Annotated in this window: 112 protein-coding genes, 2 tRNA genes and 1 pseudogene (1 of these 115 only partly in view); 62 read left to right on the forward strand and 53 right to left on the reverse strand. The window is 66.4% G+C overall.

What is annotated here, in order from left to right:
• Window positions 1-233: 233 nt before the first annotated feature.
• Window positions 234-584 carry an ArsR/SmtB family transcription factor gene (locus BM113_RS16140; protein WP_007143543.1) on the reverse strand — a complete coding sequence of 117 codons (351 nt, stop codon included), beginning with the start codon at window positions 582-584 and terminating at the stop codon, window positions 234-236.
• 211 nt (window positions 585-795) lie between these two features.
• Between BM113_RS16140 and BM113_RS16145 the strand changes: the two genes are divergently transcribed.
• The 3 genes from BM113_RS16145 to BM113_RS16155 all read left to right on the forward strand — a co-directional run bounded on the left by BM113_RS16145 (window position 796) and on the right by BM113_RS16155 (window position 2,386).
• A complete protein-coding gene (locus BM113_RS16145; RefSeq protein ID WP_076738724.1) occupies window positions 796-996 on the forward strand; it encodes a DUF7835 family putative zinc beta-ribbon protein in 201 nt (66 codons plus the stop codon).
• A 246-nt stretch (window positions 997-1,242) separates the two neighbouring features.
• Entirely contained in the window at window positions 1,243-1,953 is a 711-nt protein-coding gene (locus BM113_RS16150; RefSeq protein WP_089789089.1) for a helix-turn-helix domain-containing protein, read from the forward strand.
• Window positions 1,954-2,044: 91 nt separating this feature from the next.
• Window positions 2,045-2,386: a hypothetical protein gene (locus BM113_RS16155; protein ID WP_089789090.1), complete on the forward strand. Its 342-nt coding sequence runs from the start codon at window positions 2,045-2,047 to the stop codon at window positions 2,384-2,386.
• Window positions 2,387-2,392: 6 nt separating this feature from the next.
• On the opposite strand, the gene BM113_RS16160 is transcribed toward BM113_RS16155, so the two are convergent.
• The 5 genes from BM113_RS16160 to BM113_RS16180 all read right to left on the reverse strand — a co-directional run bounded on the left by BM113_RS16160 (window position 2,393) and on the right by BM113_RS16180 (window position 8,992).
• A complete protein-coding gene (locus tag BM113_RS16160) occupies window positions 2,393-3,493 on the reverse strand; it encodes an E3 ubiquitin ligase family protein (protein ID WP_245758079.1) in 1,101 nt (366 codons plus the stop codon).
• 41 nt (window positions 3,494-3,534) lie between these two features.
• Complete coding sequence (gcvH, locus tag BM113_RS16165; protein ID WP_089789091.1) at window positions 3,535-3,918, reverse strand: glycine cleavage system protein GcvH; 384 nt, start codon at window positions 3,916-3,918, stop codon at window positions 3,535-3,537.
• 5 nt (window positions 3,919-3,923) lie between these two features.
• Window positions 3,924-5,021: a glycine cleavage system aminomethyltransferase GcvT gene (gcvT, locus tag BM113_RS16170; protein ID WP_089789092.1), complete on the reverse strand. Its 1,098-nt coding sequence runs from the start codon at window positions 5,019-5,021 to the stop codon at window positions 3,924-3,926.
• A 156-nt stretch (window positions 5,022-5,177) separates the two neighbouring features.
• Window positions 5,178-6,764 carry a S8 family peptidase gene (locus BM113_RS16175; RefSeq protein ID WP_089789093.1) on the reverse strand — a complete coding sequence of 529 codons (1,587 nt, stop codon included), beginning with the start codon at window positions 6,762-6,764 and terminating at the stop codon, window positions 5,178-5,180.
• A gap of 269 nt (window positions 6,765-7,033) precedes the next feature.
• Entirely contained in the window at window positions 7,034-8,992 is a 1,959-nt protein-coding gene (locus tag BM113_RS16180) for a S8 family peptidase (RefSeq protein WP_089789094.1), read from the reverse strand.
• Between the two features lie 252 nt (window positions 8,993-9,244).
• Here BM113_RS16180 and BM113_RS16185 point away from each other — a divergent pair, with 252 nt between their 5' ends.
• Both BM113_RS16185 and BM113_RS16190 read left to right on the forward strand, forming a co-directional pair.
• Window positions 9,245-9,718: an NYN domain-containing protein gene (locus tag BM113_RS16185; protein WP_089789095.1), complete on the forward strand. Its 474-nt coding sequence runs from the start codon at window positions 9,245-9,247 to the stop codon at window positions 9,716-9,718.
• An 89-nt stretch (window positions 9,719-9,807) separates the two neighbouring features.
• Complete coding sequence (locus BM113_RS16190; protein WP_089789096.1) at window positions 9,808-10,590, forward strand: alpha/beta fold hydrolase; 783 nt, start codon at window positions 9,808-9,810, stop codon at window positions 10,588-10,590.
• Here BM113_RS16190 and panB read toward each other — a convergent pair.
• Window positions 10,587-11,399: a 3-methyl-2-oxobutanoate hydroxymethyltransferase gene (gene panB / locus BM113_RS16195; protein WP_089789097.1), complete on the reverse strand. Its 813-nt coding sequence runs from the start codon at window positions 11,397-11,399 to the stop codon at window positions 10,587-10,589. The two genes, BM113_RS16190 and panB, sit on opposite strands and share 4 nt — an antisense overlap.
• Window positions 11,400-11,511: 112 nt before the next feature.
• On the opposite strand from panB, the gene BM113_RS16200 reads away from it, so the two are divergent.
• Window positions 11,512-11,745, forward strand: a complete 234-nt coding sequence (locus BM113_RS16200) for a DUF5822 domain-containing protein (protein WP_089789281.1) — start codon at window positions 11,512-11,514, stop codon at window positions 11,743-11,745.
• Between the two features lie 9 nt (window positions 11,746-11,754).
• On the opposite strand, the gene BM113_RS16205 is transcribed toward BM113_RS16200, so the two are convergent.
• From BM113_RS16205 to BM113_RS16215, 4 genes are all read right to left on the reverse strand, one after another.
• Window positions 11,755-12,288 carry an HAD family hydrolase gene (locus BM113_RS16205; protein ID WP_089789098.1) on the reverse strand — a complete coding sequence of 178 codons (534 nt, stop codon included), beginning with the start codon at window positions 12,286-12,288 and terminating at the stop codon, window positions 11,755-11,757.
• A gap of 222 nt (window positions 12,289-12,510) precedes the next feature.
• Entirely contained in the window at window positions 12,511-13,194 is a 684-nt protein-coding gene (locus tag BM113_RS16210; protein ID WP_089789099.1) for a helix-turn-helix domain-containing protein, read from the reverse strand.
• The gene (locus BM113_RS22390) at window positions 13,191-13,334 is read right to left on the reverse strand and encodes a hypothetical protein (RefSeq protein ID WP_177209196.1); all 144 of its coding nucleotides are present in this window, start codon (window positions 13,332-13,334) and stop codon (window positions 13,191-13,193) included. The genes BM113_RS16210 and BM113_RS22390 overlap by 4 nt, the downstream gene beginning before the upstream one ends.
• 209 nt (window positions 13,335-13,543) lie before the next feature.
• Window positions 13,544-14,809, reverse strand: a complete 1,266-nt coding sequence (locus BM113_RS16215; protein ID WP_089789100.1) for an HAD family hydrolase — start codon at window positions 14,807-14,809, stop codon at window positions 13,544-13,546.
• 136 nt (window positions 14,810-14,945) lie between these two features.
• On the opposite strand from BM113_RS16215, the gene gfcR reads away from it, so the two are divergent.
• Both gfcR and BM113_RS16225 read left to right on the forward strand, forming a co-directional pair.
• Window positions 14,946-15,602, forward strand: a complete 657-nt coding sequence (gene gfcR, locus BM113_RS16220; protein WP_089789101.1) for a transcriptional regulator GfcR — start codon at window positions 14,946-14,948, stop codon at window positions 15,600-15,602.
• Window positions 15,603-15,845: 243 nt separating this feature from the next.
• Complete coding sequence (locus tag BM113_RS16225) at window positions 15,846-16,412, forward strand: DUF4399 domain-containing protein (RefSeq protein ID WP_245758080.1); 567 nt, start codon at window positions 15,846-15,848, stop codon at window positions 16,410-16,412.
• Between the two features lie 103 nt (window positions 16,413-16,515).
• Here the strand turns inward: BM113_RS16225 and BM113_RS16230 are convergent, their stop codons facing one another.
• The gene (locus BM113_RS16230) at window positions 16,516-17,478 is read right to left on the reverse strand and encodes a transcription initiation factor IIB (protein ID WP_089789103.1); all 963 of its coding nucleotides are present in this window, start codon (window positions 17,476-17,478) and stop codon (window positions 16,516-16,518) included.
• A gap of 162 nt (window positions 17,479-17,640) precedes the next feature.
• Between BM113_RS16230 and rnhA the strand changes: the two genes are divergently transcribed.
• Together rnhA and BM113_RS16240 are read left to right on the forward strand one after the other, a co-directional pair.
• Window positions 17,641-18,231, forward strand: a complete 591-nt coding sequence (gene rnhA, locus BM113_RS16235; RefSeq protein ID WP_089789104.1) for a ribonuclease HI — start codon at window positions 17,641-17,643, stop codon at window positions 18,229-18,231.
• Window positions 18,232-18,289: 58 nt separating this feature from the next.
• On the forward strand, window positions 18,290-18,937 hold the full coding sequence (locus BM113_RS16240) for a DUF7108 family protein (protein ID WP_089789105.1): 648 nt from the start codon (window positions 18,290-18,292) through the stop codon (window positions 18,935-18,937).
• Window positions 18,938-18,949: 12 nt separating this feature from the next.
• On the opposite strand, the gene BM113_RS16245 is transcribed toward BM113_RS16240, so the two are convergent.
• Complete coding sequence (locus BM113_RS16245; RefSeq protein WP_089789106.1) at window positions 18,950-19,309, reverse strand: PadR family transcriptional regulator; 360 nt, start codon at window positions 19,307-19,309, stop codon at window positions 18,950-18,952.
• 194 nt (window positions 19,310-19,503) lie between these two features.
• Between BM113_RS16245 and BM113_RS16250 the strand changes: the two genes are divergently transcribed.
• From BM113_RS16250 to BM113_RS22680, 12 genes and pseudogenes are all read left to right on the forward strand, one after another.
• Window positions 19,504-20,037 (forward strand): inorganic diphosphatase, encoded by a 534-nt coding sequence (locus BM113_RS16250; protein ID WP_007143564.1) that lies wholly within the window; start codon window positions 19,504-19,506, stop codon window positions 20,035-20,037.
• A gap of 142 nt (window positions 20,038-20,179) precedes the next feature.
• A complete protein-coding gene (locus BM113_RS22395; protein WP_177209197.1) occupies window positions 20,180-20,317 on the forward strand; it encodes a hypothetical protein in 138 nt (45 codons plus the stop codon).
• Between the two features lie 119 nt (window positions 20,318-20,436).
• On the forward strand, window positions 20,437-21,780 hold the full coding sequence (locus BM113_RS16255) for an alkaline phosphatase family protein (RefSeq protein WP_089789107.1): 1,344 nt from the start codon (window positions 20,437-20,439) through the stop codon (window positions 21,778-21,780).
• 101 nt (window positions 21,781-21,881) lie between these two features.
• Entirely contained in the window at window positions 21,882-22,295 is a 414-nt protein-coding gene (locus tag BM113_RS16260) for a DUF371 domain-containing protein (protein ID WP_089789108.1), read from the forward strand.
• 91 nt (window positions 22,296-22,386) lie between these two features.
• A complete protein-coding gene (locus tag BM113_RS16265) occupies window positions 22,387-22,572 on the forward strand; it encodes a hypothetical protein (protein WP_089789109.1) in 186 nt (61 codons plus the stop codon).
• A 115-nt stretch (window positions 22,573-22,687) separates the two neighbouring features.
• Window positions 22,688-23,494, forward strand: a complete 807-nt coding sequence (locus BM113_RS16270) for an endonuclease III domain-containing protein (protein ID WP_089789110.1) — start codon at window positions 22,688-22,690, stop codon at window positions 23,492-23,494.
• Window positions 23,495-23,540: 46 nt separating this feature from the next.
• Complete coding sequence (locus BM113_RS16275; RefSeq protein ID WP_089789111.1) at window positions 23,541-23,897, forward strand: hypothetical protein; 357 nt, start codon at window positions 23,541-23,543, stop codon at window positions 23,895-23,897.
• An 83-nt stretch (window positions 23,898-23,980) separates the two neighbouring features.
• Window positions 23,981-25,183 (forward strand): ABC transporter substrate-binding protein, encoded by a 1,203-nt coding sequence (locus tag BM113_RS16280; protein ID WP_089789112.1) that lies wholly within the window; start codon window positions 23,981-23,983, stop codon window positions 25,181-25,183.
• Between the two features lie 5 nt (window positions 25,184-25,188).
• Complete coding sequence (locus tag BM113_RS16285) at window positions 25,189-26,340, forward strand: ABC transporter ATP-binding protein (protein ID WP_089789113.1); 1,152 nt, start codon at window positions 25,189-25,191, stop codon at window positions 26,338-26,340.
• A 4-nt stretch (window positions 26,341-26,344) separates the two neighbouring features.
• Complete coding sequence (locus tag BM113_RS16290) at window positions 26,345-27,277, forward strand: ABC transporter permease (RefSeq protein WP_089789114.1); 933 nt, start codon at window positions 26,345-26,347, stop codon at window positions 27,275-27,277.
• On the forward strand, window positions 27,270-28,088 hold the full coding sequence (locus BM113_RS16295; RefSeq protein WP_089789115.1) for an ABC transporter permease: 819 nt from the start codon (window positions 27,270-27,272) through the stop codon (window positions 28,086-28,088). Before BM113_RS16290 ends, BM113_RS16295 begins: the two co-directional genes overlap by 8 nt.
• Before the next feature lie 176 nt (window positions 28,089-28,264).
• Window positions 28,265-28,486, forward strand: a pseudogene (locus BM113_RS22680) (RNA-guided endonuclease TnpB family protein); the annotation flags it as partial.
• 92 nt (window positions 28,487-28,578) lie between these two features.
• Here BM113_RS22680 and BM113_RS16305 read toward each other — a convergent pair.
• A complete protein-coding gene (locus tag BM113_RS16305) occupies window positions 28,579-30,513 on the reverse strand; it encodes a beta-CASP ribonuclease aCPSF1 (RefSeq protein WP_089789116.1) in 1,935 nt (644 codons plus the stop codon).
• 344 nt (window positions 30,514-30,857) lie between these two features.
• Here BM113_RS16305 and BM113_RS16310 point away from each other — a divergent pair, with 344 nt between their 5' ends.
• A complete protein-coding gene (locus BM113_RS16310) occupies window positions 30,858-31,340 on the forward strand; it encodes a DUF7984 family protein (RefSeq protein WP_089789117.1) in 483 nt (160 codons plus the stop codon).
• 15 nt (window positions 31,341-31,355) lie between these two features.
• Here BM113_RS16310 and BM113_RS16315 read toward each other — a convergent pair whose 3' ends face one another.
• Window positions 31,356-31,958, reverse strand: coding sequence for a hypothetical protein (locus BM113_RS16315; protein ID WP_089789118.1), 603 nt, complete (start codon window positions 31,956-31,958; stop codon window positions 31,356-31,358).
• Window positions 31,959-32,080: 122 nt separating this feature from the next.
• Here BM113_RS16315 and nucS point away from each other — a divergent pair, with 122 nt between their 5' ends.
• The gene (gene nucS / locus BM113_RS16320) at window positions 32,081-32,899 is read left to right on the forward strand and encodes an endonuclease NucS (RefSeq protein ID WP_089789119.1); all 819 of its coding nucleotides are present in this window, start codon (window positions 32,081-32,083) and stop codon (window positions 32,897-32,899) included.
• 97 nt (window positions 32,900-32,996) lie between these two features.
• Window positions 32,997-33,242 (forward strand): hypothetical protein, encoded by a 246-nt coding sequence (locus BM113_RS16325; RefSeq protein ID WP_089789120.1) that lies wholly within the window; start codon window positions 32,997-32,999, stop codon window positions 33,240-33,242.
• A 63-nt stretch (window positions 33,243-33,305) separates the two neighbouring features.
• Here BM113_RS16325 and mutS read toward each other — a convergent pair whose 3' ends face one another.
• The gene (gene mutS / locus BM113_RS16330; RefSeq protein WP_089789121.1) at window positions 33,306-36,155 is read right to left on the reverse strand and encodes a DNA mismatch repair protein MutS; all 2,850 of its coding nucleotides are present in this window, start codon (window positions 36,153-36,155) and stop codon (window positions 33,306-33,308) included.
• A 94-nt stretch (window positions 36,156-36,249) separates the two neighbouring features.
• Window positions 36,250-37,557: a kynureninase gene (kynU, locus tag BM113_RS16335; RefSeq protein ID WP_089789122.1), complete on the reverse strand. Its 1,308-nt coding sequence runs from the start codon at window positions 37,555-37,557 to the stop codon at window positions 36,250-36,252.
• 136 nt (window positions 37,558-37,693) lie between these two features.
• On the opposite strand from kynU, the gene BM113_RS16340 reads away from it, so the two are divergent.
• Both BM113_RS16340 and BM113_RS16345 read left to right on the forward strand, forming a co-directional pair.
• Window positions 37,694-38,659, forward strand: coding sequence for an alpha/beta hydrolase (locus BM113_RS16340; RefSeq protein WP_089789123.1), 966 nt, complete (start codon window positions 37,694-37,696; stop codon window positions 38,657-38,659).
• Between the two features lie 257 nt (window positions 38,660-38,916).
• Entirely contained in the window at window positions 38,917-40,245 is a 1,329-nt protein-coding gene (locus tag BM113_RS16345; RefSeq protein WP_245758081.1) for an outer membrane protein assembly factor BamB family protein, read from the forward strand.
• A 240-nt stretch (window positions 40,246-40,485) separates the two neighbouring features.
• On the opposite strand, the gene BM113_RS16350 is transcribed toward BM113_RS16345, so the two are convergent.
• From BM113_RS16350 to gvpA, 5 genes are all read right to left on the reverse strand, one after another.
• Window positions 40,486-40,818, reverse strand: a complete 333-nt coding sequence (locus BM113_RS16350) for a CHY zinc finger protein (RefSeq protein WP_177209198.1) — start codon at window positions 40,816-40,818, stop codon at window positions 40,486-40,488.
• A 70-nt stretch (window positions 40,819-40,888) separates the two neighbouring features.
• A complete protein-coding gene (locus BM113_RS16355) occupies window positions 40,889-41,485 on the reverse strand; it encodes a hypothetical protein (protein ID WP_089789126.1) in 597 nt (198 codons plus the stop codon).
• Window positions 41,486-41,630: 145 nt separating this feature from the next.
• On the reverse strand, window positions 41,631-42,197 hold the full coding sequence (gene gvpO / locus BM113_RS22895) for a gas vesicle protein GvpO, halophile-type (protein ID WP_089789127.1): 567 nt from the start codon (window positions 42,195-42,197) through the stop codon (window positions 41,631-41,633).
• 101 nt (window positions 42,198-42,298) lie between these two features.
• Window positions 42,299-43,372: a gas vesicle protein GvpN gene (gene gvpN, locus BM113_RS16365; protein WP_089789128.1), complete on the reverse strand. Its 1,074-nt coding sequence runs from the start codon at window positions 43,370-43,372 to the stop codon at window positions 42,299-42,301.
• 5 nt (window positions 43,373-43,377) lie between these two features.
• Window positions 43,378-43,665: a gas vesicle protein GvpA gene (gvpA, locus tag BM113_RS16370; protein WP_007143586.1), complete on the reverse strand. Its 288-nt coding sequence runs from the start codon at window positions 43,663-43,665 to the stop codon at window positions 43,378-43,380.
• A 348-nt stretch (window positions 43,666-44,013) separates the two neighbouring features.
• On the opposite strand from gvpA, the gene BM113_RS16375 reads away from it, so the two are divergent.
• From BM113_RS16375 to gvpM, 8 genes are all read left to right on the forward strand, one after another.
• Entirely contained in the window at window positions 44,014-44,676 is a 663-nt protein-coding gene (locus BM113_RS16375; RefSeq protein ID WP_089789129.1) for a GvpL/GvpF family gas vesicle protein, read from the forward strand.
• A gap of 8 nt (window positions 44,677-44,684) precedes the next feature.
• Window positions 44,685-44,939: a gas vesicle protein GvpF gene (gvpF, locus tag BM113_RS16380; protein WP_007143588.1), complete on the forward strand. Its 255-nt coding sequence runs from the start codon at window positions 44,685-44,687 to the stop codon at window positions 44,937-44,939.
• Between the two features lie 131 nt (window positions 44,940-45,070).
• Window positions 45,071-45,817: a DUF7127 family protein gene (locus tag BM113_RS16385; RefSeq protein ID WP_089789130.1), complete on the forward strand. Its 747-nt coding sequence runs from the start codon at window positions 45,071-45,073 to the stop codon at window positions 45,815-45,817.
• Window positions 45,810-46,853: a hypothetical protein gene (locus BM113_RS16390; protein ID WP_089789131.1), complete on the forward strand. Its 1,044-nt coding sequence runs from the start codon at window positions 45,810-45,812 to the stop codon at window positions 46,851-46,853. The genes BM113_RS16385 and BM113_RS16390 overlap by 8 nt, the downstream gene beginning before the upstream one ends.
• Before the next feature lie 74 nt (window positions 46,854-46,927).
• A complete protein-coding gene (gene gvpJ / locus BM113_RS16395; RefSeq protein ID WP_089789132.1) occupies window positions 46,928-47,551 on the forward strand; it encodes a gas vesicle protein GvpJ in 624 nt (207 codons plus the stop codon).
• A 1-nt stretch (window position 47,552) separates the two neighbouring features.
• The gene (locus tag BM113_RS16400) at window positions 47,553-47,918 is read left to right on the forward strand and encodes a gas vesicle protein K (RefSeq protein WP_089789133.1); all 366 of its coding nucleotides are present in this window, start codon (window positions 47,553-47,555) and stop codon (window positions 47,916-47,918) included.
• Window positions 47,915-48,901, forward strand: a complete 987-nt coding sequence (gvpL, locus tag BM113_RS16405; RefSeq protein ID WP_089789134.1) for a gas vesicle protein GvpL — start codon at window positions 47,915-47,917, stop codon at window positions 48,899-48,901. Before BM113_RS16400 ends, gvpL begins: the two co-directional genes overlap by 4 nt.
• Window positions 48,898-49,242, forward strand: coding sequence for a gas vesicle protein GvpM (gene gvpM, locus BM113_RS16410; RefSeq protein WP_089789135.1), 345 nt, complete (start codon window positions 48,898-48,900; stop codon window positions 49,240-49,242). The genes gvpL and gvpM overlap by 4 nt, the downstream gene beginning before the upstream one ends.
• A gap of 162 nt (window positions 49,243-49,404) precedes the next feature.
• On the opposite strand, the gene BM113_RS16415 is transcribed toward gvpM, so the two are convergent.
• Entirely contained in the window at window positions 49,405-49,620 is a 216-nt protein-coding gene (locus BM113_RS16415; protein WP_007143595.1) for a hypothetical protein, read from the reverse strand.
• A gap of 753 nt (window positions 49,621-50,373) precedes the next feature.
• Entirely contained in the window at window positions 50,374-51,435 is a 1,062-nt protein-coding gene (locus tag BM113_RS16420) for a zinc-dependent alcohol dehydrogenase family protein (protein WP_089789136.1), read from the reverse strand.
• A 115-nt stretch (window positions 51,436-51,550) separates the two neighbouring features.
• Here BM113_RS16420 and BM113_RS16425 point away from each other — a divergent pair, with 115 nt between their 5' ends.
• Together BM113_RS16425 and BM113_RS16430 are read left to right on the forward strand one after the other, a co-directional pair.
• A complete protein-coding gene (locus BM113_RS16425; RefSeq protein WP_089789137.1) occupies window positions 51,551-51,952 on the forward strand; it encodes a hypothetical protein in 402 nt (133 codons plus the stop codon).
• A 127-nt stretch (window positions 51,953-52,079) separates the two neighbouring features.
• Complete coding sequence (locus tag BM113_RS16430; RefSeq protein ID WP_089789138.1) at window positions 52,080-53,051, forward strand: radical SAM protein; 972 nt, start codon at window positions 52,080-52,082, stop codon at window positions 53,049-53,051.
• Window positions 53,052-53,072: 21 nt separating this feature from the next.
• Here the strand turns inward: BM113_RS16430 and BM113_RS16435 are convergent, their stop codons facing one another.
• The 3 genes from BM113_RS16435 to BM113_RS16445 form a co-directional block, all read right to left on the reverse strand.
• Window positions 53,073-54,098 (reverse strand): Gfo/Idh/MocA family protein, encoded by a 1,026-nt coding sequence (locus BM113_RS16435; RefSeq protein WP_089789139.1) that lies wholly within the window; start codon window positions 54,096-54,098, stop codon window positions 53,073-53,075.
• A gap of 90 nt (window positions 54,099-54,188) precedes the next feature.
• The gene (locus tag BM113_RS16440) at window positions 54,189-55,691 is read right to left on the reverse strand and encodes an MATE family efflux transporter (RefSeq protein ID WP_089789140.1); all 1,503 of its coding nucleotides are present in this window, start codon (window positions 55,689-55,691) and stop codon (window positions 54,189-54,191) included.
• Window positions 55,691-56,287, reverse strand: a complete 597-nt coding sequence (locus BM113_RS16445) for a TetR/AcrR family transcriptional regulator (RefSeq protein ID WP_089789141.1) — start codon at window positions 56,285-56,287, stop codon at window positions 55,691-55,693. The genes BM113_RS16440 and BM113_RS16445 overlap by 1 nt, the downstream gene beginning before the upstream one ends.
• A gap of 457 nt (window positions 56,288-56,744) precedes the next feature.
• On the opposite strand from BM113_RS16445, the gene BM113_RS16450 reads away from it, so the two are divergent.
• From BM113_RS16450 to hypF, 11 genes are read left to right on the forward strand one after another with little or no spacing between them, the layout of a single operon-like run.
• A complete protein-coding gene (locus tag BM113_RS16450; protein ID WP_089789142.1) occupies window positions 56,745-57,998 on the forward strand; it encodes a hydrogenase small subunit in 1,254 nt (417 codons plus the stop codon).
• Entirely contained in the window at window positions 57,998-59,560 is a 1,563-nt protein-coding gene (locus BM113_RS16455; protein ID WP_089789143.1) for a nickel-dependent hydrogenase large subunit, read from the forward strand. The genes BM113_RS16450 and BM113_RS16455 overlap by 1 nt, the downstream gene beginning before the upstream one ends.
• Entirely contained in the window at window positions 59,557-60,405 is an 849-nt protein-coding gene (locus tag BM113_RS16460) for a cytochrome b/b6 domain-containing protein (protein ID WP_089789144.1), read from the forward strand. Before BM113_RS16455 ends, BM113_RS16460 begins: the two co-directional genes overlap by 4 nt.
• Entirely contained in the window at window positions 60,389-60,901 is a 513-nt protein-coding gene (locus BM113_RS16465) for a hydrogenase maturation protease (protein WP_089789145.1), read from the forward strand. Before BM113_RS16460 ends, BM113_RS16465 begins: the two co-directional genes overlap by 17 nt.
• Window positions 60,902-60,905: 4 nt before the next feature.
• Entirely contained in the window at window positions 60,906-61,082 is a 177-nt protein-coding gene (locus BM113_RS22400) for a hypothetical protein (RefSeq protein WP_177209200.1), read from the forward strand.
• Window positions 61,082-61,375, forward strand: coding sequence for a HypC/HybG/HupF family hydrogenase formation chaperone (locus tag BM113_RS16470; protein ID WP_089789146.1), 294 nt, complete (start codon window positions 61,082-61,084; stop codon window positions 61,373-61,375). Before BM113_RS22400 ends, BM113_RS16470 begins: the two co-directional genes overlap by 1 nt.
• The gene (hypD, locus tag BM113_RS16475; RefSeq protein WP_089789147.1) at window positions 61,372-62,469 is read left to right on the forward strand and encodes a hydrogenase formation protein HypD; all 1,098 of its coding nucleotides are present in this window, start codon (window positions 61,372-61,374) and stop codon (window positions 62,467-62,469) included. The genes BM113_RS16470 and hypD overlap by 4 nt, the downstream gene beginning before the upstream one ends.
• Complete coding sequence (hypE, locus tag BM113_RS16480) at window positions 62,466-63,500, forward strand: hydrogenase expression/formation protein HypE (RefSeq protein WP_089789148.1); 1,035 nt, start codon at window positions 62,466-62,468, stop codon at window positions 63,498-63,500. Before hypD ends, hypE begins: the two co-directional genes overlap by 4 nt.
• A 1-nt stretch (window position 63,501) precedes the next feature.
• A complete protein-coding gene (locus tag BM113_RS16485; RefSeq protein ID WP_089789149.1) occupies window positions 63,502-63,921 on the forward strand; it encodes a hydrogenase maturation nickel metallochaperone HypA/HybF in 420 nt (139 codons plus the stop codon).
• A 4-nt stretch (window positions 63,922-63,925) separates the two neighbouring features.
• Window positions 63,926-64,744 (forward strand): hydrogenase nickel incorporation protein HypB, encoded by an 819-nt coding sequence (hypB, locus tag BM113_RS16490; RefSeq protein WP_089789150.1) that lies wholly within the window; start codon window positions 63,926-63,928, stop codon window positions 64,742-64,744.
• A gap of 2 nt (window positions 64,745-64,746) precedes the next feature.
• Window positions 64,747-67,068, forward strand: a complete 2,322-nt coding sequence (gene hypF, locus BM113_RS16495; protein ID WP_089789151.1) for a carbamoyltransferase HypF — start codon at window positions 64,747-64,749, stop codon at window positions 67,066-67,068.
• Between the two features lie 92 nt (window positions 67,069-67,160).
• Here hypF and BM113_RS16500 read toward each other — a convergent pair whose 3' ends face one another.
• From BM113_RS16500 to BM113_RS16510, 3 genes are all read right to left on the reverse strand, one after another.
• Window positions 67,161-68,588 carry a sodium-dependent transporter gene (locus BM113_RS16500; RefSeq protein ID WP_089789152.1) on the reverse strand — a complete coding sequence of 476 codons (1,428 nt, stop codon included), beginning with the start codon at window positions 68,586-68,588 and terminating at the stop codon, window positions 67,161-67,163.
• Window positions 68,589-69,213: 625 nt separating this feature from the next.
• A tRNA-Val gene (locus tag BM113_RS16505) sits at window positions 69,214-69,288 on the reverse strand.
• 119 nt (window positions 69,289-69,407) lie between these two features.
• Entirely contained in the window at window positions 69,408-69,941 is a 534-nt protein-coding gene (locus BM113_RS16510; protein ID WP_089789153.1) for a cob(I)yrinic acid a,c-diamide adenosyltransferase, read from the reverse strand.
• A 131-nt stretch (window positions 69,942-70,072) separates the two neighbouring features.
• On the opposite strand from BM113_RS16510, the gene BM113_RS21965 reads away from it, so the two are divergent.
• Window positions 70,073-70,252 carry a DUF7838 family putative zinc beta-ribbon protein gene (locus BM113_RS21965; RefSeq protein WP_143095850.1) on the forward strand — a complete coding sequence of 60 codons (180 nt, stop codon included), beginning with the start codon at window positions 70,073-70,075 and terminating at the stop codon, window positions 70,250-70,252.
• Between the two features lie 199 nt (window positions 70,253-70,451).
• Window positions 70,452-72,347, forward strand: a complete 1,896-nt coding sequence (locus BM113_RS16515; RefSeq protein WP_089789154.1) for an inositol monophosphatase family protein — start codon at window positions 70,452-70,454, stop codon at window positions 72,345-72,347.
• 58 nt (window positions 72,348-72,405) lie between these two features.
• Here BM113_RS16515 and gcvPB read toward each other — a convergent pair whose 3' ends face one another.
• From gcvPB to BM113_RS16560, 9 genes are all read right to left on the reverse strand, one after another.
• Entirely contained in the window at window positions 72,406-73,881 is a 1,476-nt protein-coding gene (gene gcvPB / locus BM113_RS16520; protein WP_089789155.1) for an aminomethyl-transferring glycine dehydrogenase subunit GcvPB, read from the reverse strand.
• Window positions 73,878-75,221, reverse strand: a complete 1,344-nt coding sequence (gene gcvPA, locus BM113_RS16525; protein WP_089789156.1) for an aminomethyl-transferring glycine dehydrogenase subunit GcvPA — start codon at window positions 75,219-75,221, stop codon at window positions 73,878-73,880. Before gcvPA ends, gcvPB begins: the two co-directional genes overlap by 4 nt.
• 291 nt (window positions 75,222-75,512) lie before the next feature.
• A complete protein-coding gene (locus tag BM113_RS16530) occupies window positions 75,513-76,712 on the reverse strand; it encodes an AI-2E family transporter (RefSeq protein ID WP_089789157.1) in 1,200 nt (399 codons plus the stop codon).
• Window positions 76,713-76,801: 89 nt separating this feature from the next.
• Window positions 76,802-79,327: a heavy metal translocating P-type ATPase gene (locus tag BM113_RS16535; protein ID WP_089789158.1), complete on the reverse strand. Its 2,526-nt coding sequence runs from the start codon at window positions 79,325-79,327 to the stop codon at window positions 76,802-76,804.
• Window positions 79,328-79,345: 18 nt separating this feature from the next.
• Window positions 79,346-80,206, reverse strand: a complete 861-nt coding sequence (locus BM113_RS16540) for a sulfite exporter TauE/SafE family protein (RefSeq protein ID WP_089789159.1) — start codon at window positions 80,204-80,206, stop codon at window positions 79,346-79,348.
• A gap of 313 nt (window positions 80,207-80,519) precedes the next feature.
• Window positions 80,520-81,857 (reverse strand): hydroxymethylglutaryl-CoA synthase, encoded by a 1,338-nt coding sequence (hmgB, locus tag BM113_RS16545; protein ID WP_089789160.1) that lies wholly within the window; start codon window positions 81,855-81,857, stop codon window positions 80,520-80,522.
• A 140-nt stretch (window positions 81,858-81,997) separates the two neighbouring features.
• Entirely contained in the window at window positions 81,998-84,013 is a 2,016-nt protein-coding gene (locus BM113_RS16550; protein WP_245758083.1) for a hypothetical protein, read from the reverse strand.
• Window positions 84,014-84,160: 147 nt separating this feature from the next.
• On the reverse strand, window positions 84,161-84,742 hold the full coding sequence (locus BM113_RS16555) for a DUF2150 family protein (RefSeq protein WP_007143616.1): 582 nt from the start codon (window positions 84,740-84,742) through the stop codon (window positions 84,161-84,163).
• Between the two features lie 247 nt (window positions 84,743-84,989).
• Window positions 84,990-85,832, reverse strand: coding sequence for a TatD family hydrolase (locus BM113_RS16560; protein WP_089789161.1), 843 nt, complete (start codon window positions 85,830-85,832; stop codon window positions 84,990-84,992).
• A 232-nt stretch (window positions 85,833-86,064) separates the two neighbouring features.
• Here BM113_RS16560 and BM113_RS16565 point away from each other — a divergent pair, with 232 nt between their 5' ends.
• Both BM113_RS16565 and BM113_RS16570 read left to right on the forward strand, forming a co-directional pair.
• Window positions 86,065-86,313: a DUF7127 family protein gene (locus tag BM113_RS16565; protein ID WP_089789162.1), complete on the forward strand. Its 249-nt coding sequence runs from the start codon at window positions 86,065-86,067 to the stop codon at window positions 86,311-86,313.
• Complete coding sequence (locus BM113_RS16570; protein WP_089789163.1) at window positions 86,310-88,577, forward strand: CDC48 family AAA ATPase; 2,268 nt, start codon at window positions 86,310-86,312, stop codon at window positions 88,575-88,577. The genes BM113_RS16565 and BM113_RS16570 overlap by 4 nt, the downstream gene beginning before the upstream one ends.
• 92 nt (window positions 88,578-88,669) lie before the next feature.
• On the opposite strand, the gene BM113_RS16575 is transcribed toward BM113_RS16570, so the two are convergent.
• From BM113_RS16575 to priS, 4 genes are all read right to left on the reverse strand, one after another.
• Window positions 88,670-89,116 carry a pyridoxamine 5'-phosphate oxidase family protein gene (locus tag BM113_RS16575; protein WP_089789164.1) on the reverse strand — a complete coding sequence of 149 codons (447 nt, stop codon included), beginning with the start codon at window positions 89,114-89,116 and terminating at the stop codon, window positions 88,670-88,672.
• 89 nt (window positions 89,117-89,205) lie between these two features.
• Window positions 89,206-89,835 (reverse strand): thioredoxin-dependent thiol peroxidase, encoded by a 630-nt coding sequence (gene bcp / locus BM113_RS16580; protein ID WP_281244036.1) that lies wholly within the window; start codon window positions 89,833-89,835, stop codon window positions 89,206-89,208.
• A complete protein-coding gene (locus tag BM113_RS16585; RefSeq protein WP_089789165.1) occupies window positions 89,832-90,875 on the reverse strand; it encodes a DNA replication complex subunit Gins51 in 1,044 nt (347 codons plus the stop codon). Before BM113_RS16585 ends, bcp begins: the two co-directional genes overlap by 4 nt.
• Entirely contained in the window at window positions 90,872-92,047 is a 1,176-nt protein-coding gene (gene priS / locus BM113_RS16590; protein WP_089789166.1) for a DNA primase small subunit PriS, read from the reverse strand. The genes BM113_RS16585 and priS overlap by 4 nt, the downstream gene beginning before the upstream one ends.
• A gap of 156 nt (window positions 92,048-92,203) precedes the next feature.
• Between priS and BM113_RS16595 the strand changes: the two genes are divergently transcribed.
• The 3 genes from BM113_RS16595 to BM113_RS16610 all read left to right on the forward strand — a co-directional run bounded on the left by BM113_RS16595 (window position 92,204) and on the right by BM113_RS16610 (window position 95,496).
• Window positions 92,204-93,448: a carboxylate--amine ligase gene (locus BM113_RS16595; RefSeq protein WP_089789167.1), complete on the forward strand. Its 1,245-nt coding sequence runs from the start codon at window positions 92,204-92,206 to the stop codon at window positions 93,446-93,448.
• A 105-nt stretch (window positions 93,449-93,553) separates the two neighbouring features.
• Window positions 93,554-94,906: an LLM class flavin-dependent oxidoreductase gene (locus BM113_RS16600; RefSeq protein ID WP_089789168.1), complete on the forward strand. Its 1,353-nt coding sequence runs from the start codon at window positions 93,554-93,556 to the stop codon at window positions 94,904-94,906.
• Between the two features lie 407 nt (window positions 94,907-95,313).
• On the forward strand, window positions 95,314-95,496 hold the full coding sequence (locus tag BM113_RS16610) for a DUF7836 family putative zinc-binding protein (RefSeq protein ID WP_007143626.1): 183 nt from the start codon (window positions 95,314-95,316) through the stop codon (window positions 95,494-95,496).
• 40 nt (window positions 95,497-95,536) lie between these two features.
• Here the strand turns inward: BM113_RS16610 and BM113_RS16615 are convergent, their stop codons facing one another.
• The 3 genes from BM113_RS16615 to BM113_RS16625 are packed head-to-tail and all read right to left on the reverse strand — an operon-like array spanning window position 95,537 to window position 98,378.
• Complete coding sequence (locus tag BM113_RS16615) at window positions 95,537-96,238, reverse strand: hypothetical protein (RefSeq protein WP_089789170.1); 702 nt, start codon at window positions 96,236-96,238, stop codon at window positions 95,537-95,539.
• Window positions 96,239-96,240: 2 nt separating this feature from the next.
• Window positions 96,241-98,157, reverse strand: a complete 1,917-nt coding sequence (locus tag BM113_RS16620) for a heavy metal translocating P-type ATPase (protein WP_394327722.1) — start codon at window positions 98,155-98,157, stop codon at window positions 96,241-96,243.
• A 5-nt stretch (window positions 98,158-98,162) separates the two neighbouring features.
• Entirely contained in the window at window positions 98,163-98,378 is a 216-nt protein-coding gene (locus BM113_RS16625) for a heavy-metal-associated domain-containing protein (protein ID WP_089789172.1), read from the reverse strand.
• 151 nt (window positions 98,379-98,529) lie between these two features.
• Here BM113_RS16625 and BM113_RS16630 point away from each other — a divergent pair, with 151 nt between their 5' ends.
• Complete coding sequence (locus BM113_RS16630) at window positions 98,530-99,102, forward strand: ArsR/SmtB family transcription factor (RefSeq protein ID WP_089789173.1); 573 nt, start codon at window positions 98,530-98,532, stop codon at window positions 99,100-99,102.
• Between the two features lie 51 nt (window positions 99,103-99,153).
• Here BM113_RS16630 and BM113_RS16635 read toward each other — a convergent pair whose 3' ends face one another.
• Window positions 99,154-99,630: a GNAT family N-acetyltransferase gene (locus BM113_RS16635; RefSeq protein ID WP_089789174.1), complete on the reverse strand. Its 477-nt coding sequence runs from the start codon at window positions 99,628-99,630 to the stop codon at window positions 99,154-99,156.
• A 241-nt stretch (window positions 99,631-99,871) separates the two neighbouring features.
• Here BM113_RS16635 and BM113_RS16640 point away from each other — a divergent pair, with 241 nt between their 5' ends.
• A complete protein-coding gene (locus BM113_RS16640; RefSeq protein ID WP_089789175.1) occupies window positions 99,872-100,357 on the forward strand; it encodes an archease in 486 nt (161 codons plus the stop codon).
• Window positions 100,358-100,461: 104 nt separating this feature from the next.
• Window positions 100,462-101,589, forward strand: coding sequence for a DoxX family membrane protein (locus BM113_RS16645; RefSeq protein WP_089789176.1), 1,128 nt, complete (start codon window positions 100,462-100,464; stop codon window positions 101,587-101,589).
• A gap of 22 nt (window positions 101,590-101,611) precedes the next feature.
• Here BM113_RS16645 and BM113_RS16650 read toward each other — a convergent pair whose 3' ends face one another.
• The gene (locus BM113_RS16650) at window positions 101,612-102,088 is read right to left on the reverse strand and encodes a twin-arginine translocation signal domain-containing protein (RefSeq protein ID WP_245758084.1); all 477 of its coding nucleotides are present in this window, start codon (window positions 102,086-102,088) and stop codon (window positions 101,612-101,614) included.
• A 142-nt stretch (window positions 102,089-102,230) separates the two neighbouring features.
• Between BM113_RS16650 and BM113_RS16655 the strand changes: the two genes are divergently transcribed.
• Entirely contained in the window at window positions 102,231-103,742 is a 1,512-nt protein-coding gene (locus BM113_RS16655) for an RtcB family protein (RefSeq protein WP_089789178.1), read from the forward strand.
• A gap of 33 nt (window positions 103,743-103,775) precedes the next feature.
• Here BM113_RS16655 and BM113_RS16660 read toward each other — a convergent pair whose 3' ends face one another.
• Window positions 103,776-105,128, reverse strand: a complete 1,353-nt coding sequence (locus BM113_RS16660) for a Cdc6/Cdc18 family protein (RefSeq protein WP_089789179.1) — start codon at window positions 105,126-105,128, stop codon at window positions 103,776-103,778.
• 710 nt (window positions 105,129-105,838) lie between these two features.
• Window positions 105,839-106,060, reverse strand: coding sequence for a hypothetical protein (locus tag BM113_RS16665; protein WP_089789180.1), 222 nt, complete (start codon window positions 106,058-106,060; stop codon window positions 105,839-105,841).
• 124 nt (window positions 106,061-106,184) lie between these two features.
• Between BM113_RS16665 and moaA the strand changes: the two genes are divergently transcribed.
• Window positions 106,185-107,177: a GTP 3',8-cyclase MoaA gene (gene moaA / locus BM113_RS16670; RefSeq protein WP_089789181.1), complete on the forward strand. Its 993-nt coding sequence runs from the start codon at window positions 106,185-106,187 to the stop codon at window positions 107,175-107,177.
• Between the two features lie 96 nt (window positions 107,178-107,273).
• Here the strand turns inward: moaA and BM113_RS16675 are convergent, their stop codons facing one another.
• Genes BM113_RS16675 through BM113_RS16685 form a run of 3 tightly spaced genes read right to left on the reverse strand, consistent with a single transcriptional unit; the run spans window position 107,274 to window position 111,033 of the window.
• Complete coding sequence (locus BM113_RS16675) at window positions 107,274-108,032, reverse strand: DUF7519 family protein (RefSeq protein WP_177209201.1); 759 nt, start codon at window positions 108,030-108,032, stop codon at window positions 107,274-107,276.
• A complete protein-coding gene (locus BM113_RS16680) occupies window positions 108,029-110,050 on the reverse strand; it encodes a DUF58 domain-containing protein (protein WP_089789182.1) in 2,022 nt (673 codons plus the stop codon). Before BM113_RS16680 ends, BM113_RS16675 begins: the two co-directional genes overlap by 4 nt.
• Window positions 110,047-111,033, reverse strand: coding sequence for a DUF4129 domain-containing protein (locus BM113_RS16685; protein WP_089789183.1), 987 nt, complete (start codon window positions 111,031-111,033; stop codon window positions 110,047-110,049). Before BM113_RS16685 ends, BM113_RS16680 begins: the two co-directional genes overlap by 4 nt.
• A gap of 206 nt (window positions 111,034-111,239) precedes the next feature.
• Between BM113_RS16685 and BM113_RS16690 the strand changes: the two genes are divergently transcribed.
• Both BM113_RS16690 and BM113_RS16695 read left to right on the forward strand, forming a co-directional pair.
• Window positions 111,240-111,322: transfer RNA gene (locus BM113_RS16690), tRNA-Ser, on the forward strand.
• Window positions 111,323-111,394: 72 nt separating this feature from the next.
• Window positions 111,395-111,756, forward strand: the 5' portion of a protein-coding gene (locus BM113_RS16695) for a 30S ribosomal protein S13 (RefSeq protein WP_089789184.1). The gene runs 154 nt beyond the window's last position; 362 of the gene's 516 nt are visible here — the first part of the coding sequence; it begins with the start codon at window positions 111,395-111,397; its stop codon lies off the right edge, out of view.

Here is a 111,756-nt window from a genome sequence, read left to right on the forward strand (position 1 = left end):
CGGTGTACACAGCTGTCGCCTCCTCATTCCTTCCGAAAAGTACCACCGATAAGCCGCCGCAGTCATGCGATTCTTGGCTTAGCTAAAGACGGATGCTGATGAGGGTCAGCCCGAGCGCCAGGGCGAACACCGTCATCTGCATCATCATCAGGAGCGCTTCGGCGACTACCTCCATCGGCGCTCACCGGCCCGGCGGACCCGTCGGGAGAACGCGGAATCGTTTCCCGCCATCGTTATTGCACGCCCAGGTCGTCCCAGAGTCGGCTGAACCGATCCGGCAGGTTCTCCTCGCGGAAGATGCGGACGTCGTACTCGTCGTCTTCGAGGGAGATGACCGTGCTGTTGAAGTTACAGGTGTACTCCTTGTAGTGGTTCCCGTCGTCGGCCACGAGAGTTCGATCCTTGATCAGGTCGTTCTCCTCGAGCAGGTCGAGACGACGGTAGATCGTCGGCTGGGAGAGATCGAGCCGCTCCGCGAGTTCTTTTGCCGAGCCGGGTTCTCGGCTAATCGACGCGAGAACGGTGCGTGCGTGTTCGTCCCCGATCGTATCGAGTATTTCTTCGATGGAGGACTCATCATCCATGTCTCGTTATTAGAAACATTCACAGCAAAAACTTTCCGAGTCGTCCAGGGCGTTTACATGTCAGTCAGTCCGTAATAGTATTTATACTATGACACTATCGGAGAAGAATCAAGTCGGGTGTTTTCAGCTCGTGAGAAAGCCTATATATACCGCTTTTCCTGTCCCGAAGCTGCTGACCACGATATATCATGCAAGGGTGTGATATCGAGATATGGCAACGACTGATGGCGTATCAAATGGGATGACCGAACCGTGTGAAGTGTGTGGCACAGACACGTTGCACGAGGTCTCGGTCCAGCTCGTAACCGAAGGTGGCAGCGGCGACAACGCACAGTACTCTCGCGAACCATACCGCGTCCGGGAGTGCCAGCGGTGTGGCAACAGGGAGAGTCAGCGAATGAACAACGCCTGATCGGTATACCCCCATCCACTCGGACGGTTTACTGTCCGTCAGTTCCGGCGCAACCGCGACCAGGGCGGGGGTTGCGCCGGTCCATCGGGACAGGGATCCGTATCAGAGGGTCGCGGCGAGGCGACGACCGGGCGGGAAGTGGCGGGACGACGGGAGCGATACCGAGACCGTCCGTGCGTGTTTTCGATCCGAGTTCTCGAAGCGTCTCCGGTAGCTACTTGAGTCGACCGCGCAACCGACACGACTATGGGCGGACGCGGGCCGAAACGAGAACTCGCGGAGAAGATCGCCGGGGAGATCACGCTGAGCGACGACCCCGGCGCGACTTTGCGAAAGTGGCGAACCGACTTCGACGTTTCCCAGACGGACCTGGCCGGGGAACTGGACGTCTCCTCGTCGGTCATCTCCGACTACGAGAGCGGCCGGCGCGAGAGCCCGGGGATCGGCGTCGTCGGTCGCCTCGTCGAGGGACTACTCGCCATCGACGAGCGCCGCGGCGGGGACCGCATCCGACAGTACGGGCGGGTCCTTTCCGCGGGGTTCGACAGCGACGTCGTTCACGACCTGCGGGAGTACGCGACGTCGATCCCCCTCGAGTCGCTGTACGAGGACATCGGGGCGACGGAGGTCACGGCCGGTAACACGGATCGTGTCAGCGGTCACACCGTCATCGACAGCATCGAGGCGATCACGCGACTTTCCAGCGAGGAGTTCTTCCGCCTCTACGGACAGAGTACGAACCGTGTGCTCGTCTTCACGGGCGTGACCCGCGGGGAGTCGCCGCTGGTCGCCCTGCGAGTCGTCAATCCGACCCCGAACGCGGTGGTGTTACACGGGATCGACGAGGACGACCTGTGGGACCACGCGGTCGACCTGGCGCGCATCGACGGCTACGCGCTTGCCGTGACCGACGCGCCGCTCGAGGACGTGCTGGATCGACTGGTCACGCTCGAGTAGCGGCAGTCCCGGACAAACACTGGCATGGGACGGACACGGGATCGCCAACGATGAGAGCGGCGATGGTGTCAACGATGGCGGGTGATCGGCGATGAGCCCCCCGAAACTGCGGACGAGCGAGCGGCGCACGCTTCTTTTGACCACTGCGTACATGGGCTCGCTGGCGGTAGTCTATGCGATCGACGACTCGAAGCTCTGGTTGCTCTGGGCGGCCGTCGCCGTGGCCTTCGCGGGAGGGGTACTGGTCCATTCCAACCGATCGTCCACGGCGGACGAATCCGGGGCGGATTCCGCTCGAGGGGAGTCGGGAACGAGCGACGATGGTGTCGGAGACGGGGGGCCCGGATCGGGAGCGGAATCGGAAGCGGAATCGGAAGCGGAAGCCGAGACAGAATCGAGGTCGCGGTCGACCTCCGAACCCGACCGCCGATAACCCGTCTCAGAACAGCCACCACCCGTGCCCAGCCAGCCCGAACAGGAGCCACAGTCCAATCACACCCGTCACCGTAGCTCCGAAGGCACAGCCGGCGATCGTCCGCCGGAAGTGACGGTCGACGGCGCGGTCACGCCCCGGTGCGACGACGAACTCCGGCATCGACGGGGCGTCCGTTATCGTGGCCCCGTCGCGTGCAACGCCGACCACCGTCACCTCGTCACCTGGCTCGAGTACCGACTCGTGGTAGATGGCCGCGTCGTCGGCCTCGGGGTCGGCATCGGTCCCGAGAAGCCGGGTCGCGAGCGGCTCCGGCGGGGTCGCGTCGGCTGGGACGGGGACGGACGCCGACCGCTCGAGGCGGACCGTCGCTCCTTCGGGATCGACCGCGATGCGCCCGGTCTCGTCGCGCACGGCGAAGGGGACCCGGCGTTCGTCGACGCGCTCGGTGTGGTCGACGAGCAGCGATCCGAGGTCCGCGAAGCCGGTCTTCGTTCCCTGGTCGGCGTCCCCCGTCGGCGATTCCATCGGCAGCCGCTCGTCCTCGACGACTCGAGTCGCGTCCAGTCGGTACTGGACCGCCTCGGTCCCGCTCACCGGGGCCTCGAGAGTCCCCTCGATCGGGGTGACCTCCCCCTCGACGCGGACCGGGCCCGACTCGGCCTCGACGCCGTCTGCCTCGACAGGCCGGCTCCGTCGGACGGCGAGATACGACCGGACGTTGGTCCCCGCACCCGCGAGGAGGTAACAGCCGGTCCCGACGAGGAGCCCGCCGGCGACGATGACGCCCAGCGCGGTTCGACTCCGTCCGAACGGGTTCCCGGGGCCGACGGGGTATCGCCCGAGAGCGAAGGGGAGCCACGTCAGCAGGGTCGCGACCCCCATCGCGACCGCGTAGAGGCGGGGGTCGAGGTCGACCCGCCGGTCGAGCCAGTCGAGGCCCGTCTGGGCGTCGTCGTTCCAGACGGCCAGTCCGACGACGAGCAGCCAGACGTGTGCCAAAAGCGCCAGCACGGCGAGATCGAGGCCGGTGATCGCGTCGGTGGCGGCCGCCGTTGCTGTTGCGGGCCTGAGCGACGACGTCGTCGACGCAACTGCAACGACCATCGAAACGGATCGCAAGCGGAAACGGGAGCCGGACGGCCCGATCAGGCGATCTGGTCCTCGTACTCGTCGGCGGACAACAGGGCCTCGAGTTCGTCCGCGTCGTCGGCTTCGATCTCGAGCATCCAGCCGTCGCCGAACGGGTCCTCGTTGACGAGTTCGGGGGCGTCGAACAGGTCCTCGTTGATCGAGACGACCTCACCGCTGACCGGCGCGTAGAGGTCCGATACCGCCTTGATCGATTCGATGACGCCGAACTCCTCCTCCTGGGCGAGGTCGTCGCCCTCGTCGGGGAGTTCGACGAAGACCACGTCGCCGAGTTCGTCCTGTGCGAAGTCGGAGATGCCGACACGGACGACGCCGTCGGTTTCTTCGGCCCACTCGTGCGATTCCAGGTACCGCCTGTCGTCGGGTACGTCGAAGCTCATTGTGCTTATGCAGTATCGATGAAGGGTGTGGTTTCAACTCTTGCCTTTTTCGACCGGCCGCGGACGACGACCTGCAGGGTCGTTCCGGGATCCGAGTACTCGACTGGAACGTACGCGAAGCCGATCGCCTGCTCCAGCGTCGGGCTCATCGTGCCGCTCGTGACCGTGCCGATCACGCGGCTGTCGGTGTTCGTCACGTCGTAGCCGTGCCGGGGGACGCCACGGTCGATCAACTGGAAGCCGACGAGTTTCTCCTCGACGCCCTCTTCTTTGACCTCCGCGAGGGCGTCGCGGCCGACGAACTCTGTCTCGAGGTCGACGGTGAAGCCGATGCCGGCCTCGTAGGGGTTGCGCGGGTCGTCCTCGTGATCGAAGTCCTGTCCGGCAAGCAGGAGGCCCGCCTCGATCCGGAGCGTATCCCGGGCGCCGAGCCCGCAGGGCTGGCAGTCGAACAGCGACCAGATGTGTTCGGCCTCGGTCCAGGGGACGATCAGTTCGAACCCGTCCTCGCCGGTGTAGCCGGTGCGAGCCGTCCAGCAGTCGATGCCGTCGATCGTCGCGTACTGGGCTTCGAACCGGGAGAGATCGGTGACCGACTCGTCGGTCTCCGCCTCGACCAGATCGGGGGCCGACGGCCCCTGGACCGCGAACATCGCGTACTCGTCGGTCCGGTTGTCGACGGTCGCCTCGAGGTCGAGGTCGTTCCGGTAGCTGATCCAGCGTTCGTGGGTCTCCTCGTCGGTGCCCGCGTTGGGAACGAAGAGGTAGGTCGGCTCCCCGTCCTCGTCCGGGAGTCGATAGACGACGGTGTCGTCGATGATGATCCCGTCCTCGTCGGTGATGGCTGCGTACTGGGAGTCGCCGACGTCGAGTCGACTCACGTCGTTGGTCGTGAGCCGCTGCATCAGGGTCGTCGCGTCAGGGCCGCTGACGTGAATCTGACCCATGTGAGAGACGTCGAAGATGCCGGCGTCACCGCGGACGGCCTCGTGTTCCGTCTGGATCGAATCGAACTCGACCGGCATGTCCCAGCCGCCAAACTCCGTGAACTTCGCTCCGCGCTCGTCGTGGATCCCACGTAACGGCGGCGTCTGAAGCGGCATACTTGAGGCTGACATTCCGGGGATAGTAATGTCTTTCCGTCGGCCGAATCGCTCCGACAGTCGTGCTGCGGGACGGAATTGCCCGCCTCCGGTGGGTGAGGTCTCCCGCGGTCGAAGAAAGAAGGGTGCTCGAGCGCAGTCGATGTCGTGGGGCGTTTAGCTACTGTACTCCGTGAACGTCAGGGTGTACTCCCCGCTGCCGCTGTAGGAGTCGACCAGAACGTGGAGGTCCGTCGACGTATCGGGGTCCTCGATGACGATCTCCTCGTCGCTTCCCCAGGTGTAGGAGATGTGGTCGTAGTCGGAGGTCGTCGGGCACTGGTCGCGCTCGTTGGCGTAGAGGTCGAACGTCGCGTCGCTCGGCCCCTGCAGGTCGATGACGATCTGGCGCGGATCGTCGAACTCCCAGCTATAGGACCAGCAGTCGCTGTCCCAGTAGCCGGCGAGCGAGTCCGTGATGGTGCTCGTAGCGGTGTCGTCGCCGCCATCACCGTCGTCGCCATCGTCGCCGTCGCCCGGATCGGTGTTGACCGCGTTGTTCGCGTCCACGCGACCGTACCCCTGTTCGTCCGACGAGAGGCCGACGTCGACGGCGGTGTTCTGCAGGTGGTCGCGCAGTTGCTCGTTCGTGAGGTTCGTGTGGGCCGACAGGGTCAGCCCCGCGACGCCCGCCGCGACCGGTGACGCCATCGATGTCCCGGAGAACTCGTCGTAGTCGTCCCAGTTGACCGTCGAGAGGACGTTGCTACCCGGGGCGGCGAGTTCGATCTCCGGTCCGACGTTCGAGAAGTTCGAGAGGTTCTCGTTCTCGTCGAGCGAGGAGACCGCGACGACGGTGTCGTACGCCGCGGGGTACGAGACGCTGCCCCCGTAGTCGTTGCCGGCCGCCGCCACCAGCAGCGCCCCCTCGTCGTAGGCGTACTGGCAGGCGTTGTCCATCGTGCTCGAGTAGCCGCCACCGCCCAGGGACATGTTGATGACCTCGGCCCCCTGGTCGGCCGACCACTGGATCGCGTCCGCGATGTCCGACAGCGACCCGCCGCCGCTCTCGTCGAGCGCGCGCGCACTCAGCAACGAACAGTTCGAGATACCTGCGTGGCCGGTTCCGTTGTCCGTGCCGCCCCCGGCGATCCCGCCGACGTGCGTCCCGTGGTTCTCGTCCTGGGTCACCGGGTACGGGTCGCCGTCGTTGTCGGCGAAGTCGTACCCGTAGTTCGAGACGCTGCCATCCATGCTCCCCTCGAGGTTGGGGTGGTCGTACTGGATCCCCTGGTCGACGATCGAAATCGTCACGTCGGAGTCACCCAGTGTGGTGTCCCACGCGCCTTCACAGTTGACCTGCTGGGGGGCGTACTGGTCGCCGTAGAGGGGATCGTTCGGCGTGTAGAACGCCTTGACCGTCGCGTTGTCTTCGGCGTACTCGACGTCGCGGTCCTCGAGGACGTTCTCCTTGAATTTCTTTTTCGCCCGGTCGGCGGCCTTTTCGGGGAACTCGACCGCGACGTAGCCGAGCGTTTCGTTCTCGTGGACGATCTTGGCGTTGCTGGGGATTTTCGTCTCGACCGTCCCCCGGAGATCGGAGACCGAATCGTCGAGGCCGACGAGGATTTCGTTTTTCTTCGGGCCCGGTTTACGACCCGGCGTCGCGCCGGTAACGCCGCTGAACCCGAGGAACGCGCCCAGCGCGCCGGTCGCTTTCAGTACTGATCGTCGATCGAACGTTGGATTGTCATCACCTGTCATGGTGTGATGTCACGAACGATGAATGTATATTAAAACGTTGTGAAACGGCAAGAAATTTAATACGATATTGATAGGATCATATCAGTAACACCGGAAAGTAGTTTTCAGCCATTTTCACTGGAGATTGTGGAAAGTTGTTACCACTAGTAACTGAATTGAACTCGACCACCGTTGTTTCGGACCCTCAGCCGAAGGGGCGGCCGAAACGGTGGCGATCGGAAAACCGCGGACCGGAGTCGGGGTGGACCGCTACTCCACGGGGAAGTCGGTTATCGGCCTCGCTCCTCGACGGTTAGCTCGTACTCGCCGGACCCACTGTTGGCGTGAACCTGCAACCGCAGTTCCTCGTCGCCCTCGAGGTCGACGGTAATCGACTCGTCGCTCTCGGAGCTATCGCTCGACTCGTCGTAGTCCCATCGCGAGGGCGAACGCCCATCGAGCGTGACGTAGAGGTCGAAGTCGGCCCCGTCGGGGCCGTCGAGCGCGACCGTCGCCGAGCACGGATCGGCGGTTCGCAGCGAGTAGGTGTAGCTGTCGGTGCCGCCCCACCAGCGACCGGAGAGGGATCCTTCCGCGCTTGCGGTGACGGTTTCGTCGCCACACTGGGGCTCGCCGTCGTCGTCCTCCCAGTCGCCGACCCCCTCGAGATCGCGCAGGTCGAACGCGTGGCCGTTGACGACCGCCGTCAGGTTCACGTTCGTCTCGACGTCGGTCACGGCCCCGGTGATGTGGAAGTCGTCGACATAGCCGCCGAGGTACCCCTCGACTACGAACTCCTCGCCGTCGGTCGTCACGATGTCGCGGTACGGGTCGTCGGAGTCGGTGTTGGCGTTCTCGCCGGGCTCGGCGGTTCCGCGGCCTGCGATCCGGTACTCGGCGACCCGGTCGAGCGACCCGCCCTCGAGTTCGACGTGGTTCGACTCGTCGTCGTTCCAGACATCGTCGATCCCGGGGTTCTCGGTGTCGTCTTCTTCGTCATCGTCGCCACCGTCATCGGGGTTCTCGGGCTCGTAGCCGTCCGGCACCGTGTTCACTGCGGCGTCGGCGTCGACGCGACCGTACCCCTGTGCGGCGGCGGAAAGGCCGACGTCGGTCGCCGTCTGCCGGAGGTGATCCCGGAGCGTCTCGACGTCCAGGTCCGGATATTCGGACAGTACGAGGCCGGCCACGCCGGCCACGATCGGCGAGGCGATCGACGTCCCCGACGCGCGCGTGTAGCCGTCGTTGAGAGTCGTCGTGACGATGCTCGTTCCGGGTGCGGCGAGTTCGATCTCGGACCCGCGGTTGGAGAACGACGCCAGCCGATCGTAGGAATCGAGCGCGGAGACGGCGATCACGGAGTCGTACACCGCCGGATACGCGACGCTCCCGCCGGAGTTACCCGCAGCCGCGACGAGCAGACAACCCTGGTCGTAGGCGTACTGGCAGGCGTTCCGGAGCGTGTACCAGTCGCTCGAGCTCCCCAGCGAGAGGTTGATGACGTCGACGCCCTGGTCGGCCGACCACTGGACGGCGTCGGCGATGTCCGCAAGCGAGCCGGTGCCGCTGGCATCGAGCGCGCGGGCGCTCAGCATCGAACAGTTCGAGATCCCTGCGTGACCGGTCCCGTTGTCCGTCGCGCCGACTGCGGCCCCCGAGACCATCGTCCCGTGGGTCTCGCTCCCGCTTCTGGGATAGGGGTCGCTGCCGCCGCCGACGAATACCTCGCCGATCCGGTCGTCGACGTTTTCGGCCAGGTTCTCGTGGTCGTAAGCCGTTCCCGTGTCGACGATCGAGATCGTCACGTCCGAATCGCCGAGTGTCTCGGCCCAGGCACCCTCGCAGTTGACCTGCTGGGGCGCGTGCTGGGACCCGTAGTAGGGGTCGTTCGGCGCGGCGAACGACTCGATGGTCGCGTTCTCCTCGACGTACTCGATCTCGTCGACGGACGCGAGGGCGTCCTCGATCGCCGCTTTCGCCTCCTCGGGCGTGTTCTCCGGGAGTTCGATCGTCGCGTAGTGGATCGCCTCGTTGGTGTGAACCACCCGCCCGTCGACGAGCGAGGAGTCGACCGCGCTCTCGACGTCGGAGACGTCCGGCGAGACGCCGACGAGCAGTTCGGTCGCTCCCGCGTCGGCTTCGTCGCCGTCGGCGGCCGCGACGCCGCTCGAGCCGAGAAACGCCCCTAGCGCGCCGGCAGCTTTGAGTACGGATCGTCGGTCGGAAGTGGGGGAATCGTCCGGTGGCATCTGACGACAGTCAGGTATCCCTGAAATTATTAAAAACTTCGTCAACTCTGGGGAATTTATCCACACATATTTTCGTATTTAACTTGTTATTCATAACACTATTATCTTATAAAGCAGGAACGAGTGAAGGTCTCGGTTTAGTACCCGTATACGGTCCGGGGAACTTCGAGCGCGTTTTCGACCGAGGGCGTCGGGGTCGACGGCTCGAGGCGTTTCGCTACACCTATCCCGCGGTCCCGACTACGGTCGGGCATGTTCGAACGCGTTCGGGCCCGTCTGGCGCCCGATCACTCCCGCTCCCGCGAGCCGACGGTCGGGTTGTTCGTCGACGGCCCGAACGTCTTCCGTGACGAGTTCGACGTCGACCTGGACGACCTCCGCGAAGCAGTCGGCGACCTCGGCCGGGTCGGGGTGATCCGACTCTACCTCGACGAACACGCGACACCGGGACTGATCCAGGCCGCGGAGGCCCGCGGCTTCGAGGTGATCGTCACCAGCGGCGACGTCGACGTCAAACTCGCCGTCGACGCGACCGCGCTTTCCGGCGACGGCACGATCGACCGCCTCGCGATCGCCTCCCGCGATACGGATTTCAAGCCCGTCCTCGAGCACGCCGGTGCGGTCGGCGTCGAGACGATCGCGATCGCACCCGGCGAGTACGGTCGCTCCGACGCGCTCCGGAACGCGGCCGACCAGGCCGTGACGATGGGGACCGACGGAGACTGACTGCACGGGTCGGATCGCTCGAGTCCGACCGAACTACACCGACTGCGACGCGGTCGAGTCTTTATACCTGCTCCTGTCGTTGAACGCGTATGGAGACGGTCACGCACCACGGCCGGGAGACGGCCTACGAACGGCTGGGGGAGGGGAACGGCGACCGCGATCGCTCGGCGATCTGTTGTGTCCACGGTAGCGGCGGCGACCGACGGCTCTGGGAGAAACAACGGCCGCTCGCCGACGCGACAGATCGACCGGTGGTCGCGCTCGATCTCAGCGGTCACGGCGACTCGAGCGACGTCGACGCCAGCCCCGGCTACACGACGCTGTCGGCACACGTCGACGACGTTCTCGCGGTCGCGGAAGCGACCGACGCCGACGTGCTGATTGGAAACTCGATGGGCGGCGCGGTCGTCATGCAACTGGTCCTCGAGCGGGGCTTTACCCCCGAAGCGATCGTCCTGAACGGGACCGGCGCGCGGCTTGGCGTCCTCGAGGACCTGCTGGAGTGGCTCGAGACCGACTTCGAGCGTGCCGTCGAGTTTCTCCACGGTCGAAACCGGCTCTTTCACGACCCCGAGTCGGCGGCCGCGGAACGCTCCCGGAAAGTAATGTACGACTCCGGTCAGGCGGTAACGAACCGCGATTTCCGGACCTGTCACCGGTTCGACGTCCGTCACCAGCTATCGGGGATCGACGTTCCGACGCTCGTCGTCTACGGCGAGTACGACCAGTTGACGCCCCCGTGGTTCCACGAGTTCCTCGCCGACGAGATCCCCGACGCCGAACTGGTCGGCATCGGCGACGCCGCCCAGTCGACGATGCTCGAGCGACCCGAGCCGTTCAACGAGGCTGTCGCGGCGTTTCTCGACGGCTAGTAGAGGTCCTCGAGATCGCTCTCCTCGTGGCTGTGTTCCTCGGCCGGGAACTCGCCCGACTCGACGGCGGCGACGTACTTCTCGACGGCCGACTCCATCTCCTCGCGGACCGCGCCGAACCGCTCGGCGAACGAGGGCGACCACTCGCTCAGGCCGACGGCGTCGTCGACGACGAGCACCTGCCCGTCGCAGTCCGGCCCGGCCCCGATCCCGATGGTCGGGATGTCGATCGCGTCGGTCACCTCGGCCGCGAGGTTCGCCGGGACGTGCTCGAGGACGAGCGAGAACGCGCCCGCGTCCTCGTGTGCTTTGGCGAGTTCGAGGATACGTTCGGCCGCCTCCGCGTCGGTCCCCTGGCGCGGGTAACCGCCGTACTGGTTGACGTGCTGGGGCGTCAGGCCGAGGTGGGCCATCACCGGGATGCCCAGTTGAACCATCTTCTCGGTGAGATCGACGGTGTGGGGGCCGCTCTCGAGTTTGACCGCCTCCGCGCCCTCCTCTTTGAGCATCCGGCCCGCGTTCTCGATGCTGTCTTTCTCGTCGACGCCGAACGAGAGGAAGGGCATGTCCGCGACGACCAGGGCGTCCTCGGTCGCACGCGTGACGGCTCCGACGTGGCGCGCGACGTCGTCGACGGTGACCGGAACGGTCGTCTCGTAGCCAAGCGACGCGTTGCCGACGCTGTCACCGACGAGGATCACGTCGACGTCGGCGTCGTCGACGATCCCGGCCGTCGGCGCGTCGTAGGCCGTCAACATCGTGATCGGTTCCTTTCCGGCCTTCCTCTTGATGTCCCGGACGGTAGCCATACCCTGCCATTCGAACCCGACGATTAAATGTCATCGTTCTATCCCCGCCGACCTCCGGCAGCCGAACGCATAACCCGCGATGCTTATGAGGAATCGGTCGAGAGTGTCGAACGTGCCGGAACCCGTCGAAACGACCGACCCGGACGGCGTCGACTACGGCTGGGTGATGCAGGTCACCTTCGTACTCACTATCCTCGTCGGAGCGCCGACGGTCGCCGTGCTGTCGATCCCCGCCGACCTCCCGTCCTGGGAGACGCGGGCCGAGTTCGCGATCCGCGTCGGCGCCGTCGTCTGGCTCGTCGTCTCGATCGCGGTCTTCACCTACGCGAAGCGACGCCGGGACTGACCGTCGGCCTCACTGCCGGTCGACGTACTCGAAGGCCGTCCCCGCACGCCGGGCCGTTACCTCGTCGCGTTCCGAATCCCCGACGAACACCGTCCCGTCCGGCGACGCGCCGATCCCCCGAACCGTCTCGAGCAGCGGCTCCGGGTGGGGTTTCCGGGTCGCGACGCTGTCGCGGCCGACGACCGCATCGACCGACTCGAGCAGCCCGTGTTCCTCGAGCGCGATCCGACACGCCCGCTCGCAGTTGAGCGAGCAGACGCCGACGGGGACCGACTCCTCGAGGTTGCGGAGTTCGTCCGCCCGGGGAAGTCGCGGTGCCGACCGCGCTCCCTCGCGCTCGTGGGCCGCGATGGTCGATTCGACGGCGGAGCGGAGGCCCGCATCGTCCGCGGCACCGAGAAGTTCCCAGAGGTCGCCGCCGGGCCGCTCGAGGCCGGCGTCCTCGTAGACCGCCCTGACGTCCGCGGTGACGCGGCCCCAGTCGACCGCGAGGTCCACGAGAGTGCCGTCCAGATCGTACACGATAGCCTCGTATTCTGTCACGGTCGACGGTACGGTCGGCGGGAGAATAGTGACTTCGGTCGCGGGGTCGGGGTGGGAGATGGAAACTCGGGGCTCGAGGCACGAGGCACGAGGCACGAGGCTCGAAGCTCGAGGACCGGGGGCTCGATGCACGAGGCCCGTAGATGGCCACCCCCGAAAGGAACGCGACGCCGACACGACGTGTCCATCGACGGTCCGGAACCTGCCACGCTACGCCGCCCGTCAGCGCGAGTCGGTCATCATCTCGTTTGTCGGATCCTCGAGTTGCTCGCTGGCGAGTACCCGGTTGGCCCGGCGCAGACGCTCCGACAGCGCCTGGTGGGAGATGTCGAGTTCGTTCGCCAGTTCCTCGAGCGAAATCTCCCGGGGAACGTCGTAGTAGCCCTGGCGGTAGGCCTCGGCGATGGCCTCTTGCTGGGGCTCGGTGAGCGCGGCCGTCGTCTCGAGGTCTTCGTCGGCCCCCGCTTCGACCATCCGCCTGACGTCGACCCGCGTCCCCTGTTCCTCGATGTCGGAGACGGCGTCCGATAGCTCCTCGCGCAGCGGGAACAGCAGCCGAAGCGTCCACTGGTCGTCGGCGACGCTGGCACCGAGTACCGTCCCGCCGTGGCCGTAGACGGCCTGGCAGATCGAGGCGACGTCTCCGCTGTACCGGAGCCGGTAGAACCACTCCTCGTCGGCCGTATCGTCGAGCAGCCGCCGGAACTGATCGACCGACGGATCCCGCTCGAGGGCAGGCTCGAGGGCATCGGGCTCTACGTTGGAGAACCAGACCAGGGGGGTCGTCCGGCAGGGCCCCTCGGCGACGACGCTCTCGACGTGAACCTCGAGATCCGGCAGTTCGCGGAACGTCTCCGCGAGCGCGAACCCGTCGGTCGGGAGTGTGAGTTCGGCGATCGTAGTCACCGCGGGATCACCTCCGGATCGCGGTCACCGCGGTCGGCGTCGCGACTTCGATAGCGGTACCGACGCTCGCCGCGGGACGCGGCGCTCTCCGGTTCGCGAACGATACCGTCGTAGTGGGTCCGGGGGTCGAACCGTCTCATCATAGTACCGATCCGGAGCTATCCGAATCACGAGCGCGACCGCGAAAGTGGCCCTATTACGGAGATACCGGTTCGGATCCACCGACGCGTGCAGTACGGTATCACGACCGGGTCGCGTCGATAGAAGGGACAGCGCGGATACCGTTGGTGAGCAGGCTTTGATGTTCCAGCGGTTTAAGTCGGGACGGCGACGTTCGAGCCCGATCGACTCACTCCAGGCGCGCGAGCCTGTTGAGCGCGTAGACGGTCCGCAACACGTCGACGCTTTTCCCCCGGTCGAAGACGAGTTCGTCCGTCTCGAGGACGTGTTCGAGGGTATCCCTCGAGGCGTGTTCCGGCGCGGCCGCGATCCCGGTGTCGTTCTCCGCGACCCACTTCATCACCCGCAGATCGCTCTTGGAGTCGCCCATCACGAGCGCGAACGGATCGTCGACGCCTAACACCTCGAGCGCGCGCTCGACGCCGACGACTTTGTTCAGCTCCAGGCTGCCGATCTCGGCCGCATCGGCCTCGTAGTAGGCGACGTCGATCCGCTCGAGGACCGAGACGAGTTCCGAAGGTGGGTCCTCCGTGAGGTCCGGGTACGCGCCCTGACCCTCGAGGACGGCACGGATCTCGGGGTCCTGTTCGGCGTAGAAGGAGCGGGTCCAGTCGCGGATAGACGTCGTCTCCCCGTCGGCATCGTCGTCCTCGAGCGCATCGATCGCGGAGCCGACGGCGTCGGCGAGCAGATCGATCAGATAGACCAGCGCCTCGTCGATGACCTCCCGGGCCTGCGAGGAACCGGTCTCGTAGTTGGGCTTCATCGTGACGTTGAACTCGTTGCCCTGGAGGTGACATCCTCGTCGAAGGCTCTCGGGCGCTTCGGGGAGCACGCGGGAACGAACGTCGCCGAAGACGGTCCGGATCTCCTCGTCCAGGTCCTCGTAGAGCAGTTGCTTCGTCTCCGCGCCGTGGCCCGGGGTGAACACCCCCGTTCCCGCCTCGTAGACGATCGACAGCTCCCCGGAGTGAACGATCTCGCTGCCCAGCCCCTGGATCGCGAACCCCTTGACGTTCTCCAGGGTCTGGCCGGTACAGATGACGATCGGGACACCGGCCTCGTGGAACTCCGTCAGCACGTGCAGCGTCTCGCGGGGAATCTCGTTGTCCGTCCCGCCGGCCGAACGCAGCGTCTCGTCGACGTCCAGTACGAGCACGTTCACCGCGCGGCCGTACTTCGCCTCGAGGTCGAGCGCGGTAAACGCCTGGTCGCGGTCGGCCCACGAGGCCACCTCCGCGAACGTCTCGCCCGCGGCGAAATCGCTTCTGATCTCGTCCTTTCGCTCCTCGAGTTCCTCCGTCGCGCTCTGCCAGTGCTCGAGGGCGACCCGCGAGTCGACCGCGGGGAAGACGTCGACGAACTCCTGGTACTCCCGCAGCGTCTCGGTATCGTACTCGTCGTAGAGGCGATAGACGAGATCGTATCGTTCCATGTTATCTACAGTCGAGCGCGGGTGAATAATCGTTTCCGTGGCGGCGGGATTCCGTGTTTCCCGTCGGGGTGACCGTCCGTTGTGCGATTTGCGCACGACGACACGACTATATAAACGGCGGCCGAACCGTTCGAACATGAAAAACGTCGACGACCTCATCGAGAGTGCCGCCGAGCTCGCCGATCGCGGCCTCTCGAAGGGTGAAATCGCTGACGAACTGAACGTCTCGCGCGAGACCGCGAGCTGGCTGGTCGAACGCAGCGGCGCGACGACGCGGTCGAACGGCCGCCAGCAACAGCAGTCGGCCGACCCCGAAAGCGGCGGGCCACAGGACATCCACGTCGACTGGTCGGCCATCGGCCGGGACAGCAAACGGATGCAGTACGTCGCCTCGGCGATGGCCGACCTGCTCGCCAAACACGGGGAGGACGTCGACCTGACGATCGGTATCGAGAAGGCCGGCGGCCCGATCGCGACCCTCGTTGCCCGCGACCTCGAGACCGATCTGGCGACCTACACTCCCGCGAAACACCAGTGGGAAGAAGGTGACATCGAAGACCTCGGCGGCACGTTCAGCCGGAACTTCGCCGGCATCCGTGACCGCGAGTGTTACGTCGTCGACGACACCATCACCAGCGGTACGACGATGCGCGAGACCATCGAGGCGATCCGTGCGGAAGGCGGCGAGCCGCTCGCCTGCGTCGTCCTCGCGGACAAACAGGGACTCGAGGAGATCGACGGCGTGCCGGTCTACTCGTTGCTCCAGGTCATCAGCGTCGGCAAGGACGACTGACGATAGACGCCTGACCCCTGCCGCCAGACGACTGACGACCCGTGTCGCGTTTCGTTCCGTTCTCGCGTCGTGGGGTCAATTATAGTAACAACTGCAACTATTCACACACTGATCGCCGATCCGTCTGGCGATCAGATGTGCACTGACTTGCAGTGGCTACTATAGGGGCCAAGCGCCGCGTCACCGCGCGGCGATGGCAGGGTTCGGCCTTTTCGGTTCGAGGAGGCCAGTGGCTTCACCGACATGACTCGAACTACTACCCGACGACGATACCTGGCTGTCAGCGGATCGCTCGGTCTGACTGCAGTCGCCGGCTGTGCCGACAGCGGCCCCGGCAGCGGCGGAATGGAGGACGAAGACGAATCGAACCCCGACGATGCGAACTCCGATCCCGAAACCGTCGACGAAATCGACCACGAGAACCCGGAGGGATCGGTCGAGTTCGTCCGGCCCGAGGACGGGGCCGAGGTGACCAACCCCGTCGCGTTCGAAGCCGAGGTCGAGGGACTGAAACTCGAGCCCGCGGAGGAGGAAGACCCCGAGGACGGGAACGGGCACCTGCACGTGATCGTCGATGAAGGGTGTATGAACCCGGGGTACGTCATCCCACAGGACGAAGGGTACCACCACCTCGGGGACGGCGAGAGCGAGACCGAACTCGACCTCGAACCGGGCGAACACGACCTCTGTCTACAGGCCAGCGATGGGATTCACAACGCGTACGATCTGACCGACGAGATCACGATCGAGGTCCTTGAGGAGGACGAGTCCAGCGAGAACGAGACGGAGGACGGGAACGAGACCGAGTAACGCCGACGGACGACGGTCCACTGTTCGGATCCGTCGGGAGCGATACCCGCCGGTCCCGACGACCGGCGGCTATGGGTCAAAAAATAGGCGGTGAGCGGCGGCGCTAGCCGTGGATCCCCATCGCTTCGATCTGTTCCTGGTACCGGTTCCGGATCGTCACTTCGGTTACCTGCGCGACGTCTGCGACTTCGCGCTGGGTCTTCTTCTCGTTACACAGCAGCGAGGCGGCGTAGATCGCGGCGGCGGCGTATCCGGTCGGCGACTTGCCCGACAGCAGGCCCTCCTCGGCCGTCTTCTCGATGATCTCGTTGGCCTTGGTCTGGACCTCTTCGGACAGTTCGAGTTCGGAACAGAAGCGTGGGACGTACTTTTTCGGGTCGACGGGACGCATCTCGAGGCCGAGTTCCTGCGAGATGTAGCGATACGTGCGACCGATCTCCTTTCGTTCGACGCGTGAGACTTCCGAGATTTCTTCGAGGCTTCGCGGGATGCCTTCCTTGCGGCAGGCGGCGTACAGCGCCGAGGTCGCGACCCCCTCGATCGAGCGACCACGGATGAGGTCCTCCTTGAGTGCACGCCGGTAGATGACCGAGGCTACCTCGCGCACCGATCGCGGGACACCGAGTGCGGAGGCCATCCGGTCGATCTCGCTCAAGGCGAACTGGAGATTCCGTTCGCCGGCGTCTTTGGTCCGGATGCGTTCCTGCCACTTGCGCAGCCGGTGCATCTGACTGCGCTTTTTCGAGGAAATAGAGCGGCCGTAGGCGTCTTTGTCCTTCCAGTCGATCGTCGTCGTCAGCCCCTTGTCGTGCATCGTCTGCGTCGTGGGCGCGCCGACGCGGGACTTCTCCTGACGTTCCTGGTGGTTGAACGCTCGCCACTCCGGGCCGGGATCGATCTTCTCCTCCTCGACGACGAGCCCACAGTCTTCACAGATGAGCTCCCCCCGATCGGAGTCTTTCACGAGATTGTCCGAGTTGCACTCCGGACAGGCCCGTACCTCCTCTTGATCCTCGGTCTCGTCCGTCTCACGCGTTCGCTCCCGCTGGCGGGTGGACCGTGTCATCGCACTTTTATAGTAGTAGCACCAGGATATATAAATCCTTGGTGAGCGTTTTCGCCTATTGACGGGTAATCGCCGAAAACTGCCGTTAGGAGTGCTCAGGCGCGAAGTTTACGATTCGAAACCGGAAAGACTTTATCCGGAACCGCCGGATCTCGGCCACGAATGCCGGTCATCGAGTGCGACGTCGACGAGGCACGGGACCGTCTCGAGGAGGCGGGCGTGACCGTCGAACCGGGCAACACGGATCACGAACGCTGGCGTGCGAGCCGTGGCTCGGCGACGGCGATCGCGTACGACGACAAGGTCGTCGTCCAGGGGAGCGATCCACGGGAGATCGAGGCGCTGCTCCGGGAGGGCGGCGGTCGGGCACACGTCTACTTCGACGGTGCGAGCCGGGGCAACCCCGGCCCCGCGGCGATCGGGTGGGTGATCGTCACCGGCGACGGCATCGTCGCGGAGGGGAGCGAGGAGATCGGCCGGGCGACGAACAACCAGGCCGAATACGAGGCACTGATCGCGGCCCTCGAGGCCGCGCGGGACTACGGCTACGACGACGTGCGGATCCGCGGCGACTCGGAACTGATCGTCAAGCAGATCCGCGGCGAGTACGATACGAACAACCCCGAACTGCGCGAGAAGCGCGTCACGGTCCACGAATTGCTCTCGGCGTTCGGCGAGTGGTCGATCGAACACGTCCCCCGGGAGGTCAACGACCGTGCGGACGAACTCGCCAACGAGGCGCTGGACGGCTGACGGTCACGACCGCGGATCAGCAACCCCAAAACCTTCGCGCACGAACGAACGCGTACCGATGACCGATCCCGAGTCCAACGGATCGACCGACGAGTCGCCGGACACAGGCGGGCACTCGGGCGCGACCGGCGCGCCCGGGAACGGCGGCGAGGACGACACCGGCGAACTCCCCGCCGAGGTCGTCGACGAGGCCGAACGACTCACGCGCCTCGAGCGAACGGCTACCGACGAGAACGAGGCCCGGGCCCACGCCGACCGGCGCGACGAGCTGCTCGCCGAACACGACTTTACGGCTCGCGTCCGCGAGGACGACGGCGACGACGTCCTGGTCCTCCACCCCGCGGAGTGGCTCGAGGACGGCGTCATCAGGACCGATCGGGTCGAGGATACCTCGCGGGCGGTCGAACTCCCGCTCGAGGGGGCGGGCGATCCCGACGACTGGGACGAAGTCGACGCCCACAACCGCGAACTGGTCGCCGAGGTCAGGGCGCAACACGGCGACGTCCACGGCGACAACGCCGCGGCCCTCGCCGATTTCGTCGGCAACCACTACGCGAAGCCGATCGAGTCGCTGACGGCGGCGGAACTCGAGGAGTTCCGGTCGGAGTACTTCGTCCGTAACGCGTGGCCGTCCGAAAAACAGCGGGATGTGATCGCGGAGTCGATCGAACTGCTCTACGAAACGGCCGGTGAACCCGTTCCGTAGCGGAGAGTCCCGTTAGTAACTTTCGTCGACGATCTCTCGGATCTCGTCCGCGCGGTCCTCGTCGGTCACGACCTTCGAGAGGGTCCAGCGGACGCCGTCGAGGACGGCCTCGTAGCCGTCGTCGGTCAGCGAGTACTGGTTGGTTCGCTTGTCGAGTTCGCTTTTCTCGACCAGGCCGAGTTCGACGAGCTCGTCGAGGTTGGGGTAGAGGCGGCCGTGGTTGACCTCGGTCCCGTAGTAGTCCTCGAGTTCCCGTTTGATCGCCAGGCCGTACATCGGCTCCTTGGCGAGGATGACGAGAATGTTGTTCTGAAACGCTGTAAGCTCGCGTGCGATGCTCTGTTCGCCGGTGATTGATTGTGCCTCTGACATACTTATGCAAATGTCACCAGACTATTTAAGACTTGCCAACTATTTTGTATCTCTGCCGGTGGACGGGATGTAGCCGGCGGTAACGGCCCGAGCAGTCTCTGCGCGGGGGCGTCCGCGGCTGTCTGGTTGCCGTCAAATGACGTTGACACTCGATTACGAAAGTACTTTTTGATCGACTGTGGAGTTTCAGGTACATGGTCAATCTCTGGGAAGACCTCGAGACTGGACCGAACCCGCCTGAAGAGATCTACGCCGTCGTCGAGTGTCTCAAAGGCGAGCGCAACAAGTACGAGTACGACAAGGACGTCCCCGGCGTCGTGCTCGACCGCGTGCTCCACAGCAACGTCCACTACCCCAGCGATTACGGGTTCATCCCGCAGTCGTACTACGACGACGAGGACCCCTTCGACGTGCTCGTGCTCGTCGAGGACCAGACGTTCCCCGGCTGTGTCATCGAAGCCCGCCCCGTCGCACTGATGAAGATGGACGACGACGGCGAGCAGGACGACAAGGTCATCGCCGTCCCCACCGAGGACCCCCGCTACGACCACATCGAGGACCTCGAGGACATCCCCCAGCAGACGCTCGACGAGATCGACGAGTTCTTCGCGACCTACAAGAACTTAGAGGAAGGTAAGGAAGTCGAGACGCTGGGCTGGGAGGACCGCGAGGCCGCCTACGACGCGATCGAGCACGCCCAGGACCTCTACGAAGAGCACTTCGAGTAACTGCGCCCCCTCGCTTTTTCGCCGCGGCCCGAAAACGCCGTCCCCCGTCGACCCGATACGCCGTAGTTATCCGTGCCGTCGGGTCGCATGCGTTATGAGCATGGGTAATTTTATTGGGCGTACCGCCGTACTAGTTACTGTCATGGCTGCCAGTAACCCGTCCCCGACCGACCACGCGCCCGGCGACGATCCGGCCGACACTGCCGCCGGTATGGCACACCCGACGGTCGTCCCGACCAACTTCGATCCCGAGGAACACGACCTCGAGAGCGACGAGTAGGTCCCGTGGCGGCCGCCGGTCGGCTCGACCATTTCCAGCGCCGGTTGCTTCGACTTCCCACTTCTCAAAACGATATCCCGAGACGAACCTTCTTGTGTACGGTCGAACTACGGGCGTCCATGGGTCTGTTCGATCGGTTGCGGGGCGACGGTGCCCCCCGCGTCGCGTTTATCGGAGTCGATGGTGTGCCGTACAGTCTCCTCGTCGAGAACGAGGAGCTGTTTCCCAACTTCGCCGCGCTCGCCGACGACGGGACGGCGGGCGAGATCTCGAGTATCGTGCCGCCGGAGTCAAGCGCCTGTTGGCCGTCCCTGACGACCGGGATGAACCCCGGCGAAACCGGCGTCTACGGGTTCCAGGATCGAGAAGTCGGAACCTACGACACGTACGTCCCGATGGGGCGTGAGGTCCAGGCCACGCGCGTCTGGGACCGCGTCCAGGAGGCCGGCCGACAGGCGACGGTCATGAACGTCCCCGTCACCTTCCCGCCCCAGCGGAACGTCCAGCGGATGGTCTCGGGTTTCCTCTCGCCCGATCTCGAGAAGGCGGCCCACCCCGAGGAGCTCCGGGAGCACCTCGAGGGGCTCGATTACCGGATCGACGTCGATCCGAAACTCGGCCACGAGGAGGACAAGGCCGACTTCATCGAGGACGCCCACGCGACGGTCGACGCGCGCTTCGAGGCGTTCGAACACTACATCGAGCAGGACGACTGGGACCTGTTCTTCGGCGTCTTCATGACGACCGACCGCGTGAACCACTTCCTGTTCAAAGATTACGAACGCGACGGCGAGTACAAAGACGAGTTCATCGAATTCTATCGGAAGGTCGACGACTACATCGGACGCCTGCGGGACGCGCTGCCCGACGACGTCACGATGATCGTCGCCTCCGACCACGGCTTCACCAGCCTCGACTACGAGGTCCACTTCAACGAGTGGCTCCGGGAGGAGGGCTGGCTCTCCTTCGAGAGCGACGACCCCGAGGAACTGGGCGACATCGCCGACGACACGAAGGCGTACTCGTTCATCCCGGGACGGTTCTACATCAACCTCGAGGGCCGCGAGCCACGCGGCTCGGTCCCGGAGGAGGAGTACGACAACGTCCGGGACGAACTCAAGGAGGCGATCCTCGACCTCGAGGGGCCGGACGGGAACCAGGTCGTCGAGCGCGTCGTCGAGAAGGAGGCGGCGTTCCGCGGCGATCACGACGACATCGCGCCGGACCTGGTGGCCATCCCGAACCCAGGGTTCGACCTCAAGTCGGGCTTCAAGGCCGATTCGGACGTCTTCACCGACGGCCCCCGGAACGGCATGCACAGCTTCGACGATACGGCCCTGTTCATCGACGATCCCGACGCGAGCATCGGGGACGTCGACCTGCTCGACATCGCGCCGACGATCCTCGACCTGATGGACGTCGAGTACAGCCGCGGTGACTTCGACGGCGCGAGCCTGGTCTGACCTCGACCTCCAGGTCGGGGTCGAGTTCGATTCACACTCGCACTCGCATTCGATCCGAGTTCGAGGCCGTTTTCCGCCCGGCGACGAAGCGCCTCACGAGCATGAAAGAGATCGTCCACGCTCGCGGCCACGAGAACGTCCGGGCCGAACACGCGAGCACCTTCGAAGTGACGACCGACGACTACCTGACGCCGGCCGGCGACTGTATCCTCGCCATCGAGGCGGACCGCGCCCCGGCGGACTTCGATCCCGAGTTCGTCGACGCCTGTCGGGACGCCGATGCGACGATCACCGTCGAGATCGAGGCCGACGGCCACGTCGACTCCGTCACCGGCAGGGGCGACCCCGACCTCGAGTTTACGAACGAGCGCAGCGCGGTGGGGCGCACGAGCGAATACGTCGACGACCGGACGATCATGCTCGAGGCCGAGTTCGCCGCCGAGGGGTTCGATCGCGACCTCGTCGCGGCGCTTGCCGACGGCGCGGAGGCGACGGTCACGTTCACCGTCGAGTAGCGGTCCGGGGCGCGGTCTCGAGGAGCCACACCCATCAGAACTCTAACCAATAGCCGTAACAGTAATTGAATGATAGGAGACAGACTGGGGTGTGTCACAGAGAGTGATCTGTCCACACTGTTCCGAGAAGGTCTCCGTCGAGATCGATCGGAAGGTGCTCAGGACGCGGGAGAAGATCGGGTCGATAAACGACGGGTTCGACAGGTCCGCGGTCTGCTCCGAGTGCGAGGAGAAGTTCGCCTGCAAGATCGAGGACCCGACGCGTCGTCGCCGGTAGTTCGCACGCGTTTTCAGACGAAGTCGGCGACGGGTGCGAGCCTCGCGAACGGTGTGAGCCTCGCGACGGGAACGGAAGAGGAAAACCAATGGGTCGCGAGTCCAACCCACCGGATATGAGCGAGGACCAGGAACCGTCGGTCAACATCAGCGGCGGGGAGACCGGCGGCGGGAGCGTCGCCGAGTTCGACCCGGCGACCGCCGACACCCGCGCCGAGCGGGTCGTCGACCGCCTCGGCGAGTTGTACTGGCAGAAGACCTACGGCGGGCGGGACGCGTTTACCTGCCTCGTCCGGACGATCCTGAGCCAGAACACGAGCGACAAGGCGAGCCAGCCGGCCCACGACGCGTTGATCGAGCGGTACGACTCGCCGGAGGTCGATCTCGCGGAATCGCTCGCAGCGGCCGAACGGTCCGTCCTCGCGGAGACGATCAGTTCCGCGGGGCTGTACAACCAGAAATCCGAGATCATCATCGAGACCGCCGAGTGGGTGCTCGAGGAGTTCGGCTCCGCCGCGGCGTTCGACGCGTTCGTCAAGGACGAGGACCCCGGGACGGTCCGGGAGACGCTGCTCGAGGTCCGCGGCGTCGGCCCCAAGACGGCCGACTGCGTGTTGCTGTTCGCCGGCGGCCGTACCGGCGTCTTCCCCGTCGACACGCACGTCCACCGGATCTACCGACGCCTGGGGATCGCGCCGGCCGACGCCGACCACGAGGAGGTGCGGGCGGTCCTCGAGGAGGAAGTTCCCGCCGCGAAGTGTGGCTTCGGCCACACGGCGACGATCCAGTTCGGCCGGGAGTACTGTACGGCGCGCAAACCGGCCTGTCTCGAGGACCCCGACGCGTGCCCGATGGGCGACCTCTGCGACCAGGTCGGGGTCTACCCGGGGACCGGCGAGGTCGTGGATCCGGCAGACGACTGATCCCGGCGCGGACCACGTCCTCGCGCTGCCGAAAGTCTCGGGGCTGATGATCCCGCTCGACCCGTTCGACGGGGAGGTGAGGTCCCTCCACGGGCGGATCCGGCTCACCCGGACCAGCGCCGCGGCCCTCGAGGACGACGTCCCCGGCAACGAGACGATCAGGGACGAGACCGCCGCCGTGATCGTCGGCGTCCGATACAACGGCGACGGGGTGACCGACGTCGACGCCGACGAGGCGAGCGTCGCCGGGACAGACCGGAGTATCTCACGGTTCGAGAGGGAGTACGCACGGGAGGCGCTGGCGTGGCCGTCGTCCGCGAAGCCGACCGCGCGGACCCGTCACACGATACTGTCACCCATGCGGCCGCGAGCCACGTTTCCCGGACTCCCGAACCCGCCGTAGAGGTGGTTGAACGGTCGCTAATCGGACGCGCGTCTGTACTTCACAACGGTTTTATGTCGGTATCGGGGTAGGACCGGAGCACGATGGCTGCAGGCCCACCACGGGATGCAGAGACCGCTGCGACGGAGTCGAAGCGAGCGCAGTTCACCGACCCTGCCCCTGATACTGACGGTAACGCCGATGCCGATGCCGACACCGATACCGATTCGGACGCCGGCACATCCGGCCCCTCCAGGCGGCGACTGCTGTCCGCGGCAGCCGCCGGATCGGTGGCGGCGCTTGCGGGGTGTACCGGTGCGATCGGCGGCGAAGCGCCGCTTCGCGTGAGCATCTGGAGCGGCAACTACGCCGACCGATTCGAGGAAAGCGTCGTCCCGCGGTACGAGGCGGAACACGACGTCGACGTCGAGATCCACCGCGGCTGGAACGAGATCCTGACGGACATCCGATCGGCGCCCGCCGACGACCCGCCGTACGACGTGACGGTCGCCGAGGGCAACTTCTACTACTACGGCCGACAGGCCGACCTCTTCGAACCGATCCGGACCGAGAACCTCGAGAACGTCGGCGAGATCATCGACTTCTACCGGGAGATGCGGGACACGGAGTACGGGCTACCGGTCGACGGCGCGCCGTGTACGATCATCCACCGCGAGGACATGGACCTCGAGTTCGATAGCTGGAGCGCGCTCGCGGCCGACGCCGTCCAGAACAGCGCCGGTATCGGCGTCGACACGGGCTTCTGGTGGTACCCGCTGTACGCCACCGCGATCGCGATGGACGACGAGCGCGGCGCCGAAGAGATGCACGACCCCGCGATGCACGACGACGTCCTCGAGACCTTCGAGGGCTTTAACGTCTCGAGCTGGGCCAGCTCCGGTGAGGACATCTGGCAGGCGTTCGACAACGAGGTCATCGACGTCGCCCAGTGGTACTACGACCAGACCGCCTACGACATCGACGACTACGACGGGCTGACCCACACGATGCCCGAGCAGACGACGGGCTGGCTCAACAACTGGAGCGTCGTCCGCGGCACCGACAAGCGCGACGAGGCCGAAGGGTTCATCGACTTCCTGCTGGACGCCGACGTCCAGTCTGCGTGGGCCGAGCACGCCCCGCTCGTCTTCAGCAACCGGAACGTCGACTACCCCTCGGAACTCGAGGCGGACATGCCGACGACTACCGAGGAAGCCGAGACCATCGCCTTCCCCGACTGGGAGACGATCGGGAGCCACGACGACGACCTTTCCGAGGCGTTCACCGCCATCCAGCAGGGGTCCTGATAGTAATGTCCGAAATAACACTTGACGGCCTCGAGAAGCGGTACGGAGAGACGACCGCCGTCGAAGACGTCTCCGTCGAGATCGAAGACGGCGAACTGCTCTGCCTGCTCGGGCCCAGCGGCAGCGGGAAGTCGACGACGCTGCGGATGATCGCCGGCCTCGAGACGCCGACGAACGGCTCGATCGCGATCGGCGACGAGGACGTCACCGACCTGCCGGCCTACGAACGCACCACCTCGACCGTCTTCCAGGACTGGGCGCTGTTCCCCCACATGACGGTCCTCGAGAACGTCGCGTTCGGGCTGAAGATGGGGGGCGTCTCGAAAGACGAGCGCCGCGACCGCGCCCGCGAGATGCTCGAGCGGGTCCAGATGGCCGCCCACGCCGACGAGGACCCGACCACCCTGAGCGGCGGGCAGAAGCAACGCGTTGCGCTCGCCCGCTCGCTGGCGGTCAACCCCGACGTCTTGCTGCTCGACGAACCGCTGTCGAACCTCGACAAGCGGCTCCGGGAGGACATGCAGATCGAACTCCGGGAGATCCACGAGGACCTCGAGAAGACGTTCGTCCACGTCACCCACGACCAGGACGAGGCGTTCACGCTAGCCGACCGGATCGGCATCATGAACGACGGGGAGTTGATCCAGGTCGGCGACCCCGACGAGGTGTACGAGCGGCCCGAGAACCGCTTCATCGAGGGCTTCCTCGGAGACACGAACTTCGTCGACGCCAGCGTGACGGCGGCGACGGCCGACGGCGTCCGCGTCGACACCGAACTGGACGCGGAACTGGTCGTGACCGCCGCCGACGGCACAACTCCCGACCTCGAGACCGGAACCGATCTGACGCTCTCGCTGCGCCCGGAGATCCTCTCGATCCACGGGGTCGACGAGGAACGTGCCGACGATGCCGGGGTCCGGGACGCCAGGGTCGCCGCCGACGGCGGGACGCGAAACGCCGTCACCGGCACCGTCGAGAACGTCGTCTACCGCGGCTCGACGGTCCGCTACTCGGTCTCGGTCGGCAACTCCTCGATGTTCGCCGAACGGACCGACGCGAGCACGGGCGCACTGTCGGCCGGCGACGACGTACGACTCGAGTGGGACGGCGACGACGTCCTCGCGTTCCGCGACGACGGCGACCGGGTGATGCCGTAGAACGATGACCGGAGCGAACTCACAGACCCTTCCCACAGCCCTGGCGTCGCTCCAGGAGCGACTGGTCGGGGAGTCGGCTTCGCGGCGCGCGCTGCTTTTGATGGCGCCGCTGATCGCGTTCGAACTGCTGGTCTTCGTGATCCCCTTCGCGACCCTGTTGCGGATCAGCGTCGCCGCGCCCTCCAGCGAGGCGGTCTACGCAGAGGGGACGTGGTCGCTCGAGGCCTACTCGGAGGTGTTCGGCGACCTTCTCGCCGGCGACCTCCTCCTGGGGATCGTCGGTTACTCGTTCCTGATCGGGACCGTCGTGACGGTCCTGACGGTCGTGATCGCGCTGTTTTACGCCTACGCGATCCGGCGCTCGAGCGGCCTCGTCAAGTCGCTGTTGCTGTTCTCGGTCGTCCTGCCGCTGCTGACGACGCTCGTGATCCGGACCTACGCGTTCACGCCGCTGCTGTCGCCGACCGGGACGATCAACGAACTGCTGCTCTCGGCGGGTCTGCTGTCGGAGCCGATCCAGTTCGTCCCCAACACCGTCGGCGCGGTCGTCGGGCAGGTCTACATCGTCCTGCCGTACGCCGTGCTGGCGATCTACAGCGTCCTGGCGACGATGGACTGGGACGTCGTCGAGGCCGCCCGCGACCTCGGGGCGAGCCGTCCCCGTGCTGTCGTCGAGGTCGTGCTCCCGCAGGCGATGCCGGGGATCATCGTCGCCTCGGTGATCTCCTTCGCCTGGAGCGTCGGGGCCTACGCCGCGCCGGGGCTGCTCTCGGACGACCTCACGTTCGCGATCTACGTCGAGCAACTGATCCTGGGCGATCTGCGGTACCCCACGGCGGCCGCGCTCTCGGTCGTCACGATGGGGCTGATGCTCGCCGGCATCGGGATCATCTTCGCCGTCCTCGACCGCTTCGGAGGTGAGTTCGACCTTGCATAGGGAGCGCCTCGAGGACGTCGCGTTCCGCGCCGGGTACGCCGCGGTGCTCGCGTTCCTGCTGTTGCCGCTGGTGGTGGTCGTCGTCACCTCGTTCTCGAAGGCGGGACGGATCGCCTTCCCGCCCGAGAGCTACTCGCTCGTCTGGTACGGCGAGTTTCTCCAGAGCGCCCGCTGGATCGGCGCGTTCGTCAACAGCCTCGTCGTCGGCGTCGGCACGGCGCTTCTGGCGACGCTTCTGGGCGTCCTCGGTGCGTTCGGCCAGGAACTCGAGGCCGACGCCGGCGGCGATGGGATCGTGGGCGCGGTCCTGGTGCCGATCGTCCTGCTCCCGCTTTTGGTCCCGCCGGTCATCCTCGGGATCACGCTGTTGCTGTACTTCAACGAGGTCGGCCTGCGGGGCTCGTACACGAGCATCGTCCTTGCGCATACGCTGTGGGCGACGCCGCTCGTCTACTTCGTGATGCGGTCGGTGTTCAGCCGGTTCGACTGGCAGCAACTCGACGCGGCCCACGACCTCGGGGCGGGTCCGGTTCGGTCGTTCGTCCACGTCGTCCTGCCGAACGTGAAACACGGCATCTTCGTGGGCGGCCTGCTCGCCTTTATCATCAGCCTCCAGGAGTTCGTGATGGCGCTGTTCCTGTCGACGCCGTCGACGGAGACGATCCCGGTGCTTGCCTGGACCGAGATCCGGCAGGCGCTCGATCCGATGGTCAGCGTCGTTTCGACGTTCCTGATCGTTATCTCCGTCGCAGCGATCGCACTCGCCGCGCTCGTGACGAACCTCGAGTGGGTCTCGCGACAGCTGTCCTGATCCGGTCGGATCGCCGCTTCCGATTTTCCTCGAACTGTACGACGTCGGACAGGGACGGCCACGAACGGCGAGTCTCGAACGACCGAACAGCGGTCGGAGCGCTCGCCGTCCGACGTGGCCGACGAGAGCCTGTGCCGCGACCGAGCGACGCAGCCTCGAGTCACGGGGGAGGGAATTACGTTTCGACGTTTCAGGCTGATATCAACGCTTCCGCGAATATCGCACGACTGGTTGACCCGTGGGGAGAGAGCGTCCCGCTTGACAGGGCGGAGCGCAATGACTCGCCTCGGGATGGGAGCGGTTGTGACACCGCCACGACTCACCGTGAGACGAGCTCACCACAGCAGATGACTCCCACGGCCTTCCAAGAGTCGAAACCCTCTGCCAGTGACGACTGACTGGTATTCCCCATGCGTGGGAAGCCTCGCCGTTTACGGCGAGGAGGATGTCACCACCTCCTGGCGGAAACGAAAAGGCCGAGCGAGGGCTTTCAGAGGAAGCGGAACGTCTCGAGGTTCTTCGGCGCGAACGTCCGCATGTTGTAGTCGTGGTACAGCGCCGAGGAGAGGTCCTGGGTCGACCGTTCGTCCCCGTGGACACAGAGCACCTTCTCCGGGCGCGGGTTCATCGTCTTGACGAAGTTCTCGAGGCCGGCGCGGTCGGCGTGGCCGGAGAAGCCGTCGACGGTCTCGACGTCGACGTTTAGCTGGAGGGTGCCGCGGCCGCCGCCGTTGCCCATCGCGCCGACCTCGCTGGTCGGGATCTCGTCCCAGCCGTTCTGGATGCGTCGGCCGAGGGTCCCCTGGGCCTGGTAGCCGACGAAGGTCAGCGTCGAGTCCGGGTCGGGGCCGATGTGGGAGAGCCAGGACATGATCGGACCGCCGGTGACCATACCCGAGGTCGAGAGGATGATACAGGGCTCGCCGTCGGCGACGTCCTGGCGCTCCTCCTCGCCGCCGTCGATGTGGTTGAACTCGTCGGCGAGGAACGGGTTCTCGTCCTCGTGGAAGATGCGGTCGCGCAGTTCGTCACGGAGGTACTCGGGGTAGGTGGTGTGGATCGCCGTCGCCTCCCAGATCATGCCGTCGAGGTGGACCGGCATCGAGGGGATGTCACCGTTTCGCATCGCCTCCTCCAAGACGAGCATGATCTCCTGGGAGCGACCGACCGCGAACGCCGGAATGAGGACCTTTCCGTCCCGCTCGTAGGTCTCGTTGATGACTCGTTTGAGTTTCTCCTCGGAGTCCTCCTGGTCGGTCTGGTAGTCGTTGCGGCCGCCGTAGGTCGACTCGAGCACGAGCGTCTCGACGCGCGGGAAGTCGTTGACCGCGCCGTTGAACAGCCGGGTGTCCTCGTAGTGGATGTCGCCGGAGAAGGCGACGTTGTAGAGGCCGTCCCCGATGTGGAAGTGCGAGACGGCGGAGCCCAGAATGTGGCCGGCGTTGTGCAGCGTCAGCTTGACGTCCGGCGCGATGTCGGTGACGTCGCCGTACTCGAGCGGGATCGTGTGTTTGATCGCCTCGCGAACCTGCTCGGAGTCGTACGGCGGCGTCCGCCCTTCCTTGGCGGCGACGTCGAGATAGTCGAGCGTCAGCAGTCCCATCAGGTCCCGCGTGGGTTCGGTACAGTAAATCGGACCGTCGTAGCCGTACTTGAACAGGAGCGGAATAAACGCGGAGTGGTCGAGGTGGGCGTGAGTCAGGACGACCGCGTCGATCGTCTCGGGGCCGGCCCCGAACGCCTCGGGGGCGTGGAGGTAGGGCACCTCGCCCTCGGCGCCGGGCTTGTCGCCGCAGTCGACGAGGATGCGCGTCTCGGGTGTCGAGAGGATGAAAGAGGCCCGACCGACCTCGCGACAGCAGCCCAGCGTCGTGATGCGGACGTACTCGTCGTCGGACATCTCCTCGCGGTGGATCTGGCGGCCCACCTTCTCTAGGATGTCCCGGCGGTCGTCGCGTTCCTGCTTGAGGAAGCTCCGGACGTTCGAGACCGTCGAGGACTCGATCGGCGGCGTGCGGACGACTTCGGGCGTCCAGCCGACGTTCTTCGTGATGTCACGGAGCGTCGACCCGTGGCGACCGATCACCATGCCGGGCTTTTCGGCCTCGATGACGACCTCGCCGGTGTCGGCGTGGAAGTCCAGGTCGGTGACACCCGCCTCGTCGGGGATGACCTCCATGATCTCCTCGCGCGCTTCGTCGGGACGGGAGAGAACGCTCGGGTCGGGTCGAACCGTGATCCGCTTGCGGAGCTTGCTCGCGAGCTTCCGGATCAGGTCGCCTTTCTGGGCGAACTTCTTGGGATCTCGCGTGTAGACGACCAGTTCTGGCCCTTCGTATTTCACCGAGGAGACCGAGATATCGCTCGGTAACTCGCTCGTGATCTCTGCTTCCAAATCGTCGAGTTGCTGCTCTACGGTACTCATAATCGCCGGATGTGGCTTGCGTGAACTCGCCGACGGGGAGCGGCCGTCCGGCCGAACCGTGCGAGAAAGGACGTCAGTCTCGCCCGATCGTGCGCCCGAGATCGAAACCGCGAGAGGGCGCGTCGGCGGCCTCGAGAACCTCGAATGCCGCCGACGGGCGACGTAATACGTCTTGTTTCCCGAATCATTGCTTTAATGCCGTGACGAAGACGCTCCCAGGTCGGTTATCCTGGTTCCTGGTCCGTGCGGGAAGATTCCAGGGAGAACCCGCTTACTCGAGCCTATTCTTTGCGTGCTATAAAAGCCTTCGCAAAAGACAGGGATCGCGAGCCCGTACGCAGGGTATGAAGCTTACAGCCGACCGTGTCGCGGCCGAACGCGACTGGATCGCCGCTCGAGCCGACCGCGTCGTGCCGGTTATCAACGTCGTTCGCGACGACCTGGGCGAGATCTTCGACACCGACGTCGACCCCGTCACGGAGGCCCAGTACCACGAGGAGGTCGACGCCGTCTTCGCCGACGGCGACCTCGCGGTCAACGTCGCCGCGATGACGGCGATCCTCCGGGACCTCGACGTCGAGGGGGACTACCCGGGGTTCGTCGTCGACGAGGTGCTGGGGCGGGAACTGGCGGGGACGATCGCCGGCACGCAGCCGCTGCGGACGCTCGGCGAGGCGACGTTTCACTACGCCGACCTGCAGGTCCACGGCGACCCCGAAGAGAACGCGGGCGTCGACGACCTCGAGGCGGCGCTTGCGGCCGGGTTCCAGGAACGGATTCCCGGCTGGAACTGGACCGAGCGGGAGAGTCCGTTCGCGCTCGAGTAGGTCGGCGGGCGGCGATCAGGGGTCGTCTTCGCCGTCGTCTTCGCTTTCGGCGTCATCGGTGTCCTCGACATCTTCGGCGTCCGACCCATCTCCCGGAGCGGGGGCTTCCGCCTGCTGTTCGAGCATGAGCGCGTACTCCTCGCCGGGGATCAGGCCGTCCACTTCGCCGTTCCGGAGCGTATCGACCAGCCGCTCGTCGGAGCCGTCGAGCAGGAACGCGCCCGCCTCGGCGATCCCCGCCTCGATCGAGAGGTCGTCGTCGTCACCGAACTCGGACTCGAACTCGGCCGCGCTGGCGGCGGTCAGTTCGGCCTGGCGGCGCTGGAACTCCACCTGGGCCTCCATCTGTTCGAGGTCGCCCGACTCGATCTCCTCCCTGATCTCGGCCTCGAGGGCCTCGAACTCCTCCTGATCGGGTTGGACGATCGCGGTGATCCCGTCTTCGGGGTCCATGTCGGGTTCCCGGTCGACCTCGAGTTCCGCCGCCGATTCGGTGTCGGTCTCGGTTCCGGAGTCGTCGGACTGGCCGAGATCGAACTGCGTACAGCCGGCGAGCGACGCGGTCGCGCCGGCACCACCCAGTTGGAGGAGGCGACGGCGGGTCGGATGCGTATCCATTACGCTCTCGGCTCGGGGTCGGGGAGGAATAAAAGCTCGCACCCGTCCCGGTCGGTGGGGTCGACGCTGTCTCCCGTTCGGCGGACGCGACGCTTTTATGCTCGCGCTGGCTACGTCCGCCAGTGACGTCCCCTTCGTCCTCGTCCTCGTCTTCAGGTGCGACCCCCGCTCGAGTCGACACTCTCGAGCACCCCGCCCTCGCGGACGCCCGCGACGCGATCGCCGATGGCATCGATCGTGAGGCGCTCGTGACCGTCTTCGGGCGGTGTACCGTCGACTACGACGGGCGGGCCTCGAGCCACCTCGAGAGCGGCGACAGACACGTCATGCTCAAGCCGGACGGTGCGTCGCTGGTCCACACCGACGAGGGTCAGCAGCCGGTCAACTGGCAGCCGCCGGGCTGTGAGCACTCGGTCCGGTACGTCGAGTCGGGAGCGGAGGCGGGGGACGACGATGGGCCGACCGACGACCCGTCGACCCCGCGGCTCGTCCTCGAGAGCGACCGGTCGACGCCCGACGAACGCCTTCGGGTCTCGTTTAGCCGCATCTTTCAGGTCTCGGCGTTCGCCGGCTCCGACGAGACCGAACTCGCGCTCTCGGGGACCGAGGAAGACCTCCGGCAGCGCATCCTCGAGGAACCGTCGCTGCTCGAGTCCGGGTTCACGCCGCTCGCAACCGAACGCTCCACCCCCGCGGGCGCGGTCGACGTCTACGGCGAGGACTCGGCCGGCCGAGCCGTCGTCGTGGAACTCAAGCGTCGCCGCGTCGGCCCCGACGCAGTGAGCCAGCTCCGGCGGTACGTCGACGCCCTCGAGCGGGACCTCCACGCCGACGCCGACGTTCGGGGAGTCCTCGTCGCGCCGTCGGTGACCGACCGGGCCGACCGTCTCCTGGTCGAGCACGGCCTCGAGTTCGTCTCGCTCGAGCCGACGGCGGACTGAGCGGTCGAGGCGGTTTTGCGGGGCCGGGGCACCTGCGTCGTATCGGGTCGATTCGGCGACCTACATCGTTTTACTCGCCCGGCTCCTATACGGCCCGATGTACCAGTCCAGACCCACCGGAAAACGGCAGTCGGACGGACAGCCACGACCGAACCGGTCGCTCCGACGGCGCGTCGAGGCGGTGGAACACAACCAGCGGCTCCTGCGCAACACCCTCTCCGGCCTGGCTCGAGAGCGCGGCGTTTCGGTGGGCTGTGAGTGTAGCCGGTGCAACCGCGCCTACCTGCTCGTGGCGAAACACGTCATGTACTGCCCCAGCTGTGGGTACGACCGCGGGCTGTAGCGGGTTCGCAGGGCGGATCCGCCCCGATGCCCGATGCGTTTCCGCGCCGGTCTAGAACGGTCGTTACTCCTCGAGCAGCCGTTTCAGCCGATCCAGTTCCGTCAGCGCCTCGACGGGCGTCATGTGGCCGAGGTCGAGCGCGCGGAGTTCGGCGGCCACGTCGGTCGGATCGTCGCCACCGTCCGCGGTCGCAGTCGTGGTCGTGGTCGCGGTCGTGGTCGTGGTCGTGGTCGCGGCTCCGGTTGCCCGCGTCGTCTCGGTTCCGGGGGCGTGTTCCGATTCCGGTTTCGCTTCCGGTTCCTCGACCTCCTCCGGATCGAGCTCTCGAGTCTCTTCTTTTTCCCCTTCCCCTTCCCCTCCGTCCTTCGCGGGGTCTACGGGCTCGGTCTCGGCCTCGGCGACCAGTTCCCGCGACCGCTCTACGACCGACTCCGGGACGCCCGCCGCCGTCGCGACCTCGACGCCGTACGAACCCGTCGCCCCGCCCGGTGCGACCTCGTGGCGGAAGACGACCTCGCCGTCTTCCTGATCGACCTCGAAGTGCAGCGTAAAGGCGTCCTCGAGGTCGTCGGCCACCTCCGTCAGGGGGTGGTGGTGGGTCGCGAACAGCGTCGTCGCGCCGACCGCGTCGTGGAGGTGTTCGGTGATCGCCTGCGCGATGGCCATCCCGTCGGCCGTCGACGTGCCGCGGCCGACCTCGTCCAGCAGGACCAGCGAGCGTTCGTCGGCCTCCCGCAGAATGGTGGCGAGTTCGTCCATCTCGACCATGAACGTCGAGCGCCCGCCCGCGATGTCGTCGCTGGCCCCGACGCGGGTAAAGATCCGATCGACGGGCGTCAGCCGTGCCGACTTCGCGGGGACGAAGCTCCCGACCTGGGCCAGCAGCACGATCTGGGCGACCTGGCGCATGTAGGTCGACTTCCCCGACATGTTGGGGCCGGTGATGACCGCCAGCCGGCGGTCCCCGGTCAGGTGCGCGTCGTTCGGCACGAACGACTCCTGGGTCCGCTCGACGACCGGGTGTCGGCCGCCCTCGATGTCGATCTCGAGACCTCGATCGTCTCGCTCGAGGGTCTCCGGCCGGCAGTAGTCGTACTGCGCGGCGACCGTCGCGAGCGAGACGAGCGCGTCGAGGGTCGCGAGCGCGTCGGCCAGGTCCTGCACCCGCTCGACCTCGTCGGCGACCGTCTTCCGGACCTCGCGGAACAGTTCGTACTCGAGTTCGTCGGCCCGTTCCTCGGCCCCGACGATCTCGTCTTCCCGTTCCTTGAGTTCCGGCGTGACGAACCGCTCGGAGTTCTTCAGCGTCTGTCGACGCTGATAGTCCTCGGGCACCGAATCGAGGTTCGGATTCGTCACCTCGATGTAGTAGCCGTGCACCGAGTTGTAGCCGACTTTCAGCGAGTCGATGCCGGTGCGCTCACGTTCCTGCTCCTCCAGGTCGTCGATCCACTGTTTGCCGTCCCGGGCGGTTCGCCGCAGGTCGTCTAAGTCCCCGTCGTACCCCTCGGCGATGATCCCGCCCTCGGTGATCTCGATCGGCGGGTCCGCGACGATCGCGTCCTCGATCAGTTCGCGGACGTCCGCCAGCGGATCGAGCGCCGCGTGAAGCCGCCGGAGTCGGTCGCAGTCCGCGTCCTCGAGTTCGGCCCGGACGTCCGGTACGACAGCGAGCGTGTCCCGCAGCGAGCGCAGATCCCGGGCGTTTGCCCGCTCGCGGGAGATCCGGCCGATCAGCCGCTCGAGGTCGTAGACGTCCCGCAGGAGTTCCTGCAGTTCCTCCCGGGTCCGGACCCCGTTTTTTAGCTCCTCGACGGCGTCGAGCCGGGCCTCGATCCGGTCGGGCTCGAGCAGGGGCCGCCGGAGCCAGTCGCGGAGCTTGCGGCCGCCGAGCGCGCTCGCGGTTTCGTCGAGAACTCCCACGAGCGTCGCCTCGTCCCGGCCTCGAACCGCGCGGGGTTCGAACAGCTCGAGGCTCCGGAGGGCGACGGCGTCCAGCAGCAGATACTCCCGCGGATCGTACCGTGTGAGGTGGGTGAGGTACTCGAGGCGGTCGTCCTCGTCCTCGTCCTCGTTCTGGTCGTTGGCTTCGGCCTCCGCCTCGCTTTCGCTGCCGCGGGCGTACTCGGCGTACTCGAGCAGCGCGCCGCAGGCCCGGATCTCGGGATCGCTCGCGAGCAGCGAGTCGGGGTTGCCGAAGTAGTCGGCGACGGTCTCGGCGGCCCGGTCGCGGTCGAAGACCGCCTCGTCGAAGGGGGTCACCATGCAGTCCTCGGGGAACAGGTCCGTGTCGGGGTCCCCGCGATCGGCTCGCACGTCCGGCCCGACGACCGCCTCGGCCGGATCGAACCGGCTGATCTCGTCGGCGATCGCCTCGTTCGAGGCCGAACTCGTCGCGAGGAAGTCGCCCGTCGAGACGTCGAGCAGGGCGAGGGCGAGGTCGGCGTCGCGGTCCGTGGGGCCGTCGCCGCCCGCCCCGCGGGCGACCGCCGCAACGAAGTTGTTGTCGTCGCTCGAGAGCAGTTCGTCCTCGGTGAGCGTGCCCGGCGTGATGACCCGGGTGACGGCCCGCTCGACGACGCCCGAGGACTCGCCCGGCTCCTCGACCTGGTCGGCGACCGCGACCCGGTAGCCCGCCTCGAGCAGGTCCTCGATGTAGGACTCGGCGTTGTCGATCGGGATGCCGGTCATCGGGTACTCGCCGGTGCTGTCCTCGCGGCTGGTCAGGGTCACTTCGAGCAGGCGCGCGGTGCGTTCGGCCGCGCCGCAGAACGTCTCGTAGAAGTCCCCCACCTGGAACAGTACCAGCGCGTCGTCGTAGCGCGCACAGAGGTCGTGGTACTGACGCATCATCGGCGTCAGCTCGTCGCGTTTCTCGGCCATCTCCTCGGGAGGGCCAAGCGCCGGATCCATACACGAACCCCGCCCTCGGACGCGGAAATAGCTTGCTGGATCGACCCGAATCGGTCAGTTCGGCGATCCGTTTACCCCCTGTACTCTCGGGGTCTCAACTGACAGTACTGTCGGCGTCGACGTGCTCGTACTCGCGCTCGACCAGGATCTCCCGCAGGCCCTCCGCGAACTCCCAGACGTCCTCGAAGCCGGTGTACAGCGGTGCTGGACAGACCCGGATGACGTTCGGCGGGCGGAAGTCGACGACGAGACCGCGGTCCCGCAGGGCTTCGCTGACTCGCTCCGCCTCGGGGTGGGTGATCGCCACGTGGCCGCCGCGCCGCTCGGGTTCTCGAGGCGTAGCGACCGAACACCCCAGGTCCGCGAGGTTCCCGTCGACAAGCGAGATCAGGTACGACGTCAGCGCGAGCGATTTCTCCCGGATCGCGTCGATCCCGGCCTCGTGGACGACCTCGAGCGCCCCGGCAAGCGGCGCGGCGCTGAGGACCGGTACGGTCCCGATCTGCCACGCGCCGGCCGAGTCCGCGGGGGTGAACGTCTCGCGGAGTTCGAACTGGGTCTCCTTCTCGTGGCCCCACCAGCCCGCAAGCGCCGGGGTCGTCCCGTGGTGGCGCTCGTCGACGTAGAGGCCGGCGATCGCGCCGGGGCCGGCGTTGAGGTACTTGTAGCTACACCAGACCGCGAAGTCGACGCCGTGACTCGAGAGGTCGTGGGGGACGACGCCGACCGAGTGGGCGAGGTCGAACCCCGCGAGTGCGCCGTGATCGTGGGCCGCCTCGGTGACCCGCTCGAGGTCGAGCAACTGACCGCTCCGGTAGAGCACCGAGGGCATGAACACGATGCCGATGTCGTGTGCCTCGAGCGCGTCGACGACGTCGGCCTCGTCGATCGTTCGCCCGTCCCGGCTCTCGACGAGGTGGAGGTGCTCGTCGGGGTCGTAGCCGCGCTGGCGCAACTGCGCCCGGATCGCGTAGTGGTCCGTCGGGAAGTCGAGGTCGTTGACCAGGATCCCCGGCGGGCGATCCTCCAGCGCGTCCAAAAAGGTTCCCACCAGCGTGTGAATGTTGACCGTCGTCGAGTTCGCGACGACCACCTCGTCGGGATCGGCGCCGACCAGCGGCGCGAGATCCTCGCCCAGTGACTCGCCGTACCAGAACCAGGAACGGTCGGCCTCGGTCCACCCCTCGATGCCGAGTTCCCGCCACTCCTCGACCGCTCGATCGAGCGACGCCTCGGCGGCGTCCGAGATCGGCCCGAGCGAGTTGCCGTCCAGGTAGACCTCGCCGGGGACGTCGAACCGATCCCGGAACGCCGCGAGGGGGTCGGCGGCGTCTCGCTCCCGGGCGTAGTCGACGCCGTCGCCGTGCGTTCGGTCTCCGTCGAAACCGGAGTCGGGGTCCATGGGACACGGTTTGCCGGCGGCCACTGAAACGTTTCGGCGGCCCGCCCTCGAGTCCCCGTCGTCGGTCCGCCGCTCGAGCGGGGTCCGTCGCCGCCCAGCCGGTACCCCTAACTGACGGTCGCCACTGACGGAGGGTATGGACGACGCCGACGAGGCGACCGACGAGTTGGACCCGCAACTCGCCGACACCCTCCGGAACGGCCGGGTAGCCGACCTCCCCGCGTGGCACAGCATGTCCGTCGGCGAGGCGCGGCGACTCGAGGACGAGGTCTTCTCCGCGGGCGACGGGCCGGCCGTCGCGGCGGTCGAGGAGCGACGAATCGACGGTCCCGGCGGTGACCTCCCGGTGCGGATCTATTGGCCAGACGAGTCGACCGAAGGGGCGGACGACCGACTGCCGGCGCTGGTCTTCGCCCACGGCGGCGGCTGGGTGCTCGGCACGCTCGACTCCGCCGACGACCTCTGTCGCGAGTTCGCGACGCGGGTCGGTGCCGCGGCCATCTCGGTCGACTACCGCCTGGCACCCGAGCATCCGTTCCCCGCGGCAGCCGAGGACGTCCGGGCCGCCCTCGAGTGGGCCGACGAGGAGGCCGCCTCCCTCGGGATCGATCCCGACCGCCTGGGGGTCGCGGGGTCCAGCGCCGGGGCCGGACTCGCGGCTGCGGTCGCGCTCGAGACCCGGGACCGCGAGGTCTCGCCGGCCGTACAACTGCTCTGTTACCCGATCCTTGACCGCGATTTCGAGCGGCCGTCGTACCGCGAGCACGCCGACGCCGAGTTGCTCTCCCGGGCCGACATGGAGTGGTTCTGGGAGCGGTATCTCGCGGACCCGTCCGACGCCGCGGATCCGCGTGCGGCACCGTTGCGGGCCGATCCGGAGGCGCTCGAGGGTGCGCCGCCGGCCGTGATCGCGACCGCGGGCCACGACGTGCTTCGGTCCGAGGGCGTGGCCTACGCCGACCGGCTGCGAACGGCCGGCGTCGAGACGCGCCACTGTCACTACCCGTCGCTGGCCCACGGGTTCCTGAGCCTCACCGACGCCGTCGACCGCGCTGCGGTCGCGATGGACGAGGTGACCGACGCGGCCGCCGAACTGCTGTAACATCGGGGGCAAATCCCTTCGTTCAGTGTGGGACACGAAACTCGCGGTCAGTGGAGGGCAGGCAGTTACCGAAGCGGCTACCGGTATATTCGAAATATGTCAAAATCCGCCCGCTGAATGTCGGGGCTGTAGTCAGCACACGTGGTGTTCTCTTCCGAATGGAACGATCGAGGCAACCGGTGAGTAACAATGCAGGTCAGTCAAATGGTTCTTTTAGTCTACGATAGGCTCTTGTTTATATGAAGACGGTATTGCGTATGAATCGCAGAGAACTGCTGGCTACCGTTTCTGTATCGCTGGCCGGGGTCGCTGGCTGTCTAAACGGAGAAGACGCTGGTCCGTTCGGCGAATCACCCGATAACGGAACGGCTGCCGAAGACGACGGCGAGGCGCCTGCCGGTAATGCTGTCCAGTGGACATACCAGACGGGCGGTTCGATACGCAACCAGCCAACGCTTCAAGACGGTATCGTCTACCTCAGTGGCGGGACCAACGACAGAGCGAGAAGCACCAAGGAACACGTTCGGCCGGAGAGGAGCGAGAACGTCTATGCACTCACGGCGGATGCCGGTACCGAGCAGTGGCAGTATGAAGCACCAGCGGGGGTCGCGTCGTCTCCGATCGTCCGAGACGGAGTCTTCGTCGTCACCGGGTGGAGCGCTGGAACACACGGTATCGACCAGCAACTCGTCCGCCTCGATGACGGGTCGGAAACGTGGACGACGGAGGAACACGACCGATACCTCCATCTACTGGATAGTAGCGACGGGGCTGTTTACCTCGGCACCTCGGACGATGAATACGGAATCCAGGGAGAGGAACTATTCGCTATCCGGGCGAGCGACGGTGATCAGTACTGGTCTATCGAAACCGGAGACACGACGGATGCTACCATCTACGGTGACACTCTCTACTCCGTGGCAGGCGGTCGCCGAACGACAGCATTCGCCGTCGGTGACGGGGAAGAGCGCTGGCACCGGGACATGCGCCCGGGGACGGACGACGTTCGAGTATTCGACGACGCCTTGTATCTGATATCCGAACAGGAGAACGAGAACGGGAATTATCCGGTCGTTGCGGTGAGTGCAGGGGACGGAAGTGAGCGGTGGCGGTTTTCGGTCCCCGTTGACGAACCGTTCGTCCCGACTGGCGCAGTCGCCTCGGGTGATACGGTGTACATCACCGAGTACGGTGGCTGGCTGTTCGGGGTCGACCGTGCCGACGGAAGCGAAAGTTGGCGGTACTCTGTCGGCAGCGATACGAGAGATCCGCCGGTTGTCGTGGACGATATGGTCTACTTGGCCAGTAAGAATGGGGGAGTCCACGCAGTCGATGCAACGACTGGGGATCGGGAGTGGAGGCGAACGGTACCCGGACAAGTCAGGATCGTGGCTGGCAATCAACAGGGAGTCATCGTCCGGGGTGGGAAAGAAGAGGGAATGCAGCATCTCCGTGCGTATGCACCGGACGGCACCGAGCGGTGGTCGTTCTCGCATCCGGACTATTTGACGCGACCTGCCGTGGACGGGACGCGGGCGATCGTCGGGACGCGGTCGGGATACGTGGCCGCGCTGGCAGAGCAGTAACCGCTGGTCCGATGGTAGCTGTTTCTCCGGATTGAGAACGTCGAACTACCTCTGGGGTGTGCTGGTGACGCCGTTCAGTTGGACCTGCAAGATACGCGCGCTACGTTCAGCACGACACGAACTTCGATTTCACCTGGTAGAACGCTCGCTGGTCGACGAGCACACGTGGTCACCGAATCGTCCGTTTCAGTTCCGGGTGTGGGGCTGAACGAAGAAATCGTACTCCCCACTGGTAACGAGTCAGTCGTCGGTCTCGAAGTACAGGTCGGCGTGGGCCTCGCAACCGGGATTGAACGCCGCGTCACACGACGGACAGCGGTAGTCTCCCTCGAGGTACTCCGGGACGCCGAACTCGCTCCGGCAGACGCCACAGAGCACCGAGGATTCGTCGAACCGCGCTCGAGGCCACGGCACCGCCTCGTGGTCGGCGACCTCCTCGTGACAGCGAAAGCAGGGGTAGTACGTCTCGCAGCAGGCGAACTTGAACGCGACGACGTCGCGGTCGGTGTGGTAGTGGGCACACCGGGTGTCGGGATCGACGTCGACGCCGCGGACGGGAGTGCGTTCGGACACGGTCGTCGGTCGAAGCGACGAGCGGCCGGTTCTTCGAAGTTGGGGTTCGGTCGAGTCAGTGTCCGCCCGATCAGCGGAGCCCGATTCCCGCCGAACCGCCAAGGACGCCGACGACGATCGTGCCGTCCCGGTGTACGGAAATCCCGTATCCGAGCAGGTTCAGTTCGAGAACCACGTCGTCGGGGACCCCGCCGTCGCTTTTCATCGCGTCGTCGACCGAAAAGGTGAGTGCTTCGACCGATGGCTCCGTCACCGAGACGACCTCGAGCGTTTCTTCGGGCACGTCCACGACCGAGCCGTCGACGGTGAAGGCGAGTATCGCCGGTCTCGGGTCCGTCGCCTCCGTCGGATCCGCTATCGACGACTGGCAGTCGTCGAGGCCTCGAGAGAGGTCCTCTACGCCCGGCGGTTCGATGCCCACGTCGGTCGACGAGAGTCGAAGCGACGCCTTCCCCGTGAGATCGATTTCGACCGTCGTCGTCTCGTCGACTGATAGCCGAATCCGGGACGGCTCGAGGCTCTGGCCCTCGAACCGACCGAGTAGCTGTTCGGTCATCGACACCATTCCCTCGATCGTAAACCCGATACGATCCGGCGGGACCGGTTCGATGTGGTCTTCGACGATCCGGACACCCTGATTTTCGTCGATCGCTACAGTGACGCTCATGACTGCTTCCACCGACGGGACGCAGGAGCGAAATAGCTAGGCAGGAAGCAGAAGGCCCCGACCTGACCCGTCCGGATCGATCGCTGGAACGGAGTTTACACGAGGGACTACACGGACGAGAGCGACCGCGAGCGGCTCTCGCCTGTCACTCGAACGCTGCCGTGTCGCCGCGCCGGTAGCGATCGAGCCGTCGATACCCGTGTACGACGGCGTTCTCGTCGAGTTCGATCTCGTAGCGGCCGATGATGTCCTGCGTGTCGGGGACCGACCGCCGCTCGACGACCTCGACGACCGCGCGCCAGCCGTCGTCGGTCGGCGCGATCTCGCTGACCGCGTCGAACTCCCGCCCGATGAGTTCCCCGGCGGTCGACTGGACGGTGCGCCGAACGGCGAGGACGCCCTCGATCTCGTCGTGATCGGTGTCGACGTCGGCCTCTACCGATTCGGGGTCGGTCTTCTCCTCGGCCGTCATGTCGGGGCCGAGTTCGCGACTCCGGGATTCGGATTCGCCGCCATCGGCTCCTCCGTCTCCCTCTCGCTCCTGTTGTGCCTGTTCCTCCTCCTCGATCGCTTGACTGTCGCTCACGGTTGGATCACTCTCGTCGTGTTGGAAGCAGAAGCCGTCCTCGGTGGCCGGCCGCGAGCACCGCTCGCCGTCCTCGGTGAGTGCCTTGCATCGGTCGGTCGGCTCCTGTTGATCGGCTTCGGCCATGGGTGCGGTGTCCGCTCGTTTCCTGTGGGTTCGTGCTCGAGTTTCGCAGTGTGTGTTCGCTGCGGTTCGGTGGGGTTCGTCCCGGTTTCGCCTCGGTTTCGTTACGAGATCGCGTCGGCGATGCTCGTTCGCAGATCCTCGACGTCCCTGGCTCTCGCGTCGTCCTCGTCGCCGTCGCCGTCGCGCTCGCCGGCCACCTTCGGCGCGAGGACGTCGGTGAACACCGTCGTCAGCAAGTCGTCGTCGAGGGTCGTCCCGTCTTCCGTCTCCCTGTCGTCGAAGACCGAAAGCCCCCTCGCCGCCGTAATCGCGGCCCGCGTACCGACGACGACCTCGAGGTCGTCCCGGAGCGTGCGGGTCGTCTCGACGACGGTCTCGACGACCTCGTCGGGGAGGTCGACGTGGGCCCGGACGATCTCGCGTTCGGTTTCGGCGTCGTAGTAGTCGACGCGGACGCCGACGAACCGGTCGAGCAGGGCGTCCTGTTGCCGGTGGACGCCCGCGTATTCGACGTCGTTCGAGGTGACGATCGCCCGGAACTCGGGGTGGACGTCGATCGTACGATCCTCGCCGCGCTTGCCCGGCCGCTCGAGGACGCCCTCCTCGAAGACCGACAGCAGGACGTTGTGGGCTGCGGGGTCGCTGCGCGAGAACTCGTTGTAGACGAGCGTCGCGCCTTCCCGTACCGCCACGGAGAGGGGGTTATCGACCCATCGCTCGCGGACGATCTCGGTCTGCTTGCTGACGCCGCCCACGAACCGGTCGTCCTCCTTGTAGCGCTCGCCGCCCGCGTGGTCGCCGACGAGCGCGGCCGTGTCGACGGATTCGTCGCCGTTGAGCCAGACGACCGGCCGGCCGCGCTCGGCGGCGGCCGACAGCGCAAGCGCGGTCTTCCCGCAGCCGGTGGGGCCGATCAGATGAACCGGCTGATCGGCCTCGAGCCAGCCCGTGATGCGACCGCGAAGCGACTCGACGGCGTCGGTCTCGACGAACGGCTGGGGGACGACCTCCCGCGGATCTTCCAGGGGTGAGTCGCCCGAGTCGCCGTTTCGCTTCCCGGTCGACGACGCCTTCCGCGCGAGTTCTTTCTTCGCTTTCCGACTCGCCTTCCCGGAGCGGTCGCTCCTGATCTTGCGGCCCCGGACCTTGCGCTTGCGCGAGGAGTCCTCCGCCATGTGGATTACTCGGTGGCCGACTGAGGCGACGATTCCGGCCGCGGCTCGACCTCGAGCTCCTCGAGTTCCTCGAGGTCGCCCTCCGCGGTGGCTTGCTCAATTTTTGCGATCTCCTCCGCGTAGTGCAGGAAGGTGTCGACGGAGGCCACGACTACGCGCGCCTCGATGGTCAGCAGTTCGATCCCGACGACGGATACCCGCGCCCAGACGTCGATGACGACGCCCTTGTCGAGTATGCGGTCGAGGACTTCGGCGAGACTCGAGGAGTCGGGTCGTCGTTGTGGTTGTGCCATAGACAACAAGCCGTTCACGACGCCCTCGTAACACGGCTGTCGCTGCGACTGCAAGCCGGGTGAGGGCCCCGTGATTCCGGCGGACTGGCCCTTCGTAGGCGCTCGATGGGGCTATCACGGCCCCGCCAGGGCTGCTACTGCAAGCACCACGGTAACGCGTCGAGGTCCCGAACGTCGCGTGACGAGACTCTCGAGTTCGAGTATCGACGGGTGTCCGGCGGCGGACTCCGCCGTCGGTCGCCGCCAGCGTCGTTGCATCCGCTCGCTCGAGGTGATCCGACCTCCCATGATACGTTCACGTCCACGGACGCGATGCGGTTGCCGAACGGTCACGCTACCCCGTAATCGATGCCGGCGACGGAGCGTGATTCGCCGATGACGAGCAACCGCTACGTCTACGGGATCGTCGACGGCGACCCGGTCGAGTTCGAGACCGACGCCGTCGCCGGTGCCGACCAGGTCTATACGATCTCCCATCGCCGACTCGGGGCCGTCGTCTCCGACATCGACACGACCGACCCCGAGGAGACCGACGAGGACGCCCAGCGCCACGACGACGTCCTCCGGGAGATCATGGACGAGCGCGAGCGGGCGATCGTGCCGATGCAGTTCGGCATGTCCTTCGAGAGCGATCGGACGCTGAAGAACGTCCTTCGCGGGGCGCGGCCCGCGTTCCGGCGCGCGATGAACGACATCGAGGGCCGGATCGAACTCGGCCTCAAGATCGTTCGGGAGGAGGACGCCGACGTGGACGACGAGGCGATCGAAGCGGCCGTCGACGACGAACTCGAGCCGATAGCGGCCCAGTCCGTACCGAACGACCTGTTCAGCGATCGACTCGTGCTCAACCGGTCGTACCTCGTGGACCGCGAGGACCGCGAGGCCTTCGACGAGGCGGTCGCGCGACTCGAGGGCGACGAGGCTCACGATCACGAGGACCTGACGTTTCGCTACACCGGCCCGTTCGCACCGTACAGCTTCGTGGACGTCGAGATCGGAGCCCAGAGGTAACGCTACCCATGTTCGTCCTCGACGACCTCCTGTTCCGGCCGATCGTCGGCATCGTGGACACGCTACACACCATGGCGCTGAACGAACTGTACGACCTCGAGGCGCTGGAAGACGAACTCAAGGAGAACCAGTTGCTGTACGAGATCGGCGAGCGCTCCGAGGAGGAGTACCGCCGGCGCAAGGAGGAACTCGAGGCCGAGATCGAGATCGCACAGGAAGTCCACGAACGACTCTCGAGCGGGCGTGTCGAGGTGAAGTCCTGAGTCCTGAGTCCTGACGCGCTCGCGTGACCGCCCGTGGTGCGGACGCGACGATTTCAACGATCACCGACCAACGACCACCGACCAACGAGCAACCTCGACGACTCCCCGCTCCCGACCACCCTCACCCAACAATGACCAAGGACGATCCCATCGACGACGGAAACGAGCCAACCGACGACTCCGAACCGCGCGACGAGAGCGCGGACTGGGACCGAACACGGGACGAAAGCGGCTGGCTCTCGAGCCTGCTGTCCGCGCTCGAGCGCCTCGAGGGGTCGGAATCTGGGTCGATATCCGGGCGCAAACGGACGGATCGAACGGTTCTCGATTACGACGTCTCGATCCGTTCCGGGAAGGACCTGCTCGACGAGTCGGGGTTCGACCGTAGCGCGTTCGAGGACCTGGACGGCGGGTCACGCGGCCGGCGTCCGGGGCCGGGATCCGGGACGGGACCGAACGGCGGTGATCGCCGTCGAACGCGGCGGTACCGGTCGTCGTCCTCGTCCTCGTCCTCGCCCTCGTCCTCGCCCTTGCCCTCGGCGTCGTCTTCGACCGACACCGAGGACGACCACCGCGTCACCACCCGGCGCGGCGAGGGCGAACTGCTCGTGACAGCGGACGTCGTCGGTGTCGATCCCGACGACGTCACCGTCGGTTTCGACGGTTCGATGCTCGTCGTCGCCGTGTCGGGACGGGAGATCGAGCGTCTCGAGGTCCCCTGGCCGGACCGACGGGCGGAAGCGACGATCAACAACGGCGTGTTGACGGTGTTGATCGAGTCCGAGTCCGGGTCCGCCGTAGAGTCCGACTCCGCCGTAGAGTCCGACGAAACGAACGACGGCCCGGAAACGGGGGAGGAGGAGAAGGAAAATGAGTAACGACGACGGCACCGACGACGAGTTCACCGCCTTGCTCGAGGAGGCCGAAGGGGCCCTCGAGAACCTCGACGAGTACCTCGGGAGCGCCGAGCGTCTCGACGAACTCGAGGAACTGGAGGAAGCCACCCCCGAGGCGGTCCTCAGCGACGTGGAGACGCTCGCGTCAGTCGCGGTCGAGATTCAGGAACTGGTCGAGACGATCGACCTGAGCGAGTTGCCGGAGGCCGTCGACGGCGACGAACTGCTGGCGGCGATCGAGACCGGCGAAATCCCGAACGCGATCGCGGAGGACGAAACGGGAGTGGGCGACGTGGTCGACGTCGCCAAACTATTCAAGGCGATCGATCTCCTCGAGGCCTGGGACGCCACGGACCTGACCGACCTCTGGCGGGAGAAACGCGAACTCGAGGAGGCGGTCGACGACCTGGCCGACGCGGACGACGAGGGCGGGGACGTCGGTATGATCGAAAGCGCCGCGTCTACGGCCGCCGACAAGGCCACGGACATGGCCGACGACGAGGACGGCTTCGTCGACGGGGACTGGGCCGACGACGCGGACCCTCGCGACGTCCTCGGGGACGTCAACGTGATGGAGGATCCCGAGGCCTACCAGGTCGCCATCCAGCAGGCCGCGATGCAGGGGATCGACGCCTTTCGCGCGGCGCTGCTCGAGACCCACGAGAAGTTCGAACGTCTGGTCGAGTACAACCGAGAGCGGATGCGCAGGCGCGATACGAGTGCACGTTCGCGGAACCCGACGGCGGCGTCGACGATGCCGACCGAGCGCGCGGCCGTCGGCAGCGGCGTCAAACACGGGACCGTCCCGCAGGACGTGCACCTCTCGACGGCCCCCAGCCGGAAGCGCATCTACGGCGACCGATTCGAGCGCGAACGGAAGCGGAAACGGGAACGCGAGGCGGAGGATCGGAATCGGAACCGGGACCGGAACCGGAACGGAAACCGGAAACGGGAACGCGAGGCGGAAGACCGGAATCGAAACGGGAACCGGAAACGGAGGCGAGACGACGATGACTGACCCACCACACACGCGGAACGGACGACCGCTCGAGGGGATCGACGCGACGGAGACCGGAGAGAGGGGTGAGACCGATGGTTGACGACTTCCAGCCGAGTCGCCAGAAGACCGACCTCGCCGAGGTCGTGGAGATGCTGCTGGACAAGGGGATCGTGATCAACGCCGACATCGCCGTCTCGATCGGCGACACCCAGTTGCTGGGCGTCCAGCTCCGGGCCGCGATCGCCTCGTTCGAGACCGCAGCGGAGTACGGCCTCGAGTTCCCCGAGGGAACGGATATGCGGCGGGTCGCGGCCGCGGTCGACGATCCCTCGCTCGCCGAGATGGAGCGACCGAACCCGGCGATCGATCCGACCCGCGGGGTCAACGTGACCGCCGACGAGCGGTACGCCGACGAGGAACGGCAGGCCGACGCGGACGAGGCCGGCGAGGCGAAAGACGCGAGCGGCGACCGGGACGACAGCCCCTTCTCACCCCCGGATCGGGGAACCGACAGGCTCGGTGCCCGTCCCGACCCCGAGCGACCGACCAGCGGCGGGTTCGACCTGATCAGCGACGGGGACGACGAATCGGAAAGCGGATCCGGAAACGGGGGCGACCGCCCGAACGACGGTGAGACTGGCGACTCGGACGCCGCGGAGACGGAACAGGAAGCGGAAACCGAACCCGAAACCGAACCCGAAACGGAGGAGAGCTAACGTGCCAACGATAGACGTCGGCGACGGTGAGGACGCACGCCAGGGGCTGGTCACGCTCGTCGTCACCGTCGTCGAACTCCTGATCGAGGCCCTCGAGCGCGAGGCCGTCCGGCGCATGGAGTCTGGCGACCTCTCGGACGAAGAGATCGAACGGCTCGGGAGCCAGCTCGCGCGAATCGAAGCCGAAATCGAACAGCTCAAACGGGACGAGGGGATCGAGGGCGGCGTCGAGGACCTCCGTGCGGACCTCGACGGGTTGGTCGACGACGCGATCCAGCAACTTCGCGGACCCGGCTCGTCCGCCACGCACTCCGACGCCCGCCCCCACGGCCCCGGCTATTCGGTGTTCGGAGGTGACGAGGAGTGACCGGGAACGAACCGGACGCGACCGAAGAACTCGAGACCGCCCTCGAGGAGCAAGCCGAGGCGGTCGCCGACGAGGTACCGGAGATCGACGAGGGACGATATCTCTACTGCATCGTTCGGACCGAAGCCGAGACCGGCGAGTCGACGCTCGAGACGACCGGCGTCGACGGCGAACCCGTCTCCGTCGTCGTCGCGGACGGTATCGGCGCGGTCGTCCATCCCTGTGAGGGGATCTACGATACCGCGGACCTCGCACAGGTCAGGCGATGGCTCGTTCGCCACCAGACCGTCGTCGACGAGGCCGGAGAGGCGTTTGGCACGCCGATCCCGTTCCAGTTCGATACGATCCTCAGAGGCGACGACGAGCGGGTCCGCGAGTGGCTCCGCGAAGAGTCAGAGACCCTCGAGCGCGCGCTGTCTGAGCTGGCCGGTCACTGGGAGTACCGGGTCGAGGTCGTCGAGACCGAACCCGTCCCGGACGAGGCGCTTATCGAGGACGACGACCGGCTGCGGGAACTCGACGCCCGGATCGACGACTCGGAGGAAGGGACGGCCTTTCTCCTGGAGAAGAAACTCGACCAGCGGCTCGCGGAACTGCGGGCGGCACGACGGGAATCGTTGACCGCGGACCTGCAGGATCGGCTGGCCGAGCGAGCACGGGAAGTCCACGCCCTCGAGCGCTCGCCGACGGCGTCGCTCGACGACGCGGTGGTGGACGAGGGCGATGCGAGGGCGGGGGCAGGCGGAAGCGGGGACGGAGGTGCCGGAAGCGGCGACGGGAACACCCTCTGTCGGCTCACCCTGCTCGCCCACGAGGAGGCCGAGGGCGAGATCGGCTCCGTCCTCGACGACGTGGCTGCGACCGACGGCCTCGAGGTCCGGTTCACGGGACCGTGGCCGCCGTACACGTTCGCGCCGGAATTGGGCGGTGGCGAGGATCGGAACGGCGGCAACCGATCGACGAACCCCGATCCCAGCCCATGAGACCACGCAAGGACGACGAGGCGCTGGTCGACGTGATCGACGTTCTGCTCAGGGATGGGGCCGTCCTTCGGGCCGACGTGATCGTCTCCGTCGCGGAGATCCCACTCGTCGGCATCAAACTTACCGCGGCGATCGCGGGCATGGAGACGATGACCGAGTACGGGTTCTTCGAGGAGTGGGACGTCGAGCACCGGCGGCGTCACTCGGACGTGGCCGTCGGATCGAACGGCCGAACGCCACCGAGCGCGGTCGAGTCCGCAGACGGTGGGGTCGGGCAGGACGACGCGACCGCTCGAATCGATCGAAACGACCGCGAGAACGACGAACGGGACGGCGAGTAACGGGAGACGAGAGCGAGAGGAGAACGAGAGGAGAGCGAGTGACGGTCTCGAGTCCCGATCGAGACCAGCGACGAGCCGTAATCGACGGGTGTCTCAGTCCGGGTACGGCCCCGATACTGACTCTGCCGGAGGTTCCTTTCGCCCCTTCGCAGGGGCCAGCGGTCAGGCGTACTTCGGCCGCTCCGTGGTCAACTCGACGTCGCCGCTGACGCGTTCCTCGTCGTGGTCCTCGTCGTAGACGTACTGCCCGGTCGACCCACACAGCGTGCACTCGTAGGACTCCGAAATTTCGTTGATCATTTCGCCGTCCTCGAAGTAGACCCGGCTCTGGGTTATCTGCAGGAACTGCGGCGTCTCGCAGTTAGAGCAGGTGATCATATCCGGTCGGTCGGTTCGCCCCACTGTAGTTATCCGGCTTGTAACGGAAGGCCGACTACGTACAACGGCCGTCTTACTGCGATACTCGCGGGCGTAAAATGTGTGGTATAGGGTGGCATGAATCCGGACACGGCGGGATCGACTCGGGCATCGGTAAACGGCGTATACCGCCCGACGTAACCGGGACCGCCGTCGCTCGAGCGACGTGGTAAGTGACGGCCAAACCGATTTCAATCTCGGGAATCCACTCGGTATCGACCGCTTTCGAGCCGGGTCTCCGGCCCACCGAGACACACCTCGAGTCCGGAGCGACTGGAACGGCTGCGGTCGTCCGATCGAGCACCGAGGTCACGGTAGTCCGGGGACCGCCACGGGGTTGCCGACGAGCGGACCCGGTCGGGGGGTCGCCGGTCGAGTTCCGATCGAGGATGTTCGTCGTCGCCGGACCGTGCCGCCGGGTCGTGCAGCCCGGATACCAGCCATAGCGTCAGGCTATAGCCCGGTTATTCGGATCCTGTCGACGGTGTGGGGAGACTACGACCGTCCAACCCGATCCATAACAAAGGGTGATCCCCCCATGGTGACACGTGCGGGGATGGAATGCCCCGCCGGGTACGCGCTCGGCCCGGATACGACGCGCTGACCAGCCGATTGCGTGCGTTCGTGCCCGGATCGCTCGGAAGTGGACTCGCCCCCGCTTCGAGTACGCTCATGTCTCTCATGCCGGGCGGGCTCCCGCCCCCGTCCGGGTTCCTAGAAGTCCGTCACGACCGGAATGCCGACGGTCCCGTAGTCGTCCATCACCGCGAGCGTCTCCGGGACGTCCTCGAGCGAGAGCCGGTCGCCGACGATCGCGTCGGGCTCGAGGGTCCCCTGCTCGATCAGGTCGAACAGTTCCCCGTAGCGGGAAAGCGGCATCCCGAAGGAACCGCGAAAGTCGATCTCCTGCATGGTCATGACGTCGACGGGGAGTTCGATCTCGCCTTCCTCCTCCCCGGTCGTGAGCCCGATCTGGACGTGGCGACCGCACGTCCCGAGACTGGCGATCGAGTTCCGGCAGGTCTCGGCGATCCCCAGGGCGTCGATAGCGACGTCCGCGCCGCCGTCGGCGATCGCCTTGACCTCGTTGGCAGGGTTCTCGACGGCCGACGCGTCGACCGTCTCGACGGCGCCGAGGGCACGGGCCCGCTCGAGTTTCTCCTCGCGGACGTCGACGGCGATCGGGTGAGCGCCCAGGGCGTCGGCCACGTGGATCGCCGAAAGCCCGACGCCGCCACAGCCGTGAACCGCGACCCAGTCGCCCGGCCGGAGGTCGGCCCGGTCGGCGAGCCCGTGATAGGCAGTCATGAACCGACAACCCAGCCCTGCCATCTCCGCGAACCCGACGTCGTCGGGGAGTTTCACGCAATTGAACTCGGCTTTCCGGACCGGGAACGCCTCGGCGAACGCGCCGGGCGCGCTCCCGGTAAGGCCGAGCGGGACGACCGCGTCGCAGTTGTTCGCCCGACCCTCGCGGCAGTGGGGACAGGTCCCGTCGCCGAGGTGGAACGGAACCGTGACCCGGTCGCCCGCCCGCAGCGTCTCGACGTTCTCGCCGACCTCGGCGACGACGCCGGCGGGTTCGTGACCGAGGATCTGTCCTTCCCGGACCGCTGCACCGATCCAGCTCCAGTCGCCCTGCCAGGCGTGCCAGTCGCTGCGACAGACCCCACAGGCTTCGGTTTCGACGACGACCTGGTCCGGTCCGGGCTCGGGGTAGTCGACCTCGCGGATCGCGAGCGGTTCGCCGTGGTCCTCGAGTACGGCAGCGCGCATGTGAGCCGTGTTCTCTATGCACGTACAAAACTCTAGCACCGCCAACCATTCGACCCGGTGAGAGTCGATCGGCGGCCGCCCGTACCTTTGTGGGGTCCCCCGTAGAAGTGCCCGTATGGACACGGGGGAGGACCGATTCAAACCGTACGGACTGTACATCTCGCGGCCGGTCCGGGACGCGCTCGAGGACCACCTCTACGAGGCGGCCGGCGTCGTCGACCTCGAGGGCTACTTCGAACCGTCCGCGTCGGCGATTCCGGCGGGCGATCCTGGTGCCGAGGCGACCCACGACCTCGTCGCCTCGGTCGTTACCGACTTCACGACGCTGTACGACGAAGCCGACTTCGCAGCGGCCGAGTCGCTCGCCCACGACGCCTTCGAGTTGACGTATCTCGCGGCCGAACCAGAGACGGTCGCGGCCGCCCGGGAGCGGTTCGAAGCTGCGACGATCATTCGGGAGACGGACCTCCGGACCGTCCACACCGCCGTGCTCGAGGCCCGGCTCTCGGCCGAGTAACGGCGGCGGCTGCTGTACCCGGGACGCCGATGCGACACGCGGCGCGGCACCCGTGTGCAGCCACGACTGTCGATACGTGTGACAATTCGCGACACACGTTTGTCCGCCGACCGCGATAGGCCTCGACATGAGCACCGGGAAGCCTGCGACCACGCCCAACTACCGCGACCTCGAGGACGACGAGTTCCGGGAGCGGATCGAGGACCTCCGGGGCCGGTACGCGGACTGCGACCTCTGTGCGTACGACTGTCGGGTCGATCGAACGGCGGGCGAGCACGGTACCTGCCAGGTCGACGACACCGCGTACGTCTCGACGTATTTCCCCCACTTCGGCGAGGAGGAACCCCTGAAGGGCCACAACGGGAGCGGGACGATCTTCCTCGCGAACTGTAACATGAAGTGCGTCTTCTGCCAGAACTTCGAGACCAGTCACGAGGCCGAAGGGGACCCGGCGACGGCCGAGGAGATCGCCGAAATGGCACTGGAACTCGAGGCGCGGGGCTGTCACAACGTCAACTTCGTCTCGCCGACCCACCACTCGCCACACCTCGTCGAGGCGGTCAAGATCGCCCGGGATCGCGGCCTCGGGGTGCCGATCGTCTGGAACTGCGGCGGCTACGAGCGCGTCGAGATCCTCGAACGCCTGGAGGGGGTCGTCGACATCTACATGCCCGACGTGAAGTGGGGCGACGACGCTGCCGCGGCCAAATACTCGAAAGCCCCCGGCTACTGGTCGAACGTCACCGATTCGCTGCGGGAGATGCACCGCCAGGTCGGCGACCTCGCGGTCGACGACACCGGGCTCGCGACCGAGGGACTACTCGTCCGTCACCTGGTCATGCCGAACCACGTCGAGAGCGCCAAACGGGTGCTCGAGTTCCTCGCCGAGGAAATCTCGAGGGAGACGTTCGTCGACGTGATGGCCCAGTACCGGCCCTACTACAAGGCCGCGGAGGAGGAGTTCTACGCGGAGATCGACCGCCCGATCACCGAGACCGAGTATCGAGAGGTCGTCGACCACGCGCGCGAGGTCGGCCTCGAGAACCTCTATCTCGACCGGTCGATGTTAAAGCGTGGCGGCTCGTTCGGCCTGTTTTGAGACGGAGAGAACGCGGGCCGCTCAGGGAGGCTCGACGCCGAGGATCGCATCGACGACGGCCTGGACGCGCGTCGCCGCCGCGAAGGAGACGAGGTCGCCGTCCCCGCCCTCGAGGTCGGTCACGAACTCGTCGACCAGCGACAGCGTCGTCTCCCCCGGTTCCTCGGTGATCACGCGTTCGTCCTCCTCGCCGGGGTCGGCGACGAGTCGACGCCACGCCCGTAGCGACAGCGAGCCCTCGGTCCCTTCGACCGTGATGCTGTTCTCCTCGCTGCCGGCACAGTCACAGAGGAGGTCGATCGTCCCGTGGACGCTCTCCTCGAGGTCGACGGCGCCGCTGCCCTCGGCGGCCGTTCGCCCCGCCCCGTTCGCGTCGGCACGCTCGAGATCGCCGCCGGCGAGGAAGGTTCCGACGATGGACTCCTCGTACGTCTCCGGGGCCGTGTACCGAACGTCCGCGGTGACGTCGGCGACGTCGCCGAACAGTTCCTGAGTCCCGAACACGAAGTGGCTCCCGACCTCCCGGAGTGGGCCGCCCTGTTCGCGGCCGGTGAGCCAGTCGACGTCCTGCCACTCGCGGGGCCACTGCGGGAAGCGAAACCGGAGAGTAACCCGTTTCGGCGTGCCGATTTCGCCGGCCGCGATCCGCTCGCGCATCTCGACGAACCCCGGGGTGTAGCGAAACGGGAAGTTGATAGCGGTCGTACAGTCGCTCTCGCGAGCACGGTCGGTCAACTCGCGACCGACGGCCGCGTTCTCCGCGATGGGCTTCTCGCAGATGACGTGCGTTTCCGCCTCGAGTGCGGCCCGGACGACGGTCGCGTGGTGTTTCGGGGGGACGCCCACGTAGACGATGTCGACCGCGTCGATCCCGACGAGGTCCTCGACCTCGGTGACTGACTGGCAGTCGTACGTGGCTGCCATCGACTCCGCCTTCTCGGGGACTCGATCGCAGACGGCCCGGATCGCCGTCCGTTCGTGCTGGTCGAACGCCTCCGCGAGCCGCGAGCCGATAACGCCACAGCCGACGATTCCGACCTGGTGCATGCACGGACGGTGAACCGCTCGTCTCAAGAAGGTGCGCATTCCGTTCGGGATGTCGCTGCAACCGGGTTTCGGCGCTCGGGTCGGTCGTCCTCAATCGTCGTCAGTCGAAACGACGTTCGATCCGACCCCCTCGAGTGACGGGTCGTCCGCGGTCAGGGTGCCATCACGCCAGGTGCCGCGTTCGAACCAGAGATACGCGACGATTCCCCCGACGACGTTCGAGATCGGGAAGGCGATCCAGAGTCCAATCACGTCGAACGTGCTCGAGGCGATCCAGGCGACTGGAAGGCGAACGAACCCGAGCGTCACGAGGGAGATGGCGGCCGCGATCGTCGTGTGACCGGATCCCCGGAAGCCCCCGGTGTAGGCGCGCATGACGCCGATGAACCCGAACGTGAGTCCGGTCACGCGGAGGAAGGTCGTGGCGTGATCGACCACTGCCGGATCGGGGGAAAAGATGCCGGCGATCGGTCTCGCAGCGAGCACGATGAGTCCACCACCCACCGTGAGGACCACGAGCATAGTGCGTGCGCCGAAGTGATTCGTCTCGGCGGCACGGCCGACTTTCCCGGCCCCGATGTTCTGGCCGGTCATCGTCTCGATCCCCTGGGAGACGGCGAGCGCCGGCAGGAAGATCACCGAAAAGACTCGAGTTCCGATGCCGTACGCCCCGCTGACCGCGTTCGGGAAGGTCGCTACGACGACCAGAAGCAGGGTGATAGAGAGCGATCGAGCGGCTCCTTCGACGGAGGCCGGTAGTCCGATGTTGAGGATCGTCCGCCCGAACAGGGGGTCCGGAACCATCTCGGAGAGGCGGATCCGGACGCCGCGATTCCCGCGGAACATGATCGCCAGCCCGACGGCGAGGGCAAGTGCCCGAGTCCCCACGGTCGCGATCGCAGCGCCGCCGATTCCCCAGCCGGTGAATCCGGTTGCCTCGAGTGCCGCGGTTTCCAGTCCACCGAGTCCGAGAACGCCGAACAGCGGATTCGCGTCGAACCCGAAGATGAGGATCGGATCGAGGACGATATTGAGAATCACCGAGCCAGCCATGACGTACATCGGCGTCACGGTGTCGCCGTAGCCGCGCATGAGCGCCAAAAAGACCGCAAAGCCGAAGACGGCGAACAGGCCGACGGCGTAGACGCGCATATACTCGACGACCAGCGGTGCCACGGTCTCGTTCACTCCGAGGAGTGCGGTGATATCGTCGACGAAGACATACCCCAGGACACCCAGTACGATGGAGATGACCGCCGCGTAGGCCACGGTCTGCGAAGCGGCGTACGCGGCACGCTCATCGTTGCCCGCCCCGGTGTGCTGAGCGACGAGGACGCTCCCTGCGACCGAGATGCCCAGGGCGAGCGAGATCATCAGGAAGACGATCGGGAACGCGAACGTAATCGCGGACAGCGCCTCGGTGCTGTGGCGCCCGAGCCAGAAGGTGTCGGCCAGGTTGTACAGCACCTGAAAGAGGTTCTGGACGATGATCGGCAACGAGAGGGAAAACAGCGGCCAGCCGATGTCACCCGAGGTGAGATCCAACGCTTCTGGTCCTCTGAACAGGGAGTCGATGGAGTCTCTGATTCCCATCAGGCGATCACCGCCGACGGGTTCTCACCGACGAGAGAGGGATCGGTGCAGGCACGTGTAGTCTCGGAGCGACGGGCCGGGTGCCAAACGGCGACCTGTCGCGTGTGTGTTCCTTCGATCACCGTTCTCAGGGAGTCACCAGCCGGATCAGGATCGACGTGATCCTCGAACGCGCCCGTCTCGTGACCAGCAGCGATCGTCTCGTGGAGTCCGGATCCGGACAGTACCGTCCCGTCGAACGCCCTCAGTGTCTCCCGGAGAACGTCGTCCGACGGTGCCTGCGGGCGTCGCTCGAGCAGTGCGGTCCGAAAGTCGATTCCCGGGTTAGCTTCCTCCTCGGCGAACTGCAGGGTGAGCAACGCGTCGAGTCGACCGGGTTGGGTTTCGCCCGATACCCCGTCCGGCCGTTCCGGGTATCGCTCGTAGCGGTAATCGAGAAACGACGCGAGGAGGTGTTCCTCGCTGGCGTAGTAGTGAATGGCCGCTTTGCTCAGTTCCGATTCGTCCACGATCCGCAGCATCGCCAGGTCCGCGTAACCGCGTTCGCAGAGCGTACGATAGGTCGCCTCGAGGACCGCTCGTTCCGTATCGTCCATCAAGTACAGTCCTTACTGACTGGTCAGTCAAAAATCTTGGGGAGCCGGCCACCCCTTACGAGACCGCTCTTCCGTGCCCGAGTCGGTGGGTCTCGAGCGACGGTCGAAGCCGGCACACAGGCTGGGAACCCACGGTCCGGGGACCCGTCCCCAACTGGCAGCCATCCGTACGAACGGGTGAATCGAAGGTCCGGGAGAGGGCACTTATGGATCCACTGCAGCGATGGAGACCCTGGGCGCACTAGCCGCGGTTCGCATTCAGGTCGTTCGTTTCGAACCGCGCGACCGCGTGCGATCGGGTGTGCAGTGGCAGCGACTCGCAGGGGCAACTATCGGTACGGTGAGTACTGGCACGACTCGGCGTTGTCGACTCGGACATGTGAAGTGGTGTTCCCATTCGACTGGATTTCTCTCCTAAACATAACTAACATTGATTGAATCTTCGAATGAGTAACAGATGAGCGAAACTGACTCGTCGGTCCGTAGCTCCGCGACGTCTCGACGCAACTTCCTGAAGTTAGTTGGGTCGATGTCTGCGGGATCCGTTATCACACAATACGGGTCCGAGGTCGCGAGAGCCCTCGAGCAGGCGACTGACGGCAATAAAGAAGCCGTCTGGATCCAGGGACAAACCTGTTCGGCATGTACGATGTCGACCCTTCAGGGGGCCGCACCCAGCCTCGAGGAAGCGATCTCGCAGTTCAAACTCGAGGTCACGTTCCATCCGGAACTCATGGCCGAAACCGGTGAAGCGGCGATCGATGCGATGAGTTCTTCGCCCGATATTCTGCTGGTCGAGGGGGCGATTCCGACGAAGATACCCTCTGCTGCGACGTTCGGGCGGGACGAAAACGGTCATCACAAGCCGGTACTGGACTGGGTGCTCGAGTTGTCGGAGGACGCCGAGTACGTGATGGGGATCGGCACCTGTGCCTGCTACGGCGGGTGGCAGTCGGCCGAGAACGGGGCGCCTGACGTCTACGACTTCCAGGAAGAAGGGCCGTGGATGGATCCGAACGTCACCGGTGCGAAGGGGTTGCAGTATACCCACCGGGAAGGTGATGCCGGCGTGCTCGGCCCCGAGTTCACCGCGGGATCGGGTCTGCCGGTTATCAATGTCCCGGGCTGTATGACCCACCCCGACTACGTCCTGCTGACGGTGGCGACGCTATTGAACGGCCACGACCCCGATTTAGACGAGTTCAATCGGCCAAAAGCGTTCTACGGACCGCTCGTTCACGACGAGTGCTCACGGCGGGGCTACTTCGACCGCGGCGAGTTCGTGGACCACGTCGGCGACGGTTCCGGGAAGTGTCTCTACAACGTCGGCTGCAAGGGACCGTACTGTCACTGTGACGACTCGGTCCGGCTGTGGAACGACGGGACCAGCGTCTGCAGGAACGTCGGTGCCCCCTGTATCGGCTGTATGGAACCCGGCTTCTGGGACCGGATGACGCCGTTCTACGAGCCCGCGGAGAAACAGGGGCTCGCACTCACCGACGTCGAGACCGCCGGCAAGGTCGCCGTCGGTGCGACGGTGGCCGGTCTCGGGGCCCACGCCGCCCGGAAGGCGATGGGGTACGGCGACGACGAGGCCGCCGATGGACAGGACGGTGACGAAGAACGCCTCGAGGCCGACGGCTGTGGCTGCGGAGGCGACTGTGGCTGTCGAACTGACACCGAACCGACCGACTCACTGGAGGACCGATAATGCCGGAGATCGAGATCGACCCGACGACGCGTATCGAGGGCCACCATAGCACGACGCTACAGGTCGAGGACGGCGTCGTCACGGAGGCAAAGAGCCACATGGACATGTTCCGCGGCATGGAGACCGTCGTTCTCGATCGGCCCCCGTCCGATGCCCCGGTGTTCACCCAGCGGGTCTGTGGGGTCTGCTTTACGGTCCACCGGATGAGTTCGCTCCTGGCCATCGAAAACGCCGCCAGGGAAGCCGGCGTCTTCGACGGCGTCCCCGACACCGCCCGGAAGATGCGCAACCTCCTGGAGAAGATCGCGACCCTGTGGAACCACGCGGTCCACATGTTCGCCCTGGTCGGGCCGGACTACAGCGACGCCGTCGCCGACACGGGGCTCGAGCGGCTCGATCCGATGGAGGGCGAGGGATACAAGAAGGCCCTGGACGCCCAGCGTCAGCTCCTGCAGGGCTTTGCCGAGTTCGGCGGTAAAGCTCCCCATCCGCTCACCTACGCCCCGGGCGGGATGTCGGCGACGCCGACGGAGGGCAAACTCCAGACCATACGGCGGCAGGTCGAGTACGTAAGCGACTGGCTGGGCCCGACCGACGCGATCCCCGAGGTGATCGGGAACGTCCGTAACGGCGAGTTCGACCCGTCGCTCGGCGAGGGGTTGCACGACATCGTCTCGATCCTGTTCGCCGCAAAGGAAGCCGGTGCGGACGACTTCGGCGTCGGCCCCGGCCGGTACTACTGCAACGGCGTCTACCCCGACGGCGAGGGCGATCGAGAGGTTCCGGCAGGCATCTACGTCGACGGCGAACTCTCTCACCCGAGCAAGGAGGAGATCACGTCGGCGATCACCGAGGACACCACCCGGGCCTGGTACACCGACGATTCCGGCGGCCATCCGATGGAGGAGTCCCCACCCAAGCCCGACCCCGAGAAGGACGGTGCCTACTCGTGGGGGAAGGCACCGCGGTACGACGGAATGAACATGGAAACCGGATCGCTCGCCCGTCTGATCGTCACCGACCGGGATCCGTTCGACCTGCGGGCGGACCTGGGCGGCGATCCGACCAAGAGCACCACGTTGAACCGGTTGATCGCGCGGGCCCAGGAGGCTGTCCTGCTCCGGGACGGGATCCTCGAGTTGCTCGAGGAGATCGAACCGAACGCAACGGTCAACCGGGGCTGGACCGACGACTTCAGCGGCGAGGGTGTCGGGCTCTGGGAGGCCTCCCGCGGCGCGCTCTCTCACTGGGTGAAGATCGAGGACGGCACGATCACCAACTACCAGATCATCACGCCGACACTGTGGAACCTCGGCCCCCGTGACGGGAACGGAACGCCGAGCATCTTCGAGGGGGCCGTCGAGGGAATGGAGGTCACGGACTACGAGAATCCGATCAACGTCATGCGGACGGTCCGGTCGTTCGACCCCTGTCTGGCCTGTTCGGTCCACGTCGAGAGCCCCGCAGGTACCTACACCGAAGAGGTCACCCCCGCATCGCCGGGGACCGCGGCTGCAGGGAGTGAACGGCCGTTCGCCGGCCAGGAGGTGGACGAACCGTGAGCAGTAGTGCCGACGCGAGTTCCAGCTCGAGTGCGGGCACAGGAACTGGATCGAGGGGGATCCGCGAACGCCTCGGCTCGGTCGTCTCGGATGTACTGACGCCACCTGAAGAGGCCGACGACCGGTACGACCGGATCCGGGCACTGAAGGGCCGAGTCACGGTCGAGCGCCATAGCCTCGGCGCGCGGCTCTCCCACTGGACCCAGGCACTCCTCATGTTCGTCCTGCTGGGGACGGGATATGCCATCAGGACCGGTACCTACGGGCCGATGAACGTCCCGCCCTGGGACGGCTACTACATCGCGTTCGGGCTGCACATGTGGGCCGGCATCCTGCTGATGGCGTTTCTGTTCGTGCTCTTCCCGCTATACCACGTCTACGTCGATGGACACCGACAGCTGGCAGAGATGGACGACGTTCGGGTTACCGTTCGGGTTGCACAGGCGTTCGTCGGCCTGAAGTCCTACATTCCGGGGTATCACCATGCCCGCGAGACCTACGACGAGGAGGACGGCGACTGGGTCGCATACCACCCGATGCAGAAGACGTTCTTCTGGTGGGTGTCGATCTTCTTCGGTCTGCTCACGCTGACTGGCTTCGGTATGTACGCCGAGATGCGGACGGATCCAGTCCGGTGGATCGAACTCCTCGGGTTTCTCTCACCGTGGCTCCCGTTCGAGTTCTTGCTGCAGATCCACTTGCTGTTGGCTTTCCTCGTGTTCGCGATGATACTCGGCCACGTCTACTTCGCGATCCTGCCGAGTAATCACGGCGCGCTAAAGTCGATGGTGTTCGGGAAGATGGACGCATACGTCCTCGAGGAGACCGATGACAGCGAAGAGTAACGACGCCAGGCCGTCGGCGACCGAAGAGAGTCGCCGCCGGGCGGTCGTCGGCGTCGGCAGCATGGTACTGGGGGACGACGGGGTCGGCTACCACGCGATCGAGGCCCTGCAGGAGCACGACGGCGATCTTCCGGCGGGGACGACCCTCACGCACGCAGGGACGACAGCGTTCCTGGCGCTCGAGGCGATGAGCGGGGCTGACCTGGCGATCGTCGTCGACGCCCTCGCGATCGACGAATCGCCGGGAACGATCCGGGAGTATCGACTCGACCGGCCGGACACGAGCGCGCCCGAGGTGACGATGCACGACTACAGTTTCACTGATGCCCTCGCGGTGGGCGACGCAGCATACGACGTTCCCGAGGAAGTGTACCTGATCGGTGTCGTGCCGGAGCGGCTCGAGCCCGCAGTCGAACTCTCGGAACCGGTCGAAACAGCACTTCCGGAACTGGTGTCGCGGATCGAACGACGGCTTGTTACCGAGACGGATCACTGAACCAATGAAAGGCTACTGGCACTGTACTGACTGCGGTGAACGGATAGCGAAAGACGCGATCGACGAGCACGAGAGCAACGGCCACCACGTGAGGGGCCATTTCCGCCCCGATCGGCTGCTTGCCGGCGACCCGGAGATGATCGGCTCGCAGGTAAACGACGGCGACGGGGGTGGCGTCTGATGTGTCTGGGTGTCCCCGGCGAGATCCGGGAGATCGACGGCCAGGAGGCAGTCGCCGACTTCTGGGGCGTCGAACGCCGGGTCAGGCTCGACGTCGTCGGCGACGCGGTCGAGGTCGGCGACTACGTTCTCAACCACGCCGGGTTCGCGATCCGGAAGATTCCGGACCACGAAGTCGAAGAGACGATGGCCATCTACGAGTCGCTGTTCGCGGATGATCCCGACGAGGCCCTCGAGGAAATCGGTTCACAGGGGAGTGAGACGGCTGAGCTCGAGCTCGGTGGGGACGAATGAGCGAGGACCTGAAGTTCCGTGATCCGGACGCAGCCGAGGAGTTAGCGGCCGACCTCGAGGAGTTGATGGATCGGATCGACGATCCCGTCGAGATCATGCACGTCTGTGGCTCCCACGAACAGGTCATCGCGAAGTTCGGGTTGCGGAGCATGCTCCCCGAGGGATTGTCGATCACGATGGGGCCGGGGTGTCCGGTCTGTGTGACCGACATGCCGGAAGTCGACGAGGCCGTCGCGCTGGCCGAGGACGGGAAAGTCGTTGCCACGTACGGCGACATGTTCCGCGTTCCCGGTACGAGAAAGAGTCTCGCCGACGCAAAGGCAGCGGGGGCGAGCGTGGAGGTCGTCTACAGCGCGAGCGAGGCGGTCGATCTCGCGGCGGAACGCGACGAGGAAGTCGTCTTCTTCGCGACGGGGTTCGAGACGACCGCGGCACCGACCGCGGCGATCCTGCAGACTGGCCCACCCGAGAACTTCTCGGTGCTGTCGGCACACAAGTACGTCCCGCCGGCGATGGAAGTCGTCGCCGAAATGCCGGACACCGACGTCGACGGGTTCCTCGCTGCCGGACACGCGGCGACGATCACCGGATACGGTCTCTTCGAGGAATTCGTCGACGGCTACGACCTGCCGGTCGTCGTCGGCGGCTTCGAGCCGATCGACGTCCTGTACGGCCTCCGGAAACTGCTCGAGTTCCTCGCCGAAGGCGAAGACGGACTCGCGAACGCGTACCCACGCTGTGTCACCAGGGAGGGTAACGAAGCAGCGATGGACGCCATCCGTGAGGTCTTCGACCTGACGGCCGGCGAGTGGCGGGGTATCGCCGACATCCCGGACGCCAATTTCGTTTTGAGCGACGCGTACGCCGAGTACGACGCCCGCGAACGGTTCGATATCGAGCCCGTCGAGGGAGACGTGGACCCGCTAACCGAGCAGTGTCTCTGCGGGGACATTATGGCCGGGACGACCTCGCCGGAGGAGTGTGACCTCTTCGGCGACGAGTGTACGCCGTCCAATCCCGTCGGGGCCTGTATGGTGTCCGACGAGGGGACGTGCAAGATTCACCTCGAGTACGGAGGGCGACCCGATCTATGACTGATGACGTAGACGACGAGACGATCACTCTCGCGCATGGTGCAGGGACGGGACGGACGACCGAACTGATCGAAGAGACGGTCCTGCCGCACCTGGCCAGCAACGGGCAGGAGTCGGTCGGACTCGAGGCCCTGGACGACGGAGCGGTTCACGACGTCGGCGACCGCGCGATCGTGACCACGACCGACAGTCACGTCGTCTCGCCGCGATCGTTTCCCGGCGGCGACCTCGGTCGGCTCGCGGTCGCGGGGACGGTCAACGACCTCGCGGTCATGGGCGCGACCGACCCCCTCTCGCTGACCTGTTCACTGGTCGTCGAGGAAGGTACCCCGCTGTCGGAAGTCGAGTCGGTTCTCGAATCGATGGCAGCGACCTGCGAGGAGGCCGAGTGTGCGATCACGACCGGCGACACGAAGGTGATGGGGAGCGGCGAGATCGACGGCATCGTGGTCAACACGACCGGGGTCGCCATCATTCCGGACGGGGAACACGTCCCTGACGCCGGCCTCTCGACGGGGGACAAGCTCATTCTCTCGGGTCCCGTCGGCGACCACGGCATCGCTCTACTGGCCGAACGGGAGGGGTTCGATCTCGAGGGCGACCTCGAGAGCGACGTCGCCCCGATCAACGGCCTCGTCGCGGCGGCGCTCGAGGCCGGAACCGTGACGGCGATGAAAGATCCTACGCGGGGAGGGTTCGCCACCGCGGTCAACGAGATGGTCCGCAAGGCGGACGTCGGAGCGACGGTCGACGAAACTGCGATACCGGTCGGGGACACCGTCGCCTCGTCCGGCGAACTGCTGGGGATCGACCCGCTGGATGTGGCAAACGAGGGGAAAGTCCTCCTCGGCGTCGATCCCGAGGACGCCGAGGCGGTACTCGAAGCGATCCGCAGCCATCCGCTGGGCGAGGACGCCGCGGTCGTCGGTGAGGTTACCGACGACCATGCGGGCCGGGTCGTCCTCGATACCGGCTTCGGCCGGCGCTACCTCTCGGAACCGGAGGGCGTTCAACTTCCACGGATCTGCTAGTATGCACGAGTTTAGCGTCGCCGATGCCGTGCTCGAACGAGCGCTCGAGACCGCAGCCGACCACGGGACTGCGATAATCGAGGAACTGACGATCGAACTCGGGACGGCGACCCATGTCAACCCCGACCAGCTCACGTTCTGCCTGGAAACGATCGCCGACGGAACGCCAGCAGCCGACGCCACGGTGACGATCGACCCTGTCGAACCACACGCCCGCTGTGACTGTGGTTGGGACGGCGAGCCGCCGACGCTCGACGTGTCGGGAGCTGTCGCGCCGAACTTGCGCTGTCCCGACTGTGGCGAACGGCTCGAACTGGTCCGGGGCAAGGAGTGTCGACTTTCGAGTATCACCGTTCCCGACGCGGACTCGTCCGCGGGGAACGGTGACGACCCGATGCGAATCGACGAAACCGGTGACTAATACTATGTATCCAACCCGAACACGGATCGATATCGACCGATCCACGGCGTACAGCTCACGACTCAACACGGTGCTCGCCACCGCCTTGAAGATCCCGTCGACCCTTCGCTGTCACCGATTCGGTCACGACGACCACGAGCACGATCACGACCACGGGGGCAACGAGGACGATGTCCTCGCTCGTTTCCGCGAGCAAGCCGCCGACGTCCACGAACGAGTCGTCCACGACAACGACGTCACTTGCATCGAGTTCCTCGGTGCGACCGGCAGCGGCAAGACGATGGTGCTCGAGCGACTCGCCGAGCGTGTCCCTGCCGAGGAACGTGTCGGCGTCGTCGTCGGCGACGTCGCCGGTGAGGACGATGCTCGCCGGCTCGAGGAACACGGCGTCGAAACCGTCACCGTCAACACCGGGAAGGAGTGTCACCTCGACGCGTCGCTGGTCGACGATGCGATCGACTCGTTCGACCTCGAGCAACTCGATCGACTCTACTTCGAGAACGTCGGCAACATGGTCTGTCCGGCCGACTTCCCGCTGGGTGCACAGACGCGCGTACTGGTCGTGAGCGTAACCGAAGGTGATGACGTGGTGCGGAAGCATCCGCTCCTGTTCCAGGCCTGTGACGCGACGGTCGTGAACAAGGCCGACCTCGCCGACGCCGTCGGCGCTGACCTCGAGCGAATGCGGGCCGACGTGACGGACGTCGCTCCTGGCATGGACGTCTTCGAAACGAACGCCCGCGGCGACGACGGCGTCGACGCGCTTGCTGACTTTCTCGACGGACACGAACACGACCACGAGACGGCTCACGCATACGAGTAACTATGGCGGCCGATCAGGTTCGGGCGACGGTTCGGATCGACGGCGTCGTCCAGGGTGTCGGCTTTCGACCCTTCGTCTACCGAACGGCACTCGACGCTGGTGTCAGCGGCTACGTTCGCAACGCCGGAGGGACCGTCGACGCTGCGTTCGAGAGCGACCGCTCGAGCGTCGAGTCCGTTCTGGAGACGCTCCGGGCGGAGAACCCTCCGCTCTCGCGGGTCGATCGAGTCGACGTGACCTGGACCGATCCCGTCGGGACCGACGGGTTCGAGATTCGCGACTCGAGTACGGACGGCACCACTGATTCCGGGTCCGGGGGTGGGGCTCCCGTCCCGCCCGACACTGGCATCTGCGACCGGTGTCTCGCGGACGTACGCGACCCGGACTCGCTGTACCATAGCTACTGGGCCACGAGTTGCGTCGACTGTGGGCCTCGATTTTCGGTCGTCCGGGGGGTCCCCTACGACCGCGACCGGACGTCGATGGACGAATTCCCGCTCTGTGAGGACTGCAGGGATCGCTACGAAGAGCCTGCGGATCGACGGTATCACGCTCAGGCCGTCGCCTGTGCGAACTGCGGGCCGACGTTGCGATACGAAGCCGATCCCGCTGCGAGCGTCGCGAACGGCTCGGCCGCGATAGCACGCGCCGCATCCGCTCTCGCCGACGGGGAAATCGTCGGGCTGAAAGGAACCGGCGGCACGCATTTCGTCTGCGACGCGACCGACCCAGACGTCGTCGACCGACTCCGGGAGCGAACTGGGCGGCCGACGAAACCCTTCGCGGTGATGGCACCGGACGTAGCTTCGGTCAACTCGTTCGCGCTCGTCGACGGGAACGAACGGGAGCTCCTCGAGGACGTTCGCCGGCCGATCGTCCTTCTCGAGGGCGACGACGAGACGACCTGGCTCGACGAGATCGCACCAGGATTACACACCGTCGGCGTTGCCTTGCCCTACGCTGGCGTCCACCACCTGCTGTTCGACCACGTCGAGGAGCCCCTGGTGATGACGAGCGCGAACCGTCCCGGCGAGCCGATGGTCACGTCCGCAACTGACCTGTGGGAACGGTTGGGTGATGTCGTCGATGGTGCCCTCGTTCACGACCGAACGATCGTCAATCGCTGTGATGACAGCGTCGTCCGTACCGTCGACGGCAAACGGCGGTTTCTCCGTCGCTCGAGGGGATGGACGCCGATGGCGCTGCCTGCCGTCGATGACGCGGACGAGGGACCGGCGGTTCTCGCGCTCGGGCCGGAACGGGACGTGACTGTCGCCGTCGCCGACGGTGACCGCGTCGTCCCGTCACAGCACGTCGGCGACGTCGACGGACCCGACGGCCTCGCCTTTCTCGAGGAAGCCGTCGATCGACTGACGGCGCTGACCGGGATCGAACCGGACGTCGTCGCCTGCGACCTACACCCGGAGTTTACGACGACCGAGTGGGCGAGACGATACGCCGAGAACGGGGACGAGAACCTGCTCCGTGTCCAGCATCATCATGCCCACGCCGCAGCCCTCTGTGCCGAACACGATCTCGAGCGAACGGTCGCGATCGTTGCCGATGGCACAGGGTACGGCCCGGATGGAACGATCTGGGGCGGCGAAGTGCTCGACGTCACGCCTGCCGACTTCGAGCGTGTCGGTGGTCTCGAGCAGTTCTCGTTGCCAGGCGGTCGAGCGGCAATACGCGAGCCGGCACGGATCCTCGCGAGCCTGCTCGCGGACGAAGAGCGGATCGACGAGCGGCTTCTGGCGACCGACGTGGCCGAGACACCCACCGAGGCCGCTGTCGTCCGACAGGAGGCCGAACGCGGAGTAAACACACCGACGACGACCAGTGCAGGTCGGTACCTCGATGCCGTGAGTGCTCTGCTCGACGTCTGTGGCCGTCGTCGCTACGAGGGCGAGCCAGCGATGCGACTCGAGGCGGCTGCCCACGACGGAAGCCCACGGTCGATCGATCTCGAGTTCACGAGCCGTAACGGGCAACGAACTCTCGATGTGCGGGCACTCGTCACTGATCTCGCTGCCATGACCGAGGAGTACCCGCAAGCGGACGTCGCTGCGACCGCGCAGGAGGCACTGGCACGCGGTCTGGGGAGGATCGCCGTCGAGACTGCACACGAGCGTGACCTCGAGACGGTCGGGTTCACTGGTGGCATCGCCTACAACGACGCGATAACCGCAGCAATTAGACGGCACGTAACGGAAGCCGGCCTCTCGTTTGCGACCCCCGTTGACGCTCCCGCCGGAGACGGCGGCGTTTCGTACGGACAGGCGATCGTCGCACGGGCACGCGGTGGTCGCGGACGAAACCGCTGAGCCGCGTGCCTGCTCCCGGCGGCAGAGCTATCACCTCGAGCAACGCTGCGGGCGATGCACTCGATTCGAGCCAATCGGGTGACTCGGTCCGGTCAGTCCCGGCGCTGCCCCGGTCGTGGTCGGGTTTCGGGGACGGTACGGCGGGCAATCGATACGAGCACCACCATCGTCAGCAGCGTCCCGACCGACAACAGCCCTCGCCCCACCGAGAGCCCGGCCAGGGCCGTGACGTCGGCGTAGAACGTAAAGAGGAGGAATGCCGGGAAGACGGTCCCGATCGCGTACCGCCACGGGATCGCCAGGGGGCGCGAGATCGCACCCGACCCTTCGAGGTACTCCTCGATGGCGGCCGGGCCGAGTACCCAGGCCGTATACACCATGAACCCGGTCAGCCCGAGCACCAACAACAGATCGACGAGGTGATCCGCAAACAGCGTAAACACCGCGGGGCTGAACGCGTTCACGCCGCCGGTAAGCGCGACCAGCGCGAACAATCCACGGGTCGCAGTCGACCGCTCGAGGTCGAACTCGTCGACCAGGAACGAGACCGGGATCTCGAGAATGCTGATCAGGCTCGTGAGGGCCGCGAGGAAAACGACCAGGAAGAAGACCGCGCCGAGGAGTCGTCCGCCGGGCAGGTTCGCGAACGCGCTGGCGATACCGACGAACAGGGCGCCGGGGCCGCCCTCGGTCGGTCCTGGCGCGAACGAGAACAACAACGGGAAGACCACCAGTCCGGCCAGGATACCGATGCCGAGATTGAATACGGCGATAACCGAGGCGTCGAGGGGTAGCGAGCGATCGTCGTCGACGTAGGACGCGTAGGTTATCATCGTTCCGCCACCGATCGAGAGGGTGAAAAGCGCCTGGCCGGCGGCCGAACCCAGCACCGACAGGAAGTTCTCGGCCAGGTAGGCCCCGTCGAACCCGAGGTAAAACTCGTAGCCCTGCGCGGTGTCGGGCTGTCCGGCCGCCCAGATCGCGAGTCCGACGAGCAACACGACGATGCCGGGCATCATCACCTTCGTCGTCGCCTCGATGCCGCGCCTGATCCCTGCACCGACGATCAGAGACGTGGCCGCGAGGACGGCGAGTTGGTACCCGAACGCTTCGGCACCGTAGCTGATCGTCGCGAAATGGGCTTCAGGATCCGCGAAATAGGCACCCGTCGCACTCTCGAGGAAGTAGCGGAGAATCCACCCGCCGACGACGCTGTAGAACGACAGTAGCATGATCGACGTGACGACACAGAGCCCGCCCAACGCCGTCCAGAAACGCGATCCGGAGAGGGACTTGAACGCTCCGACCGGGTTCCGATTCGACCGTCGACCGATCACGAACGCGGCCAGCAACCCCGGAACCCCAACGACGAGGACAGTGAACAGATACAACAGCAGAAAGGCACTTCCGCCGTTCTCCGCGGTCATCCATGGGAACCGCCAGAGGTTTCCCAACCCGATCGCGCTTCCGACCGCGGCCAGGATAAATCCGGCACGACTCGCCCAACTCTCACGTACCATTCTGTCTCAGCGAACCAACTCGGCGCGCATAAGAATTGTTACTCAGTGGCTCAGCGCACTCGCAGTTGGGTGGGTGCTGGGAGGTAGTCGAGATATATTGACACGATGGGTCCGTTTCATATGTCCGCGAAGGGCGAATCAGGTCCCAGCAAACCGCGTTTGAGCATCTCGAGATCCGTGATCGACCGTTTCATTTCGGAACAATTACTTATATGGCTGTCCGGCGTGATCCGACTCGGTCGGCGGTGTCCTCCTGACGTCGGGACCGGTCCTCCCACTCGAGGCGTCTGTCTACGGCAGGGACCGATACTGGACGCGGAGATCGTGTGAGTAGTGAAGGAGATTGAACCACGCCGAGACGTACTTGCTCGCACCCAGCGGTCACTGCGCGAGCCGCGATTCGGCGGTTCAAATCTGCCCAACGTCACGATCCCGTCGCTCTCGAGTTTGCTCGCGACAGAAGTAGTGGGTTGGGGCAGATTTGAACCACGCCGAGACACGCTCGCTTCGCTGCGCGTGACTCGTCTCGTTCAAATCTACCGTAACAATTTCTGACGGAACGGATGACTCGCGTTGCGTGGCGGTATCGCCACGCTCCGCTCGTCGGTTGTTGTTCCGTCAGAAATGGGTTGGGGCAGATTTGAACTGCCGACTTCCTCCGTGTGAAGGAGGTATCATAACCGGACTAGATCACCAACCCGCAGTCCGTCGTACCCGCGCGTTCGACTTAAGGCTTCCTTTCATCGACCGCGGCAGGTGGGGACCTCGAGCCATCGAGCCATCGAGCCATCGAGCCCTCGAGCCGAACCCCATCAGGAGTCAGTACGTCGGCTCCTCTTCCGTCTCCCCGTCGCGCTGGTTGACCAGTCGAGCGAACGTAAAGAGCCCGTCGGAGAGCCGGTTGAGGTACTGGACGGCGAGTTCGTTGATCTCCTCGTTCTCGGCGAGGGCGACCGCCCGGCGCTCTGCGCGTCGACAGACCGCCCGCGCGTGGTGGAGTCGCGCGCCGCGTTCGCTCCCCGTCGGCAGGATGAAGGTTGTCAGCGGCTCGAGTTCCTCGTCGCAGTCGTCGATCCACTCCTCGACGGTTTCGACGTGGTGGGTCTCGATCTCCGGGGCGTCTTCGTCGGGATCGGGGTCGGCGAACTCGGCCTGGACGACGTGGAGGTGGTTCTGGACCGTCCGTAGCCGCTCGTCGACGTCGTCGTACTCGGTCGGGCGAACGGTCCCGAGCAGTGCGTTGAGTTCGTCGACCGTGCCGTAGGCTTCGATTCGGGGGTCAGTCTTCGAGACGCGACTCATGTCCCGTAGATCCGTCTCCCCGTCGTCTCCGCGACCCGTATATATCGACATGTCCGGAGCGACGGGGGGAACTCACTTAATCCCTGTCGGGAACGCACCGTCGGAGCGTCGGACTCGAGTCGCGACGACGGCCGGCGCTCGATGACGAAAACGTAAAATCGCTCGGCCCGAAACGGGCCCGTATGTCCATGGAACTCGACCATTACTGTCCCGAGTGCGGGGAGGATCGCACGTTCTACCGCGCGGCGAGTACGACCCTGCATCTGGGCGAGAAAATCAAGTGGCATTGCCCCGAGTGCTCGTACGGCTTCGTCCGGATCGGCGACAACGGGACGGCGGTCGACTCGAGTGCCGACGCCTGATCCGTGCGTGAATCGACGGGCGGCGATAGGCGGCAACCGACAGGCGGTAACCGATAGCTGACCAGCGACCAACGGCCCCCATCAACCCCTCGTCGACCCGCTCTCTCCTCTCGAACCGACGCCGACGACGACCGACGGGACCGGCGTGGTGAATACCAACACCCTTGTTTCGGGCGTTCCTACGGCGACCCGAGAACCGATGCAAGGACGGAGACTCGCGACGACGGACGCGATCGTCGCGATCGTCAGCCCGGGCGAGGACAGCGAGGCAGCCCTCGCCAGGCTCGAGGCCTGGACGACCGACCGGGGGATCGACCTCGCGACGGTCGACGTCGGCGAGGACATCGGCGACGTCTACGACGAGAACCGGGCGACGCTGGGGGTGACGATCGGCGGGGACGGCACCTTCCTCGAGGGGATCAAGACCTTCGCACCGCGGAACGTCCCGCAACTGGGGATCAACACCGGGACCCTGGCGTTCCTCTCGCGGGTCGAACCGGAGAACCTCGAGGCGGCGCTCGACGAGGTCATCCGCGGCCGCGCCGAGGTCGACAGCCGCCAGCAGGTGGCCGTCGAGGCTCCCGGGCTCGAGGCGACCGGGATCAACGACGTCATGCTCGAGCACGTGCCGCCGGAGGACCCCATCGACCGCAAGATCACCACGCTCGACGTCTACGCGGACGACGAGTACGTCGGCGAGTTCGAGGGGACGGGCGTGGCAGTCTCGACGCCGACGGGGTCGACGGGCATCTCGCTGTCGGCGAACGGGCCCATCCACTATCCGGTGAACAACCACACCCTGCAGCTGGTGCCGTTGCACACCCACCAGCTCGGGGTTCGGCCGGTCGTCGTCTCGCCCTCGACGGAACTGCGGCTGGTCACCCGCGGCGAGGCGAGCCTGCTGGTCGACGGCGGGCGCTCGCACGCGACCCTCGAGGCCGGCAGCGAGGTGCTCGTGACGGGGGCCGACCAGCTTGCCCACGTCGTCCGGACGAGCTACGACGACCACTTCTTCTCGGCGATTTCGAAGAAGCTCGGCTGGGACATCCGCGATCCCGACCCGGATCCGGGCACCGGCGGCGCAGTCGACGCCGACCTCGACCGACGTCTCGAGGTCGCCGCCGGCTCCGGGCCCGCACCGGACGAATCCCTCGCTTCGCGGCGTGGGGTCGGGACCGCGACGAGCCCGGACGACGGGTCAGCGGAGACGGACGAAGCCGACGTCCACGAGCGCGCGCTGCGGATCGCGACCGAGGCGGCGGAGGCCGCCGGTGAGCCGCTTCGCGAACTGCACGGCCAGGTCGAGACCGTCACCGTCAAAAGCGACAAATCGGACGTCGTCACCGAGGCCGACCACCAGGCCGACCGGATCATCACGGCCGTGATCCGCAACGAGTTCCCGGATCACCGGATCCTTTCGGAGGAGGGGCCTCCCTGGGAGCAGGACGGCACCGAGCCGCCGAATCGCGACCGGAATCCCGCCGACGTCGACGCCGCCACGCCGGCCGCTCCCTCCGGCTACACCTGGGTCGTCGACCCCCTCGACGGGACCGGCAACTTCGCCCACGGCAACCCCAACTACTCGGTCTCGATCGCGCTGCTCGAGGACGGCGATCCAGTCGTCGGCGTCGTCTACGTCCCCGAAACCGACGAACTGTTCAGCGCGATCGCGGGTCGCGAGGCCCGGCGCAACGGCGACCGGATCGAGACGACCGACCGGGACCGCCTCGACGAGAGCATGCTCATCTCGGGGTACGACCCGGACGGCTCCTTCCTCTCGCACTTCTACCAGGAGTCACGGGGCGTGCGCCGGCTGGGATCGGCGGCGCTCAACCTCTGTTACCTCGCGAGCGGCAGCGCCGACGCCACCTGGGAACACGACACCCACCCGTGGGACGTCGCCGCGGGCCTGGTGATCGCCCGCGCCGCGGGTGCGACGATCACCGACGAGCGCGGCGAGCGGTTCGAACTCACGCTCGAGGACGACGGCCGCGCGGCGCTGCTGGGCTCGAACGGGCCCCTCCACCCGTCGCTGCTCGAGCACCTCGAGGCGGGACGGACGGGCGCGGAGACGAACGCCGACGGCGGCGACTGAGCCGTCGTCGAGTGCCGTCTTTCGAGAACGAGCGGGACTCGGGATGGGACGTTCTACGTCACTCCTCTTCTTCCGAGAGCGTCTGCCAGGACAGCCGCGGACTTCGGGCCGCGCTGGTCTGGTCGATCCGACGCGCGGTCGTCCGTTCCGGGGCGTCCTCGAGGGTCGCGTCGTCCTCCCCGGCGACGGCGTTGAACGCCGCCGCGAGGCGGTCGAGCGTGTCCTTGCTCTCGACCTCGGTCGGCTCGGTCATCAGCGCCTCGGGGACGATTTCGGGCCACTTGGTCGTCGGCGGGTGGACGCCGTAGTCGAGCATGCGTTTCGCGACGTCGGCCGCGTCCTGGTCGCCCGCGCTGGCGACGAACTCGTGGTGGAACGGCTCGTAGGGGACGTCGTACTCGATCCGACTCGCGAGGTAGTTCGCGTTGAGCACGGCCTTGGCGCTGGCGTCCGTCAGCCCCTCGTCGCCCAGGCGGGCGATGTAGGCGAAGGTCTTGACGAGCACGAGCCAGTTGCCGTGGAAGCCGTGGACCTTGCCGATGGTGTGTTCGGGCTCGAACAGTTCGTAGCTCGCGTCGCCGTCGGTCCGGACCCGCGGCGAGGGGAGGAACGGCGCGAGTTCGTCGACGACGCCGACCGGGCCGGCACCGGGGCCACCGCCCCCGTGGGGCGTCGCGAACGTCTTGTGGACGTTGTAGTGCATCACGTCGAAGCCCATGTCGCCGGGACGGGCGCGCCCGAGCAGGGCATTGAGGTTCGCCCCGTCGTAGTAGAGCAGCCCCCCGACGTCGTGGACCATCTCCGCGATCTCCTCGATGTCGCGCTCGAACAGCCCGAGCGTGTTCGGGTTCGTCAGCATCAGGGCCGCCGTGTTCTCCGAGAGGGCCGCCTCGAGGGCCTCGAGGTCGACCCGGCCCTCGTCGTCGCTGGGCAGGGAGACGACCTCGTAGCCGCCCAGCGCGGCGCTGGCGAAGTTGGTCCCGTGGGCGCTCTCTGGAACGATGACCTCGTCGCGGTGGCCCTCGCCGTTGTGCTCGTGGTAGGCCGCCGCGACGCGGATGCCGACGAACTCGCCGGCCGCGCCTGCGGGCGGCTGGAGCGTGACCGCGTCCATCCCGCCGATCCGGCCCAGGTAGTCCTGGAGCCGGTACAGCAACTCGAGGGTGCCCTGGACGGACTCCTCCGAGCGATCGGGGTGAACCGCTCCGTCGGGGAGTGCCGCGACGTCCTCGGTGAACTTGGGGTTGTACTTCATCGTACACGACCCCAGCGGGTAGGGGCCGCTGTCGATCCCGTAGATCATCTGGGAGAGCCGCGTGTAGTGGCGGACCAGTTCGGGTTCGGAGAGTTCGGGCAACTCGAGGGAGTCGCGGGTGAGGTCGTCGGGGAGCGGGGAGTCGTCCCCATCGTCCCCACCGTTCTCCTCGCCGATCTCGACCCGCGTCAGATCCTTCTCCGAGAGCAGGGGTTCGTACTGGCCGTTCTCGACGTAGCGTGCCTGGTCGTATCGAACGTTGTCGTCAGTATCAGTCATCGTACCACCTCGGAGAGCGCCTCGACGAAGCCGTCGATCTGCTCGTCGGTCGCGCCGGCGACGCAGATCTGCAGTTCGTGGTCACCGACGACGTGGACCGCGTACCCCCGGTCCTCGAGATCGGCCGCGATCGCCCGCGCCGGCTGATCGACGCGGGCGACGAACTCCCGGAGGTGGTGGCGGTCGTGAACGGGTGCTTCGACGCCGACGAGGTCGTCGACGCGCTCGGCGAGGTCTTCGGCCCGTCGAACGCCGCGTTTTGCGAGGTCGACCATGCCGCTCGGGCCGAGCGTTGCGGCGTGCATCGCGGTCCGCAGGGCGACCCACGCCTGGTTCGTACAGATGTTACTCGTCGCCCGCTCGCGTCGGATGTGCTGTTCGCGGGTCTGCAGCGTCAGCGTGTAGGCCCGACGGTCGGTCGCGTCCTCGCTGGCCCCGACGAGCCGGCCGGGGACCTGCCGGAGGTAGTCCTCGCGACAGGCAAAGAGGCCGAGGCCCATCCCGTAGCTCGTCGGCAGGCCGAGCACGCTCGCGTCGCCGACGACGACGTCCGCGCCGACGTCGACCGGCCGCTCGAGCAGCGACAGCGCGATCGGGTCCGAGCCGAGGGCAAACAGCGCCCCGGCGTCGTCCGCGAGGTCGCCGATCTCGTCGAGGCGCTCCTCGATCGTTCCCCGGATCGTCGGGTTCTCGGCGTAGATCATGACGACCTCGTCGTCGACGCCGTCCTCGAGGGCGGCGAGGTCGACGCCGCCGTCCTCGGTCGGGTACTCCTCGACGACGAGATCCGTGCCGGCGACGTAGTTCTCGAGGGTGCTACGGCGTCCCTCCCGCAGGAGGTCGGGGACGAGTACCCGCGTGCCGCTCGTCGAGCGGACCCGGTCGGCCAGCGTCGCGGCTTCGCCGAGCGCGGTCGCCGCGTCGTACATCGAACAGTTGGCGATCTCGAGCCCGGTCAACTCGACCAGAAGCGACTGGTACTCGAACAGCGCCTGCAGGAACCCCTGGGACACCTCGGGCTGGTACTGCGTGTAGGAGGTGAGAAACTCCGAGCGGTCCGCGAGGTGGTCGACCAGCGAGGGGACGTAGTAGCCGTAGTGGCCCCGGCCCAGTAGCTCCGTGAGGTCGTCGTTTCGCTCGAGGAGCGAACGAACCAGTTCCCTCGTCTCGCGTTCGGTCCGTGCATCGATGCCGAACTCGCCGTCGAACTCGACCGCCTCCGGGATGTCGAACAGTTCCTCGACGGCCTCGGCGCCGACGGCCTCGAGCATCGCCGCCCGTTCCTCCTCCGTGTGGGGAGCGTACGGGCTCCCCGTTGCGTGTGAGTGTGATCCGGTCATGGGTGAGCGTTAGCGTGAGCGTGAGCGTAGTGATGGTCGTGCCGTCCACAAACGTCCGCGAACGCCCGCTCGCGAACGGAAGCCGTTGCCGTTCGCTTTCGCGCGGGGTCTGTCGTCCGTTCCGGTTCGACGTCGGCCACCGGGTCGACGTCGTCACCGACCGCCGGCCGTCCCCGCCCGCACGAAACGCGGGTATCGATTCGAGACACGATATGCGTTGCTAACGGCTAGGGGGTAATTAACGCACCCGTTCCGGCCGACGCTTCGGGGTTCGTTTCCGGAGTCGACGGGTCAGTCGCGGCTCCCTCGAGCGTCGGCGTTCGGGTTGGTGGGGGTTTCGGTCTCCTGATCGGTCTCCGTCGCGGCTTCCGACTCCGCGTCGGCTCCGGAGGTCGTACTCTCGGCGGTTCCGGAATCTCGGACCCCGACCGGGGGCATCGGCGGCCTGCCGGCTCCCGGTTCGGAGTCCCGTCGCCGCTCCCGGGCGTAGACGTCGACCGCGATCTTCGCACCGCCGAGGACCACGGGCCCGACGAACAGCCCCACCGCCCCGAAGACGACGATCCCGCCGAAGATGCCGACGACCACGATCGCCGAGTTGAACGCGCTCGTTCGACCGATCAGCGCCGGTCGCAGATAGGTGTCCGAGGCGCTGACGATCGAGCCGTAGACGACGAGGCCGGCCGCCGCAAGTAACTGATCGGTCGCTACCAGGTACACCGAGATCGGCAGCCAGACGCCGAACGCGCCCACGAGCGGCAACAGCGCCAGCACGAAGGTCGCGACGGTCAGGAAGACCACCGCGGGGACCTCGAGCACCGCCAGTCCGGCCCCGAGGGCGACCGCCTGGATCGCCGCCACGGCCACGTTGCCGACGACCGAGGCCCACATCAACTGATCCAGTTCCGCCAGCAACTCCCGCTGAAGACGGTCCTCGATCGGCAGGACTCCCCGCAGCCACGCGATCAGCCGACCCCCGTCCCGTAACAGCGCGAACAGGACGAACAGCGTTACCGTGATCCCGATCAGGATGCTCGGCAGGCCGCCGACGATCTCGAGGCCGCTCGTGGCGAGCCCCTGGAGCCCGGTCGCGATCGGCTCCTGGTAGGTGCCCCACATCTCGACGAGATCGACCGTGTACCCCGTCGCCTCGAGTCGCGCCTCGATCGCTTCGACGTCGAGACTGCCGTTCTGGACGGCCGACACCACCTCGAGCGCCTCGCGGAAGGCGATGGCAAGCACGTACGCGACCGGCAACAGGATCGTGAGGATCGCGACGCCGACGAGCACGACCGCGGCGTACAGCGGCCGGAGATACCGCTCGAGTTGCCGCTGGGCCGGTGCGAGCACGTACGCGAGCACGATCCCCAGCAGGACGTACTGGACGTACGGCAACACGACCAGCGCCGCGAGGAGGACGGCGACGGCGGCGACGGCGGCGAGGGCGGGCCGCTCGGACGCCCGCGTGGGACCCGCGGAACTCTCTCCCATGGGTTGGGGTACGACAGTGGGTACAATGAGTCCCGGTGATTCTCCGCGTACGGTGGCCGCCCTCGTCTCACCCTCACCCGCGCGTCGAGTCAGTCCTCGAGCAGCGTCCTCGAGGAGTTCGTGACGACCAGCAGGCTGCTTGCACCCATCGCGAGCGCGGCGAAAAGCGGGTTGAGAAGCCCGGTCACGGCAAGCGGGATCGCGACGGCGTTGTAACAGAACGCCCAGGCGATGTTGCCTTTCACGCGGCGGTCGGTCGCCCGCGCGAGGTCGAAGACGGTCTCGACCGAAGTGAGGTCGTCGTCGACCAGCGCGACGTCGGCGGCGTCGGCGGCCATCGCGGTACCGCCGCCCAGCGCGATTCCCAGGTCGGCGGCCGCGAGCGCGGGAGCGTCGTTGGTGCCGTCGCCGACCATGACCGTCGGCCCCCGCCCCTTGAGCCGCTCGACGGTTTCGGCTTTTCCCTCCGGCGGGACGCCCGCGAAGACGCGGTCGACGGCGTCGTACTCCCGGAAACGGTCGGCCGCCCGCGGGTCGTCGCCCGTGAGAACGACGACCTCGACGCCGTCGTCGGAGATGGCCGACACCGTCTCGCTCCACTCCTCGCGAAGGTCGTCGCCGACGACGATCACGCCCTCGGCGCGGCCATCCTGGCCGACCGCGACCGGCACTCGCCCGGTCTCGCGTGCGTCGTCGATCCGATCCGCGACGGCGTCGGGCACGTCCCAGCCCCGGTCGCGGAACAGGTCGGGGTGGCCGACGACGACCTCCTGGCCGTCGACGACGCCCGAGACGCCGTTACGGTGGCTCTCGAAGGAGTCGACGCGGTCCCGTTCCCGGTCCGAGTCCGAGTCCGAGTCCGGGTCAGGGTCCGAGTCCGGGTCCGGATCGCCAAAACCGTCGGCCGCCCCTTCGCTTTCCGCCTCGACCGTACCGCCGTCCGCGACCGGGCGCGCCGCCGCGATCGCCGTCCCCACCGGGTGCGCGGATCGATCCTCGAGCAGGGCCGCCCGCTCGAGCAGGTCGTCGTCGCAGTCGGCGTCGACGACGGTCATCTCGCCGGTCGTCAGCGTCCCGGTCTTGTCGAAGACGACGGTGTCGGCGTCGCGGATCCGTTCGAAGACGCTGTCGTCGAAGACGACGATCGAGTTTCGCAGGGCGTCGCGGATGCCCGCCGCGACGGCGAGCGGCGTCGCGAGTCCGAGCGCGCACGGACAGGAGACGATCAGGACGGTGAGTCCGATCAGCAACGACTCGGCGATTCCGGCCCCGCTGACGAGGTAGAGCGCGGTGACGACGGCCGCGAGGGCGAGCACGACCGGGACGAAGATCGTCGCGAGTTTGTCCGCGAGCTTCTGGATGCCGCTGGTACCGCTCTGGAGGTCCCAGACGAGTTCGGTGATCCGGTCGAGCGTGCTCGTGGCGTTCTCCCCGACGCGGATCGTTAGCGCGCCGTTGGAGACCATCGAGCCGCCGACGACCTCGTCGCCGGTCGCCTTGGTGACGGGCAGCGACTCCCCGGTGACGACCGCCTCGTCGACCGCGGCTTCGCCGTCGGCGACCTCCCCGTCGACCGGGATCCGCTCGCCGGCCCGGACGAGCACCCGGTCGCCGGCCGAGAGGGCCTCGAGGGCGACGGACTCGTGCTCACCGTCGTCGCGAACCCGGCGGGCCTCGTCGACCTGGACCGTCGTCAGGTCCGAGAGCCGTTCCGTGGCCTCGCGTTTGATCGTCGACTCGTAGTAGCCGCCGACCGAGACGATGACGACGATGGCGACGGTCACGTCGTAGTAGATGTGGGGGCCGCCCACGACGATCGAGAGCGTGCTGTAGAGGTAGGCGCTGACGGCCGCGATCGCTACCAGCAGGTCCATGTTCGGCGTCCGCGTCCGGACGGCGACGTACGCCCCCTGGAGGATCGGCCCGCCGGTGACCAGGAGGATGACCGTCGTTAGCGCGGCGATGACGACGTAGAAGGGCGTCGCGAGGCCGCTCGCGAGCGTCTCCTCGAAGAACGTCGTCGTCCGCTCGTCGTAGAACAGGCCGCCGAAGTAGGTCGGATAGATGATGACGAGATACTGGAGCATCACCATCATCCCCATCAGGACGCCGACCCCGATCCGGGCCGCCTCCCAGTCGTCGGCCCGGCGGCGGCTGAACGCGTCCTCGCGGTCGTAGGCGCTGTAGCCCAGGCCGCTGATGACCTCCCGAATCTCGTCGACCGAGACGGTTTCGGGGTCGTGGTCGATCCGAACCGTCTCCGTGACGTAACTCGAGTTCGCGTTGCTGACACCCTCGGTTTCGGCGGCGACCGACTCGATAAACGCCTCGCAGGTCGCACAGTACATGCCGTCTACCTCGAGGTAGGTCGCCTCGTGGTCGTCCGGGACGTCCGGCTCCTCGCTCGAGGGTTCGTCCGTCTCGTTCTCCGTTTCCGTATCACGCCGCCGGCGAACGTCCGCGGCACTGACGTCGTCGACGTCGCCGAGCGCGTCGTAGACGTCGCGACAGCCGACACAGCAGAAGGCGTTGCCGTCCGCGACGACGCCACCTCCCTCTACCGGAAGGTCACAGAGCGTGCAGCCGTCGGCCGCGTCGGTCGCTTCGTCGGTCATCGTTCGGGTGAGTTTCGATCAGTGTCCGTCGTGGCCGCCTGCCCCCTCGAGTCCGGTCCCTGCCGCCTCGATTCCGTCGTAGAACGGCAGTTGCGGGTGCGGAACGTGTATCCCCAGCGCCATCAGTCCGTGGGCAAACAGGACGTAGCCGAGGGCGACGAACGCCACCCCCAGCAGTCGGTGGACGCGCCGGCGGTGAGCCACGTCGACCGCGTCGATGACGGTCCCGTAGGCGAACACCGCCGGCACCGTCCCGAGCCCCAGCGCGGCTAACGCGAGCGCGCCACCGACCGTCGAGCCGGTCGCGAAGGCATAGAGGAACGCGGGGTACAGCACCGGACAGGGGAGCAGTCCGTGCATCGCGCCCAGGCCCACGATCCCCGGCCCGTTCGCGAGCCGTTCGACGCGAGCCGTGAGCCAGGCCGTCACGCGCTCGAGGCCGGGGACCTGGATGCCGCCGGTCGTCCGGCCCAGCAGATAGTAGACGCCGGTCGCGATCACGAACGCACCGACGACGAGGCCAATGGCGCCCCGCGCGAGGTCGACGATCGAGGTGAGTTCGGCCGTCGTCAGGTAGACGAGGCTCCCGAGCGTTCCGAAGAGCGCGCCAAGCAGCGTGTAACTCGCGGTCCGGCCGAGGTTGAACAGGGCGTGCTGTCGGACCTCGTAGGTCGTGAGGTGGCCGGCCCGGCCGCGGCTCGAGGCCGCCCCGGCCCCCGTCCCTCGACCGGCACCGTCGGCCCGCGCCGACCCACCGTCCATGTGGCTTGCATACACGGTCACGAGCGGGCCACACATGCCGATACAGTGTGCACCGGCCAGTAGGCCGATGACGAAAAACAGCGCCACGTCGATGCCGAGGAAAGTGAGTGGATCCATGCGTGATGCGTGATCGACCTCGAGAGGGTCTGACTCTGACTCCGACTCCGACTCCGACTCCGTTCGGATTCCGATTTCGATACCGGTTCCGTCTCCGGTCCGTGTCGTACCCGGTGCCGGTCCCGGTGCCGGTCGCTATCAGTTGCCCTATCCACCGGAACGGGTAATGGGTTTCGCATCACTCGAGTCCGGACCCAGGGGTTCGAGAGCTCCGGACCCCGGACACGGCTGCCCGAAGGAGAAACTGAACCGGATATCGAGCGAGAAAAACGGGACGACACCCGAACAGGACGACCGAACCGCGATCGCTTCGTTACTCGACGTAGCGATACTTCCGTTCGCCCATCCGGCCCCAGCCGTCGAAGACGAACTCGGACTCGGGCGTCGTGAACTCCTCGACGTCGGAGTCGACATCGTGGTTGTGGGCGTCGTGGATCTCCTCGTAATCCGCCCACTCGAGGTCGTATCGCTCCTCGAGTTGTTCGTCGACGTTCAGGCCCTCGATCTCGTCTTCCCAGCCGCTCTGGACCGTTTCCGCGTGGATCTCCGCCTGCGCGCCGCTCCCGTAGGAGCCGACCAGCAGCGTCTCGCCGGTCATGTCCCGGCCGTCCTCGAGTGCCTGCTTGAGGGCGCTAATGCGGGCGACGTGGACGGAGCCAGTGTACCAGTTCCCGACGTTCCGGGAGATCGACAGCGTCGGATCGATCGTGGCGTCGTACCACTCCTGGTAGCGATCGGTTTCCTTGAGCGAGTCCATGTACTCCCGCAGTGCGTCGTGGTACGCCTCGTCGTCGTCGAACGCCTCGGGACGGGGCTGGCGGCCGATCTCGTCGGCGAGTTCGTCCTCGATGCTCGTGTCACGGATGACGTGTCGATAGGCGAGCAGCGCGGCCTTCCGGACCATTCCGGGGAACGGCGTGTGGAACGGCGCGTACGCGAAGTCATCGGGGTGAACGTCGCCAGCAACCTGCTCGTAGTCCTCGAGCGCCTCGCGCATGCGTGCGAGGTACACCTGCACCGAACGCTTGCCGTCCACCGAGGGGAACTGCTGGTTGGGCTTGAGGAAGTCGGTCTCGTCGGCGGAGCCGTACCCCTGCTCGGCAGAGAGTTCGACCAGATCCGGATCCTCGTCGATGTACATCGCGACGGCTCCGGCACCCTGGGTCGCCTCGCCCGCGTCGCCACGGGCGTACAGGGCCGTGTCGGTGGCGATCACCAGGGCACCGCGGCCCCGGTTCCGCCCGGCCTTGATCCAGTTGTACGCGTCGTCCAGGCTCTGGGTCCCCGCGATACAGGCGAACTTCCGCTCGCCCTTGTTCGCGTGGTGGAAGTCACCCTCGAAGACCTGCTCGAGGCAGCCAGCGACGTACGTCGAAACCGGCTTCGAGTTGTCGAACGCGCTCTCGGTCGCGACGTCGATACGGCCGATATCGTCGGGCTCGAGGCCCTTACGTTCCATCAGCCGGTGAGCGGCGTTCGCGCCCATCGTGACGATGTCCTCGTAGCTGTCGGGGAAGGAACTGGCGTGGAGACCGAGGCCTTTCGTGTACTTTTCGGGGTCTTCGCCCTTCTGCGGGGCGAACGTGCCGGGGAGGTCGAGTTTGAGATTCCCGGTCCAGATCTCGATGGCGTCGATACCGACTGCGGTCATACCTTCAATATAGCGGTGATGATACAAGGTATTGTCGTTCCTCACTTCGACGATCGACGAAGAACGTGGCGTCTCGAACTGGCTCTGCTCGAGCGACGTTCCCGGTCGCGGGAAAGAATCGATCCGCGCGGAAAGTATAGTCAGTTCGTCGACCCGACGGCCGGCTCGCCGTTCACGTCGACGCCGTTGGGCGAGTAGTCGAACGTGCCCGGATCCCCATTCTGCCGGAACTCAGCTCCGTCGACATAGAGGGTGTTGCTCCCCTGATTGAGGTCGCCGGACATCGTTCCGCCAGTACCCACGTCGATCGCGGTTCGATCGAGGGTCATGTCGCCGCTCGACTCGAGGGCGACGGTCCGTCCGTCCCCGGTCGACTCGAATCCAGCGGCCGACGCGTCGAGCGACGTTCCCGCAGCGGTAGTGATCTCCCCTTGAGTCGTCACAGTCGCCCGCCGCATCGAGACGGCATCGTCCCCGAAGATCGATATCGAACCGTCGCTGGCGGCGGTCCCATCGAACGCAGCCTCGTCCGCGACGATGACGCCGACGGAACTGACCGAAATATCGCCGCCGGATCGAACGGTCCCGTCCGATAGTGTAGTCCTACCTGCAGCGTCGAGCGTCACGGACTCGCCAGACCCGGCAGTCGTATTGAGCGTTCCGCCGACACGCAGTTCCCCGCTGGTAGTCGTCAACTGAATCCCACTGGATTCCGCCGATAGTTGCACGCCATCCTCGACAGTAAGCGTTCTTGCGGAGACGTCCATTCCGGTTGCGGAGAACGCGTCCTTCGCGACGATTAGGGAACCGGCGACATCGAGGCTTTCGAGATCGCTCTCCGAGTACGTCGGTTCGCCGTCATCGTATGCGCCGTTCCCGTTTTCATCGTGGTACGCGACCCGACCTTCGGGGAGGCCGGAACCGCCTGACTCGATTCGGACGGTAACGTCGAGTCGATCGCCCGTTCCGCCACTCGAGGCGTAGGCCGTAATGGTCCCGTTCGATCGTGCCTCGAGTTCGGCAGTGTGTTCGCCGTCCTGTATCGTTCCGGGCCCTGAAGGGAATGCTGCAGTTCCGTCGTCGCTGACGGCGTATTCGATGGTGGCTCCATCGATCGACGGGACGGTCTCGACGACTGTCGGTACCCTATCATATTTGTCGGCCACAGTAACCGTACAGCCGTCGGCTGAGCAGGAGACACGGTCGTCGTCGTTGTCTGTTCGAGTCCGGTTCCACTGAACGTCATACGCACCGCTGGATTCGGTCTCGTCGAAACGGGCGTCCGAGATATCGAATTCGTCGGTCCCGTCGGAACTGGCGTCACCGACGCCGACCCGGGCCATCCGGAGCCGATAGTCCGCGTCAGAATCGTTCGCGAGTTCGATCATCAGGCTCCCATCTGCGTACGCCGTAACCCGGGACCTGTTCTGGCCGTCGTCGAACGTGGTCCCGATCGTCTCGTTCCAAGCTGCCGGCGAGGCCGTCGGCACCGTAACCGTGATGTTGCCGCCGTCAGGTTCGATGTCGACCGGATCGGTTGGCCCGTCCAGCAGTTTTGCATCGACGGTGGTTGTCTCCCTCGCCGACGTCGACAGATTCCCCTCCACGAGGACGATCGTAATCTGATCGCCGTCGATTAGCGGTTGCTTGGTCCGGTCGATCACGGCGTCGTCGAATTCGTTGAACATGTACCCGTGTTCGATCCGGGTACGCGGGGCGTTCCGATATTCGTTGTACGACGGTTCGTAGACCACCGTCCGCGTCTCGTAGCTAGTTCCTACGAGCGCATCAGCATCACCGGAGTAAGCCCCATCGACCGTCGCGTTGTCGACGCGCACGGTCCCCGCATCAGTCGTCTCGAGCGTGCCACTGGGGTCCGGTGGATTCGTCAAGAAGGTCCGGGTGGGGTAGCTGGTTCCAAGCGTGACGGAGGCGGATGCCCTTTCCGGTTCGCCGGGTGCTCCCACGTTCTTGATCGCGTTCCGGAGCTCGCTCATCTCCCCCTGAACCTGCCGGTTATGTTCGTTCTCGATGACCTGATTTTCCGCGGGGACGCCGTTGACCTGATAGATCGCGAGCGCAGAGAACAGGATCGCGAGGAGCAAAATCGCCCCGATCTGGACCGTGACGGCCCGGTCGTCCCCCCGACGGATCATAATGCAAGATAGTCGTAACTACGTAAACGCTTATCGGCTCGAGTCGGGCCGAAGCCTCCGGCCCCGACCGTCGTCGCTCGAGTCGTGACTCGAGGCCCGAAATTATCGTCCGACCGCGACCGAAGCCGTGCCCCGAGAAACCGTGAATTACTCGTCCTCTTCTTCGACCACTTCGGGATCGCTCATCGCGCTCTGGAGCGAATCCAGCCCGTTGATCCACTCCGTGACCAGCCCGTACTCGAGGTCCTCGGCCATCTCCATGTCGAGCTCCTCGCCGTCGATGATGAGCGTCCCTGCCTGTGCGGCGAAGCCGAGTGCGGCGTCGAGATCCTCTTCCGCCTCAGCGTCGGCGGCGGCGCTCAGGTATTCCCCGACCGTGCCCTCGTCGGCGGGGCCGTTCGCGACGTACTCCTCGGCGGCGAAGAAGACGCAGACGAGACTCGTCTGGACGCCGTCGACGAGAATGAGCTTCTCCTCGTCCTCGATGTCGATCTCGTCGAGGACGATCTCGCGGACGTCGTCGATCTCCTCGAGCGCTTCCTCCTGATCGAGTTCCCCGTCGTCGTACGCGGCGACGATCTTCGCGATCGCGATCGCCGTGTCGTCCTGCAGGTTCAGCAGGAGTCGGGCCGAGTCTTCGTCCTCCGGATCGATGTCTTCGTCTTTGATGCGGTCGATCCAGTTCTGCCAGCGTTCCTCCGAGTAGAACTCGGTCGGGGGATTGCTCATACAGACACCTACACCGGCCGCTTGAAATGCCTTTCTCTACATCGGGCGCTCGCGGTGACTATCACGGTTCACAATGGATTCGCCGTCGTGCGATTCCCGATTCGTCGTGGCTTCGGTGCCGCTTCGGTGCCGGTCAGTTCCCCTTCGCAGTCGACTCGCGAACGACTCGCGAACGACTCGCGAGCGACTCGAGGCCAGTTCCGAGCGAGACGGCAACGGAGAACTCCCCAGCAGACGTCCTCGGCGACTACTCGAGCGTCGCCTCGGTATCGATCCCGTACACGCGTGCGGGCGTCTCGACGTGGGCGTTCCGGACGGCCGCGTCGTATCCCTCCTCGAGCAACCACCGGACCCGTCGAGGAACGGTCTTCGGCCCCAAGACGGCCCCGGGTCGGTCGGGATCGTCCACGTAGTCGGTCTCCATCAGGAACGGATCGCCGCGTTCGGCCGCGCGCTCGAGTCGGTCCTTGTCGCTCATGACGCTCGGAGTCGGTCCCTCGAGTCGGCCCGCGGCGTAGTGTTTGACGACCCGGTGGCGCTCCATCCCGGCCTCCTCGGCCCACTCGGCGACCTCGGTGAGATCCTCGCTGGCCTCCGTATGCAGTTGCACCGCACAGCCCAGGTCGCCGCCGTGTTCGAACGCGTGGCGCATGACGGCGTTGGACGCTTCCCAGACGGCGTCGTCGACGTCGTAGTGAGGCCGGCCGGACTTCAGCGCGAGCGCCTCGCCGTCGGCGACGTACTCCGCCGCGACGTCGATCCCTCCCTGCATGATCTCGCGGGCCTCGTCGGGGCTGTACCCGCGGTCGTCGACCAGCCGCGAGATCAGCCCCGGGTGCACGCCGAGGACGGGCCAGGCCCGTCCCTCGAGGACCTCCGAGGCCTCCTCGACGATCTCGATGGTTCGCTCGAAGACCGGTCGGAAGTCCTCGCCCGCGTCGGCCTCGACGCCCAGGTGCCAGGACGGTTTGTTGACCACGAGCAGGTGGGTCCCGCCGAGCCGGGCGAAGTCCTCGACGGCGTCGATCCCGCGGTGGTTGTCCGGATCGAGGTGGAGGTGGTTGTCCAGGACCGGGGTCTCGTCGATCATGTCCGTCGGTGGGAGGCGGCGAGCCGAAAAGCCACCGTTTCGCCGTCGACGCCACGCGCCGAGGTGCCGCAGCGTGTTCGGCGTTCGGGTCGCCGGAATCGACGGACGGCGGGTAATCCAGCAGGCGATGTGAACTACGAACAGCGGACTATTTCGACACCCCCTCGCCGTACCGGGGTTTGTCGGAACAAGATTTATATATTAGAAGTGCTTACGTTGAGTTAGTATCAAAATGAATCTCGAACAATTCACCGGTAGTGACGGGCAACCGGCCCGCCGGTACGAGTACGACGACGGCGTGGTCTTCGCCGTCGACTTCGGCCCCGAATTCGGGGACGCGGCGGTCGATCTCGTCGAGGACACCGTCATCGTCGTCGTCGACGAAGATCAGTACGAATTCGAGCTCCCCGACGGTGCAGGCGACGCGCATACGTTTATCAAAAACGGCGTACTCACTGTCGAACTGGAGGGCGATCTATGAAACTTACCGTTAAACCACTGAAACAGAAGGACGCAGGCCGCGGACTGGCCGCGATCGATCGCGTCTCGATGCGCGAGCTCGATCTCGAGAACGGCGACTACGTCGTGATCGACGGCGGTGGCGAGGGCCAGGCCGTCGCCCGCGTCTGGCCGGGGTATCCCGAAGACGAGGGCCGCGGGATCGTCCGCATCGACGGCCGCCTCCGCCAGGAGGCCGACGTCGGCATCGACGACAGCGTCACGGTCGAACCGGCGGACGTCAAACCCGCGACGTCGGTCACGGTCGCGCTCCCCCAGAACCTCCGCATCCGCGGGGACATCGGCCCGCTCGTCCGTGACAAGCTTTCGGGCCAGGCCGTCACGGAGGGCCAGACGGTCCCGTTCTCGCTATCCTTCGGCCCGATGGCCAGCTCCGGCCAGTCGGTGCCGCTGAAGATCGCGAGCACCTCGCCGTCGGGCACCGTGGTCATCACGGACTCGACGAGCATCGAGATCTCCGAGACGCCGGCCGAACAGGTCAGCGCGGGCGGCGCGGGCGCGTCGCCGGAAGGCGTCCCGGAAGTCACCTACGAGGACATCGGCGGCCTGGACGACGAACTCGACCAGGTCCGCGAGATGATCGAACTGCCGATGCGCCACCCCGAGCTGTTCCAGCAGCTCGGCATCGAGCCCCCGAAGGGCGTCCTCCTGCACGGTCCGCCCGGCACGGGGAAGACGCTCATGGCCAAGGCCGTCGCCAACGAGATCGACGCCCACTTCGAGACGATCTCCGGCCCGGAGATCATGTCGAAGTACTACGGCGAGAGCGAAGAGCAACTGCGCGAGGTGTTCGAGGAGGCCGAGGAGAACGCCCCCGCGATCATCTTCATCGACGAACTCGACTCCATCGCCGCCAAGCGCGAGGAGGCCGGCGGCGACGTCGAGCGTCGTGTTGTCGCACAACTGCTCTCGCTGATGGACGGCCTCGAGGAACGCGGCCGCGTGACGGTCATCGCCGCGACGAACCGCGTCGACGACATCGACCCCGCGCTCCGGCGTGGCGGTCGGTTCGACCGCGAGATCGAGATCGGCGTCCCGGACAAGGAAGGCCGCAAGGAGATCCTGCAGGTCCACACCCGCGGGATGCCCTTAGAGGACGACGTCGACCTCGAACACTACGCCGCGAACACCCACGGGTTCGTCGGCGCCGACCTCGAGAGTCTCGCTCGCGAGGGGGCGATGAACGCCCTCCGGCGCATTCGTCCGGACCTCGACCTCGAGAGCGAGGAGATCGACGCCGACGTCCTCGAGTCCCTGCAGGTCACCGAGGACGACTTCAAGGAGGCGCTCAAGGGCATCCAGCCATCCGCGATGCGCGAAGTCTTCGTCGAGGTTCCCGACATCACCTGGAACGACGTCGGCGGCCTCGAGGACACCAAAGAGCGACTCCGCGAGACGATCCAGTGGCCGCTCGACTACCCCGAGGTCTTCGAGCAGATGGACATGGAGGCCGCCAAGGGCGTCCTCATGTACGGACCCCCCGGGACGGGGAAGACCCTGCTCGCGAAGGCGGTCGCCAACGAGGCGGAGTCTAACTTCATCTCGATCAAAGGCCCCGAACTGCTGAACAAGTACGTCGGGGAATCCGAGAAGGGCGTCCGCGAGGTCTTCGAGAAGGCCCGCTCGAACGCCCCGACCGTGATCTTCTTCGACGAGATCGACTCCATCGCGGGCGAACGCGGCCAGCGCCAGGCCGACTCCGGCGTCGGTGAACGGGTCGTCTCGCAACTCCTGACCGAGCTGGACGGCCTCGAGGAACTCGAGGACGTCGTCGTCATCGCGACGACGAACCGGCCGGACCTGATCGACAGCGCGCTCCTGCGTCCGGGCCGGCTGGATCGCCACGTCCACGTCCCCGTCCCCGACGAGGAGGGCCGGAAGAAGATCTTCGAGGTCCACACCCGGGACAAGCCGCTCGCGGATGCGGTCGACCTCGACTGGCTGGCCGCGGAGACCGAGGGCTACGTCGGCGCGGACATCGAAGCGGTCTGTCGCGAGGCATCGATGGCCGCCAGCCGCGAGTTCATCAACTCGGTCGATCCCGAGGAGATGGCCGACACCGTCGGAAACGTCCTCATCAGCAAGGAACACTTCGAGCACGCGCTCGAGGAGGTCAACCCGAGCGTCACTCCCGAGACGCGCGAACGCTACGAGGAGATCGAAGAGGAGTTCGACTCGGCGGAACCCGCTCAGGAGGAAGACCAGCTCGGCCGGACGTTCCAGTAACGTCCGACCGTCTCCGCTTTCGTTCCCGGTCCGGTCTCGAATTTTCCCCCTCGTTCGACTCGGTCGATCGTCGCTCGGACGGTCTGTCGCGTTCAGTCGATCGTCCGCCGCCCCGTGATTTCGATCGGCTCGAGTTCGTACAGCACCATCTCGACCTCGGGAACGGCCTCGTCGAAGAGTCGGAACGGCGGGAACAGTTCGTTGAGCCGTGTGTCGGTGTACTCGTTCTGTTCCTCCTGCGGGAGGCGATCGATCCGTCCCCGAATCATGACGCTCCAGGAGGACGTCGTCTCCTCGTCGAACTCGTAGACGACGAACGTCGCGGTGTCGGTCGTTTCGGCGTACTCGACTTTCGTACTTCCCGGCTCGTCACTCATCCGAATGACGAACCGCGAGCCGTCGTAGTGGTAGTTCAACGGGACCGCGTACGCATCGTTCCCGTCCGCAAGCGCCAGCGTCCCGTGACCCTGCTCGTCAAGTAACTCCTCGAGTTCGTTCTCGGGAACACCCGTCGTGTACACGTATTCGACGTCGTCCATGAGGGACCGACACCATCGAAGAAGAAATAACGAACTGTCACTGAAAATACCAAAATCGCGGCCGTAAACGTCGTCTACGCGGGCGACGATCAGGGCGCGGCGAATTCCTGGAGGTCGTCCAGAACGGCCTCGGCGTGACCGTCGGGCGAGACCCCCTCGTAGACCGCCTCGATTCGGCCGTCGGGACCGACGACGTAGGTGTTGCGGAAGACGCCGTCGAACGTATTGCCGAACATCCGCTTTTCGCCGTAGGACTCGTACAGCGTCGCGACCTCGCCGTTTTCGTCCGAGAGCAGGTCGAAGGTGAGGTCGTGGTCGTCGGCGAACGTCTCGAGGTCCGAGACGGGGTCGTCACTGATCCCGACGACCGCGGTATCGCGCTCTTCGAAGGCCTCGAGCGCGTCCTCGAACTCGCGGGCTTCCGTCGTACAGCCGTCGGTGTTCGCACGCGGATAGAAGTAGAGGACGAGGCGCTGGCCGTCGAAATCGGATCGCCGGACCGTCTCGCCGTGCTGGTTCTGGAGTTCGAACGCTGGTGCGGTATCGCCGACGTCGAGCATGGGGATGAGTTCGCGACGGTCGTTGTAGGCGTTGCGTTTCGTTCCCGTCCGTTCGTCGTTCACCCTCGCCTCCCGGTTCGCCTTCCGGTGTTCGACGCTCGCGATCAAAACCAGGTCTCCCCGCTCCTCTGTCCCCGTCTCCTCCGTCTCAGTGCTCACTCGAGCGGTTCGGCGGCCTCCCGATCGACCAGCGGCGTCGCGTTCTGCTCGGGGAGCGTGACGACGTCGTCCGTCGAGAGCGTGTACTCGCGGTCGTCGACGCCGAGGATCGAGCCGACGTCCTGCGTGATCCTGACGGTGACCCGTTCGACGTCGTCTGAACGGCCGCCGGTAGCGGATCCGGTCGTCTCGGGCCCGTGCTCGCCGTCAGGGCCGGCAGGATCGGTATCGGTCGTCCCCTCCGGGCCGTCGGCCTCCGGCGGTTCCGGGGCGGCGGTGGAATCGGGACCGTCGTCGATCGGCGGCCCGTCCCCGCCCATGACGTCCGCAGCCGTGACGCCACTCGAGGGCTCGTCCGGCCGGTCGGCCCCGGCCCCTGTCCCGGTCTCGGTCTCGGCACCGGTCCCAGCCTCGGATTCGGATTCGGCCGGCGGTTCCTGTGGGGGTGCCGGCGGCGTGCCGTCCGCGGGGTCGGACTCGAGACCGGGTTCGGGCGCGGCGTCGGGCGGAACCTCGGTCGGAGGGTCGGAATCGAGGTCCCGTTCGGGGGCCGTGTCCGGTTCGACGCCGGCGGGACCGGCGCTCGAGTCAGATCGGTCGCCGGTCGACGGCTCCGGATCCGGATCCGGATCCGGCTCTGGGTCCGCTTCGGCTTCTCCCTCGAGCACGTCGAGCACGCGCGATTTGTTCGATTCGATGCGGTCGACCAGATCGTCGAAGAGGTCGGCCTCCTCCGCGGTGAGGCCCTCGTCGTCGGCGGCCATCCCGGCCGCGGCGAGGCTGGCCTGCTTGACGAGTTTCCCCATTCGACGCTCGTAGATGGCCTCGACGACGTCCTTCGCGGTCTCGATCTCGTCGGTGAGGCGGCTGACTTCGGGCGAGGAGAACGGATCGTCGGCGCGCTCGGCCGCGCGGTCTCGCTCCTCCTCGAGGTCGGCGATGTACTCGCCGACCTCCTGGTAGAACGAGGGGCGCAGGTTCTGGAGGCTGTCCTTCTGGCGCTCCTTGCTCTGAACCGAGCGCAGTTCGTCCAAATTCATTCTTTCTCCTTTTCTGCCCTGCCGCGAGTCATCAGGAAGACCGCAACGTACTCCGGAAGTGACTGATCGCCGTCCGGGACTGTAAAGCTATCCCCTCCGAGTTCGACCTCGCCCCCGTCGGTGACGTCGACCGCGATTTCCTGTCCGCGGAACGTGTCGGGGACGGCGTCGACGAGCGGATCGAAGTCCTCGAGTTCGTCGCGCCCGAGGCGAACCGTCTCGAGTCCGCTGCCGCCGTGGAGGCTGCCGGGCAGCCGGATGAGCCGGTTGGTGTCCGTGGTGACGGGTTCGTCGATCGGCGCGTTGTCCCGCTTGACGGCCTTCTCGGCGAACCGCTCGGCCAGCTGGGCGACGGCGGTGTGGACCGTGACGTTGCCCGCCTCGAGCCCCTCGCGGTTATTTCGGGCGGCGTTCAGCGTCGCCTTCGCTTTCCCCTCGCCGATGCCGTCGAACTCCTGGAGGCGCTCGAGGGCGGCCGACTCCTCCATCGCGAGCAACTCGTCGACGAAGTCCATGAAGTGGCGGTGGATGCGACGGCCCCAGCCGCCCTCGACCCGCAGCGTTCGGCGTTCGGTCGGCGTCTTCCGACCGAGGCCGGCGACGGTCTCGGTCTCGATCAGTTCCTCGAACTCGAGGCCGATCCCCCGCACGTAGTCGACGATCTCGCGGCGGTGTTCCCGTTCCAGGTCCCGGACGTTCTCGTCGCGGACGTGGACGTGGTACCCCCGGCCGCCGGAGAAGACGATCTCGGTGTCCTCGAAGGCGAAGTCGTCCTCGAGGAAGTCGAGCAGTCGGAGAAGGGCGTCCTTACACTTCGAGAGCATCTCGGCGTAGGAGTCCTCGCCCAGCGTGACGGTCGGGAGGTGGTCGGCGTCTAAGTCGAAGACGAGGTCGGCCGACTGCCACTCCTTCTCGTTCATCGACCCCGCGCCGGGGTCGCGAAAGCGGCCGGCCGAGAAGTAGACGTGGCGTGGCCGCTTCCGGACGAGGAACTCGGAGAGGTTCCCCAACTCGAGGAGCGAACGATGGCGAACCATGGTGGTATCGGGTCCCTCGGTCCAGGGAATGAACCCCCACTCGCGTTCGTTGGCCGCCGGCGGTGGCGTGATCTCCGTTCGTCGGTAGTGATCCCGGAACCGCCCGCGAAGATAGGCCCTCGTTCGCTCCTCCATGCGCCTCGGGTAGTCGTGGATGGGGGAGTATAATCCTGCCGAAAGTCGCGGTCCGGGTGGGGAGTGAGAACGGATCGCGGATGTCGGACCGTCAGTGACGGCGGTCAGTGCAGCCGGTATCGCAGGCTTTAGCTCACCGGAACGGCTGGATCGACCATGACCCGCCAGTTCACGTCGCTCGCGCAGCTCCGCGAGACGCTCGAGGACCGCTCGTTCGACCGGCCGCCGGCGATCGTCGCCAACGCCCACATCACGGGGGCAAGCGTCGCGCGGGCGCTGGCCGCCCACGACGTTCCGGTCATCGCGCTCGACCGCGTCGGGGACGGCGTCGCGCCGTCCTCCGACGCCATCGTCGCGGCCGGCGAGGTAACGTTCCCGCTGGACGACCCCGAGGGCTTCCGCGAGGACGTCGAGTCGGTCGCCGAGGTCCTTGATCACGAGCCCGTCGCCTTCCCCTGCATGGACGAGTGGGTCCACGCGTTCGCGGGGACGGAACCCGAGGGCGTCCGGCTCCCCTTCGCCGACCAGGACGTGATCGCCGACGTCCTCGACAAGGAGTCGCTGTACGCGACCGCCGAGGAACTCGACGTTCCCTACCCCGAGACGTACCGCCTCTCCGAGGTCGACCCCGACGAGGCGGCGGACCGGCTCGGCTTCCCGCTTGTCGTCAAGCCCGCGCGCAAGCGGGAGTTCGAGGAACTGCTCGGGACGAACGTCCTCGAAGTCGCGGACCGCGAGGAGTTCCACGACGTCGTCGCCGAGGCCGACGAGGCCGGCGTCCGCGTCATGGCCCAGGAGAAGGTCCCCGTCGAGACGGGCGAGGACCGATCCTTCGCCTCCTACGTCTCGCCGGACGGCGACGTCACCAGCGTCGTCGGCAACGCCCGGGTCCGCTACCCGCAGGGCTATGGCACCTCCTGTGTCGTCGACGCGGTCGACGACCCCGAACTCGAGGCTCGTGCCCGCTCGGTGCTCGAGGAGAGCGGCTACTACGGGATCAGCGAGGCCGAGTTCGTCTACGACCGTGACCGCGAGGACTACGTCCTGCTCGACGTGAACACCCGTCCCTGGAAGTGGATCTCGATGCCCGTCGAGGCGGGCGCGAACCTCCCGTGTGCCGCCTACACGGACGCCGTCGACGCGGACCTCGAGTTCGGGTACGAGGCGGGCGAACCTGCCGACGCCCGCTGGATCTACCTCCCCGACTACCTCTCGCTGCTCGCCGAGTCGCCGTCGTTCCCCGACGTGCTCTCGAACGAGCAGTGGACGGCCCTGCTGTCGGGCGAGTTCGAGTCGACCCGGGGACTGACGACGGGCGTCTACCGGCCGTCCGATCCGGGGCCGGCGCTGCAGGTGCTCGAGACGAAGTTCGGCGGGCCGGACTACTACTGTTCCTGCTGACGACGGCCGAACGGGGCGGACTCGAGGGAACCCGAGCGTCGTCGATCCCACCCGAATTTCTCCGGTGTCGGATCCCTTTTTTCCCGAGCGACGGACCTTCAGACGATGAGCGACCCCTTGCGCTTCAACCTCTTTACGATGAACTCCGTCGAGCACGTCTCGCCGGGGACCTGGACGATCCCGGGGGATGGGTCCCACCGGTACACCGACCGCGAGTACTGGACGGACGTCGCACGAACCGCCGAGCGGGCCGGCTTCGACGCGATCTTCTTCGCCGACGTGCGGGGGATCTACGACGTCTACGACGACGACCGCGACCCCGCGATTCGGCGGGCGATCCAGACGCCCTCGAACGCCCCGCAGGCGCTGGTCCCCGCGATGGCCGAGGTGACCGACGACATCGGGTTCGCGATCACGCGCTCGACGAGCTACGTCCACCCCTACCAGCTCGCCCGCGAACTCTCGACGCTCGACCACGTCACCGACGGCCGGATCGCGTTCAACGTCGTCACCTCTTACCTCGAGAGCGCGGCCGAGAACCTGGGGCTGGGCGACCGGATGGACCACGACGAGCGCTACGACCGCGCCGACGAGTTCATGGACGTCTGCTACCGCCTCTGGGAGGACTCCTGGGAGGACGACGCGGTCGTCCGCGACGCGGAGGCGGAAACCTACACAGACCCAGAGAAGGTCCACGCGATCGACTACGAGGGCGACCACTTCTCGATCCCCGGCCCGCACGGCTGCGAGCCCTCGCCCCAGCGGACGCCGGTCATCTACCAGGCGGGCTCGTCGGACCGCGGCCGCGAGTTCGCGGCGACGAACGCCGAGGGCGTGTTCGTCTCCCAGCCGACGAAGGCGGCGACCCGTGACTACATCGAGGACATGCGCGAGCGCGTCGCCTCCCACGGCCGCGACCCCGACTCGCTGAAGTTCTTCCCGGGAATCGTCGTGATCACGGGCGAAACCGACGAGATCGCCCGGGAGAAACACGAGACCTACAAGGAACACATCAGCGTCGAGGGGACCCTCTCGCTGCTGTCCGGTTTCATCGACATGGACCTCTCCGAACTCGAGCCCGACCAGGTTGTCGAACACATCGAGACCGACGCGATCCGAGGGACGATCAACGCGTTCACGAAGAACGATCCCGACCGCGAGTGGACCGTCGAGGAGGTCGCCCAGTTCGCCGGGCTGGGAACGACCTCGCCGGTGATCGTCGGCGGCCCCGAAACGGTGGCCGACGAACTCGAGTCCTGGCGCGACGAGATCGGCGTCGACGGCTTCAACCTCAAGGAGGTCACCCGCCCCGGGACGCTGGAGGACTTCGTGGAGTACGTCGTTCCGGTCCTGCGCGAACGCGGGCTGATCCGCGAGTCGTACGAGGGCGAGACGCTCCGGGAGAACATGTTCGGGCGGAGCGGACTCCCCGAGGGGCATCCCGGAGGGGACGCGTAGCACTGTCCGGCGGGCCGCCAATTCCCTCGTCCCCACCGACGCCGACTCGAGTCTCTGCGAGATTGCCCCGCCATTCGACGGCGGTTTACGTCCGGTTTCGGCGACGAAACCGCACGAGGGTATCGGGGTGGGGCGTAACTTTCTCAACCGGTGCGGCCGTAGCTCCGACCGGTGGTCGCCGATGACCCGAGCGGACGCGACCCTCGTCGAGGACGCCGTCCTGGCGGTGAAACAGGCCAATCTTGGGCTCTCGCCGTCGGGCCTGGCCTCGCGAATCGGCCGTTCGACCGACCGTATCGAGGCGGTGGTGGCGGAGCGTGACCGCCTCGAGGTCGGGGCCGACGACGTCGCGGCCGAGTGGGTCGGCTACCCGTCTCCGAGCGGCGTCCATCTCCATCCCGACAACCATGAGTACTCCCTGGATCGACCTCGAGTGTCCGTCCTGTCGCGAACAGTGGGAAGACGACCCGGCCGATCTGCCGGCACCGGGCAACGAGTTCACGTGTGAACACTGCGACGACGAACGGCCCGTATCGGAGTTCGTCAAAACGCCGGAAGGGCTCGAGATCCACGAGAACTTCCACGCGTAGCGTCGGGGTTGGGGTTCCGGGGACCTTTTTTGACCGGTCGTCACCGCCGGTCGACCGAGACGTAGCGCTCGCCCTCGAGGATATCGCGGACGCGGCCGTGCCAGTCGGCGGCGAAGGCCTCGCGTTCCTCGGGGCTCGCGGTGCCGTCGATGAGTTTCGGGAGGGTTCCGATGGCGGGGCCGCCCTCGGGAATCGACGCGACGTGGTAGGTGACGCGCACGGTTTCGGGGGGGTCGTTCGCTCCCGGGTCCCCGTCCGCACCGTCGCTCGCGACGTCCGTCCGTGTGAACTCGAAGCTGATCCCGTCGGTATCGATCGCGCCGTACTCGAGCGTGTTTCGCCGGTCGCCGTGGCCGCCTGCCAGGCCGCCGAAGCCGTCCTCGCCGGCCGCGCCGGTCACGTAGGAGACCAGCCGGGCGGTCACCCCGTAGGCCGGGTCGTCCCGCGGGCCGCCGGCGAGCACCTCGACGTCGCCCCGGACCGGCAGCGAGTCGGGGTCCGGGTAGAGCGCCTCGAGTCCCGCCTTCGCGATGCGGTACGCGCCGGCGGTCGTGGGACAGGAGTGGCCCGCGGCCTTCACGACGTCCTCGTAGGAGATCACGAAGGGCTCGCCTGGCTCGAGGACGGCAAGCGCCTCGGCGGCGGGGTCGCGCACTCGGATCGGGTCGACGTCGTAGTCGACGTTCCACCTCGTTCGGTCTCGATTCGTCGGGTCGGCGTCTCGTGTGGATTCGGAGTTCATATTCAGCGTCGTAGCAGTCGCATACCGTTCAGGATGACCAGCAGGACGCTCCCGATGTGGACGAGCATCCCGCTTGCCATGTGGACGTAGCCGGCGAAGACCCCCGAGAGCAGCAGGACGACCGTCCCGACGGCGATCGCGACGTTCTCGCCGATGTTCCACCGGGTCGCCTTGCTGAGTGTCACGGCGTAGGGGATCCGTTCGAGGTCGTCGGCCATCAGCGCCATGTCGGCGGTCTCGATCGCGGTGTCGGTGCCGGCGGCCCCCATCGCGATGCCGACGTCGGCGGTCGCCAGCGACGGTGCGTCGTTGATGCCGTCGCCGACCATCGCGACGACGTGGCCGTCCTCGCGGAACGACCGGATCGCCGCCTGCTTCTCCTCGGGGAGCAATTCGGCGCGGTAGTCGTCGATCTCGAGGCTTTCGGCGACCGAACGCGCGGTGCGGTCGTTGTCGCCGGTCAGCATCACGGTGCGGACGCCCGCATCCTGCAGCGCCGCCACGACCTCGGCTGCGGCGGGTCGGAGTTCGTCCCCGAGCGAGACGACGCCGACGACCTCGCCGTCGAGGGCGACGTGGACCGCCGTCTCGCCGGCTTCCTCGAGGTCCCGGACCCGATCACCGACGGGGTCCGGAACCTCGATCCCGCGGTCGTCGAGGAGAGCGCGGTTACCGACGACGATCCGCCGGCCGTCGTGCCGGGCGACGACCCCTTTCCCTGGGACGACGTCGAACTCGTCGGGGTCCGGGATCGTCCGCGGGGCGTCCGCGCTCGCGGGGTGCTCGACGGCCGTGCCGCCGTCGGTCGCGATGGCGTCGTCCGGCAGGCCCTCGCGTGCCGCCTCGAGGATCGCGTCCGCGAGGTGGTGTTCGCTCTTCTTCTCGGCGATCGCCGCGTACCGGAGGACCGACGCCTCGTCGAGGCCGAAACCGTCGACGTGGGTGACGGTCGGCTCGCCTTTCGTCAGCGTCCCCGTCTTGTCGAACGCGACGAGGTCGATCTTCCCCGCGGTCTCGAGGTGTTCGCCGCCTTTCATGAGCACGCCGGAGCGGGCCGCGGAGCCGATCGCGCTGACGATGCTCACCGGCGGCCCGATCACCAGCGCGCCGGGACAGCCGATGACCAGCAGGGTCAGCGCCATCACGGCGTCCCCGGTGACGGCGTAGGCCCCGGCCGCCAGGACGACGATCGCGGGCGTGTAGTACGCCGCGAACCGCTCGATGATCGTCTCGGTCGGGGCCTGGGCCTCCTGGGCCTCCTCGACCCGGCGGATGATCCGCTCGAGGGTGGTGTCCCGGCCGGTGCCGGTCGCGACGACCTCGAGCGCGCCCTCCTGGTTGATCGTCCCGGCGTAGACCTCGTCGCCGGTCGCCTTGTGGACGGGCGCGCTCTCCCCCGTGACGGGGGCCTGGTCGATCGCACTTTCGCCGTCGACGACCTCGCCATCGACGGGGACCTTCGTCCCGGGCTTGACGACGACCGTCTCGCCCTCCTCGACCTCTCGAGCCGGGACCTCGACCGTTTCGCCGTCACGCCGGACGACGGCCGTGTCCGGCGTCATCTCGAGCAACTCCTCCAGCGCCGAGCGGGTCTTGCCCATCGTCCGGGCCTCGAGGTAGTTGCCCAGCGCGAACAGGAAGACGACGGCCGCGGCCTCCCAGTACTCCCCGATGACGATCGCGCCGATCGCCGCCAGCGTCACGAGGGTGTTGATGCCGACGGTCCGCGACCGCAGCGTGTAGTAAGCCTTCTTCGCGACGTCGTAGCCGCCGACGGCGGCCGCGAGGATCATCAGCGCCGCGCTCGCCCGGGGGAGATCGTGGAAGTAGCCGACGGCCCAACCGACGGCGAACAGCGATCCGCTCGCCGCGACGACGGCCGGCTGTCGGTGTTTCCGGAGGTATCGCTCGAGGCTCACTGCTATCACCGCGGGCGGGCCGTGTACCCCTGGTTCGAGATCGTTCGCTCGAACGACTCGGGATCGGCGACCCCGTCGTCGTACTCCAGTTCGACGCGACCGGTCGTGTAGTGGACTTCCGCGTCCTCGACACCTTCGGCGCGTTTCAGCGCGCGCTCGAGGTTGCTCGCACAGGTGGGGCAATCGAAATCGGTGATTCGGTATTCGACGGTTTCGGTCATGCTCGAGTAAGCGTAGACGCCCCGGCCACAAAAGTATCACTCAAATGACCTATTTCGGTGCGGAGACGAGCCTCGGGACCGGTGAAACGAATCGTCTAGGCGGTCGACTCGGTTGAACGACTTATACGGATCGACGACCAACGGTCGACAAATGGCCGAATTCACGTCGGACGTAACGGTCGAGGACGTCGTCGTCCGGGACACGAACGTCTCGGACGCCGTCGACGAACCCGTTCGGGCGATGATCCTCGACATGCTCGCTGACGCCGAACGCAGCGTCGCCGACCTCGAGGCCGCGCTCGAGCAGCGGGGCTACGACCGAACGCGAAACACGATCCGCCATCACGTCAACGAACTTCGGGATGCGGGGCTCGTCGAGGTCGCCCGTCTCGAGGAACGCGGCGGCGGCACGACGAAGTACTACCGCGCGAACACGATCGTACTCTCCTATGCCGTTCCCGACGACCGCCGCGAGGACGTCGCGGCGATGGCCGCCGAGATCGCGCCCGACATCTCGGAGATCGTCGCGAATCTCGAGGACGAGCATCGGGACACGATCGAGTCGATCGCCGACGAGATGGCTCCCTGTGAACACTGCCGGAGCCAGAAATACGAGACGTACCTGCTGTTGACGATCCTGCGGCGCGGGTTCGTCGAGGGAATCGTTCGGGAACGAAACGGGGACGGAAACGAGGCGTCGGGCGGTTCCGAGGGCCTCGACTGAGTCGGGCTACCCGCTGGGGGCCAGGTATCCGGCGACGGGACGCGGCGACCGCTATCGGCGCATCAGTTCGGAAATCTTGTCGGCGATCCCGACGTCGCTGCCGAGTTTCAGGTAGTAGGCGTCGCCGCCGTCCTCGTAGTAGTCGTCGATCCGTCGATTGATCTCGAACCCGAGGTGTTCGTAGAACTGGAGGGCGTTCTCGTTGCTCGTCCGGGCGTGGCAGGTGATCGAATCGTGGTCCTCGGCGACGCGAGCGACCAGTCGTTTGCCGATCCCTTCGCCTCGACACTCAGGGGCGACCGCGAGAAAGAGAATGTAGCCGTCGCGGCGGACGGCAGCGAATCCGATGAGTTCCTCGTCGCGGACGTAACAGTGGACCTTCGAGCGGCGATAGGCGTCGGTAAAGAAATCGTGGCGCTGTTTGAGGACGCCCTCCTGGCGGCTGATCTCCTCTTTGAGCCGCCAGGCCTCGTCGACGTAGTCGTCGCTCCCCGGGGCGACGACGCGGCTGTCGATGTTGACGCTCACTACCACACCCTTACATCGTCGCCAATATAATTCCTCCGGCACCGGTTGCGCGGGGTGACGGTCCCGGAGCGTCTGCTTCCAGCGATTTCCGTCCATCGTCGCCTGTCGGCATCGGCCCCCGACGGCGGTCGGCATCCCATCCGTACGATCCTCGCTCGAGGCCGCGACCGTCCCGACCCCGTGACCCGACGACTGCGCGAAAGCGACGGGCATACCACCCGGGCCGACGTACTGCCGACGGATGGCCTTCGAACTGCGAGACCATACGGCGGACGTCGCCGTCGCGGCTACCGGCGGGACGCTGGAAGAAGTTTTTGCCGCTGTCGCCGACGGCCTCGCGGCCGCGTCGACGGACGAGGTACCCGAGGGGACGGGCGAGCGGTTTCAGGTGTCGGTGACGGCCGAGAGCCGCGAAGCGCTGCTGTTCGACTATCTGGACGAGTTGATTTACCGCCGGGACGTTCGGGCGGCGCTGCCGGTCGACAACCGGGTCGAGTCGATCGAGAGGGGCGGAGATGAAGATGAAGATGGAAACAGAGAGGCAAGAAAGGAAGACGGACACCGACACGGGGACGGCGAGCACGACTCCTGGACTCTCGAGGCTACCACTCGCGGCGTCCCCCTCTCCGAAATCGACGCCCGCGAGGTGAAGGCCGTGACCTACTCGGAGATGCGACTCGAGCGAACCGACGACGGGTGGGAGGCATACGTCGTTTTCGACGTCTGACCCCCACCAAGCGCCGTGACTGTCGGGCACGCGGCCTGCGCTCTGTGTCCGCGTAACGCCGGCCGTGCTTATTTGCCGGCCGTCCTCGTAGCCCGCACACGACGGTGGCTCCTGAATCCAGCACCGACGGGGACGGGCGGGTCGCGGCCGGACGCCCGGCGGCGACCGCCGTCGCGCTCGTCGTCCTCGCGATCACCGCGGTTCCCCGCGTACGCGCTCACGAGGAGTACGTCGTCGACGGGGAGCGCGACACCGGCGTCCTCGAGTTCCTGGTCGAGGCGTTCACCGATCCGTTCGTCGTCGGACCGCTGCTCGTCGGTGCGGTCCTCGCCCTGGGCGCGGTCGCGGGATACCTGCTCGTCCAGCCCGTCCAGCGTGACATCGCGGCCTTTCGGCACGCGATGGGGGAGTACAACGGATTCGTCCCCTGGCTGTTGCGGATCTCCTTTGGCATCCCATTTATCGGAGCCGGGTTCAGCGGCTACTTCGTCAGCCCTGCCGTAGACGTCGAGTTGCGGCTCCTCCAGGTCGCGCTCGGCTTTCTCCTGCTTTTCGGGCTCGCGACGCGGGTCGTCGCGCTCGTCGCGCTTGCCGCCTACCTCGTCGGCGTCGCCGTTCGGCCCGAGTTACTGTTGCAACTCGAGTACGCCGGCGGACTCGCCGCCATCGCACTGATCGGGAGCGGCCGCCCCAGCGCCGACCACGTCCTCCAGCGGGTCGCGGGCTCGCCGGGGACCGTCTACCGCCGGTTCGACCCGGTCCACGACGTCTCCAGGCGCTTTCAGGAGTGGGTGGCGGACTACGAACGGTTCCTGCCGACGGTCGTTCGAGCGGGTCTGGGGGTGTCGTTCATTTACCTCGGGTTCACCCAGAAGATCCTCCGGCCGGGGCTCGCGCTGGGAGTGGTCGACCGCTACGAACTCACCGCCGTCCTCCCCGTGGCGCCGGAACTGTGGGTGCTCGGCGCGGGGCTGGCCGAGATAGCGCTCGGCCTCGCGCTGCTTGCCGGGTTCTTCACCCGCGCGACGGCCGCGACCGCCATCGCGATGTTCACCCTTACGCTGTTCGCGCTCCCCGACGATCCCGTCCTCGCACACGTCGGGCTATTCGGGATGGCCTCGACGCTCCTGATCACCGGTGCCGGACCGTACGCTCTCGATAGGCGACTCGAGCGCGTCACCGCCGACGAAGAACGGCTGTCCGAAGCGGCGGCAGAGATCGGCTCGGACTGAGCCCGACCGGCCCGCCGGGCGATCAGTCCACCCCCTCGACCGTCGTCGAGTACGTCTGGCCGAAGACGTGGTGTTCCGTCGCCACGATGCGGCGGAACCCTTCGCCCACGGTCGCTTCGAGACGGTACCCGGCCTCGACGAGGTCGTCCGAACAACCAGTCCGGACCCCCGAATCGTCGGCCGCGACGACGAGCAGGTCCAGCCGTTCCTGGGAGTACTCGTACTCGGCGTGAGCCAGGTCGACGGTCCCGCACTCGCTCGAGCCGAATTCGACCGTACCCCGGACGGTGACGGTGACGGTGTCGCCGCCGACGGTCACGTCGGGCGGTTCGTGGGCAGCGAGTTCCACGTCGGTCCGCTCGAACTCGGTGTCGACGCTCGAGCCGACGACGGGAAGATCGGATCCGGAGAGACAGCCCGCGGTCCCGACAGCTCCGAGCGCGGCGGTGCCGGCGAGGAAACGTCTGCGGCTCACGCGCTTTTTGGGGTGCATGTGCATGGCCGACGATACTCGAGGCCCTTTCTAACGTCTACCGGTAGCACAACCGCCGGTTTCACTGTCTTCGGATCCCGTTCCCCGGTCTCCGTTCCTCCGACTGAAGAGACGAACATCTTTCATCGTCGCGGTCGGAGTCTCACGTATGACCGATACCACGTTCGACGCCGACGGCATCACGCTCGAGAAAGTGCGTGAGTACGTCTGGGAGATCCCACAGGAGGGGAACATGCGCACTCCCGCGCGGGTGCTCGCGAGCGAAGCGCTCCTCGAGGAGATCAAGGAGGACAAGACACTCGAGCAGATCAAGAACACGACCCACCTGCCGGGGATCACGAACCACGCGATCTGTATGCCCGACGGCCATCAGGGCTATGGCTTCCCCGTCGGCGGGGTCGGCGCGCTCGACGCCGAGAACGGCTGCATCTCGCCGGGAGCGGTCGGCTACGACATCAACTGCGGCGTCCGGATGATGCGGACGAACCTCACCTACGACGAGCTCCAGGGACGTGAGGAGGAGCTCGTCGACTCGCTGTTCGCCAACGTTCCATCGGGGCTTGGCGGCGGCGGCATCGTCGAGGCCGGGGTCGACACCGTCGACGAGATCCTGGAGCGCGGGGTCGACTGGGCCCTCGAGAACGGCCACGCGGTCGAGGAGGACCTGCTACACTGCGAGGACGAGGGAGTCCGCGCCGAGGCCGACGCCTCGAAGATCTCCCAGAAGGCCAAAGACCGCGGGAAGAACCAGATCGGCTCGCTTGGCTCGGGCAACCACTTCCTCGAGGTCCAGCGCGTGACCGACGTCTTCGACGACGCGGTCGGCGACGCCTACGGGCTCGAGGAGGACCGGATCGTCGTCCTCATCCACTGTGGCTCGCGCGGGCTGGGTCACCAGACGTGTAACGACTACCTGCGGAAGATCGAACAGCAACACCAGGGGCTGTTGAACCAACTGCCCGACAAGGAACTGGCCGCGGCACCCGCGGGCTCGCAACTCGCGGCGGACTACTACAAGGCGATGAACGCCGCGATCAACTTCGCGTGGGTCAACCGCCAGCTGATCATGCACCGTACGCGGCAGGTGTTCGAGCGGGTCTTCGACCGCTCGTGGGAGGAGATGGAGATGGAGCTCCTGTACGACGTGGCCCACAACATCGCGAAGAAAGAGACCCACGCCGTCGGGGTCGGGCCGGAGGGCCGACCGGTGCGAGACGGCGACGCCGTCGAGCGCGAGGAACGCGAGCTCTACGTCCACCGCAAGGGCGCGACTCGAGCGTTCCCCGCGGGTCACCCCGAGGTGCCGAAAGCGTACCGCGACGTCGGCCAGCCGGTCATCATTCCCGGCAGCATGGGCGCGGGCAGCTACGTCCTGCGGGGCGGCGAGAACTCGATGGATCTCACGTTCGGCTCGACCGCCCACGGCGCGGGCCGGCTGATGAGCCGCACGCAGGCCAAAAACGAGTACTGGGGCGGCGACGTCCAGGACGAACTCGAGCAACAGGAGCAGATATACGTCAAGGCCCAGTCGGGCGCGACGGTCGCCGAGGAGGCCCCGGGCGTCTACAAGGACGTCGACGAGGTCGTCCGCGTCTCGGACGCGCTGGGCATCGGGGACAAGGTCGCACGGACGTTCCCGGTCTGTAACATCAAAGGCTGAGGCGGTGACGTGAGTCGTCGCCGAACGATCGGCTCACGAGTCACGAAGCGCCTGCCGTGCGATGGTGCGTGCCGTCGAGGCGTCGAGTTCGTCGAACGTCTCGTCTTCCTCGAGCGTCTCGAGGACGGCCTCGACCGGCTCGGTGAACGTGAACATCAGGTGGACGCCACTTTTGAACCCGCCGCTCGTCCGCTCGCTCTCGAGGACGCCATACGTGCCCGCCTTGTTGATGTGGCTGTTGACGGTCTCTTGGGTATACACGTCCCGGTCAGTGCGTTGGCAAATCTCTCGATACAGCGCGTAGACCGCTGGACTCGGTGCAGCGCCGTCGTTTACGTCAGCGACCACTGCCGCAGCGTACAGCGAGAGTTTCTTCTGGAGCGTCATCCCGCCGACCATCTCGAGCACGCGGTTCTTCACGACCGAATCGTTGGCCGCGTGGACGTGTTGTTCCGTGACGACCGTCTCTCCGTTTCTGTTTGCGATCTCGCCCGCGTCGCGGAGCAGATCGATCGCTCGCCGTGCGTCGCCCTCGTTTTTGGCCCCGTAGGCAGCCACCAGTTCGATGACGCCGTCGTCGAGCGCGCCCTCTTTGAACGCGTCACGCCGACGGTTGAGGATCTCGATGAGTTCGTTGGCGTCGTAATCCGAGAAGTGAATGCCGGTCGGATTGTACGAACTATCGGTCCTGCTGTCGAGGTTTTCGCGGAACTTGGGGTGGTTCGTGATCACGACCGTCGAGACGAGCGTGTCGACGTGTTGTTCGGCCATCACCCGGCTCAGGCTGTAGAGCAACCGGGAGTACGCGGGCTCGTCTTCACCGACGCGGCCGGTGAGCGCGTCGATTTCGTCGAGGATGAACACGAGCGCGTCGAAGTGACGGTCGACGATCTCGTAGAGCCGAACGTATTTCGCATCGGTGGAAACGCCCTTTCGCGGGATACCCCACTCGACGCCGGCTTTGTTGGCTGTCTGATGGCCGAGTTTCCAGACGGCGCGATCCAGCGAGTGTGACTCCATCGTCTTGAAGTTGACTGCGACGAAGTCGAAGGTGATGTCGTTCTGAGTGGCACGTTCCGAGACCTTCTCGGCGACTGCTTTGACCGTGAGGCTCTTGCCGGTGCCGCTCGGTCCGTAGAGGAGGAGATCCGGGGGGCGTTCGCCGTCGAGGGTGTCGCGAAACGCGCGCGCTTCGGCGGCCAGTTGTTCGTCACGGCCGTAGATCCGGTTGTGATCGACGATCGTGTTGGAGTCGACGAGTTGCTTGTTCTCGAAGACGGTTCGTCGTTCGCCGTCGAGAATACTATCGACGATAGACGAGCCGGGGGAGTCCGCCGTCCCGTCATCGTCTTCGCCGCCTCGACCATCCGAGGACTCCTGTTTCATTGGCGGCACTGCTCACCGGCCCTCAATACCTTTTTCGAAATGAATGGACCTCGGTCGAAATGAACAGTCCATGACCGAAATGAACAGTCCATGGTCGAAATGAAGCGGAACTACCGCCGACGCCGAAACGAAGACACCGTTGTCGAACTGAACGTCGGGACGACCGTCATCGAAATGAAAGCCCCGTGTCCGAAATGAACCTCGAGCGAACCGGAGTCGAAATGAATGCACCGTAATCGAAATGAAATGACTCGTATCCAACTGAAACCGATCGATGGGGAAGATCGTACCACTCCCCCACCGTAATCGAAATGAAACGGAGAACGGGACGTGTTATGCGGAGGGTGAACTGGTGAACGAGAAGTGCTGAACGGAGTCTGAAACGGAAAACGAGAGACGCCGACCGGGGGTTCGACACCGTATTCGAAATGAATTCTCGCCCCACTCGTACTGGAACCTGATTTTCTCCCGTCTATACTGCTATACTCGACGAAATGCTGCTCCTCCACTCGAATTTCATTTCGAATATGGTGTGGGAGACCGATCTTCTAGATGCTGCTGAAAGAGATTTCATTTCGAATGTAGTGTGAGGGAGGTCCCTGGTAAGGGGGACCGTCTCGAGGGGGAACGAAACCACGACGGGCGAGCGAGCTAGCAGTTCGCAAGCCGACTGGCTCGTTCCAGGACCGATCCGTCCCATCCACACTGTATCACTTCAGCCGAAACGGATTCCCGTCGTCCTCGTCCGCGTCGTCCTCGTCGTCATCGCCTTCGTAGGGCCGTCGCGCCGTGATCGTCACCGTCGCCTCCGGATCGTCCTCGTCGGCCCATGGGCTGTCGTAGGCCGAGATCTCGAGGTCCGTTACGTCCCATCCCTCCGCTTCGATGAGTTCGACCAGCCGGCGCTGGTCCGCGAGCATCTCGTCGTCCATGCGGGCGCGTTCGGGATCCGACGGGGTAGCTGTTACGCCGTCGACCGCGAACGAAACCAAAAATGGTTTCGGAGGGGCGAGAATACCCGTCGAGTTTAAGCGGATTCGCCTGCAACCCGAGCGTATGCTCACCGACGAGTTCGGACGCGAAGTAACGGGGGTTCGCGTCTCTCTTACCGACCGGTGTAACTTCGACTGTGTCTACTGCCACAACGAGGGGCTGGGCGACACGCGGGGGCCGATGGACCCACAGGACGACGAGATGGACACCGACGACGTCGTCCGCTTTCTCGAGGTCGCGGCCGAGTTCGACGTCGACGCCGTCAAGTTCACCGGCGGCGAGCCGATGCTCCGTCAGGATCTCGAGGAGATCATCGCACGAACGCCGGACGAGATGGAGGTCTCGCTGACGACCAACGGGACCTTCCTCCCGGGCCGCGCCGAGGACCTGGTCGACGCCGGCCTCGAGCGGGTCAACGTCTCCCAGGACGCACTCGATCCCGAGGACTTCGCCGCCGTCACGCAAAGCGGCGCGTACGAGAAGGTCCTGGAGGGCGTCGAGGCCGCCCTCGAGGCGGGGCTCGATCCCGTGAAGCTCAATATGGTCGTCTTCGAGCACACCGCGGGCTACGTCCCGGAGATGGTCGACCACGTCGCCGAGAACGAGGGGCTACAGCTCCAGCTCATCGAGTACATGCCGGAGCTCACCGGTCGGCCGGAGTGGAACATCGACATCCAGCGAGTTCACGACTGGCTCGCCGACCGGGCCGACGAGATCGAGCACCGGGAGATGCACGATCGGCGACGCTACTGGGTGAGCGGAGAGGACGGCGACGCCGGAACCGGGATGGTCGAGATCGTCGATCCCGTCGAAAACCCCACCTTCTGTGCGAACTGTCACCGCGTTCGGGTAACCCACGAGGGCTATCTCAAGGGCTGTCTCAACCGCAACGACGACCTTCGCTCGATGGGGGAGATGACCAAACCCGAAATCCGCGAGGCGTTCCGCGAGACCGTCGAAAACCGCGTCCCCTACTACGGCGAGTATATGATCAGGAACGGCGACGGCGAGTGGGAGATCAACGAAAAGTACCTCGAGGAGTCGGTACGAGCCTAGAGCCGATCGGTCGAACGTCCCGCTACGACTATCGACATCGGTCGAGTGCCCCGCTACGAGGAACTAGTCGGTCGAACACCCCGCTACGACTATCGCTTATCGCCTGCGTGGCCCCCGCCGACTCGAGCCCCACTTGCCGCCCCGTTTTCGCTTCGAGCCCAGCCCGACCGTCAGCAACACCGCCGCGAGCAACAGCAGGACCAGCGCGGAAACGGGTTGGCCGCCGCTGCCGACGACGTAAATCCCGTAGCCGACGGTCGCCGACGCGAGCCCGACGACGAGACTCGAGGCCAGCCCGACGGCCTCCAATCGCAGGGTCCGCGATTCGCGCCCGAGTTGCTCGCCGAGGTCGATCGCGGCCTGGGCGCGATCCCAGGCGAGGACGGTCGCGACCGCCCCCACGAGCGTCGGCTCGACCGCGGGTGCGCCGCCGCCGACGCCGGCGGCCAGGACGCCGGCGAACACCAGAACCGCTCCCGCGTCGGCCGTCCCGCGGTGTCCGACCGCGAGCGCGGCCCCGAGGAGGACGACTCCCCCGACACCGATCGCGACCGCGGTGACGGAGACGAGCCCGGCCGCGAGCGTCGCCACGAGGGCCGCGACGAGGGCGGCGGCGCTCGAGGCCACCGTCGGCTTGCGCGTGAGTTCGATTCCCTCCTCGAGGTCGAGATCGAGGTCGGGGTCCCCTGCGCCGCGGCTCGCCTCGGTCGGATCGTCCCGGTCGGATGGGGAGGGAGGTTCGGCTCCCGGTTCCCGTTCCGACCTGGCGTCCGGTTCCTGCCGACCGTGGTTCGTGCCGCCCCCCGCAGCGTCGCCGTTTTCCTCGTCCGGACGGGTTTCGACCGGGTCGCTCATCGAAGTCCACCTCCCGTCGCGGTACCCCTCCGAGCGCCGGTCCGGCGCGCGAAAACGTCGTCGATCGACTCGTCGACCGGCCAGTCGACGACCGGCACGCCGGCCCGCTCCAGGTCGTACCGGCGCACTCGCCTGGCGACTCGCGCCAGCCGCTGGCCGGCGGTCGCGCCGACCGTCGGATCGGGGCTGACGACCGTGACCGGGTGGCCGCGAGCCTCGAGCCGGCGGGCGATGTCGGCCGACCCGGCGTCACACAGCGGCGTCAGGAGGACGATCTGGGTCTCGGCCGAGAGCCGACGGCGCAGCGTCCGGAGCTGGGTCAGCCACGGGGTCTCCCGCTCCGGCGCGACCGCATCGAACTGCGGGTGTGACGCCAGCAACTCCCGGAACTCGAGTTCGTGGTGTCGGCCCGAGGCGGGCGCGAGCCAGCAGGGGTCGGTCCCCAGCAGCGGGTCGTCGTCGGAATCGACCGGGCCCAGCCCAGCGAGACCGACCGAGTGGCCGGCCTCGAGCAGGCTCGCGCCGATCCGACCCGCCGCGGCGAGCGACCGGTCGACGGCGTGGGTCGCGTCCGGCGCGGGGGCGAGGTAGGCCGCCTTCCGCGCGTCGACGAGGACGACCGCGCGGGCCGACCGTTCGGCGTGGAACTCGAGTGTGGCGAGTTCGCCGGTCTTTGCCCGTCGGTTCCAGTCGATGCGCGATAGCGGGTCGTTCGGGCGGTACTCCCGGACGGAGTGGAACGTCGTTCCGGCCCCACCCTCGGTCGTCGTCAACCGGCCGGCGAACGCGGTCGCGGTCGCCCGTAGCGGCACCGGCGCGGCGACCGGGCGCATCTCCGGTTCGCAGACGACGGTCGTCTCGCTCTCGATCCGGAACTCCCCTTCGGTCGACTGCGAGACGTCCCGTGCGATCGCGAGCGCGGGGTCGAACTCGTGGCTGCCCCGGCCGACGGAGGCGGTGTACTCGAGGGAGACGCTCTCGCCGGGCCGAAGCGCGGTGCCCAGTCGACTCGTCCCCTCGGTGACCACGAGGCCCGGCGGGACCCCGTCGACGAACCGCAGATCGGGGACGAACCGGCCGCTCTCGTTCGTGATCTCGACGGCGACCTCGATCTCGTCGCCGGGTTCGGGCTCGTCGTCGCTGACCGTCCGCTCGACCGAAAGCGCGAGTTCGGGGGGCTCGAACGCGCGGGCGAAGCCGGCGTAGCCGACCCCGGCGACCCCGGCGATGAGGACTGCCGGCGACTCGACGGCGGCACCGACTCCGACGGCGAGCAACGCGACGATGCCGATTCCCGACCAGTACTCGGTGGGGGCACGGCGGCCCTTCTCGATCCCGTCGACGTCGTCGGTCGTCGTCCGCCGTTGCTCCTCACTGGCGGCCGCCCGGCCGTAGTCGTACGCCGGCAGCGACGGGGTTCCGCCGTCGTCGTTGTCGTTGCCCTCGCCGCTCTCGTATCCCACCGCGTCGATGGCGGCGACCGCGTGGCGAACGCCCCGCCGGTACTCCGTCTCGTACCCGCGCTCGAGGAAGCGCCCGACGCGCGAGCGAAGCGATCGGTCCGGCCGCTCGAGGCGATCGGAGAGGAAGCCGGCCGCGATCGGATCGTCCGTCCAGTCGCCGTCCTCGAGGCGGTTTTCGGCGCTTTCGGGCGACTCCCCGCCGAACCGGGTGAGGACCGCGAGCGTCGCTTCGCGGAGGCCGGCCCGGAGCCGCCGACCTCGGGTCGCCGGCGCGTGGCCGCCGCGGAGCCGCCGGAACGACGAGACCGCGTCGGTGAGGTTCTCTCCGGGGACGGGTACCGCGGCGGTACGCTCGGGGTCGGGCGTGTCGAACTGCGAGCGGACTCCCCGTCGTCGGAGGAGGCTCCGGAGGCCGATCGCACCCGCGAGGACCGCCACGAGGACGACGAGGGCCTCCGAGAGGTCCAGCGAGACGAGGCCCGCGCTGACTGCGACAGCGGCGGCGAGCGTGACCGTGCCGGCGACGAGCCCGACGGTCCGGCGATCGAAGCTCATCGTTCCGACCCCCAGCGGCCGTCCGTGCCGGGGCCGGTCCCGTCCCCGCTTTCCGAAACTGAATCGCCGCTCTCCGAAACCGAACCCCCTTCCGCGTACGCGGCTTCGATCCGCCGCAGCACGCTCTTTGCCCGTTGCTCGCGCTCGGGGGTTGCCTCGGCGCTCCCGTAGCGGACGTCCTCGAACAGCTTCGTCAGTTCCTCGACGTGGTTCCGCTCGAGGCCGGCGTCGACCGCCGCGGCCGCGAACTCGCGGGGGGTGCTCGCGTCCGGCCGGTCGACCTCGAGAGGGCTGGTCATCTCCCGCCAGGCACGGTAAATCTCGTTGTCGACGTCGGTCGTGCTCTCGATTCGGTCGGCCGCCCGTCCTGCCGCGTTGCCGACTGCTGCGACGTGTTGTCCAGGTCGTTCGTCCTCGCCGTCGGGAGTCTCGGCCGCCGCGGCGTCGGTTTCGCCGTCGCGCCGGCTGAGGAGCAATCCGCCGAGAACGATGGCGGTGAGTACCGCGAGGGCGGCGAGCAGCGGTTCGACCGCCGGCGTTCCGTCGCCGTCCTCGCTGAAGCCGTCACCGCTGCTCCCCTCGAGGGGTTCGCCGCCGGGGGCCATCGAGGACGGGAAGATCGGATCGGCGTACCGGATGAAGAGATAGACAGCCAGCATGACGACGAGGGACAACGCGAGCACGCGAAGCGCATCACGACGATGGGTCAGAAGGTACCAGACGACGATAACCGCTGCCAGTACGAGTAACGCGGCGATGAGATACTCGAGGAACGCGGGAACCTCGACGTGCTCGACGGGTGGCTCCTGCTGTGGCGGCGGTTCGATTCCCCCCGGTGAACTCTGCCCTTCCGTGGAGCCGATCCCGCCGGAGCCGCCGATCTCGACGGGGGATTCGACCGTCGCGGCTGCGAGCCCGATGGCGACGATTCCGGCGACCGCGGCGACCAGTCGAACGAGGAGGGGGCGGCGATTTCGGGGCACCAGTCATGCGCTCGTAGCAGCCCCTTGATAATAAAGGCAACCGGAATGTGACCAGTTGCCGGGCGTGAGTCGGTGGCGTGGGACGGGCGGCCGACCGCCCGGGAGTATCGTTGCGCTTAAGTACAAGACGGGGGTACGTTCTGGTGCGATACGTGTAGGGGAGCGATCCCCGAGTCCGAGAGGGCGATGATAGGAACGCACACGGTGTCGTGGTAGCCAAGCGGCCCAAGGCGCATGGTTGCTAACCATGTGGCGTCAAGCCTCCGGGGTTCGAATCCCCGCCACGACGTCGGATTTACCGGACTGGCTTTCTGCCAGTCGCATTTGCAACGCCTGCAGACCAGACACAGATACACGATACATGAGCGCGGAAGAACCCCAAGAGCAAGACGAGGACGAAGACCTTCAGTACTTCGTCCGTATCGGTCAAACCGACCTCGACGGGACGAAGTCGGTCGAGCGCTCGCTGTCGGAGATGAACGGGATCGGTCGCCGAACCGCCCGACTCATCGCCGAGAAAGCGGGCGTCGACCGAACGGCCACGTTCGGTCGACTCGACGAGGACGTCATCGACGAGGTCGTCGAACTCGTAGAGAACTACGCGGACGAAGTTCCCGACTGGCTCAACAACCGCCAGTCGGACTTCTACAGCGGCGAAACGACCCACGAGATCGGCAACGATCTCGAGCTAACCCGCCAGCACGACATCAACCGGATGAAGAT

Source organism: Natronobacterium haloterrestre (genome assembly GCF_900112205.1).
Taxonomy (GTDB): domain Archaea; phylum Halobacteriota; class Halobacteria; order Halobacteriales; family Natrialbaceae; genus Natronobacterium; species Natronobacterium haloterrestre.

Coding starts and splice junctions, on each gene's coding strand:
- BM113_RS16445 (WP_089789141.1), bottom strand. CDS start 56,287: ATGGACGATACGGAACGAGCGGTCCTCGAGGCGACCTATCGTACGCTC.
- moaA (WP_089789181.1), top strand. CDS start 106,185: ATGCTCACCGACGAGTTCGGACGCGAAGTAACGGGGGTTCGCGTCTCT.
- BM113_RS16305 (WP_089789116.1), bottom strand. CDS start 30,513: ATGAGTACCGTAGAGCAGCAACTCGACGATTTGGAAGCAGAGATCACG.
- BM113_RS16515 (WP_089789154.1), top strand. CDS start 70,452: ATGCAAGGACGGAGACTCGCGACGACGGACGCGATCGTCGCGATCGTC.
- rnhA (WP_089789104.1), top strand. CDS start 17,641: ATGCCGGTCATCGAGTGCGACGTCGACGAGGCACGGGACCGTCTCGAG.
- BM113_RS16270 (WP_089789110.1), top strand. CDS start 22,688: ATGAGCGAGGACCAGGAACCGTCGGTCAACATCAGCGGCGGGGAGACC.
- BM113_RS16615 (WP_089789170.1), bottom strand. CDS start 96,238: ATGAACTCCGAATCCACACGAGACGCCGACCCGACGAATCGAGACCGA.
- BM113_RS16420 (WP_089789136.1), bottom strand. CDS start 51,435: ATGCGCGCTGCCGTACTCGAGGACCACGGCGAACCGCTCGCGATCCGC.
- BM113_RS16175 (WP_089789093.1), bottom strand. CDS start 6,764: ATGACAGGTGATGACAATCCAACGTTCGATCGACGATCAGTACTGAAA.
- BM113_RS22390 (WP_177209196.1), bottom strand. CDS start 13,334: ATGAGACGGTTCGACCCCCGGACCCACTACGACGGTATCGTTCGCGAA.
- BM113_RS16595 (WP_089789167.1), top strand. CDS start 92,204: ATGACCCGCCAGTTCACGTCGCTCGCGCAGCTCCGCGAGACGCTCGAG.
- BM113_RS16160 (WP_245758079.1), bottom strand. CDS start 3,493: ATGGTCGTTGCAGTTGCGTCGACGACGTCGTCGCTCAGGCCCGCAACA.
- gvpN (WP_089789128.1), bottom strand. CDS start 43,372: ATGGCGGAGGACTCCTCGCGCAAGCGCAAGGTCCGGGGCCGCAAGATC.
- panB (WP_089789097.1), bottom strand. CDS start 11,399: ATGGCTACCGTCCGGGACATCAAGAGGAAGGCCGGAAAGGAACCGATC.
- BM113_RS16440 (WP_089789140.1), bottom strand. CDS start 55,691: ATGGGAATCAGAGACTCCATCGACTCCCTGTTCAGAGGACCAGAAGCG.
- gvpM (WP_089789135.1), top strand. CDS start 48,898: ATGAGACCACGCAAGGACGACGAGGCGCTGGTCGACGTGATCGACGTT.
- BM113_RS16665 (WP_089789180.1), bottom strand. CDS start 106,060: ATGGACGACGAGATGCTCGCGGACCAGCGCCGGCTGGTCGAACTCATC.
- BM113_RS16660 (WP_089789179.1), bottom strand. CDS start 105,128: ATGAAACAGGAGTCCTCGGATGGTCGAGGCGGCGAAGACGATGACGGG.
- BM113_RS16260 (WP_089789108.1), top strand. CDS start 21,882: ATGAAAGAGATCGTCCACGCTCGCGGCCACGAGAACGTCCGGGCCGAA.
- BM113_RS16315 (WP_089789118.1), bottom strand. CDS start 31,958: ATGGATACGCATCCGACCCGCCGTCGCCTCCTCCAACTGGGTGGTGCC.
- BM113_RS16425 (WP_089789137.1), top strand. CDS start 51,551: ATGGACACGGGGGAGGACCGATTCAAACCGTACGGACTGTACATCTCG.
- BM113_RS16390 (WP_089789131.1), top strand. CDS start 45,810: ATGAGTAACGACGACGGCACCGACGACGAGTTCACCGCCTTGCTCGAG.
- BM113_RS16610 (WP_007143626.1), top strand. CDS start 95,314: ATGAGTACTCCCTGGATCGACCTCGAGTGTCCGTCCTGTCGCGAACAG.
- BM113_RS16585 (WP_089789165.1), bottom strand. CDS start 90,875: ATGAATTTGGACGAACTGCGCTCGGTTCAGAGCAAGGAGCGCCAGAAG.
- gcvT (WP_089789092.1), bottom strand. CDS start 5,021: ATGCCGCTTCAGACGCCGCCGTTACGTGGGATCCACGACGAGCGCGGA.
- kynU (WP_089789122.1), bottom strand. CDS start 37,557: ATGGACCCCGACTCCGGTTTCGACGGAGACCGAACGCACGGCGACGGC.
- BM113_RS16535 (WP_089789158.1), bottom strand. CDS start 79,327: ATGACCGACGAAGCGACCGACGCGGCCGACGGCTGCACGCTCTGTGAC.
- priS (WP_089789166.1), bottom strand. CDS start 92,047: ATGGAGGAGCGAACGAGGGCCTATCTTCGCGGGCGGTTCCGGGATCAC.
- mutS (WP_089789121.1), bottom strand. CDS start 36,155: ATGGATCCGGCGCTTGGCCCTCCCGAGGAGATGGCCGAGAAACGCGAC.
- BM113_RS16625 (WP_089789172.1), bottom strand. CDS start 98,378: ATGACCGAAACCGTCGAATACCGAATCACCGATTTCGATTGCCCCACC.
- hmgB (WP_089789160.1), bottom strand. CDS start 81,857: ATGACCGCAGTCGGTATCGACGCCATCGAGATCTGGACCGGGAATCTC.
- BM113_RS16530 (WP_089789157.1), bottom strand. CDS start 76,712: ATGGGAGAGAGTTCCGCGGGTCCCACGCGGGCGTCCGAGCGGCCCGCC.
- BM113_RS16455 (WP_089789143.1), top strand. CDS start 57,998: ATGCCGGAGATCGAGATCGACCCGACGACGCGTATCGAGGGCCACCAT.
- BM113_RS21965 (WP_143095850.1), top strand. CDS start 70,073: ATGTCCATGGAACTCGACCATTACTGTCCCGAGTGCGGGGAGGATCGC.
- gvpO (WP_089789127.1), bottom strand. CDS start 42,197: ATGGCCGAAGCCGATCAACAGGAGCCGACCGACCGATGCAAGGCACTC.
- gcvH (WP_089789091.1), bottom strand. CDS start 3,918: ATGAGCTTCGACGTACCCGACGACAGGCGGTACCTGGAATCGCACGAG.
- BM113_RS16145 (WP_076738724.1), top strand. CDS start 796: ATGGCAACGACTGATGGCGTATCAAATGGGATGACCGAACCGTGTGAA.
- BM113_RS16470 (WP_089789146.1), top strand. CDS start 61,082: ATGTGTCTGGGTGTCCCCGGCGAGATCCGGGAGATCGACGGCCAGGAG.
- BM113_RS16450 (WP_089789142.1), top strand. CDS start 56,745: ATGAGCGAAACTGACTCGTCGGTCCGTAGCTCCGCGACGTCTCGACGC.
- BM113_RS16280 (WP_089789112.1), top strand. CDS start 23,981: ATGGCTGCAGGCCCACCACGGGATGCAGAGACCGCTGCGACGGAGTCG.
- BM113_RS16375 (WP_089789129.1), top strand. CDS start 44,014: ATGCCGGCGACGGAGCGTGATTCGCCGATGACGAGCAACCGCTACGTC.
- BM113_RS16600 (WP_089789168.1), top strand. CDS start 93,554: ATGAGCGACCCCTTGCGCTTCAACCTCTTTACGATGAACTCCGTCGAG.
- BM113_RS16155 (WP_089789090.1), top strand. CDS start 2,045: ATGAGCCCCCCGAAACTGCGGACGAGCGAGCGGCGCACGCTTCTTTTG.
- BM113_RS16650 (WP_245758084.1), bottom strand. CDS start 102,088: ATGCACATGCACCCCAAAAAGCGCGTGAGCCGCAGACGTTTCCTCGCC.
- hypB (WP_089789150.1), top strand. CDS start 63,926: ATGTATCCAACCCGAACACGGATCGATATCGACCGATCCACGGCGTAC.
- hypE (WP_089789148.1), top strand. CDS start 62,466: ATGACTGATGACGTAGACGACGAGACGATCACTCTCGCGCATGGTGCA.
- BM113_RS16355 (WP_089789126.1), bottom strand. CDS start 41,485: ATGAGCGTCACTGTAGCGATCGACGAAAATCAGGGTGTCCGGATCGTC.
- BM113_RS16465 (WP_089789145.1), top strand. CDS start 60,389: ATGACAGCGAAGAGTAACGACGCCAGGCCGTCGGCGACCGAAGAGAGT.
- hypD (WP_089789147.1), top strand. CDS start 61,372: ATGAGCGAGGACCTGAAGTTCCGTGATCCGGACGCAGCCGAGGAGTTA.
- BM113_RS16550 (WP_245758083.1), bottom strand. CDS start 84,013: ATGATCCGTCGGGGGGACGACCGGGCCGTCACGGTCCAGATCGGGGCG.
- BM113_RS22395 (WP_177209197.1), top strand. CDS start 20,180: ATGGCTGCCAGTAACCCGTCCCCGACCGACCACGCGCCCGGCGACGAT.
- BM113_RS16255 (WP_089789107.1), top strand. CDS start 20,437: ATGGGTCTGTTCGATCGGTTGCGGGGCGACGGTGCCCCCCGCGTCGCG.
- BM113_RS16340 (WP_089789123.1), top strand. CDS start 37,694: ATGGACGACGCCGACGAGGCGACCGACGAGTTGGACCCGCAACTCGCC.
- BM113_RS16435 (WP_089789139.1), bottom strand. CDS start 54,098: ATGCACCAGGTCGGAATCGTCGGCTGTGGCGTTATCGGCTCGCGGCTC.
- BM113_RS16285 (WP_089789113.1), top strand. CDS start 25,189: ATGTCCGAAATAACACTTGACGGCCTCGAGAAGCGGTACGGAGAGACG.
- BM113_RS16230 (WP_089789103.1), bottom strand. CDS start 17,478: ATGACACGGTCCACCCGCCAGCGGGAGCGAACGCGTGAGACGGACGAG.
- BM113_RS16190 (WP_089789096.1), top strand. CDS start 9,808: ATGGAGACGGTCACGCACCACGGCCGGGAGACGGCCTACGAACGGCTG.
- hypF (WP_089789151.1), top strand. CDS start 64,747: ATGGCGGCCGATCAGGTTCGGGCGACGGTTCGGATCGACGGCGTCGTC.
- BM113_RS16570 (WP_089789163.1), top strand. CDS start 86,310: ATGAAACTTACCGTTAAACCACTGAAACAGAAGGACGCAGGCCGCGGA.
- BM113_RS16565 (WP_089789162.1), top strand. CDS start 86,065: ATGAATCTCGAACAATTCACCGGTAGTGACGGGCAACCGGCCCGCCGG.
- BM113_RS16500 (WP_089789152.1), bottom strand. CDS start 68,588: ATGGTACGTGAGAGTTGGGCGAGTCGTGCCGGATTTATCCTGGCCGCG.
- BM113_RS16250 (WP_007143564.1), top strand. CDS start 19,504: ATGGTCAATCTCTGGGAAGACCTCGAGACTGGACCGAACCCGCCTGAA.
- BM113_RS16430 (WP_089789138.1), top strand. CDS start 52,080: ATGAGCACCGGGAAGCCTGCGACCACGCCCAACTACCGCGACCTCGAG.
- BM113_RS16675 (WP_177209201.1), bottom strand. CDS start 108,032: ATGAGCGACCCGGTCGAAACCCGTCCGGACGAGGAAAACGGCGACGCT.
- BM113_RS16185 (WP_089789095.1), top strand. CDS start 9,245: ATGTTCGAACGCGTTCGGGCCCGTCTGGCGCCCGATCACTCCCGCTCC.
- BM113_RS16245 (WP_089789106.1), bottom strand. CDS start 19,309: ATGTCAGAGGCACAATCAATCACCGGCGAACAGAGCATCGCACGCGAG.
- BM113_RS16640 (WP_089789175.1), top strand. CDS start 99,872: ATGGCCTTCGAACTGCGAGACCATACGGCGGACGTCGCCGTCGCGGCT.
- gfcR (WP_089789101.1), top strand. CDS start 14,946: ATGAAAAACGTCGACGACCTCATCGAGAGTGCCGCCGAGCTCGCCGAT.
- BM113_RS16415 (WP_007143595.1), bottom strand. CDS start 49,620: ATGATCACCTGCTCTAACTGCGAGACGCCGCAGTTCCTGCAGATAACC.
- BM113_RS16310 (WP_089789117.1), top strand. CDS start 30,858: ATGAAGCTTACAGCCGACCGTGTCGCGGCCGAACGCGACTGGATCGCC.
- BM113_RS16510 (WP_089789153.1), bottom strand. CDS start 69,941: ATGTCGATATATACGGGTCGCGGAGACGACGGGGAGACGGATCTACGG.
- BM113_RS16275 (WP_089789111.1), top strand. CDS start 23,541: ATGATCCCGCTCGACCCGTTCGACGGGGAGGTGAGGTCCCTCCACGGG.
- gcvPB (WP_089789155.1), bottom strand. CDS start 73,881: ATGACTGATACTGACGACAACGTTCGATACGACCAGGCACGCTACGTC.
- BM113_RS16540 (WP_089789159.1), bottom strand. CDS start 80,206: ATGGATCCACTCACTTTCCTCGGCATCGACGTGGCGCTGTTTTTCGTC.
- BM113_RS16345 (WP_245758081.1), top strand. CDS start 38,917: ATGAATCGCAGAGAACTGCTGGCTACCGTTTCTGTATCGCTGGCCGGG.
- BM113_RS16655 (WP_089789178.1), top strand. CDS start 102,231: ATGACCGATACCACGTTCGACGCCGACGGCATCACGCTCGAGAAAGTG.
- BM113_RS16240 (WP_089789105.1), top strand. CDS start 18,290: ATGACCGATCCCGAGTCCAACGGATCGACCGACGAGTCGCCGGACACA.
- BM113_RS16290 (WP_089789114.1), top strand. CDS start 26,345: ATGACCGGAGCGAACTCACAGACCCTTCCCACAGCCCTGGCGTCGCTC.
- BM113_RS22400 (WP_177209200.1), top strand. CDS start 60,906: ATGAAAGGCTACTGGCACTGTACTGACTGCGGTGAACGGATAGCGAAA.
- gvpJ (WP_089789132.1), top strand. CDS start 46,928: ATGGTTGACGACTTCCAGCCGAGTCGCCAGAAGACCGACCTCGCCGAG.
- BM113_RS16630 (WP_089789173.1), top strand. CDS start 98,530: ATGGCCGAATTCACGTCGGACGTAACGGTCGAGGACGTCGTCGTCCGG.
- gcvPA (WP_089789156.1), bottom strand. CDS start 75,221: ATGACCGGATCACACTCACACGCAACGGGGAGCCCGTACGCTCCCCAC.
- BM113_RS16560 (WP_089789161.1), bottom strand. CDS start 85,832: ATGATCGACGAGACCCCGGTCCTGGACAACCACCTCCACCTCGATCCG.
- BM113_RS16485 (WP_089789149.1), top strand. CDS start 63,502: ATGCACGAGTTTAGCGTCGCCGATGCCGTGCTCGAACGAGCGCTCGAG.
- BM113_RS16555 (WP_007143616.1), bottom strand. CDS start 84,742: ATGAGCAATCCCCCGACCGAGTTCTACTCGGAGGAACGCTGGCAGAAC.
- BM113_RS16225 (WP_245758080.1), top strand. CDS start 15,846: ATGACTCGAACTACTACCCGACGACGATACCTGGCTGTCAGCGGATCG.
- BM113_RS16140 (WP_007143543.1), bottom strand. CDS start 584: ATGGATGATGAGTCCTCCATCGAAGAAATACTCGATACGATCGGGGAC.
- BM113_RS16180 (WP_089789094.1), bottom strand. CDS start 8,992: ATGCCACCGGACGATTCCCCCACTTCCGACCGACGATCCGTACTCAAA.
- gvpA (WP_007143586.1), bottom strand. CDS start 43,665: ATGGCACAACCACAACGACGACCCGACTCCTCGAGTCTCGCCGAAGTC.
- BM113_RS16325 (WP_089789120.1), top strand. CDS start 32,997: ATGTACCAGTCCAGACCCACCGGAAAACGGCAGTCGGACGGACAGCCA.
- gvpF (WP_007143588.1), top strand. CDS start 44,685: ATGTTCGTCCTCGACGACCTCCTGTTCCGGCCGATCGTCGGCATCGTG.
- BM113_RS16215 (WP_089789100.1), bottom strand. CDS start 14,809: ATGGAACGATACGATCTCGTCTATCGCCTCTACGACGAGTACGATACC.
- BM113_RS16385 (WP_089789130.1), top strand. CDS start 45,071: ATGACCAAGGACGATCCCATCGACGACGGAAACGAGCCAACCGACGAC.
- BM113_RS16150 (WP_089789089.1), top strand. CDS start 1,243: ATGGGCGGACGCGGGCCGAAACGAGAACTCGCGGAGAAGATCGCCGGG.
- BM113_RS16680 (WP_089789182.1), bottom strand. CDS start 110,050: ATGAGCTTCGATCGCCGGACCGTCGGGCTCGTCGCCGGCACGGTCACG.
- BM113_RS16575 (WP_089789164.1), bottom strand. CDS start 89,116: ATGGACGACGTCGAATACGTGTACACGACGGGTGTTCCCGAGAACGAA.